This is a genomic window from Sporichthyaceae bacterium (assembly GCA_036493475.1).
In the GTDB taxonomy this organism is placed as follows: Bacteria; Actinomycetota; Actinomycetes; order Sporichthyales; family Sporichthyaceae; genus DASQPJ01.
The window spans coordinates 1-85,955 of sequence record DASXPS010000056.1; the positions used below are offsets into that span (position 1 = coordinate 1).

Consider the following 85,955-nt stretch of genomic DNA (forward strand, 5'->3'; position numbering starts at 1 on the left):
GTCGGACATTGGCGATGGGGGGCGCGTTCGCGATGGGGGTGCCTCAGCGGTTGCCGAACACGTCGCGGATCTTGGAGAACAGGCCGGGCTGACCGCTCTTCAGATTCCCGTCCGGCTCCTCCTCGCCGCGCAACTGGGCCAGCTGGAGCAGCAACGCCTCCTGGGCGTCGTCCAGCCGGGTCGGGGTCATCACCTCGATGTGCACGATGAGGTCACCACGCCCGGTCGCCCGCAGGTGCGGAATGCCCTTGGCGGTCAGTCGCTCCAACTTCCCGGACTGGGTGCCCGCACGAACCACCAGGTGGTGCGGGCCGTCCAGGGTCTCGATGTCCATCGCGGTGCCCAGGGCGGCCGCGGTCATCGGCAGCGACACCGTGCAGTGCAGGTCATCGCCCTGCCGGGTGAAGTACGGGTGCGGCGTCTCCAGGATCTCCACGTACAGGTCGCCGGGCGGGCCACCACCGGACCCGACCTCGCCCTCGCCGGCGAGCTGGATCCGGGTGCCCGTGTCCACACCGGCCGGGATCTTCACCTTCAGCGTGCGCCGGGCCCGCACGCGGCCCTCACCGTCACACTCGGTGCACGGGGAGGAGACGATCTCGCCGAACCCGCGGCACTGCGCGCACGGCCGGGAGGTCATCACCTGGCCGAGGAACGAGCGCTGCACCGAAGCGATCTCACCGCGTCCGTGGCACACGTCGCAGGTGACCGGATGCGTACCGGGCTCGGCGCCCTTGCCGCGGCAGCGTTCGCAGACCACCGCGGTGTCGATGTGGATCTCCCGGGTAGCGCCGAAAGCGGACTCGGCCAGCTCGATCTCCAGCCGGATCATCGCGTCGTTGCCGCGCTGCACCCGGCTGCGCGGGCCGCGCGCGCCGGACTGCCCGAAGAAGGCGTCCATGATGTCGCTGAACGCGCCGAACCCCGCCCCGCCGGTGCCGAACCCACCCGCGCCCGGGCCGCCCGCGGACAGCGGATCCCCGCCCAGGTCGTACATCTGACGCTTCTGTGGGTCGGAGAGCACCTCGTAGGCCGCGGTCACGTTCTTGAACTGCTCCTGCGCGGCCGGGTCCGGGTTGCGGTCCGGATGCAGTTGCATGGCCAACTTGCGATAGGCCCGCTTGATGGTCTCGGCGTCCGCGTTGCGGGGCACACCGAGAATCCCGTAGTAGTCAGGCACCCGGGTTGTCCCCCGAGATCATCTGTCCGACGTACCGAGCCACCGCACGCACCGCCCCCATCGTTCCCGGATAGTCCATCCGCGTCGGGCCGATTACCCCGAGCCGGGAGACCACCTCGCCCCGTCCGTACGCCGAGGCCACCACCGAGGTGCCGGCCAACCCGGCCAGTGCCGTCTCGTGCCCGATCCGCACGCTCAGGTCGGTGGTCGCCGCCTCGCCGAGCAACCGCATCAGCACGACCTGCTCCTCCAGCGCCTCGAGCACCACGTGCAGCGAGTCGGAGAAGTCGTGCCCGCTGCGGGTGAGGTTCGCCGCCCCGGCCATCACCACCCGCTGGTCGCGGGAGTGGTCAATCATCTCGCGCAGCGCCTCGACCACCCGCGCCACCACGGTGCCGTCGACCACCGGGTCGAGCACCCGGAACTGCGTAGCCAGCGCGGCCACCGCTTCGTCCGCGGCAGTCAGCCGCTTGCCGTCCATCACCGCGTTGAGCCGGGCCCGCAGGTCTGGCAACAGCTCTTCGGAGGTCACCACCGGGACCTCCACCACCCGCTGATCCACCCGACCGGTGTCGGTGATCAACACCATCATCACCCGGCCCGGCGCCATGTGCAGCAGCTCCAAATGACGCACCGTCGCCCCGGACAGCGACGGGTACTGCACCACCGCCACCTGGCGGGTGAGCTGCGACAACAACCGCACGGTGCGATCCACCACGTCATCGAGGTTGACCGCGCTGTCCAGGAAGTGCTGGATGGCGCGGCGTTCGGCCGGGGACAGCGCGCGCACCTCGGAGAGCCGGTCGACGAACAACCGGTAGCCCTTGTCGGTGGGGATACGCCCGGCGCTGGTGTGCGGCTGGGCGATGTACCCCTCTTCCTCCAGCACCGCCATGTCGTTGCGGATCGTGGCCGGGGACACCCCGAGGTTGTGCCGGTCGACCAGGGTCTTGGACCCGACGGGCTCCTCGGTGGCGACGTAGTCGCGCACGATCGCGCGCAGCACGGCCAGCTTGCGGTCATCGAGCACCGCGCACCTCCCGGCCCTGCGTCAACTGCCCGACAGTTAGCACTGTCGGGTGGCGAGTGCTTAGTCTACCGGCGATTGAGGCGAGCGGACCGCGAGCAGCGAGGAACGAGCGATCGCGAGTCCCGAGCCGATTGAAGCCGGTTGAGCGCAGCGAGCACCGGCCCGACGTGCCCGTTACGGTTTACGCGATGGACCGATATGCGGGCGATCCACTCGCCGGGAACTGGCGGCGGCCCACGGTGGTGCCCGAGGTGGCCGCCGATGTGGACCTGGTGATCGAGGTTTCCGAGAGCGGGTTCTGCGGGGCGGTGGTGGGCACCGAGAAGGGGCCCGGCGGACACCTGGTCACCCTGGAAGACCGGCTGGGGCGGCGCCGGGTGTTCCCGCTGGGCCCGGGGTTTCTGCTCGAGGGCAAGCCGGTGACGCTGATCGCCCCGGTGGTCGCCGCACCCAAGCCGTCGACGCGCACGGCGTCCGGCTCGGTCGGCGCCTCCGTCGGCACGCGCGCCCGGGTGGCCCGCGAGGGCCGCATCTACGTCGAGGGGCGGCACGACGCGGAGCTGGTGGAGAAGGTCTGGGGCGACGACCTGCGCGGCGAGGGGGTGGTCGTGGAGTACCTGGAGGGCGTCGACGACCTGCCGGCCATCGTCGCGGAGTTCCAGCCGGGGCCCGGCCGCAGGCTGGGCGTGCTCGTCGACCACTTCGTGCACGGGTCGAAGGAGTCCCGGTTGGCCCAGCAGGTGCGCTCGCCGCACGTGCTGGTCGTGGGGCATCCGTTCATCGACATCTGGGCAGCGGTCAAGCCGGACGCGGTGGGCATCGGTGCCTGGCCGACGATCCCGCCCGGTCGGCCGTGGAAGCACGGCGTGCTGGCGGAGTTGGGCTGGGACGTGGAACCGCACGTGGCCTGGCGGCGCATCCTCGGCGGGGTGCGCACCTGGAACGACCTGCAGACCCCGTTGCTCACCTGCATGGAACAACTGATCGACTTCGTCACCGACCCCAGCGACTGACCACCCGTCAGTCGGTCAGGTCGCGGATCACCGCATCGGCCAGCAACCGGCCGCGCAGGGTGAGCACCGCCCGGCCCGCCGCATGCGCGTCCGGTTTCAACAGGCCATCCGTGACGGCGCGGGCGGCGGCGGTGCGGCCGACGTCGGACAACTCGTCCAGACCGAGGCCGCCGCGCAGGCGCAGCTCGAGCATCACCCGCTCCAACTGCTGCTGAGCCGGCGTCAGCTCCTCGAAGTCCGCCGCCGGACTGCCCTGCGCCACCCGCTGCGCGTAGTCGCGCGGATGGCGCACGTTCCACCAGCGCTTCCCGGCCAGGTGCGAGTGTGCGCCGGGGCCGATCCCCCACCAGTCCCCGCCGGTCCAGTACAGCAGGTTGTGCCGGGCCCGCGCGGATTCCCCACGGGCCCAGTTCGAGACCTCGTACCAGTCGAATCCCGCGCCGGTAAGTACCGCGTCGGCCACCTCGTAGCGGTCGGCGAGGCCGTCCGGGTCCGGCGCGGGCAGTTCGCCGCGGCGCACCCGGGCGGCCAGTCGGGTGCCCTCCTCCAGGATCAGCGAGTACGCGCTGACGTGGTCCGGGCCGGCCTCGATCGCCGCGTGCAGGGAGTCCTGCCAGTCCGCATCGCTCTCGCCGGGCGTGCCGTAGATCAGGTCCAGGTTGACGTGCGCGAAGCCCGCCTGGCGGGCCCACTGCACGCACTGCAGGGCCCGGCCCGGCGTGTGCTGTCGGTCGAGTACCGCCAGCACATGGCTCGCCGCGCTCTGCATGCCGAACGAGATGCGGGTGAACCCGGCTTCCCGCAGCGCGGCCAATGACGCAGCGTCCACCGATTCCGGGTTGGCCTCGGTAGTCACTTCGGCGTCCACGGCCAGTCCGAACTCCTCGTCGATGACCGTCAACAGGCCGCCGAGTTCACTCGGGCTGAGCAGGGTGGGGGTGCCGCCGCCGACAAAAACGGTCTGCACCGAACGGCGGCCCATGGTGGCCGCCGCGTACCGGATTTCCGCGGCCGCCACCCTCGGATACTCCGCGCGACTACCGCCGCCGCCGAGGTCGGCCGCGGTGTAGGTGTTGAAGTCGCAGTAACCGCATCTGCTGGCGCAGAACGGCACGTGCACGTATATGCCGAACGGCACAGTGATGCCGAACGGTGCGCTCACACCGTCGATTGTGTCAGCGCGGAGAGGCGATCGAGTCCGTGTGCGAGAGGGTGACCTCGATCAGCACGTCGGCCGACTCTCTCACTGCGACCTCGGCCGTTGCGGGAGGGTAGCCCACCGCGTGCAGGGTGTAGCCACCCTCGGCGACATCGGCGAACTCATAACGCCCGGCGCTGTCCGTGCGGGTGTTCGCCACCACCGCGCCCGTCGGGTCCTCCAGCCACACCCGGGCGTCCGGGATGGGCAGGCCGGACGCGGTGCGGGCCACCCCGTTGACGGCCGCCCGACCGGGCACCGGCACGTCGTACACCGTGGTCCCGGATGACTCGATGAGCACGGCGGCCTGCACCGGTGTCGTGCCCTCGCGGTGCACCGACACGGTGCCCACCCCGGCCTGCAGGTCGGCGAATTGGTACCGGCCCGCGTCGTCGGTGCGGGTGGAGGCCAGCACCTGACCGGAGGCGTCGCTCCAGGTCACGGTCGCGTTTACCACCGAGCGCTGGGTGCCCAGCGTGTGCACGGTGCCCACCAGGCCGACGGCGCCGGACAGCCCGATCTCCACCTCGACGTCGGCGCTGGCCGCGGGCACGTGCAGCGTGCAGGCGTACGGCCGGTGCCGGGCGTGCCGGGCCACCAGCACGGCCTCGGTCGGCCCGGTGACCAGGAAGGAGAAGCGACCGTTGTCATCGGTCCAACCGCGGTCCAACTGGCGCCCGGCGTCGTCGAGCAGGGTGAGGGCCACCCGACCGATGGGGTGCCCGGCGTGGTCGCGCACCAGGCCACGCACATTGCCCCGGGTCGGCACCTGCTGGGGGTGGGATCCGTTGGCGGTCACCCCGATGATCGGGCGGGCGCCGGGCGCGCCGGACGCGGCCCAGGCGGGCGCGTCGTCGCGGGGTCGGCGGGGAATCGGTGGCACATCTTCCAGCGTGGCAGACCCGTCCGGCTGCAGGCCGGACGACACGGCGGCGCGCACCACCAGATCGGCGTGCATGGCACCGTCCAGGCGCCGCACGTTGACCAGCCAGATGATGATCGCGGCCGCGGCGAGCATGATCAGGGCCGACCACAACGCGGCCCGGACGTAGCCCTGGACCTGGGCGGCGATCAGCGTCTGCGGGTCGAAGGGCTTGCCCTTCATCCAGTTCAGGCTGCGGTGCGCGGCCACCGTGGACAGCAGCGCCAGACCCAACGAGGTACCGACCTGCTGGGCGGTGTTGATGGTGGCGCTGGCCACGCTGGCATCGCGCGGCTCCACCTCGATGGTGGCCCCGTTGAAGGCCGGGACGAACACCGCACCCATGGACACACCCAGCACGAGCATGGCGGGCAGCAGATCGTGGCTGAACGTGGACTGCGGGGTGAGCCGCAGCAGCAGGCCCATCCCGATCCCGGCACCGGTCAGGCCGAAGCCCATGATCCAACGCGGCGCGACCTTGGTGACCAGCGAGCTGACGATGCCGGAGGCCACGACGATGCCGATCGTCACCGACAGGAACGCGACGCCGGTGCGCAGCGGTGAATACCCGAGCACACCCTGCATGAAAAAGGTCAGGAAGAAGAACGCACCGAACAGGCCCAGCGCGGACAGCGCCACCGCGATGTTGGCGCCCGCCCGGGTGCGGTGCATCAGGATGCGCAGCGGCAGCACCGGGTTGGGCACCACGCGTTGGCTGACCACGAACAGGATCAACAAGGACAGGCCGAGGAACAACCAGAACAGCGTGGCGTTCTGCGTCCAGCCATGGCGCTCGGCCTCGGAGAAGCCATAGACCAGGCTGAGCACGCCGCCGGTGCCGAGCACGGTGCCCACCAGGTCCAACCGCCCCGGATGCTCCGGTCGGAACTCGTCGACGAAGGCATAGGCGCCGGCCACGGTGAGCACGGTGAGCGGGATGTTGATGAACATCGTCCAGCGCCAACTGGCGTACTCGGTGAGCACACCGCCGAGCACCAGGCCCAACGCGGAGCCGCCGCCGGCCACCACACCGAAGATGGCGAAGGCCCGGGCGCGTTCCTTGGCATTGGTGAACGTATTGGCCAACAGGGCCAGCGCGGCCGGCGCGAGCAGGGCGCCGAACACGCCCTGCAGGGCGCGTGCGGCCAACAACATGGCGAGGTTCTGCGCCGCCCCACCCAACGCGGAGGCCAGACCGAAGCCGAGCAGTCCGATGACCAGCGAGCGGCGCAGCCCCAGGTAGTCGGTCACCCGGCCGCCGAGCAGCAACAGGCCGCCGAAGGCCAGCGTGTAGACGGTGACCACCCACTGCCGGTCGGCCTCCGACACGTGCAGCCCCACGCTCATGCTGGGCAGCGCGACGTTGATGATCGTGGCGTCCACCACAATGACCAGCTGACCGAGGGTCAGCACCAGCAGGGCGAATGCCTTGCGGCGCGCGGCGTGATCTGGGTGTGGCGCCGCCGGTGCGGCGCCGGATCGAGCGACCTCGGACTCCACGGCCATCGCGGTCTCCTAGCGTTCGGCGGACGACAGCAGCGGCAGCAGGACGCGGTCGACGAGGCGGTGCAGCAAGGCGTCATCGACGGGTTCGCCGGTGATCAGGATGCGGGTCATCAACGTGGCCGGGGCGAGCTCGCGGACGAACTCCGGATCCGGGGCGGTGATCGCGCCCTCGGCGCAGTACCGGGCGAGTAGGTCATCGGTGGTCGCCCGGCAACGCGCGATGTCCGCGCGCAGCAGACCGGCCAACTCCGGGTCGCCCTGCATGGCGTGGACCATGCCCGCCAGCAGCGCGGCCTTGTCGGCGAAGCGGTCGCGCGCATTAGTGAGCAGGGTGAGCAGGTCGGCGCGCAGGTCGCCGGTGTACTCCGGGGCGATGTTGTCCGAGTCGGTGATGTAGCGCACCGCCGCACCGACCAACGCGGGCTTGCCCGGCCAGCGGCGGTAGATGGTCGCCTTGCTGGCCCGGGCGCGGGCGGCCACCGCATCGATGGTGAGCCGCTCGTACCCGATCTCGGTGAGCAGTTCGGCGCACACGCCGAGAATCTCCTGCTCGCGCGTGGTCAGCTCGGCCTCGTCCACCCGGTCCGACGTTGTCACCTCAGTCACGGCCCCCACCTTACGCGCGGAACAGTACGGTTCCGTACCGGTAAGCGCATGGACTGATCAACAAACCCCGGGCCCTCCTGACACGGCATCAGTAGTGACGGCGCGCCTCCGCCAGGTCACGCTGCGCGGTCGTCAAGATGAACTTGAGAGGCAGCCGGCCCGGGCTGCCCGGTACCCGGGGGGTAGCTGTGTTCGGACGGAAAACGGCGCTCGGGCTGTTGACCGGGGCGTTTGCGGCGACAGGGGTGGTCGGCGGGGGCGCAGCCGTGTGGGCGGCCAACGCCAAGACGACCCAGGCGGGCGACGTCATTCAGGCCTGTGCCGGCGATCACGGCGTATTGCGGCTGGCGGTCCCCGATTGCCGTGCCCACGAGTCCGTGATCAGTTGGAATGTGGAGGGTCAGCAGGGGCCGGTCGGTCCGCAGGGGCCGCAGGGGCCGCAAGGGCCCGCGGGTGTTGGCAGTGGACCGACATTCGATGTGCTGCCCTTCGTCGCGAACAACGTCGCGCACCGCACGGGGTACGTGCTCAGCACCCACCCCACGGCGATCCCCGACCTGCAGCTGGTCCTCCCCCGGCCCGGCACCTATCTGATCGCCGCCGATGTCCGCGGGGTGCTCGTGCAGAGCGCGGGGCACGACTGCTTCCTGATGGCCCAGTTCGTCCAGGGTTCGCCGGGCACCGCGGTGTCCGGCACCCAGCGCACAGTGGTGACCGACTTCACGACGCCCGGCACCGTCGTGGACGGCACCGCACCTATTCAGACCGTGCTGACCACCACGGTCGCGAACACGGTCGTCGAGGTCAGTGCGTTCGCGGTCAACTCGTTGGGCAACGCTTGCGCGGGCGTGGGCCGGATCATCTCCGATCGGCACGGAGCCAGCACGCTCAACGCGGTACGCATCCACTGATCGTCACACACGGGGCTTCGGGCGCCCGAACCCCCGACTTATTTGCTGCCCGCCCTCTTGGTGTCCGGTGACTCGTCGGTGGACAGCGCGGCGATGAAGGCCTCCTGGGGGACCTCGACGCGGCCCACCATCTTCATCCGCTTCTTGCCCTCTTTCTGCTTCTCCAGCAGCTTGCGCTTACGGGTGATGTCACCGCCGTAGCACTTGGCCAGGACGTCCTTGCGGATCGCGCTGATGTTCTCCCGGGCGATGACCCGGGTCCCGATCGAGGCCTGAATGGGCACCTCGAACTGCTGGCGCGGGATCAGCGTGCGCAGCTTCTTGGTCATCCGGACCGCGTACTCGTAGGCCTTGTCCTTGTGCACGATCGCGGAGAACGCATCGACCGGCTCGCCCTGCAGCAGGATGTCGACCTTGACCAGGTCGGCCATCTGCTCGCCCTTGACCTCGTAGTCCAGCGAGGCGTAGCCGCGGGTCTTGGACTTCAACGCATCGAAGAAGTCGAAGATGATCTCGGCCAACGGCAACGTGTAGCGCAGCTCCACGCGGTCGGCGGAGAGGTAGTCCATCCCGCCCAGCGTCCCGCGGCGTTGCTGGCAGAGTTCCATGATCGTGCCGACGAACTCGGACGGCGCGAGCACCGTCGCGCGCACCACCGGCTCGTAGATCTCCGCGATCTTGCCGTCCGGGAACTCACTCGGGTTGGTGACGATGTGGGTGCTCGCGTCCTCCTTGATCACCCGGTAGACGACGTTCGGCGCGGTGGAGATCAGGTCCAAACCGGCCTCGCGCTCGAGGCGCTCGCGCACGATCTCCAGGTGCAGCAGGCCGAGGAAGCCGACCCGGAAGCCGAAGCCGAGTGCGGCGGAGGACTCCGGTTCGTAGACCAGCGAGGCATCGTTGAGGCGCAGCTTGTCCAGGGCCTCGCGCAGCTCCGGGAAATCCGAGCCGTCGATCGGGTAGAGACCGGAGAACACCATCGGCTTGGGCTCGCGGTAACCACCCAGGGCCCCGGTGGCCGGGTTGATCGCATCGGTGATCGTGTCGCCGACCTTGGATTGGCGCACGTCCTTCACACCGGTGATCAGGTAACCGACCTCACCCACGCTGAGCCCCTCCGACGGACTCGGCTCCGGTGAGCTCACCCCGATCTCGAGGAGTTCGTGGGTCGCCCGGGTGGAGAGCATCAGGATTTTCTCACGGGGCGTCAGATGGCCGTCCACCACGCGAATGTAGGTGATCACTCCGCGGTAGCTGTCGTAGACCGAGTCGAAGATCATCGCCCTGGCCGGCGCGTCCGGGTCGCCGACCGGCGCCGGGATGTCCTCCACGATCTTGTTCAGTAGTTCGACCACGCCCTCGCCGGTCTTGGCGCTGACCTTGAGCACCTCGCTCGGCTCGCAACCGATGATGTGCGCAAGCTCAGCGGCGTACTTCTCCGGTTGGGCGGCGGGCAGGTCGATCTTGTTCAGCACCGGTATGACGGTGAGGTCGTTCTCCATCGCCAGGTAGAGGTTGGCCAGGGTCTGCGCCTCGATGCCCTGCGCGGCGTCGACCAGCAACACCGCACCCTCGCAGGCGGCCAGCGATCGGGACACCTCGTAGGTGAAGTCGACGTGGCCGGGGGTGTCGATCAGGTTCAACACGTGCATCCGGCCGTCCGGCGCGGTCCACGGCAGGCGCACCGCCTGGCTCTTGATGGTGATCCCGCGCTCGCGCTCGATGTCCATCCGGTCCAGGTACTGGGCGCGCATGTTGCGGGCGTCGACCACGCCGGTGAGCTGCAGCATCCGGTCGGCGAGGGTGGATTTGCCGTGGTCGATGTGGGCGATGATGCAGAAGTTGCGGATCAGCGCCGGGTCGGTCCGGTTCGGCTTCGGCGGAGTGGGCGGCACGCGAAAGATCCGTCTCGTGGCTGTCGGGAAGTGGTCGGCGGCGGCGCTGTGCGCCCGGCCCCATCCTCCCATGCCCTGGCGGGCCGCCCGGTGATCTCACTAGGGTCATCGGCCGTGACGGCGCCCACGCAACCCGCGGCCGGTCCTCGGCCACTGGCCGAGATCGTCGAGGCGGGGTGGGCGGGGGCGTTGGCGCCGGTGGCGCCGGTGATCGCGGCGATGGGTGAATTCCTGCGTGCGGAACTCGCCGCCGGGCGGTCCTATCTGCCCGCCGGGGCGAACGTGTTGCGTGCGTTCACCCGACCGTTCGACGCGGTGCGGGTGCTCATCGTCGGGCAGGACCCGTACCCGACGCCGGGGCACGCGGTGGGCCTGTCGTTCTCGGTGTCCGCGCAGACCCGGCCGCTGCCCCGGTCGCTGATGAACATCTTCCGGGAGTACGGCGCCGATCTCGGTCTGCCGCCGCCGACCAACGGAGACCTCAGCCCCTGGGCGGACCGCGGCGTGCTGATGCTCAACCGGGTGCTCACGGTGGCGCCGGGCAACCCGGGCTCGCACCGCGGCAAGGGGTGGGAGCAGGTCACCGAGCAGGCGATCCGGGCCCTGGTGGCCCGCGACGCGCCGCTGGTCGCGGTGCTGTGGGGCCGCGACGCGGCGACGCTGGTGCCCATGCTCGGTTCGACGCCGCAACTGCTCTCCGCACACCCGAGCCCGATGTCCGCGGACCGCGGCTTCTTCGGGTCGCGACCATTCAGCCGGGCGAACGAGTTGCTGTTCGGGATGGGTGCGGATCCGGTGGATTGGCGGTTGTCCTAGTCCGCGCCCTCCGCGGACAGCACCGGGCCTGTGCCGCGGATCGGCGCCACCGCGTCCACGCTGCTCAGACCCGCGAGCGCAAGCAGTTGATCGCGCGAGGCGAAAGAGATGTTGAAGTCCAGCGTGGACTGGCCGGCGTCGGGGTGGTTCATCTTCTGGTGCTTGTACTGCGCATAGGTGGCCGTGCTGGTGAACTGGCGGAAGGTGTAGGAACCCCAGGTGCCGACCGAGTTGCGCTGGTACGGGTCCTCCGCGGTGCCCGGCGCGGCGACGTTCCCGGCCAGGTGCTCGACAGGGGCGGTGCCGTCGAGGTAGCTGGCCCAGTTCAGCACGGTGCCCTCGGGCGCGGGCGGATTGCCCAGCGCGCCCGATTTACCGGCTTTCCCCCAGTACCGACTCAGCGTGTACACCACGATCTGACGGCCGGGCACCAACTCGCGCAGTCGCGCGCAGAAGTCGGTGATGTCGGCGTAGGACGGGCCGGAGGTCTCCGCCTCGTCCTTCCATTCCACGTCCACCATGAGCATGACGCCCGCCGCCCCGCCGGTCTCCTGCAGCCGCTGGAAGAAGGCGTCGGCCTGTGCCACGCCGTTGCCCTTCTCCAGGTAGTGGTAGGCACCGAACAACAACCCGGCCTGCTGGGCGCGCGCTCGGTTCACCGCGAAGTAGTCATCGGTGAACCAGGTGCCCTGGCTCGCCTTGGCGAACTCGAAGTCCATCCCGTCCGCGATCATCTTGGCCGGGTCGAGCAGCCCGGCGTTCATGTTCTCCTGCGCGCTGCGGCCCGGATTCGCGAAGTCCTGTTGCCGCTTGGCGACGTCCGGGCCGACGTACGGGCCGGACTCGGACAGCATCACCGGAGCCGGCAGCGCCACCGGGGCAACCGGTCCGAGCGGTGGCGGGGCGGTGGCGGCGTCGATGTGCAGGACGTCAGGCGCGGCCACCCGGGTCAGCACCACCAGGGCGAGTCCGGCAGCGACCAACGGACCGAGGGCGGTGAGCGATCGGGGTCGCGGCCGCGGCGCGCGCAGGGACACCGGAACAAGGGCGGCGACCACCTGCTCCTCGCCGTTCCACGCCAGGTCCGCCATGATCGGATCCGACGTCGGGATGGGGGCGGCGGTTCCGACAACGACCGGCCGGGTGAACTTCTAAGCCAATCCCCGGGCGGGCGGCTCAGGCCAGCCGGGTGACCTCGACCTGTACACCCAGCGCCGTGCCCGCCGGGCCGGAGTAAACACCCTTGTGCGGCAGCACATCCCAATAGTCGCGACCGCGGGCGACCACGACGTGTTCGGGGCCGACGGGTTTGCCGTTGGTCGGGTCGAAGGAGGTCCAGTCGCCGTCCCACCACTGCACCCAGGCGTGACTCTCCCCGACCACGGTGGCGCCGACCTCGGCCTCGGCGTCGGGGTGCAGGTAGCCGGAGATGTACCGAGCCGGGATGCCCAGGCCTCGCAGCGTGCCCACGGTGAGGTGCGCGAGGTCCTGGCAGACACCTTTGCGCTCCGCCCACGCCGCCATGGCGACGGTGTGCACGCCGGTGGACCCTGTTTCGTAGACGACCTGGTCGCGTAACCAGTCCGCCACCGCGCGGGCCGCTTCGGCCGGCGGTTGGCCGCCGGCCATCGCGCGGGCGGGCTCCAGCAGCGAATCCTCCACCGCGGTGTGCTCGGTCGGGGTGAGGAACTCCACGTGGCTGTCCCGCACCCGATCGTCGTGCAGTGCGTCCCACCCGACCTTCTCCAGGGTGCGCGCGCGGGAGTGCGTCTCGACCACCGACAGCGCGTCGAGCACCATCTCAGTGTGCGGGGTGTGCACATCGAAGGCGGTCACCTGGGAGCCCCAATAGTCGCGGTAGCGGGCTACCGCGACGTTCGGCGAGATGCTCACCCGAGTTTCCAGCGCGGTCTGCCCGGCGTCGGACAACGGGGTCATCCGCACCTCGTTGTACGAGGCCAGAACCGGCGATTCGTACCGTATGCCCGTACGGTGACGCACCCTCAGCCGCCAGGTGGTCATGCCGTCAGCTCCGCGGTCCAGGTCACCGGCGCGACGTGCGGGAAGTACCGTCGGGCCACCGCATCGGTGACCGCAGCGCAGGTCTCCTGCAAACTCTCCAGGTGCTCGGAGAAGTCCTCGAGCAGGCCCCCGCGGCTGCGGTACTCCAGGTCGGTACGGGCGCGGCCGAGCATCAGGCGGGCAACGTCGTCGAACCCGCTGCGGGCCGGCCGCGGGTCCAGGGTGGCCAGGCAGGTTTCGGCGGCGGACAGCGAGTAGAACACCGAGCGCGGGGACAAGCGGTCAACCATGAGGAACTCCGCGGCCAGGTAGTCCCGCACCGGACCGCGGTAGGTACGCAGATAGCTCTCGTAGGAGCCGCAGGAGCGCAGCAGCGTGCCCCAGGTCGGTGCCCGGCCGCCGGGCACGGTGCGCAACATGAGCAACCGCGCCGTCATGTCGGCGCGCTCCAGTGCGCGGCCCAGGGCGAGGAAGGTCCACCCCTCGTCCCGGCTCATGGTGGAGTCGACCAGACCGCCCAGCACCCCGGTGCGTTCGCGTACCCAGGAGAAGAAGCCGTGCGGGCCGAGGCGGTCGGCCACCCGACGCCGCTCCCCCAGCCCCATCCACGTCGCGTTGAGCGCCTCGAAGATCTCCGCGGAAATCGTCTCGCGTGTCCCGCGAGCGTTCTCCCGCGCGGCCGAGATCGAACCTGCGATTGCGCTGGGGTTGTCCAGGTCGTAGGCGAGCGCGGTCAGCACGTGGCCGGCGCTGGTCACCTCCTCCTCGTCTTCGGTGGTCACGCCCATGACTTCCATCAACGACGAGCACACGGTGCGCTCGTCCACCCACGGGTCCTCCACCAGCATCTGCATGTGCACGTCGAGGATGCGCGCGGTGCTGTCCGCCCGCTCCAGGTAACGGCCGATCCAGAACACGGACTCCGCGATACGGCTCAGCACGCGAACCCTCCCTGCTGCTGTTGCGCCATCTGCTGGCGCAGCAGCCCGAACGCGCCGGCCCGGCGCGGGCCGGGGTTGGAGGGCACACCGCGCGGTGAGTTCTGTGCCGCGTGCACCGGGTCGACCAGGACGTCGGAGCCGGCCAGCACCCAGGTGTCCTTGGAACCCCCGCCCTGACTGGAGTTCACCACCAACTGGCCCTCCGGCAACGCCACCCGGGTCAGGCCGCCGGGCAACACATAGACCTCCCTGCCGTCGTTGACCGCGAACGGACGCAGGTCGACGTGACGGGGTCTCAGGTTGTCGCCAACCAGGGTGGGCACGGTGGACAGGTGCACGACCTGCTGGGCGATCCAACCGCGCGGGTCGGCATTTACCTTGGCACGCAGCTGAGTCAGCGTGGTCGGGTCCGCGGCCGGCCCGATCACAATGCCCTTGCCGCCGGAGGCGTCCACCGGCTTGAGCACCAACTCATTCAGGTGCGCGAGCACCCAGGCCAGCGTGTCGGGGTCGTCCAGCCGGTAGGTGTCCACGTTGGCCAGCACCGGTTCCTCGGCCAGGTAGTAACGCACCAGGTCCGGCACATAGCTGTAGACGAGTTTGTCATCGGCGATGCCGTTGCCCACCGCATTGCAGATGGTCACCCCGCCGTCGCGGGCGGCGTTGAGCAGGCCGGGGCAGCCGATCGTGGAGTCGGCGCGGAAGTGCAGCGGGTCGAGGAAGTCGTCGTCGATACGCCGGTAGATGACGTCCACCCGGCGCTCGCCGGTGGTGGTGCGCATGTAGACGCGGTTGCGTCGGCACACCAGGTCGCGGCCCTCGACCAGTTCCACGCCCATCATCCGGGCCAGCAGCGCGTGCTCGAAGTACGCGGAGTTGTAGACGCCGGGGGTGAGCACCACGACCTCGGCATCCACCGCACCGTCCGGCGCCGCGGCGCGGGCCGCGGCGAGCAGCCGTTGCGGGTAGTCCGAGACCGGCATGACCCGGTGCGAGGTGAACGCCTCGGGCAGGCCGTGGGTCATCGCGCGGCGGTTCTCGATGACGTAGGAGACCCCGGACGGGGTGCGGATGTTGTCCTCCAACACCCGGAACTGCCCGGCCTCGTCGCGGATCACGTCGATGCCGGAGACCAGCACCCGCACACCGTTGGCCGGGACGACGTCCGCGGCGGCCCGGTGGAAGTGCGCGGAGGTGGCGATCAGCCGCTTGGGGATCACCCCGTCGGAGAAGCACTGACCGCGGTCGTACACGTCGGCCAGGAACGCCTCCAGCGCCCGCACCCGCTGCGCCACGCCGGTGGACAGCACCGCCCACTCATCGGCGGTGATCACCCGCGGCACGATGTCCAGCGGGAACGGCCGCTCCTCCCCGCCGAGGGCGAAGGTGACCCCACGGTCCAGGAAGGACAGCGCGAGCGCGTCGGCGCGGGCCTTGAGTTCGTCGGCCGCCATCGCCCGCACGGCATCGTGCACTGCGGCCATGGCGGCGCGCGGGGCGCCCTCGGGTGCGAACATCTCGTCCCAGGCCGCCCCGTGCGGGTAGTCCTGGAAGAGGTCAGCCACTCCCGCAGCGTATGGACGTAATGTTTCGGCCACTTTTCCCAGCGAAACGCCGGACATGAGCGCACTTCCTACCCGCTCCTGCCAGGTCGACACCCGCGGTTTGGCCGACGCCGGGGGACGCTGATAACCTCGGCGGTCGCGCACCGCTGCGGTGCGCTGTATCGGCGTGTCGGCGACCCAGAGGCGAGCTTCTTCGTGGCGAACATCAAGTCCCAGATCAAGCGGAACCGCACTAACGAGAAGGCGCGGCAGCGCAACAAGGCCGTGCGCTCCTCGCTGAAGACCTCGGTGCGCAAGTTCCGCGAGGCGGCCGCGGCCGGGGACACCGAGGGCGCGAATACCTTGATGCGTCAGGCCGCCAGGGCGCTGGACAAGGCCGCGAGCAAGGGCATGATCCACGCCAACGCCGCCGCCAACAAGAAGTCCGCGATGGCGCAGGCCCTGCACAAGCTGTAGTTCTCCGCCGGGTCAACTCTGCCGGCGCGCTTCGGCCACGCCGACCAGCGCCTTCTCCAGCGCGTACCCCGCCGACACGGCGCCGCCTTTGACGGCGGCGTCCGCAGCCGCGACCGCGTTGATCGCCCGCGCGATTCCTTCGGCGTCCCAGCCGCGTAGCTGCGCGCGCACCCGGTCGATCTTCCACGGCGGCATGCCCAGCTCGCGGGCCAGATCGGCGGGCTTGAGCCCCCGCGGTGCCCCGCCCAGCTTCGCGATGCTGCGCAGGCCCATGGCCAGCGCGGCGGTAATGAGCACCGGTTCCACCCCCGCGGACAGCGCCCAGCGCAGTTGCACCAGCGCGTCCGCGGTCTGCCCGTTCACCGCGAGGTCGGCGACCGCGAAGCTGGTCACGTCGGCGCGGCCCGCGTAGTAGCGGTGCACGGTGCCCGGGTCCACGGTGCCGGCGGTGTCCGCAATCAGCTGCGCGCAGGCGGCCGCGAGCTCGCGCAGGTCACCGCCCACCGCGTCGAGCAGCGCCTTGGCGCCGTCGGCGCTGACCCGCCGACCTGCGGTGCGGAACTCGGCGTTGATGAAGGCCAGTTTGTCGCCGGGCTTCTTGACCTCGGCGCAGTCCAGCACGACCGCCTTGGCCTTGCGCGCGGCCTCGAGCAGGCTTTTACCCTTGGCCCCGCCCGCGTGCATCAGCACGACCGAGACATCCTCCGGCGGGTCCCCGATCAACGCTTCGACCTCCGGCAGCACCGCGGCGGCCAGGTCGTGTGCGCTGCGCAGGATCACCAACCGGCGCGCCGCGAACAGCGACGGCGCACACAATTCGTCCAGGGAGCCCGGCGTGAGCACGGCGGGCAGCAGGTCGTGCACGTCGGCCTCGGCGTCCGCCGCCCGGATCATGCGCCGGGCGCCGGCCACGGCACGTTCGGCCAGAAGTTCCTCGGGGCCCAGCACGAGGGTGAGCCGGGGCAGCGACGCAGGGGTCTCGGACATCACGGCAAGCCTGCCATGCGCCGCCGACGAGCGTCGGTGGGCGGGGCCGCCATACCGGCCACGCCGGGCATCCGACCCGACCCACCGCCGGATCCGGACCGCGCGGCGGCGCGCAGCTGACCGTCCTGTACAGCGACCGCGAGGTCGCCGCCGGTGTCGGTGCGCAGGGTGCGGGCGCCGGTACCGCGCAGCATGGCGAGGGTGCGCTCGGCGGGGTGGCCGTAGTCGTTGTCCGCGCCCACCGAGACCAGCGCGACGCGCGCGTGCAGCGAGCGCAGAAACTCGTCGTCCTGGTAGCTGGACCCATGATGCGGAACCTTCAGCACGTCCACGCGCAGGTCGGGCTCCGCGCGGTGAATCACCGCCTGCGCGGGCGGCTCGACGTCGCCGGAGAGCAACACGCGCAGGCCCGCCGGGGTGACCGCGGACAACACCACCGAGGCGTTGTTCGGCGGTGAGTCCCCGGCCAACAGCACGGTCGGCCACAGCACGCGCAAACGCAGCCCGCCCAGTTGGCGCATCTCGCCGGGACGCGCGCGCCGCACCGGCACCCCGGCTGCCGCGGCCCAGTGGGCGACGCGCGCGGCCTCTTCCGGAGGGTCGTCCAACGGGCTCACCTCGATACACGTCACGCGTCGACCGCGCAGCACCCCCGGCAGGCCCTCGACGTGATCGGCATGGAAATGCGTGAGCACCAGCAACGGGATGGCTCGGACCCGCAGCCGACGCAGGCACCGGTCGACCGGGGCCGGGTCCGGCCCGGCGTCGATCACCACCGCAGCGCCGGATGTCACGGACAACACCAACGCGTCGCCCTGCCCGACGTCGCAGGCGACCAACTGCCATCCGGGTGGCGGCCAGAGCAGCGGGCGCAGCATCGGTGGCATGGGCAACGGTGGACGCACCAGCAACGCCCCGACCAGCACCGCCAGCACTGCGACCCACGCCGGCCGGGAGCGGAAGGAGCCCGGCCCACGCCGCGCGATGAGCAGCGCCAGGACGGTGAGCCCGGCGAGCAGGGCCGCACCGCGCGGACCATCGGGCCAGGGCAACGTGGCGCCGGGCAGCGCGGCGCAATGGTGGGCCACCGCGAGGATCCAGGCCGCACAGGCGCCGGCCGTTCGGGCCGGTAGCGCCGCCAGTGTGGGTGAGAACGGTTGGGCGGCGGCGGCGAGAAGGCCGCAAATCATGGCCGGGGCCACCACGGGTGCGACCAACAGGTTCGCCGGGATGGCGACCAGACTGATGTTCCCGGACAGCAGCACGATCAGCGGTGCGCAGGCGACCTGGGCGGCAGCGGGCACCGCGATCACCGTGGCCACCGGAGCCGGCAGGTGCCGGGACAGCGACGCGCGCCAGCGCGGTGCAAGGCCGAGCAGGGCGGCGGTGGCGGCCGTGGACAGCGCGAAACTGAAGCTGCGCGCGAGTGCCGGATCGGCGAGCACCAACAGCACCACCGCGGCGCACAGCGCGGACACCGCCCGGGCCGGTCGTCCGATGGCCAGGCCGATCAGGCCCACCGCGCCCATCACGGCGGCGCGCAGCAGGCTCGGCGCGGGGCCGACGACGAGCAGGAACCCGACAACCGCGACGCCGCCGAGCGTCGGGCGCACGCGCCGGGGCAGACCGAGGCGGCCGGCGAGGAGAAGCACGACCGCGAGCAGGATCGCCACGTTGGCCCCGGACACCGCCGTCAAGTGGGTCAATCCGGCGACCTTGAACTCCGCGGTGGCCGTGGGTTCGATCGCCGAGGTATCCCCCACCACCAGTCCCGGCACCAGCGCCCGTGGCCCGGCGGGCAGGTCGGCGACCGCGGCGCGCAGGTCGGCGCGGACCGCGGCGGCCCACCGGTGCGGCCGGGATGCACCAGTCAGCCGGGCGCCCGGTCGCGGCGTCCACAGCATGGCCGCCTGCCCGCTGTGCGGACGGGCCGGTGCCAGTCGGACCTCGGCGGCGTACCGCTCCCCCGGCAGCACACGTCGCCAGGCGAGGTTCGTGCTGTGTAACACCGCGGGACTGCGGATGCGACCCACCCGTCCGCGACCGACCACCCGCTCGACCCGTACCGCCACCGCGACCACGGGTCGCGCCGGGCCGTGTCGCGCGGGCGCGGTGAACACCTGTGGGTATTCGCCAATGCGAAGCTGCACGTCCACGATCGCGCGTTGTTCGGCCAGCCGCGGCAACGGCCCGGCTCGGCTCGCGTGCGCCCTGGTCCCGGCAGCGACCCCGGCGGCGCAGCCCGCCACCAGACAGGCGATCAGCACCCATGCCCCGGGGGTGCGACGTCCCCGGCGGAGCAACCAGCCCACCGCCGCCACCGCGAGCAGGCCGGCGGTGGCGAGCAGGGCGCCCGGCGTGATCGGCGTGAGCCAGGCAACCGCCCACACCGCAGCGGCTACCGGCACCAGGCGCAGGTCGTGCGGCGCCGGGGCGTCGGTGCGCACTACACGTGGACCAGCGTGCGCAGCACCGCGAAGCGCGCAGGCCCGATGCCGGAGACCTCTTGTAGCTCCTGGATCGTGGAGAACCGGCCGTGTGCGCCGCGCCAGGCCAGGATCCGGGAGGCGAGCACCGGGCCGACGCCGGGCAGCGTCTGCAGTTCGGCCGACGTCGCGGTGTTCAGGTTGATCGGAAAAGCCGCACTCGGGCGGACCGCGACCGGGCGCCGGGATATCCCTGCCTTGCCCACCGTGGATGTCGGGACGGGCGAGGGCGTCGGGTGATCGGGGTCGAGCACGATCTGCTCACCGTCGGCCAACGGACGCGCCAAGTTCAGCGACCGGGTGGACACCCCGGCGCGGGGCCCGCCGGCGGCGCGCAGCGCGTCCTGCACCCGGGCGCCGGCTGGGACGAGCACCACGCCCGGCCACCGCACCCGACCCTCCACGTCGACCACCAGTGGCGGCGCGCTGCCCGTGGCCGGTGTCGCGCCGGGGGCGGGCGTCGGCGTCGGGGTCGGCAACGGTGGCGGGCTGCCCTCGGCGAGCACGCTGCTGCCGACGTCGATCAGCTGCGGACGGGCCTGCCACCACACCCACCAACCCAGCGCGATGCCGACCGCCGCCACCGCGCACATCACCAGCGCGCTGTGCGCGTCCCAGCGCCGCCGCAGGCTGCTGTCGCCCTCGGCATCGGTGCTCGGCGAGTACCACCAGGCATACCACCGCCCGCGCAGGCGCGAACGGACGAGGCGCAGGCGAGAGAAGAGATCCGGCTTCACGGGCGGGACGTTAGGCGGCCGGGCATGATCGTCGTCGGGAGTTCAACCGCCTGTGGAAAACCGGCTCTGACGAGCGATCAGCGCCACCCCCCTCTTTTGCGCCGTACCCGCCGCCGTAGCGTTGCTCGCGGCGTGTCAGAGGCGACGCAGGGCCACCGCCAGCAGGCCGGGGCCGACGTGTGCGCCGACCGCCGCACCGATCTCCACCACGTCCACCCGACGGGCGCCGGGCACCTGCTTGGCCAGCCGGTCGGCCAGTTCCGCGGCGGCCTCGGCCGCGCCGAGGTGCTGCACGGCCAACTCGACCACGGCGTCACCGGAGCGCTGCACGCCGAGTTCCTCCAGCCGGGCCACCGCCCGGGCCCGGGTGCGCACCTTCTCCGCGGGCACGATCTGACCGTCGATCAGGCCCAGGATCGGTTTGATGGCCAACGCGGTGCCGAGCACGGCCGCCGCAGCACCGATCCGGCCACCGCGACGCAGGTGCTCCAGGGTGTCCACGTAGAACCACACGTCGGTTTGGGCGTTGCTCGCCCGGGCCGCCGCGGCCGGATCCTCGCCGCGGTCCCGCGCCGCCACCGCCGCGCGCACCGCGAAACCCAATCCGAAGCCGACCGAGGCGCTATCCACGACGTGCACCGGCAGCGTCGCGTCCGCAGCCGCCGCACACGCCGCCGTGTACGTCCCGGACAACGCAGCGGACATGTGCACCGACACGACTGCTGCTGCGCCGGCCGCGGCGGCCCGGGCATACACCATCGCGAAGGCCTCGACGCTGGGCTGTGCGGTGCTCACCGTCGAGCCGGTCTGCAACGCGCTCACGATCTGATGCGGCGTCAGATCGTCCTCGGAGAACTCCTTTCCGTCGATGGCCACCCGCAGCGGGACCACGACCACGCCGGCCGCGGCAGCCTCTCCCTCGGCCAAACTGACCGCGGAGTCGGTGACGATCTGTACCGGGCGCACCGGTGACTCAGGCCGGGACCACGTTGACCAGCTTCGGGGCGCGCACCACCACGGTGCGCACCTCGCGACCGGCCAGGGCGGCGACCACCTTCGGGGCGGCCAGGGCCAACTCTCGCAATGACTCCTCGCTGGTGTCCGCGGACACCTCGATGCGGTCGCGGACCTTGCCGCCCACCTGCAGCACGCAGATCACCGTTTGGGCCACCAGCAGCGCGGGATCGGCCTGCGGGAACGGCAGGTATGTCAGCGAGCCGGTGTGCCCGATGCGCGACCACAGTTCCTCGGCCACGTGTGGCGCCAACGGGGCCAGCATCAGCACCATGGCCTCGGCCGCCTCCCGCGGCAGCTCGGCGCCGTCGGCGAGCAGCCGCGACAGGTGGTTGTTGCACTCGATGAGCTTGGCGATCGCGGTGTTGAACCGCAGGTTCGCCATGTCGCGGCCCACGCCGTCGATCGTGCGGGCGATCACCGTGCGGGTCTCGGCATCGGCGGCCACATCGGCGACGCGGCACCTCCCGCTCTCCTCATCGATGACATTGCGCCAGAACCGTTGCAGGAAGCGAAAAGAACCGACCACCGCGCGGGTGTCCCAGGGCCGCGAGACGTCCAACGGACCCATCGACATCTCGTAGAGCCGCAGGGTGTCCGCGCCATACTCCTCGAACATCTGATCCGGCGTCACGGAATTCTTCAGGCCCTTGCCCATCTTGCCGAACTCGCGGTTGACCGGCTCACCCTGATAGGTGAAGACGCCGTCCTGTTCCACGACCTCCGCGGCCGGAACGTGGATCCCGCGCGAATCGGTGTAGGCGTAGGCCTGGATGTAGCCCTGGTTGAACAGTCGACGGAACGGCTCGGAGCTGGACACGTGGCCCAGGTCGAACAGCACCTTGTGCCAGAACCGGGCATAAAGCAGGTGCAGCACGGCATGTTCCACACCCCCGACGTACAGGTCGACGCCACCGCAGTCGCCGGGTGCCTGCGGGCCCATCCAGTACCGCTCGACGTCGGGGTCCACGAAGACAAGGTCATTGGTCGGGTCCAGGTAGCGCAGTTCGTACCAGCACGATCCCGCCCACTGCGGCATTGTGTTGGTCTCCCGGTGGTACTCGCGCGGGCCGTCCCCGAGATCGAGGGTGACCGTCGTCCACTCAACGGCTCGCGCCAACGGCGACTCGGGTTCGGATTCGGTGTCATCGAGTTCGAACGTGCGCGGCGAGTAGTCGTCGATCTCCGGCAGCTCGACCGGAAGCATGCTCTCCGGCAGTGCCCGCACCCCGTGCTCGTCGTAAACGATCGGGAAGGGCTCACCCCAGTAGCGCTGCCGGCTGAACAGCCAGTCGCGCAGCTTGTACTGCACGGTGGGCACGCCCAGGCCCTTGGCCGCCAGCCACTCGGTGATCGCGGCTTTGGCCGCGGTCATCTCCAGGCCGTTCAACGAGATTTCCGCGTTGGCCGAGTTGATGGACACCCCGTCCCCTGTCCACGCGCCATCGGCCCAGTCCGCGGGCGGCGCCACGGTGCGCACGTGCGGCAGCCCGAACGCGGCGGCGAATTCCCAGTCCCGTTCGTCCTCGGCGGGCACGGCCATGATCGCGCCGGTGCCGTAGCCCATCAGCACGTAGTCCGCGATGAACACCGGGATCAACGCGCCGTTCACCGGGTTGGTGGCGTAGGCGCCGGTGAACACCCCGGTCTTCACCCGGCCCTCGGCCTGCCGCTCCACCTCGCTCTTGGCGGCGGCCGCGGTGCGGTAGGCGGCCACTGCTGCGGCGGGCGTGTCTGCTCCACCTGTCCAGGACGCGGGCAGGTCCTCCGACCAGGCGCCGGGCAGCAGGTCGTCGACCATCGGGTGCTCGGGGGCCAGCACCATGTAGGTGGCACCGAACAGCGTGTCCGGGCGGGTGGTGAACACGGTGATCGCCGTCTGCTTGCCGCTGGCGGTACGCACCGCGAAGTCCACCCGGGCACCCACCGAGCGCCCGATCCAGTTGCGCTGCATCAGCTTGATCGGCTCGGGCCAGTCCAGCCCGTCCAGATCGGCGACCAACCGGTCGGCGTAAGCCGTGATGCGCATCATCCACTGGCGCAGGTTGCGTTTGAACACCGGGAAGTTGCCGCGTTCGCTGCGGCCATCCGCGGTGACCTCCTCGTTGGCCAGCACGGTGCCCAGGCCCGGGCACCAGTTGACCGGGGCATCGGACAGGTAGGCCAGCCGGTGGTCGTCGAGCAGTTCCCGTCGCTGAGGATCCGTCAGATCACTCCACGGCGTGCCGTCCGCTGTAGGCCGGGCGCCGGAGGCGTAGGCGGCCTCCAACTCGGCGATGGGCCGGGCGGCGTTCGCGTCCGCGTCGTACCAGGAGTTGAAGATCTGCAGGAAGATCCACTGCGTCCAGCGGTAGAACGCGGTGTCGGTGGTGGCCACGCTGCGCCGGTTGTCGTGTCCCAGGCCGAGCGCGCGCAACTGGCGGCGCATGGTGGCGATATTCGACTCGGTGGTGACCCGTGGGTGCTGCCCGGTCTGCACCGCGTACTGCTCGGCGGGCAGGCCGAAGGCGTCGTAGCCCAAGGGATGCAGCACGTTGTACCCGTTCATCCGCTGGTAGCGGGCGAACACATCGGTACCGATGTAACCCAGCGGGTGCCCGACGTGCAGACCCGCACCGGACGGGTACGGGAACATGTCCATCACGTACAGCTTCGGCCGCCCGGCCACCGCCGCGGCGTCGCCCAGTGGCCCGGATGGGTTCGGCGTGTGGAACGTGCCCTCGAGTTCCCAACGGTCCTGCCACGCCTTCTCGATCTCGCTGGCGAGGGCCGCCGTGTAGCGGTGCGGGGCCGCGTCAGCGCCGGCATTCGGGGTGCTCGTCTGGCTCATGGTCACCAGTCGAGGGTATCCGCGCGGACCGGCCCGCCCGGCCAACGCACCGCCGCACACCGGCTGCGCAAGTCCCCCGAGTGTGTAGTTGTGCAGCTTCTTTGGGCCAGTTGACCTGCGGTTCTCCACACTCGGGAGAGAACCGCAGGTGCCGGGCGCGGCGAGGCGTGCGAAGCGGCAAGACGTGCCGGACGGAGGATGCCGACGATCGCGGCGCCGGCGGTGACGACCGCAGGTCAGCTCAGGTGGCGGTCCAGGATGGCGGGGCCCGCGCCGCCGGCACGGAAGGTGACCTCGCGGATGCCCAGGGCGTCCTTGAGCTTGCCCGCAGGCAGCGTCTGCGGGGTGGGGGCGGGGCCGTCGCCGGGGCGCGGCAGCGGGTAGGCGGTGGTGGTCGCGCTGTGGAAGGTGATTTTCCCGTCGGTGTAGCTGAACAGTTGGTGCACGTGCCCGTTCAGGCAGGTCACCGAGGAGAACCGGCGCAGCATGTCGAGCACCTGCATTGCGTCATCGGTGCCCCAGCCCCAGTTCGGGTACATGGCGAACAGCGGGATGTGGCTGAACACCAGGATCGGAGTGTCCGCGGACAGCCCGGCCAGGTCCTGACGCACCCAGTCGATCTGGTCCTGCCCCAAATGCCCGAGCTTCTCCAGGATCAGCGAATTCACCAGGCCCAGCACGTGCACGCCCTTGACGTCGAGGGAGTACCAACCGTCCCCCTTGGTACCCGCACCGAACACCGCGCGGTACTTGTCCCCGTGATCGTCGACCGCGTCGTGCTCGCCGGGCACGGTGAACACGCCACCGGTCTTCATGCCCTTCATCATCTGGTGCACCTGATCGAATTGGGCCGGGGTGGCCAGGTGCGTCAGGTCCCCGGTGTGCATGACGAAGTCGGGCGTCAGCTTCAGCCCGTTCACGTCCGAAATGGCCCGCTGGAACGAGGCCGTGACGTCGGTGTTCGCCGGGCCGGTGAAGCCGATGTGCGAGTCCGAGACCTGCACGATGTGCAGGGCCGCGGGGTCGGCGGCCGCAGCCGGGCTGGAGCCGCCGAGCACGTGCGAGATCACCTCCCCACCGGTGACGGTCACGGCCACCGCGGCGCCGAACCAGCTCGCGTGCCGCAGCAGCTGACGCCGGGTCATGCCCTGGCCCGGCTCCGTGCTGGGCGCATTCGTTGACTCGCTGCGCTCGCTCAACCGGTCACCACCACGGTGGCGACCATGAACGGGTGGATCGAGCACAGGTAGTCGTAGCTGCCCGCCTTGGAGAAGGTGTACTGGAAGCTCTGCCCCTTGGCCAACGAACCGGAGCGGAAGGTCTCGTCCTTGGCCACCACGGTGTGCTCGTCGGCGTCGTTGTTGGTCCAGGTGACCGTGGTGCCGACCGGCACGGTGAGCTTGTCCGGGCCGAACTTGTAGCTGTCGATGAGCACCTTCGCGTCGGCCGCATTTGCCGCGGTCACGGAGGTCGGCGTCATCGCCATGCCGGGCATGGCGGCGGTCGCGGTGTCCGGCGCGGCGGGCGCGGGCGCGGCCTGTGCGGTGCTGCCGCAACCGGCCATCAGCAGACCGGCCAGCGACAGGCCGGTGGCCACCGAACCGATATGGGTCAACGTCGATCGCACTGTGGTATCCCCTCGTCAATGGTCCGTCAGTTCCGGACCCCACAAGGGATATGCGACCGGGTTACACCGGAACGTAGATGTCGATCCGTCCGTCCTGCTCGCGTACCTGCAGGTGCGGCAGCGGTGGCGGTGGGGTGTACAACTGGTGACGCACCAGGGTGCCGTCCACCGCGAACGAGGTGTTGTGGCAGGGGCAGTCCAGTTCGCGGTTGCCGGGGTCCAGGTTCAACCGGCAGCCCTGGTGCGTGCAGATCCCGGACACCGCGCGTAACCCGGCGGCATCGCGGGACACGAAACCGACCACCGAGCCCAGGTCGAACCGGCGCACCCCGCCGACGTCGAGGTCGCTGGTCTCGGCCACCGTTTGCCAGGTGCCCACGTTGGGTTCCAGCGTCGGCACTTGACCGGCCGCCTCGGTCTGCTCCTCGGGTTCGGCGTGGGAGCTGATCAGGTGGTCGGCGGTGGCACCGATCGCCGCCGCCCCGGCGGCCACGGAGCCCGCCCACAGCACCCGGCGCCGGGTGGGGCCGAGTCGGATCGGGACCGGCGCGCGCGCCGCCGACGGAGTGGGCGCGGACGCGGACGCGGACTGCTGGGCCTGCTCGGACAGCCGGCGGTGCAGGTCCTCGACGAACTCCGCACGGGGTTCCCCGGCCTCGGGTCGGGCCGCGGCCAGGGTGATCGCGGCACGCAACTCCGCGGCCTGCGCGGCATCGGCTCGGAACCGGCGCGGACGTCGTCCACCCAGCAGATCGCGCACGTATCGGCCGGTGCTCATGCTCCGGCCTCCCCGAGCGCCGCGGCCCGCTTCAGCGCGCGATGTTGCAACACCTTGGCGTAGCCGACGGTGATGCCCAGTGCGGCTGCGGCCTCGCGCAGCGAGCAGGCGTCCAGGAAGCGCAACTGAAGAATGCGCCGGTGCGGCTCGGGCAGCGCGGCCAGGATCGTCGCGGTCCGCTGCGGCGCAGTCGACGGCGGCGCCGGCTCCGGCCCGGCGTCCACCAGCCACCGCTCGTCGGCGCCGTCCAGCACGGTCACCTGCAGGCCCAACGTGCGCCGCCAGTGTCCGGCCAGCACCGTTCGGGCGGTGGTGAACAGGTACGCGCGCACCTCCGGCGCGCTGGCGTCCAGCCGAAGCGGCCCGAGCGCGGCCACGAACACCTCAGCGGTGAGGTCCTCGGCGTCGGCCCGGTTGCCGACCTTGCCGTAGAGCATGCGGTACACACGCGTGACGTTGTCCCGGTAGACCGACTCCCAGTCGGGATACCGCGGCTCCGCGCTGTGGTCACCGTTGCCGTCCACCAGGCGTAACGATGGCGCACCCGCGCCACCCGCCCGCGCGCGACCCGCGCAACCAGTTCCCACACCCTGAGATAGCGCGTGGGGTTACACCGTCCCGCGCCTCAGTCGTCGGACATGACGGGTTCGGGCAAAGTGCCGGCGTTGTGCTCGAGGATGGCCCACCGATCCGGGCGGTGCTTGAGCACCGTCCAGCAGCAGTTGGACAGCACGCCCAGCGCGCTCCAGTGCTGCGGGGGCAACCCGCACAGGCTGCCGATCAGCACCCGGCCGGATCCGCCGTGGGTGACCGCGACCAGGGTGTCGTCCGGGCCGAGCTTCTCCAGCGCGCTCCGCACCGCGGCTGCCGCGCGCTCAGCCACCTCGGGCATGCTCTCCCCGCCGCCGCGGCGCTCCAGTTCCCCACGCAGCCAGGCGGCCTCCTCGCCGGGGAAGCGGGCGTCCACCTCGGGCCGGGTCAGGCCCTGCCAGCTGCCCAGGTAGGTCTCCCGCAAGCCGGCGTCCAGCGCTACCTGAAGTCCCGTCACTTTGGCGAGTTCCGCGGCCGTGTCGGCCGCCCGGCACAGGTCCGAGGAGACGATCGCGGCGGGGCGCAGCGCGGCCAGGATTCGCGCCGAGGCGCGGGCCTGCGCGATCCCGACGGCGTCCAACGCCACATCACTCTGCCCCTGGAACCGGCCGGCCAGATTCCACTCGGTTCGACCGTGCCGCCAGACGACAACCTGCTGTCCCATGCGGTCAGCCGGTGGCCCGCGGACCGTCGCGGCCTATCCGCACCGACTCGGGCAACGGCACCACCGGGCAGTCCTTCCAGAGCCGCTCCAGCGCATAGAACAGGCGTTCCTCGCTGTGCTGCACGTGCACCACGATCTCGGCGTAGTCCAGGAGCACCCAACGCCCCTCGCGCTCGCCCTCACGGCGTACCGGCCGCTCGCCCAGCCCGCGCAGCCGCAGCTCCACTTCGTCGACGATCGACTTCACTTGGCGGTCGTTGGACGCCGAGCACAGCACGAAGATGTCGGTGATCGCCAACTGATCGCTGACGTCGAAGGCCAGGATGTCCTCGGCGAGTTTGTCCGAGGCTGCCTCGGCCGCGGCGACGGCGAGCTCGACGGCTCGGGCGGAGGCGGTCATATGGACCATCTTCCCATGACCGCGAGACCCGCCACGCCTCAGGACTTCCCGAGCACGACGACCACATCCGCGCCGAACGGGACGTCGTCACCGATCCGCACCACGCTGCCCGGCAGGTTCAGCAGCGAGGCCACATCCGCGCCCAACGCCTGCGCGTCGGCAGTGCCGGTGCGCACCACCACCGAACTCTTCGCGCCGGCCACCGCGGCGACCCCGGCGACGTACTCATAGCCCGCGTCCAGCACGTCCGCGCGGGCGTCCGACGCGCTCAACGAAGCCCCCGCCGCGATCGACACCAGGATCCGCGGCGTGGTGTCCGCCCGACCCGCGCCGGGCTGCCCACCCAACACGTCACGGACCACCGGCAGCGCCTTGGTCTGATCCAGGGTGTGCCCGGAGGCGTCCAGCGGCAGCGCGCCGATGTGCAGCCGGGACGGGTTCTCCCGGGCCAGGCCGGCGAGCACCGCGGCCAGCCTCGGCACCGGCAGTCCCGGCGCGGCCAGCACCCCGAGGTCGCCCAGCAGATCGTGGGCCGCGGTGTAGCGGCCGGGGAACGCGGTGACGAACCCGGTGAGCACCTGCTGGGCGCCCGCCGGGCCGCTCGCCGCCTGCGCCGCGGCGGTCTTGCCGTCCACCACACCGGAGGCCAGATGCAGCCCGCCGAGGCGATCCACCAGCCCCGAGAAGTCCCCGACGTCGACCACCCAGCTGCCCACCAGCGGTACCCCGAGCAGGGCGGCCAGACCCTCCCGGGACAGCACCGGCCCGGCCTGGGCCAACGCCGTACGCACGGTCAACCCGGAGGAACCCTCCACCGGCAACGCCAGGTCCCCCGGCACCACCACCAGCGCCCCGCTGCCCTTGCCCCGTCGATCCTGCAGCAGCACCGCGCTGGCCGCCGCACCGGCGGGATCCTGTACCTGCACCAGCAGCGCCACCCGGTCGGCGCCCAGCTCCTCGTTGCCGGTGTCGGTGACCCCCGAGTGGCCGGACCAGGGCCGCCACACCAGCAACGTGGCCACCAACGCCGCGATCACCAGCAGGACGGCCAGCACCAGCACCCGCTCCCGGGCCTGCTCGCGCCGATCGGCCCGTCGCCCGGCCCGGGAGTGCACGAAGGTCAACCAGCCCGACGTCTCCGGGGCGTCCTGCTCGTCGAGGAAGGTGAATTGTTCCGGCCGGTAGGGCGGCGGCGGCTCAGACATCCCGGTACAGCCCGCGTTTGGCGATGTACTGCACCACGCCGTCGGGAACCAGGTAGCGCACCGGTCGTCCCTTGGCGATCCGCTCCCGACAATCGGTGGAGGAGATGGCCAGCGCCGGGATCTCCACCAGGCTCACGCTGGCGCCGGGCAGGCCGGGGTCGGCCAACGGATGGCCCGGGCGCGTGCAGCCGACGAAGTGCGCCAGCGCGAACAGCTGCTCGGGGTCGCGCCAGCTCAGGATCGCGCCGAGGGCGTCGGCGCCGGTGATGAACCAGAACTGCGCGTCCGAGCCGTAGACGGTGTGCAGGTCGCGCAGCGTGTCGATGGTGTAGGTGGGCCCGCCGCGGTCGATGTCCACCCGACTGACCGAGAACCGCGGGTCGGCCGAGGTGGCGATCACCGTCATCAGGTAACGGTCCTCGGCCGGGGACACCGCGCGGTCGGTCTTCTGCCAGGGCGCGCCGGTCGGCACGAACACGACCTCGTCGAGGTGGAAACGGTCGGCTACCTCGCTGGCGGCGACCAAGTGCCCGTGGTGGATCGGGTCAAAGGTCCCACCCATGACGCCGACGCGCGTGGCCCCCATCGCTGGGTCGGGTCAGCGGTCGCGGTTGAACTGCATGGTGATCAACAACAGCGCGATGAACGCGCACATCACCAGGATGCCGACCAACGCCGGCTTGTTGTGGTGCAGGTGCGCTTCGTTCTCGGCAAGCACCTGGTCAAGGACGACGGCGGTGGACATCATGCGGCGTCAGGCTCCCGGGGTGGGCAGGGCGGACGAGCCCAGGATCTCACGTGCCCCGGACATGTCCGTCACCGGTGACCACGTACTTGGTGGAGGTCAGCTCCGGCAGGCCCATCGGGCCGCGGGCGTGCAGCTTCTGGGTGGAGATGCCGATCTCCGCACCGAACCCGAACTCCCCGCCATCGGTGAACCGGGTGGAAGCGTTGACGACCACCGCCGCGGCGTCCACCGCGGCGACGAAGCGCCGCGCGGCGGTCTGCGAGCCGGTGATGATGGCCTCGGTGTGCCCGGAGCCGTGCGCGCGGACGTGTGCGATGGCGTCCTCCAGCGAACCAACCACGGCGGCGGCAATGTCCAACGACAGGTACTCGGTGTCCCAGTCCTCGTCCACGGCAGCTACCACCGGCGGGCCGCCCAGCCGGGCCACCTCGGTGTCGCCGTGCACGGTCACGCCGACCGCGCCCAGCGCGGCGATTGCCCGCGGCACGAACGCCTCGGCGACATCGGCGTGCACCAGCAGCGTCTCCGCGGCGTTGCACACGCTTGGCCGCTGCGCCTTGGCGTTGACCAGGATCCGTTCGGCCATATCCAGATCGGCCGCGGCGTCCACGTAGACGTGGCAGTTGCCCACGCCGGTCTCGATCACCGGCACGGTGGATTCCTCAACCACCGAGCGGATCAGGCCCGCACCGCCCCGCGGGATCAGCACGTCGACCAGACCGCGGGCGCGCATCAGGTGTTTCACCGAGTCGTGGCTGTCGCCCGGCACCAACTGCACCGCATCCGCCGGCAGCCCGACCGAGGCAATGCCCGCCTGCAGCGCGGCGACGATCTCCACGTTGGAGGACTTCGCCGAGGACGACCCACGCAGCAGCGCGGCGTTGCCGGACTTCAGGCACAGCCCAGCGGCGTCCGCGGTGACGTTGGGTCGGGACTCGTAGATGATGCCGACCACGCCGAACGGCACCCGGACCTGACGCAACTCCAGGCCGTTGGGCAACGTGGACCCGCGCACCACCTCACCGACCGGGTCGGGCAGCCCCGCCACATCACGCAGCCCGTCGGCCATTCCGGCCACCCGCTTCTCGTCCAGCCGCAGCCGGTCGATCATCGCCTCGGACGTGCCGGCGTCGCGGGCCCGGGCCACGTCCGCGGCGTTGGCCTCGAGGATCTGCGGGCACGCGGCGATCAGCGCGTCGGCCATCGCCCGCAGCGCGGCATCCTTGTCGGCGCGCGAGGCCACGGCCAAATCAATGGCCGCGATCCGCGCGCGCCGCGCGGCGTCGTGCACAGCGCTCTGGTCGGTCATGCCCTCAGGGTAAACCGAGCAGGTCAGCCCTTGCGCTTGAGAATCTCTTCGGTGGCCTGCGGCAGCACCTTGTGCAGGTCGCCGACGACGCCGTAATCGGCCAGGTCGAAGATCGGGGCCTCCCGATCCTTGTTCACCGCGACGATGGTTTTCGAGGTCTGCATGCCGGCCCGGTGCTGAATCGCGCCGGAGATACCGCAGGCGATGTAGAGCTGCGGGGAGACGGTCTTGCCGGTCTGCCCGACCTGCGACTGGTGCGGGTACCAACCGGCGTCGACCACCGCGCGGGAGGCACCGACCGCGGCACCGAGGGAATCGGCGAGGCGTTCCACCACGCCCATGTTCTCCGCCGAGCCCACGCCGCGGCCACCGGAGACCACAATCGCGGCCTCGGTCAGCTCCGGGCGCTCGCCCTTCTCCTCCACCACCCGGTCGGTGATCTTCGCGGCCTTCGCGGCGGCGGACAGTTCCACCGACACCGCCACCCGGTTGCCCGCGGCGGCGGCGGCCACCGGCGGGGTGGCGTTCGGCAGCACCGCGATCAGTGGGGTGCCGGTGGTGACCTTGGAGTGCACGATCGTCGCGCCACCGAAGATGGACTGCTCGGCGACCACCGCCCCGCCGTCGCCGGACAGGCCGGTGGCGTCGGTGAGCACACCGGAGTTGGTCTTGATGGCCAACCGACCGAGGATCTCCTTGCCGTTCGCGGTCGCCGCGACCAGCACCGCGGCGGGAGACTGCTCGGCCACCAACTTGGCCAGCACCTCGGCCACCGGGGCCACCACGAAGTCGTTCAGCTCGGCGGCGTCGGCGACGTAAATGGTCTCCGCGCCGTACTCGGCCAACTTGTCCGCGGCCGCGTCCACGCCGGAGCCGACGAAGACCGCGGCGGGCTCCCCGACCGCCTTGGCCATCGTGAGCAGCTCGAGCGTGACCTTCTTGACCGCACCGTCAGTGTGCTCGACGAGCACCAATACCTGCGCCATGGAAAACGCTTCTCCCTCTTCGAGTGTGACGGTCAGTCAGACGAACTTGCCGGTGGCCAGGAAATCGACCAGGGCGATCCCGCCGTTGCCGTCGTCCTCGACGACGGTGCCCGCCGAACGCGGCGGACGGTTGGCCGCATCGGCCACCGCGGTCCACGCCCCCGCCGAACCGATCGAACCGGCGTCCAGGCCCAGGTCGGCCACGGAGAGCACGTCAACCGGCTTTTTCTTTGCGGCCATGATCCCCTTGAACGAGGGGTAGCGCGGCTCGTTCATCTTCTCCACCACGGACACCACCGCGGGCAGCGAGGCCGCCACGACCTGGTAGCCGTCGTCGGTCATCCGCCGCACCTGCAACGCGGAACCGTCCACGTCGATCTTGTTCACGAACGTCAGCTGCGGCAGCTCCAACCGCTCGGCGAGCATGGCCGGCACCACCGAGGTCCGCGAGTCCGAGGACTCGCACCCGGCGATCACCAGGTCGAAGCCTTCGATCCGCTGCACGGCCTTGGCCAGCGCCAACGAGGTGCCGGGCGCATCCGAGCCGGCCAACGCGTCGTCCTGCACGTGCACCGCGGAATCCGCGCCCATGGACAGTGCCTTGCGGATCGCATCCGTCGCACTCGCTGGACCCATCGACAACACGGTCACCGTGCCGCCGTGCGCCTCGGTCAGCTGCAACGCCGCCTCGATGGCGAACTCGTCCATCTCATTGAGGATGTTGTCCCCGGAGCGGTCCAGCGTTTGCGAGGCCGGGTCCAGCTTTTTCTCCGCCCAGGTGTCGGGCACCTGCTTCACACAGACGACGATGTTCATGGAACGGCTCAGTCCTCCCGACACCAGAAACCCACGGTTACCGCTGAGTAGCTTACTTTTGAGTAGCTAGCGTTGACAACAGCCTGGCCGCCGTGCTGGGCGTGACTCCCGCCACGCTGTCGGTCGACCGGCCGGACCAATTCTGCTGCCCGGTCGTGACCGGCCGACACGCGGGTTGCTCACCGCCCGACGAACTCGGCCTTCCCCGGACCGTTCTCCACGAACGAGCGCATGCCGATCTTCTGGTCCTCGGTGGCGAACAGCGCGGCGAAATTCAGCCGCTCCACCTCCAGCCCGGAGGCCAGATCGAGCTCCAGACCGTTGTCGATGGCGTTCTTGCAGGCGGCCAGCGCCTGCGCCGGACCGTTGACGAAGGTGCGCGCCCAGGCCATCGAGGCCTCGTACACCTCGGCGTCCGGCACCACCTTGTCCACCAGGCCGATGGCCAGCGCCTCGGCGGCGGCCACGAACCGGCCGGAGAAGCAGATCTCCTTGGCCTTGGCCGGGCCGACCAACCGCGGCAGCCGCTGCGTGCCGCCGGCGCCGGGGATGATGCCGAGCAGGATCTCCGGCTGGCCCCACTTGGTGGACTCGCCGCTGACCCGGAAGTCCGCGCACATGGCCAGCTCGCACCCGCCACCCAGGGCGTAGCCGGTGACCGCGGCGATGACCGGCTTGGGAATCTTGGACACCGCGGTGAAGCAGGCCTGCAGGTCCACCGAATGCGCGGCCATCTGCGCGTAGGTCATGTCCGCCATTTCCTTGACGTCCGCGCCCGCGGCGAACACCCGTTCGCCGCCGTAGACGACCACCGCGGCGATGGAGGAGTCGGCGGTGATCTCAATGGAGGCAGCCCGGATTTCCTCCTGCACCTGGCTGTTGAGCGCGTTCATCTTCGGCCGGTCCAGCCGGAGAGTGGCGACCCCGCCGTCCCGCTCGATCCGCACGAACTCGCCCATGACAACCCTTTCGCCGCACCGACACCCTGCCCGCCAACCTATCCCCGGCGGGTGACCCGCAATCATGGGACCGATGAGCGCCGACCGCCCGCCCCTGTGGCCCGGGGATTCTGTGCCGTTGGGCGCCACCCACGACTCGCTGCGCGGCGGGGTGAACTTCGCGTTGTCCTCCTCCGCCGGGGAATCGGTGACGGTGTGTCTGTTCGACGACGCCGGTGTCGAGCAGCAGCGGGTGCAGCTGACCGAGCGCACCGGTTCGGTGTGGCACGGCTTCGTGCCGGGGCCGGGACCGGGCACCCGCTACGGGTTCCGGGTGGCCGGGCCGTGGGAGCCGGCGCGCGGCGCGCGGTACAACGCGGCCAAGTTGTTGGTGGACCCCTACGCCCGGGCCATCACCGGTGATTGGACCGCGGATCCGGCCGGCTTCGGGCACCAGCACGACGGCGGTGACCTGACCCGGGACAGCCGGGATTCGGCGCCGTACGTGCCGCACGCCGTTGTGGTGAGCGCCGGCCCGGACGGCCGACTCGGCCCACCCGCGCCGGGTCGCACCTGGGCGGACACCGTGCTCTACGAACTGCACGTGCGCGGGTTCACCCAGCAGCACCCGGAGGTGCCGCCGGAGTTGCGCGGGACGTTCGCCGGGTTGGCGCACCCGGCGGTCACCTCGTATCTGACGGGATTGGGGGTCACCGCGGTCGAGTTGCTGCCGGTGCATCACTTCGTCTCCGAGGAGCGCCTGCTGCTGGGCGGGCGACGCAACTATTGGGGCTACAACACCCTGGGCTGGTTCGCCCCGCACGCCGGGTACTCCTCATCCGGATCGACCGGCGGGCAGGTCCGCGAGTTCCGCGCGATGGTGCACGCGCTGCACGCGGCCGGACTCGAGGTGATTCTGGACGTCGTCTACAACCACAGCGCCGAGGGCGACGAGACCGGCCCGACCCTCAACCTGCGCGGCATCGACAACGCGGCGTACTACCGGCTGCGCGACGGGCGGCGGTATATCGATGACACCGGCTGCGGGAACACCATCGATGCCCGCTCGCCCCGGGTGATCGGACTCATCGCGGATTCCCTGCGGTATTGGGTGTCCGAGATGGGGGTGGACGGCTTCCGCTTCGACCTGGCGCCGGCATTGCTGCGCGGGAATGTCGGGGTCGACGCGGCCGCGACCTTGTTGACGGTGATCGCACAGGACCCGGTGTTGAGCCGGGTGAAGTTGATCGCCGAGCCGTGGGATCTGGGCCCCGGCGGGTACATCACCGGCGGTTTCCCACCGCCCTGGGCGGAATGGAACGACAAGTTCCGCGGGGGCGTGCGGGACTTCTGGCGCCGCGCCGCGCACGGCGTCAACGACATGGCGTCGCGCCTGTCCGGGTCATCCGACGTGTTCGGTCAGCCTGGCCGAGGACCCGAGGCCTCGATCAACTTCATCACCGCGCACGACGGGTTCACGCTGCGCGACCTGGTGTCCTACGAGGCCAAGCACAACGAGGCCAATGGCGAGGACAACCGGGACGGCACCAACGACAACCGCTCCTGGAACTGCGGTGTGGAGGGCGACACCGACGCCGCCGCGGTACTCACCCTGAGGGCCCGTCAGGTGCGTAATTTTCTGCTCACGCTGGTGCTGTCCGCCGGGGTGCCGATGCTGGTGGCCGGGGACGAGCGCGGACGCACGCAACTCGGCAACAACAATGCCTACTGCCTCGATGACCCGACCACGTGGATGGACTGGTCGCCCAACCCGGTCGGTGAGCGGCTGACGGCCTTCGTCCGGAAGGTGCTGGCGTTGCGGGCCGCGCACCCGGTTTTCCGCTCCCGAGAGTTCTTCACCGGCGCACCGCGCAACGGATCCGGGCAGCCCGACGTGGCGTGGTTCCGCCCGGACGGCGAGCATCTGACGCAACGGGACTGGCTGGACGGCGGGCTACAGACCCTCGGCATGCAATTCAACGGCGCGGAGGTGACCCGCCGGGGGTCCCGCGGCGAGGCACTGCACGACGACAGCTTCCTGCTGTTGCTGCACGCCGGGGCGGCAGCGGTGGACTTCCGGTTGCCCGAACCCACCGCCGGCTGCCGTTACCGCACCGTGCTGGACTCCGGTGACGAGCGCGCTGCAGAACGCCCCGAGGCCGCGGCGGGCGAGGTGGTGCACCTGGTGGCGAACTCCGCGGTACTGCTCCAGGTCAGTGGCGGCGTCACGGCGCCGATCCGGTGAGGCGTTCGTCGGCGTTTTCCGGGAAGTGGCACGCGGCCGCGTGGCCCGCGGTATCCGCGGTGAGCACCGGCGGGGTCACCCGGCACACGTCGCGCACCTTCGGGCAGCGCGGGTGGAAAGGACAGCCGGGCGGCGGGCTCAGCGGCGAGGGCGGCTCGCCGGTCAACCGCACTCCCGGCCGGTGCAACCGCCGCGCCGGGTCCGGCAGCGGCGCCGCCGCCAGCAGCGCCACCGTGTACGGGTGCCGCGGTCGCGCGTACAACTCCGTGGCGGTGCCCACCTCCACCAATCGCCCCAGATACATCACGCCGATGCGGTCGCACAGGTGCCGCACCACGGCGAGATCGTGCGCGATCACCACGTAGGCCAGCCCCAACTCGGCCTGCAGGTCCTCCAGCAGGTTCAGTACCTGGGCCTGGATCGACACGTCCAGCGCGGACACCGGTTCGTCGGCCACCACCAGCCGCGGGCGCAGCGCCAACGCCCGGGCGATGCCGATGCGTTGGCGTTGACCGCCGGAGAACTCGTGCGGGTAGCGGTTGTAGTGCTCGGGGTTGAGTCCGACCAGTTCCAGCAATTGCTGCACCGCCGGCCGGGTGCCGTGCGGCGTCGCGATGCCCTGCAGTCGAAACGGTGCCCCCACGATGGTGCCCACCGTGTGCCGCGGGTTCAGCGAGGAGTACGGGTCCTGGAAGATCAATGCGATCTCCCGACGCACCGGGCGCAGCTTGCGGCCGCGCAGCGCGGTGATCTCCCGGCCGTCCAGCCACACCCGACCGGCGCTGGGCTCCAACAACCGGGTCACCAGCCGACCGGTGGTGGTCTTGCCGCAGCCGGATTCCCCGACCAGCCCGAAGGTCTCCCCCGGCGCCACGTCAAAGTCCAGACCGTCCACCGCGTGGACCAGGGCGGTTTGACGCCGCATCACCCCGGAGCGCACCGGGAAGTGCTTGGTCAGCCCACGCACCGCCAGCAGCGCGCTCATCGTTGCGCCCACAACTCGCGCCGCCGCGACGGCTCCAGGTGACACGCCACCGCGTGGTCGGGCCGGCTGGGCAGCAGCACCGGTACCTCGGTCGAGGATCGCCCACCGGTCTGCGCCGCGTACGGGCAGCGGGGGTGGAACGCGCAACCGGGCGGGGTGTTGATCAGGCTCGGCGGCGAGCCCGCGACCGGGGAGAGCCGGTCGTGCCGGACGCCGTCCAACCGCGGCACCGAACCCAGCAACCCCCACGTGTAGGGGTGTTCCGGGCTGTCGAACAGATCCTCTGCCCGCCCGTACTCCGCCGCCCGTCCCGCATACATGACCAGCACGTCGTGGGCCATCTCGGCGACCACCCCGAGGTCGTGGGTGACCAGGATCAACGCCGTGTCCCGTTCCGCCTGCAGACCCCGGATCAGGTCCAGGATCTGCGCCTGGACGGTGACGTCCAGCGCGGTGGTCGGCTCGTCGGCGATGAGCAGCGCCGGGTCGCAGGACAGCGCCATGGCGATCATCACCCGTTGCCGCATACCTCCGGAGAACTGGTGCGGATGGTCGTCCACCCGTTGCTGTGGCTGCGGGATGCCGACCCGGCCGAGCAGATCCACCGCCCGCCGCGTGGCCACCGGCCGGGACACGGGGTGGTGCACCCGGTAGGCCTCGACGATCTGGGCACCCACGGTGTGGAACGGGTTGAGTGAGGTCAGCGGATCCTGGAAGATCATCGCCGCGGTGGAGCCGCGCAACCGGCGCATCGCCTCCGGGCCGGCAGCGAGCAGATCGTGGGAGTCCAGGTGGATCTCCCCGGTGATCGTGGTGCCCGGCGAGCGCCGGTGCAGGCCCATGACGGCCAGCGCGGTCACCGTCTTGCCCGAGCCGGACTCCCCCACGATGCCCAGCGTCCGGCCGCGGTCCACGGCGAAGGACAGCCCGTCGACGGCGCGCACCACCCCGTCGTCGGTGGCGAAGCGCACCCGCAGGTCACGCACCGTCAGAAAGCTCACAACCGCACCCGCGGGTCCGCGACCGCGTAGAGCACGTCCACGATCAGGTTCGCCAGCACCACGAAGAACGCGCCGACCAGCGTGACGCCGAGAATCTCCGGCAGGTCCTTCGCGGACACCGCGTCCACTGCGAACTTGCCGATGCCGGGCAGCGAGAACGTGGACTCGGTGAGGAACGCACCGCCCAGCAGCAGGCCGAGATCCAAACCGAAAATGGTGAGGATCGGGGTCAGCGACGCGCGCAGCCCGTGCCGCAACACCACCTCACGCTCGCGCAGACCTTTCGCGCGCGCGGTACGGATGAAGTCCTCCTCCATCGCCTCCAACATCGACGCCCGGGTCAGCCGCGCGTACAGCGCGGCATAGAGGAACGCCAGGGTGATCCACGGCAGCGTCAGATTGCGTGCCCACAACAGCGGATCGTCGGTGAGCCCGACGTAGTGCACGTCCGGGAACCAACCGAGTTTGTAGCTGAACAGGGCCAGCGACAGCAGTCCGGTGAAGAAGATGGGTAGCGACACCCCGGCCAGTGCGGTGGCCATCGCCGCTCGGTCCAGCACACTGCCCCGGCGCAAGGCAGACAACACCCCGACTCCCACTCCCCCGATCAGCCAGAGGGCCGCGGCACCCACCGCCAGCGACGCGGTCACCGGCAACCGATCCTTGATCAGCGGCCAGACTGCCTGGTGATTCTTGAACGAGTAGCCGAAGCAGGGTGCCGGGCAGTGCTCGGACTCCGGCCCGAACTGATAGGTCTCGCCGACCACCAGGCCCTTGACGAACCGGCCGTACTGCTCGTAGATCGGCTCGTCCAGGTGCAGCTTCGCGGTCACCGCGGCCACCGCCTGCGGGCTGGGGTCACGACCCACGTAGCCGGTGGCCAATTCCGCCGTGGTCTGCCCGGCCAGCCGCGGCACCCCGAAGAAGATGCCGAAGGTGACCAGCGTGGTGATCGCCAATAGGGCGACCGACCACACCAGTCGGCGGAGCACGAAGCTCAGCATCGCCAATCCCTAAATGTGACTACCGGGTCAGCCCGAGCGAGGCGTAGTCGTACATGCCGTAAGCGCGGTGCACATAGACGTTGGTCAGGTTCGGGGCCCGGTAGAGCAGGGCCTTCTCATAGATCATCGGGAGAATCGCGGCGTCGGCCATGAACGCGGCGTCGATCTGCGCCCACAGCTTGGCCCGGGCCGCAGCGTCGGCCGCGGCGATGGACTGGGTGAACAGGTCGTTGATCGCGGGGTCGTCCAACTCGGACAGGTTGGAGTTACCCGAAGCCTTGATGGCCTTGCCGTCCGCGATCTGCTCCAGGAAACCGTAGCCGCTGGGCCAGTCCGCACCCCAGCCCATGAACATCAGACCGAGGTTGTGCGAGTGGGCGAAGTTCGTCGACCCGGCGTAGTTCGAGAAGTACTGCCCCGCCGGGTACTTCTCGATGGAGGCGTTGATGTTCACCTTCTTCAACGCCTGCTGTAGCGACAGCGCGCCCTGCACCTCTTTGGGCCGGTCGGCGCGCGCGGCGATCGTGGTGGCGAACCCGTCCGGCTTGCCGCACGCGGCCAGTTCGGACTTCGCGGCCTCCACGTCCCCGTTCGGGTGCGTCTTGATGTTGTAGACATCCGTGTCGACGTAGCCGTCCAAGGTGGGCGGCATCAGCGTGGTCGCGATGTCCCCGGAATGCGGACCGCCGTAGGCAGTCTGCAGCGACTGGTGGTCGGCGGCCAGGATCACCGCCTTGCGGCAGTGGATGTTATCGAACGGGGCCACCTTTGTGCTGATCGCGACGTAGCGGACGAACCCGGTCACCGGGTTGTCGGCGTTGTTGTACTTGTCGCTGCCCGGCCGCAGGATGTCCGCCTGCGCGGCGGTGCCGACCCCGACGCCGGTCACGTCATAGCCCGCGTCCCCGGCCAGCAGACGCTGGTCCAGATCCGAGGAGTTCACCTTGAGGGTGACCTCGATGCGGTCCACCAACTGCTTGCGGTTGGGGTCGGAACCCGCGTCCCAGTTGGGATTGCGGGACAGGATCAGCGACTTGCCGGGGTCATAGGAGTCCATCTTGTAGGGCCCGGTGGAGGCCACATGCCGGGCGTAGTTCGCCCCGTCGTCGCGTGCCTTGGGCACCGGCGCGGTCTGCGGCAACGTGGCCAGGTCGTCGAACTCCGGGAACGGCCGCTGCAGGTGAAACACGATCGTGGTGTCGTCCGGGGTGTCGATCGCCGACAGCCCGCCGTAGGCGTCCTTGTACGGCCCGGTGTAGTCGGTACCCAACAGGTCCTTGAAGTAGGTCGGCCCATTGGACAGCACATCGGGGGCGTAGTTGCTGCGCTCGATCGCGTACTTGATGTCCGCGGCCTTCACCACGGTGCCGTCGTCGTACTTGATCCCGGACTTCAGGTGGTAGGTGACGGTCTTGCCGTCATCGCTGACCTGGCCCAGCCCGGTGGCCAGGTCCGGCACCACCTGCAATCCGGCCTTGCCCGGTGCCTCGGCGAACGTGGTCAGCGTGCGGCTGTAGAGCCGGCCGAAGTCCCAGGAGTAGGCGTAATAGGTGTTGCCGGGATCCGGGGAATCCCAGTCGTCGGTGTTGAGCACCTTGAGCACGCCACCGCTCGCGGTGGACGGACGCACGATGCCGTTGGTGGCGGCGTCGAAGATGGCCTTGCCGCTGCTCGCCCCGGCCGAGGCGCTGGGGTTCGCGGACGGCCCGCCCTTGCCGCCGCAGGCGGCCAATGTCAACGCCAATGCGGCCAGCGCCGCGACGCGTACAGGTCTCACGGTCGTCCTCTCATCGCGATTTCGGATCCAGCGCGTCGCGCAGGCCGTCCCCGAAGAGATTGAAGGCCAGCACGGTGATGAAGATGGCAAGGCCGGGCACGATCACGAAACCCGGCGCGACGGTGTACAGCGGCACCGCACCGGTGAGCATCCCGCCCCACGACGCGGTGGGCTCGGCCACCCCGACGCCGAAGAACGACAGCGCGGCCTCGAACAGGATGTTGGTGGGGATGAGCAGCGTGCCGTACACCAGGATCGGCCCGGCCAGGTTGGGCAACAGCTCGCGGAACACGATGTGCCCGGTGCCCGCGCCCAGGCTGCGCGCGGCGTCGACGAATTCCCGTTCGCGCAGGGAGAGGGTCTGTCCGCGCACGATGCGCCCGATGTAGGGCCAGGAGAAGAATCCGATCACCACGATCAGCAGCACCACTCGCAAAGTGTTGCCGCTCAGGCCGAACGCCTCGCCCTGCACCGCCCCGCCCAGGGCGAGCGCGAACAGCAGCAGCGGGAAGGCCAGGAACACGTCCATGGTGCGCGCGATGACCGCATCCACCCAGCCGCCGCGGTAGCCGGCCAGCACACCGAGCACGGTGCCGAGGGTCACCGACAGCAGGGTGGCCCCGAATGCGACCAGCAAGGAGATGCGTGCGCCGTAGAGCGTGCGACTGAACAGGTCCCGGCCGTTGATGGGTTCCAGCCCGAACAGATGGTGCACGCTGATCCCGCCCCAGCGGCCCTTGGGCGCGCCGAAGGTGGGGTCGATGAGGTTCTGGTGGAACTCATCCGGCGGGTCGCCGAGCACCTTCACGATCAGCGGCGCGGCGATGGCGACGACCACCAGGGCGATGACCACGACGCCGCCGGTGATGGCCACCCGGTCGCGGCGCAGCCGCCGCCAGGCAATGGCGGCCGGCGACCGGCCGGCCACCCACGGCCCGACCGGAACCACCACGGTGAGATCGCCGTGTGGTTCCGGGGGCGGTGCGGTCATGGCCGATTATGTTCCGGCCCAGCCCCGCAATCGGGTAATGAACCGGCCGGAGATCAGCGCTGATATCAGCGCAGCACGTAGCTGTCCGGCGCCACGCTCGGCCCGGCCGGTGGTACCGCCACCAGCCCGAGTTCGGCCGGCCCGGCCAGCAGGCGGTGCGCGGGCAGCACCCGGACGGTGTAGCCGAACGGCCCGGAACGGTCCAACGCGACGCTGCCCTCGTACCGCATTCGGCCGCCCTCGTAGGCCTGGGCCACGGACAGCGTCATGGTGCTGGTGTTGGTCAGCTGGTCGGCCTCGTCCACCCGACCGTGCACCAACTGCACGTCGACGTCCGCCGGCTCGAGCTCACCGAGGGTGACGAAGGCCTGCACGGTCAACGCGTCACCGACTGACGCGCCGTCAGCCGCGCCGGTGGCCTCCACGTGCTCCACCCGCACCCCGGACCACCCCGCCCGCACCCGCGATTTCCAGATGGCCAGCTCGCGGGCCCCGGCCAGCTTGTCCTCGGCCAGTTCACGGGAGGACCGGGCGGCCGGTGCGTACAGCTCGTTGACGTAGTCCCCGACCATCCTGGTGGCCAGCACCTTCGGCCCCAACGATCCGATGGTGTGCCGCACCATCTCGATCCACCGGGCGGGCAGGCCCGTCGCGTCCCGCTCGTAGAACCGCGGCGCCACCGCGGTCTCGATGAGGTCGTAGAGGGCGTTGGACTCGAGTTCGTCGCGGTAGGCCGGGTCCTCGACGCCGGTGGCCGACGGGATCGCCCACCCGTTCTCCCCGTCGTACCACTCGTCCCACCAGCCGTCGAGCACGGACAGGTTCAGACAGCCGTTGAGCGCGGCCTTCATGCCGGACGTGCCACAGGCCTCCAGCGGCCGCAGCGGGTTGTTCAGCCACACGTCGCAGCCGGGGATCATCTCCGCGGCCAGTCCCATGTCGTAGTCGGACAGGAACACGATGCGGTTGCGCACCGCCACGTCGTCGGTGAACCGCACGAGTTCCTGGATCAGTCGCTTGCCGCCGTCATCGGCCGGGTGCGCCTTGCCCGCGATCACGATCTGCACCGGGTGGTCCGGGTGGGTGAGCAGCTTGGCCAGCCGCGCCGGGTTGTGCAGCATCAGCGTCAGGCGCTTGTAGGACGGCACCCGGCGCGCGAAGCCGATGGTGAGCACCTCCGGGTCCAGGGCGTTGGCGATCCAGCCCAGCTCGGCATCCGACGCACCGCGGGCCAGCCACTGCGCGCGCAGCCGCCGGCGGACCGCCTCCACGAGCCGGCCGCGCAGCGTGCGGCCGACGTCGAACAGCGCTCGGGCGGGCACCTCGTCGAGGCTGCCCCAGTCCTCCGCGGTGGCCACGAACGCCTTGCCCATGGTGCGCCGGGCCAACTCGAGGGTCTCCGGGGCGGTCCAGGTGGGGGCGTGCACGCCGTTGGTGATCGAGCTGATCGGCACCTCGTTGGCGTCGAAGCCCGGCCACAGCCCGCCGAACATGTGCCGGGAGACCTCCCCGTGCAACTTGGACACGCCGTTGGCGCGCTGGGCCAGCCGCAGGCCCATTACCGCCATGTTGAACACCGACGGGTCCCCGCCGGCGTAGGTCTCCGCACCCAGCGCGAGCACCCGCTCCACCGGGATGGCCGGGCTGGCGTTGTCGCCGCCGAAGTACTGCGCGATCAGGTCCCGCGGGAAACGGTCGATGCCGGCCGGCACCGGGGTGTGCGTGGTGAACACGGTGCCCGCCCGGGCGGCCTCCAGCGCCGCCTCGAACGGCAGGCCGTCCTCCTCCGCGTACTCCCGAATGCGCTCGACGCCGAGGAAGCCGGCGTGGCCCTCGTTGGTGTGGAACACCTCCGGCGCCGGGGTGGCGGTCAGCCGGCAGTAGACGCGCAACGCGCGCACGCCGCCGATGCCGAGCAGCAGTTCCTGGTGCAGCCGGTGCTCGGTGCCGCCGCCGTAGAGACGGTCGGTGACCTCGCGCTCGAACGGCCCGTTCTCCTCCACATCGGAGTCGAGCAGCAGCAGCGGCACCCGACCCACCGCGGCCAGCCACACCTTGGCCACCAGCACCCGCGCGCCGGGCAGCGAGATGCGCACCCGCACGTGGGACCCGTCGTTCTCGCGCAGCGCCTCGATCGGCAGCTCGTAGGGGTCGAGGACCGGGTAGCGCTCCTGTTGCCAGCCTTCCCTGGACAGTGACTGGATGAAGTAGCCGTGCCGGTAGAGCAGCCCGACGCCGATGATCGGCACGCCGAGGTCGCTGGCCGCCTTCAGGTGATCACCGGCCAGGATGCCCAGGCCGCCGGAGTACTGCGGCAGCACCGCGGTGATGCCGAATTCCGGGGAGAAGTAGGCGATCGCCCGGGGCAGGTCGCCGACCTCGGCGTCGGTGCGCTGGTACCAGCGGGGTTCGCTGCGGTAAGCGTCCAGGTCCCGTAGGGCCTCGGTCATCCGATCGAGGAACTCGTGATCCCGCGCCAGATCGACCAGGCGTTCCGCGGACACCGCGCCCAGCAGCTTGACGGGGTCGTGTCCGACCTCGTCCCACACCTGTGGATCCACTGCGGCAAACACCGCTCGGGTGTCCTCGTGCCAGGACCACCGCAGGTTGGTCGCCAACTCGCCCAACGGACGCAACGGCGCGGGCAACGCCGTACGGACGGTGAAGCGGCGAATGGCTCTCACAGCTCTCCCTCGTTCAGCCGACCCCTCCGTCGACCCTAATGGCCCGCTGGTTGACAACGGGACAGACGGGTACCTTCACAGCCGATGAACGGACGTATTCCCATCACCGATGTGCAGCCGCAGGTGGATTGCGCCACCCGGCCCGCGAAGGCTGTCGTCGACGAGGTCTTCGAGGTCCGCGCCACCGTCTTCCGGGAGGGCCACGACGCGGTCTCCGCCAACGTGGTGCTGCGCGATCCGCGCGGCAAACCGGGCCCGCTGATCCCGATGCGGTTGCTGGCGCCGGGCACCGACCGCTGGGGGGCGGACATCTCCGCCGCGCGGCAGGGACGCTGGACGTTCACGGTGGAGGCCTGGAGCGATCCGGTGGCCAGCTGGCAGCACGACGCGGGCATCAAGGTCAACAACGGCATGGACACCGAGCTGATGCTCGAGGAGGGCGCGCGGCTGTTCAGCCGCGCGGCGGAGGGGGTGCCCGCGGACGACGGGCGGGACGTGGTGCTGGACGCGGTGAGCGCGCTGCGCGACCGCAGCCGACCCGCCCTGGTGCGGTTGGCCGCGGGCATGTCCCCGGAGCTGGCCGCGGTGCTGTCCAGGTACCCGGTACGCGACATGTTGACCGCGTCCAAGCGCTATCCGCTGCAGGTGGAACGGCGTGCGGCGCTGTACTCCAGCTGGTATGAGTTCTTCCCGCGCAGTGAGGGCGCCACCCTGGACCCGCCGCGGTCCGGCACCTTCCGCACCGCCGCGGAACGTCTACCGGCGATCGCCGCCATGGGCTTCGACGTGGTGTACCTCCCGCCGATCCACCCAATCGGCCACGCCTATCGCAAGGGCGCGAACAACACCCTCACGCCGGGCCCGGACGACCCCGGGTCCCCGTGGGCGATCGGTTCGGAGGACGGCGGCCACGACGCGGTGCACCCCGACCTGGGCACCCTGGAGGACTTCGACGCCTTCGTCGGCCGGGTTCGCGAGCTGGGCATGGAGATCGCGCTCGACCTCGCGCTGCAGTGCTCCCCGGACCACCCGTGGGTCAAGGAGCACCCGGAGTGGTTCACCACCCGCGCCGACGGCACCATCGCCTACGCGGAAAACCCACCGAAGAAGTACCAGGACATCTACCCGGTCAACTTCGACAACGACCCGGAGGGCCTGTTCGTCGAGGTGCTGCGCGTGCTGCGGCACTGGATGGACCACGGGGTGCGCGTCTTCCGGGTGGACAACCCGCACACCAAGCCGGTGATGTTCTGGGAGGAACTGCTCGGCGAGATCCGCAAGACCGACCCGGATGTGGTGTTCCTGGCCGAGGCGTTCACCCGTCCGGCGATGATGCGCGAGCTGGCCAAGGTCGGCTTCCAGCAGTCCTACACGTACTTCACCTGGCGTACCGAGAAGGCGGAACTGCAGGCCTATGCCGAGGAGTTGGCCGAGGAGACCGGCCACTTCATGCGCCCGAACTTCTTCGTCAACACCCCGGACATCCTGCACGCGTTCCTGCAGTACGGCGGCCCGCCCGCGTTCCGCATTCGGGCCGTACTGGCGGCCACCCTGTCCCCCGCCTGGGGGGTCTACTCCGGCTACGAGTTGTTCGAGCACGTCGCGGTGCGACCGGGCAGCGAGGAATATCTGGACTCGGAGAAGTACCAGTACCGCCCGCGCGACTGGGCCGCGGCGGAGGCCGAGGGTCGCAGCCTGGCGCCGTACCTGACCCTGCTCAACCGGGTGCGTCGCGACCACCCGGCGCTGCAGCAACTGCGCGACATCACCTTCCACCCGGTCGACAACCCCGCGATGCTCGCGTACTCCAAGTCCGCACCCCTGCCCGGCAGCGGACGGGACACGGTGTTCGTGGTGATCAACCTGGACCCGCACGGGGCGCGGGAGGCCATCCTCACCGTGAACCTGGCCGCACTGGGCATGGCCGAGGGTGATCGGTTCGTGGTTTCGGACGTGTTCACCGGGGCCAGTTACACCTGGGGCGATGCGAACTACGTCCGGCTGGATCCGTTCGTCGAGCCCGCCCACTTGCTGACGGTCCATCCGATCGAGACGGGTTAGCCAGGTGACCGAGACCCCGCCGAGCGATGCCTACATCGATTCCTATCAGGACACGGCGGCGAGTCCGTCGGATCCCGACTGGTTCAAGCGGGCGGTCTTCTACGAGGTCCTGGTCCGCTCCTTCGATGACTCCAACGCGGACGGCATCGGTGACCTGCCGGGGTTGACCTCGCGGCTGGACTATCTGCAATGGCTCGGCGTGGATTGCCTGTGGCTGCCGCCGTTCTACGCCTCGCCGATGCGCGACGGCGGCTACGACATCAGCGACTACACCGCGGTACATCCCGACTTCGGCACCATCGGTGACTTCGTGGAATTCATCGACGCGGCACACGATCGCGGCATCCGGGTGATCGTCGACTTCGTCATGAACCACACCTCGGACGCCCATCCGTGGTTCCAGGCCTCGCGCACCGACCCGGCCGGCCCGTACGGCGATTTCTACGTGTGGGCCGACGACGACAAGGGCTACGGCGACACCCGGATCATCTTCGTCGACACCGAGACCTCCAACTGGACCTTCGACCCGGTGCGCAAGCAGTACTTCTGGCACCGCTTCTTCTCCCACCAGCCGGATCTGAACTTCGACAACCCGCGGGTGCAAGAGGCGATCATGGAGGCGCTGCGCTTCTGGTTGGACCTGGGCATCGACGGCTTCCGGCTGGACGCGGTGCCCTACCTGTACGAGCGGGAGGGCACCAACTGCGAGAACCTCGACGAGACGCACGACTTCCTCAAGATGGTCCGCGCCGATGTCGACCGGCTCTACCCGGACCGGGTGCTGCTGTGCGAGGCCAACCAGTGGCCGCAGGACGTGGTGGAGTACCTCGGCGACGGCGACGAGTGCCACATGGCCTTCCACTTCCCGGTCATGCCGCGGCTGTTCATGGGCGTGCGCCGGGAGTCGCGCTATCCGATCTCGGAAATCATGGCCGGCACGCCGAAGATCCCGGACAACTGCCAGTGGGCCATCTTCCTGCGCAACCACGACGAGTTGACGCTGGAGATGGTCACCGACGAAGAGCGCGACTACATGTACGCGGAGTACGCCAAGGACCCGCGGATGAAGGCCAACATCGGCATCCGTCGGCGGTTGGCCCCGCTGCTGGAGAACGACCGCAACCGCCTGGAACTGTTCACCGCCCTGGTGCTCTCGCTGCCCGGCTCGCCGGTGCTGTACTACGGCGACGAGATCGGCATGGGCGACAACATCTGGCTCGGTGACCGCGACGGGGTGCGCACCCCCATGCAATGGACGCCCGACCGCAACGCCGGCTTCTCCCGGGCGAATCCCGGCAAGCTGACCCTGCCGATCATCATGGACCCGATCTATGGCTATCAGGTGACCAACGTCGAGGCGCAGACCGCGTCGCCAACCTCGCTGCTGCACTGGACCCGCCGGATGATCGAGGTGCGCAAGGCCAACTACGCCTTCGGCCTGGGTGAGTTCATCGACCTGGGCGGGTCGAACCCGTCGGTGCTGTCGTTCCTGCGGGAGTACCACGGGACCGAGGGTTCCGACATCGTGCTGTGTGTGAACAACCTCTCCCGGTTCCCCCAGCCGGTGGAGCTGGACCTGCGTCGATTCGACGGCTACCGGCCGGTGGAACTGGTCGGTGGCGTGGAATTCCCGGCCATCGGCGAGCTCCCGTATCTGCTCACCGTGGCCGGACACGGCCACTTCTGGTTCCGCCTCGACCCCGCGCCGACCACGGCGGCCGGCCCGGTCGGTGGGTGATCCTCGCGATGCTGGTCAACCCGCTTCAATCGGCTCGGCAGCGAGAGTGAAAGCGTGCTCTCGCTGCGCTCGCCTCAATCGCGGGTAAGGGCTCCTCCGGGGGGTAAAAGCCGAAGCATGACCCCCGAAGTGATGATGCCCTGGCTGAGCGGACGGCGATGGTTCGCCGGCAAAGGACGGCAGGTCAGCGACGTGACCCTGGCCGCGTCCGGCTGGCTGCAGGACAATCCGCCCGTGCGCATCGAGTTCGTCACGGTGCGCTACGCCGACGCCGAGGGCGAGGAGGCCCCGCAGGACACCTACCAGGTTCCGGTGGTCTACCGCCGCGAGCCGCTGGAAAGCCTGGGCCATGCGCTGATCGGGCAGACCGAGCTGGCGGAGCACGGCGACGGGCCATGGTGGGTCTACGACGCGCTGTACGACAAGGAAGTCACCGGCCTGTGGCCGACGGGCATGCGCGAGGACCGCGACACCGAGGGCATGGCGTTCCGCCACGAACCCGCCAACGCAACCCCGGACACCCCGGCAGAGGCGAACGTGTTGTCCGGTGAGCAGTCCAACACCTCGCTGGTGTTCGGCGACGCGATGATCCTCAAGGTGTTCCGTCGGCTCGCCGACGGCCCGAACCCGGACGTGGAGTTGCACCACGCGCTCGCCGAGGCGGGCAACAGCCGGGTGGCCGCGCTGCTCGGCTGGGTGGAGGGCGAGTGGCCGAACGGGCAGCGCCCGCACCACGGCACGCTGGCCATCGCGAGTGAATTCCTGACCTCGGCCACGGCCGGCTGGGACGCCGCCCTGACCAGCGTGCGTGACCTGTACGCACAGCCGGACGGGGTGAGCGCGGACGATGCGGGCGGGGATTTCGCCGGGGAGTCCTGCCGACTGGGTGAGGCCACCGCGGAGGTGCACGCCGATCTGGCCCGCATGCTCGGTGACGCCGAATTGGACCAGCCCGCGCGCGCCGACCTGGCCGCGGAGATGTCCGCACGATTGGCCGCGGCGTGCGTGGTGGTGCCCGAACTGGATCCCTATCGCACGCACATGACCGCGGTGTACGCCCGACTCGCGAGCTTCACCGGTCCGCTGCGCAAGCAACGCGTGCACGGCGACCTGCATCTGGGTCAGGTAATGCGCAGCGCAACGGGTTGGCGGATCCTCGACTTCGAGGGTGAGCCGGCCCGGCCGATGGCGGCCCGACGGGGCATGGACTGTCCACTCAAGGACGTCGCGGGGATGATCCGTTCCTTCGACTATGCGGCCCGTCACCTGTTGCCCGGCGCCCCGAACACCGCGGCGTCCCGGGCCACCGAATGGGCCGAACGCAACCAACAGGCCTACCTGGAGGGCTACGCACGCACCATCGGCGCCGCCCCGGAAGCCGACCCGCTGCTCGCGTTTGTGCTGGACAAGGCCTGCTATGAGGTGTTGTACGAAGCACGCAACCGGCCCGACTGGCTGAACGTGCCGTTGTCCGCAATCGAGGGCTTGCTCGCCACCGCTTCTCCAGGCGCCCACCCGGGAGGATATTCCTCGTGACCACCACGCCCCATCTCGCGCGCACCGCTCCAGTGGGTGCCGACGAACTCGCGCGCCTGGTCGCCGGCGCGCACCACGACCCGCACTCGGTCCTCGGCGCGCATCCGCACGCCGGGGCGGTCACCATCCGGGCGCTGCGCCCATTCGCCCGAGAGATCAACGCGCTGGTCGGCAACGAGCGGTATCCCCTGGTACACGAGTACGAGGGCGTCTTCGTCGGGCTCGTCCCCGGCGAGACCGTGCCGGACTACCGCCTGGAGGTGATCTACGAGGGCGACACCTGGGTGGTCGACGACCCGTACCGGTTCCTGCCCACGCTGGGCGAAATCGACCGGCATCTGATCGCCGAGGGACGGCACGAGCAGCTGTGGGACGTGCTGGGCGCGCACGTCCGTCGGTATGACGCGCCGTCAGGACCCATCGTCGGCACGTCGTTCGCCGTCTGGGCGCCGAATGCCCGCGGGGTGCGGGTGGTCGGCGAACTCAACTATTGGGACGGTCGCGCGCACCCGATGCGCACGTTGGGCTCCACCGGGGTGTGGGAGCTGTTCGTGCCGGGCATCGGCAACGGCTCCTGCTACAAGTTCGAGATCCTCGGCCCGGACGGCCGGTGGCGGCAGAAGGCCGACCCGTTGGCCTTCGCCACCGAGGTGCCACCGAAGACCGCGTCGCGGGTGTATGAGTCGCGCTACGTGTGGAACGACGAGGAGTGGATGACCCGGCGTACGCAACACGCGCCCGAAACGGGCCCGATGAGCGTGTACGAGGTGCACCTGGGCTCCTGGCGGGCCGGGCTGTCCTATACCGACCTGGCCGACCAACTCGTCGCGCATGTGCGCGAGCTCGGCTTCACCCACGTGGAGTTCCTCCCGGTGGCCGAGCACCCCTTCGGCGGCTCGTGGGGATATCAGGTCTCCTCGTACTTCGCGCCCACCGCGCGTTTCGGCGACCCGGACGACTTCCGGCTGCTGGTGGACCGGCTGCATCAGGCCGGCGTCGGCGTCATCGTCGACTGGGTACCCGCGCACTTCCCCAAGGACGAGTGGGCGCTGGCCGACTTCGACGGCACCGATCTCTACGAGCACCCCGACCCCCGTCGCGGGGAGCAGCCCGACTGGGGCACGTTGGTGTTCAACTACGGGCGCACCGAGGTTCGCAACTTCCTGGTCGCCAACGCCTGCTACTGGCTCGAGGAGTTCCACATCGACGGGCTGCGGGTCGATGCCGTGGCCTCGATGCTCTACCTGGATTACTCCCGCGAGGAAGGTCAGTGGACGCCGAACAAGTACGGCGGCCGGGAGAACCTGGAGGCGGTCTCGTTCCTGCAGGAGATGAACGCGACGGTCTACAAGCGGGTGCCCGGCGCGTTCACCGTGGCCGAGGAATCCACCGCGTGGCCGGGCGTCACCCGGCCCACGCATCTGGGCGGGTTGGGCTTCGGCTTCAAGTGGAACATGGGCTGGATGCACGACTCGTTGGCCTACATCCGCCAGGACCCGGTGCACCGCAGCTACCACCACCACGAGATGACGTTCTCGATGATGTACGCGTGGTCGGAGAACTACGTGTTGCCGATCTCGCACGACGAGGTGGTGCACGGCAAGGGCTCGATGTTCGGCAAGATGCCCGGCGACCGCTGGCAGAAGCTGGCCAATCTGCGTGCCTACCTGGCCTTCATGTGGGCCCACCCCGGCAAGCAATTGGTGTTCATGGGTGCGGAGCTGGGCCAGGAATCGGAGTGGTCGGAATCCCGCTCGCTGGACTGGTGGTTGCTCGAGCATCCCGATCACGCCGGCGTGCAACAACTGGTCGGTGACCTGAACGCGGTCTACCGGGACACCCCGGCGATGTGGCAGTTGGACGTCTCGCCGGACGGCTTCGCCTGGATCGACGCGAACGACTCGAACAGCAATGTGTTCTCGTTCCTGCGCTACGGCGCGGACGGCTCGGTGCTGGCCAGCGTGTCGAACTTCGCCAACATGGTGCACTCCAACTACCGACTCGGCCTGCCCCAGCCGGGCCGCTGGGCCGAGGTGCTGAACACCGACGCCACCGGTTATGCCGGCAGCGGGGTGGGCAACCTCGGTGGGGTGGGCGCGGTTGCCGAGCCGTGGCATGGGCTGCCCACCTCGACCAGGCTCACCCTGCCGCCGCTGGGCACCATCTGGTTGCGGTACGTACCGGGCTGACGGCCCTTCCCCCGGACGGCGGAAGCACGTTTCGTCGCGACTGTCCGATTTGTACGGTCGGCAGGAGCGTCGGAATCAGGGGGGACGTCATGACCTCGGTCGGCCTGTGCATGATCGTCAAAAATGAGGCACACGTGATCGAGCGTTGCTTGGGCTCGGTGCGCACGTTCGTCGATCACTGGACCATCGTTGACACCGGCTCCACCGATGGCACGCAAGAGTTGATCCGCGCACTGCTCGGTGACACCCCGGGTCACCTGCACGAGCGCCCGTGGCGCGACTTCGGGCACAACCGGTCCGAGGCGTTGGCCCTGGCCCGGCCGCATGCCGACTACAGCTTCGTGATCGACGCCGACGAAGTGCTCGAGGCGCCCACCGGTTTTGGCTGGCCCGACCTCACCGCGGACGCGGTCCACCTCCAGCACCGCACCGGTGCGACGACCTACCGCCGGGCGAGCCTGGTGGCCAACCGCCTGGCATGGCTCTATCGCGGCGTGCTGCACGAGTACCTCGAAGTGCCCGGCGTGGCGACCGCCTCGACGTACCTGGACGGGCCGGTGGTCTCGGGGCTTTTCGACGGAGGCCGCAGTCAGGGCGTGAGCCCCGCCGAGAAGTACGCCCGCGACGCCCTGGTGCTCGAGGCGGCGCTGGCCGCCGAGCCCGACAACGCCCGCTACCAGTACTACCTGGCCCGCAGCTATCGGGACAGCGGGCAGCTCACCAAGGCCCTCGAGGCGTTTCGTCGGCGCGCGATCATGGGTGGCTTCGACGAGGAGGTGGCCGACTCGCTGTTCGAGGTGGCCCGTCACCTCGAAACCCTGCAGGCCGACCCCGACGAGATCGTGGTGGCCTACCTGAAGGCCTGGGAGCATCGTCCCAGCCGCGCGGAGGCGTTGACGGAGCTTGCCCGCCACGCCCGGGAGGCCAAGCGGTTCCCACTGGCTCGTCTCGTCGCGCAACAGGCGATGCGACTCCCGCGTCCGGCAGGCGACCTGCTCTGGGTGCAGGAGGACGTGTACTCCTGGCGCAGCGAGGACGAATTTGCGGTTGCGTCGTACTGGACGGGGCACTACGCGGAGTCGGCTGCGGCCTGCCGCCACCTGCTCGCCGGCGACCAGCTGCCCGCGGAGCAGCGGGCCCGAGTCGTCGCGAATCTCGATTTCGCGCAGAGTCGCTGCCCGGCGGAGCCCGGGCTGCTGCCGGCGCAACGCGCCTGATGCCACGTCCGCTCAGACGTCGAAGAAGAACAACTGCACGAGCCGGGACGCATCGGCAGGCTCCCGGAACCCCTCGTACGACGAGGCCGAATGGATCAGGCTGGCGTCCCAGACGACCAGCCGGTTGTAGACCGCGCCCACCGCCTCGACAAGTTCCCAGTTGTCCGGGTGCTCGAGGTTGTAGGCCTCGTAAACCGCAGCCTCGGCATCCGCGATCGCCTCGGTCGTGCCCAGCCGGCGCGTCTCGAGCGGATGGGTGGGACGACGCCGGCACCCGTGGGTGCGGTCGCGCCAAAAGCTGGTCCCGCTGCCCAGCGGTGCATCCGGCGTCAGATAAATCGCGGCCGCGTAGCTCTGGCTGTCGTGATGCCACACCAGCGGGTCGGCGTGGCCGGTCTGCTGAAAGCAGCCGTTGGCGTTGTGCCCGAGCCACTCGGTAACCGCGGTGCCGAGCAGCCGACCGAACTCTTCGCGCAGTCCTGGCCAGAGAAATCGTTGGTCCGATCGCAGGCCTTTGAAGTACGCCGGGTTGGACTGATAGCGCTGGGCCAGAGCCAACGCGCGGATTTCGTCGGGGTTCTGGAGAAAATCGTCCACCACCAGCAGGTGCGGCACCCGCCGGTGAAAGGGATCGGTGGCCCGGTCCGACTCCTGGTGGGCATCAAGGATCTGCCGGGGTATCCACATGGGCAGGCGCGCCTCACCGTTCTCGATCAGGTATCCGGGCCGACCGGCCCGCTCACCGACCTCCCGGACGACACTGCGCTGCCCGGCGAAGGTCACCGTCTGACCCAACGCGAACGCCCTGTCCGTCATCGTCGCCCCACCCGATCAACCCGCGCGATCCCGGACAAACGTTACGCGTTGGCCGGCACCGGCCGCGGCCATTGCTCCGTCCGGACGATGGCTGACGGTCCGTCAGTGAGTTACCGGCGCGGCCGTGTCGGCACACACAACGTAAGCGTGGGCGACGGAGGAGGAGTCGGTGCCACTCACCGTCCAACCATCGGGCGTCGGTTCCGACGATTGCACGGCAGAGGAGCCGAAAAGGCCACCCTGGACGTCGCCGCCGCCACCGAGTCGCGCATCTCCCGCGTCACACGAAGCCGTGGCGGTGCCGTGGGAGGTCGCCTGGTTGGTGTAGACGTGGGGGAAGCCCGGTCCCTGCGGACCCTGTGGACCCGTGAGGCCCTGTGCACCCGTGGCGCCCTGCGCGCCGGTGTGACCCTGAGAACCCTGTGCGCCGGTCAGCCCCTGCGCACCGGTCAGTCCCTGCGCACCCGTCGCCCCCTGCGCACCATTGTGACCCTGAAAGCCTTGCGCGCCGGTGTGACCCTGCGCACCGGTCAGGCCCTGGGCACCGGTCAGCCCCTGCGCACCCGTCGTGCCCTGCGCACCCGTCGTGCCCTGCGCACCATTGTGACCCTGAGAACCCTGCGCGCCGGTCGGCCCCTGGGCACCCGTATCCCCGGTCTCACCGCGGGGACCACGAAAGCCCTGCGAGCCCTGCGTACCCGCGGCGCCCTGCGCACCCGTCAGCCCCTGCGCACCCGTCGCACCGATCGCACCCTGCGCACCATTGTGACCCTGCGAGCCCTGTGCACCGGTCAGCCCCTGCGCACCCGTCAGCCCCTGCGCACCGCTCAGCCCCTGCGCACCGTTGTGACCCTGAGAACCCTGCGCGCCGGTGTGACCCTGCGCGCCGGTAAGGCCCTGCGCACCGGTATCCCCGGTCTCACCGCGCGGCCCGCGAAAGCCCTGCGAGCCCTGCGCTCCCGCGGCGCCCTGCGCACCGGTCAGCCCCTGCGCACCGGTCAGCCCCTGCGCCCCCGTGGAACCCTGCACGCCTGTCAAGCCCTGCGCACCCGTCAAGCCCTGCGCGCCCGTAAGGCCCTGCGCACCCGCAGCCGATCCCGCCGGCCCCTGGGGGCCGGTCGCGCCCCGCGGCCCTGCGGGCCCCTGCGGACCGGTCCGGCCGTGATGGTGATGGCAGTGGTCCGGCCAGTATGCGTAGCAGGAGTAGTAGTACGGATCGTCGTGCGGACCGATCCGGTCGGAATGAGCCGCCGGCACTGTTGCGGCGTAGGACGAGGCGCTGTTGCCCAGCGCGGCAGTCAACATCGCCGTGGGCGCAAGCAGCGCCAGCGCCATAAGCCGTTCCCGGTGGTTGATTCGCACGCCGACCTCGCCCCTGTTTAGTTTCCGACCAGGGGATAGTGGCGGTCGCGGGCCGTGGAGGGGAACAGCATCGGTGGGTGATCACTCGCCCGGCGGACTCGCATTGGCCCATCTGATACCGCGAGCGGCAGGTGGAGGATCCATGGGAGCCCGCGGATGGACGAGCTGACCGCGGGGTGCCTCGGTCAGTCGGCCGGCCAATCCGGATCTGATCGGTAGATGAAGCCGGTTCAAGGCGGGTACGGGGACCGCCGGCATCTCCGACCACAGGTTGCCGAACCCGGCTTCGCCGTCCCAGCAGAAGTCATCGGCACCCAGCTGCACCAGGCGAGCATGAATGGCGGCGTCGTAGTGGGTGGAAATGCAGCGCACCAGGCGCTGGATCTCCTGATTGCGCACCGACTGCGTGTTCGTGCCGCTGGTGTAGTACTGCAGGTAACCGACCTCGGGGATGCGCACCACGGGCGCGTTGAGGAAGGACCGGATACAGATCTCGTAGTCGTCGGCCACGTGCAGCTTGCGGTTGTGCCCGCCGATGTGGTGGTAGAAGTCCCGCCTCCAGGACCGGAAGTGATTCGGCGTGGAGACGATGTGCCGAATCGTCTTGGCGTTGATCGGCGGCGCCTCGATCACCACCAGGTCGCGCCAACCGTCCATGGTCCATACCCGGTCCGGTCGGCAGACGCCGAAACCCCAGGCCCAGCCGTTTTCGTAACTACGATCGCCACCGAGTTCGTAGACCTCGGCGCAATCGGAGTAGACGAAGCCCGCGTCGGGGTTGGCGCGGAATGCCTCGACCACCCACTCCAGCGCGTACGGCGTCAGTTCATCGTCGTGGTCGAGTTCGACCAGGTACGCGCCCTGGCACAGATGGCCGAGCTTGTTCTTGAGTTCGCCGATGTTTCCCGACCGGGAGCGCTGCCGATACAGCGACACCCGGTGGTCGCGCGCGGCCAACGATTCCAACAGCCGCCAGGTCTCACCATCGTCGTCGGAGTCGTCGACGATGACCCACTCCCACTCCGCGTGGCTCTGCTGTTGCAGCGAGCGCAGCGCCCGTTCTATCCGCTTCCCGGTCCGATAGGCGGGGGTGAACACCGATACCAGCGGTGGCGCGTCGGCGGGCTTGGGCACCAAGGCGTCGTGCAGGAAGCAGTGGAGCGCCCGCCCGCCGGCGTCCTCGGGATCCATACCGTCGGGCAGGTTGATCCATCGGCTGCGCAGCGTGTACGGCAGCCGATGCAGCCGCGGGTAGTTCTCGATCGGCCCGAAGGTCACGATTGCCTGTGGCTCGGTGACCGACAACGCGGCGAGCAACTCGTCCTCGCCACCGAACCGATGCACGTCCAGCTCCCGCGTCTCGAAGTCGGGCACCGCAGGTGTGTACAGCTCGCCGCTTCCGCCCAGCACGTACACCACCGGCAGACCGATGTTCATCGCTCCCCCGAGATATCGGCCGATCGAACAGCTCCAGCTAATCGGTCCCCTTTGTCCCGGGTCATGCGGATAAGCCCGATTGGGTGACGGCGAACTGACTGACCGTCCGTCCGGTCGGGAAAGGTGGCACGGCCCTTCAACCGGCGCATCCGTACTGACACGACTATCGCGAAGGCCCGAATAGGGCCACCATGTGCGCATGACGCGGCGCCGAAGCCGGTTCGGTCCCGCGGGCGCGATCGTCGCACTGTGCGTGGGCGTGCTGAGCGCATGCGGCGCACCGACGATCACCCCCGCCGGTCAGGTCGGCATGGAGATCCCCTACGTGGACCCGCTGGCGCCCGGCGCGTCGCCGGTCCTGGCTGTGGGCCCGGCCAAGGCCGTGACCACCGTGACGACTGGTCAGACGAAGCCGGCGCCTGCCAAAGCGGGCACGGCCAAGCAGTCCGCAACCGCGAGCGTGGCGCCCTCCACGCCGAAGAAGTCGGCAAAACCTGAGACCACCACCAGGCCCCCGCCAACGATCCAGGTCAAGAAGGGCCCGGCGAAGACCACGTCGCTGACCCTGCCCAAGCTCGGCGTGTACGGCTACTCGATGAGCGGCAACACCAGCCTCGGCCCGCCCCCGTCCACCATGCCGCTGACCGTGGCCGAGGGTTCCGGGGACGGCGCCCAGTTGTGGACGCTGGATGGCCGCCGAGCCGACGGCTCGGGGATCACCGAGGAACTCACCCTGGCCCGCGGCGCCGACGGCGTCTATTTGCACACCTACCGCCTGGATGCCTCCACCGGTCTGGCCGGACTCATCCTGGAGTTCAATCCCGCCCAACCGGTGTTGTTCGAGCCGGACAAGTTGGCCGCCGGCCAGACCTGGAAGTTCGACCTGACCTCCACCGACGGATGCGCCAGGGCGAGCACCACCCTGGAGGCGATTGAGGTCGGCGCCATCCGTCACATTCGGCTGGCCACGGCGTTGAGTACGGTCGGGCCGTCGTCCTGTACTGCGGTGACCGGCCAGCGGGTGCAGGATCTCGAGCACCCGGCCGCGCAGGTATTGCCCACCCGCATCTCCTCCGACCTGCACGGCACGATGGCCGGCATTCCGGTGAAGGCCACCACCACCGCCAGCAACCCGACCGGTCCCAAGCCGGCCACCGATGCAACGGAGGCTCGCGTGCCAACTGCGACGACGCAGGCCAGATGGCTGCCGATCCGGGACTGCCGCTCATGTGGCTGATCACGCTGCGCGACCTGCAATGGCGCCGTCGTCGATTCGGTTTCGGCGCGCTGGGCGCGGCCATGGTCTTCGCGGTCACCTTGCTGCTGTCCGGGCTGAGCGCGGGGCTGCACGGGGAGGCCAGCCGCAACATTCAGGCGGTCGGCGCCGACGCCTGGCTGGTACGCGCCGGGGTCAGCGGCCCGTTCAGCGCGCTGTCCGCGATGCCGGACACCGTGGTGGAACAGGTCGCGGCCGCCCCCGGCGTCCGCCGGGCCGACCCGTGGATCCTCGCCTTCGGCACCACCGATGGTGCCCGGCAAGTGGACGTCAACGTGGTCGGCTATCGCCCCGGCGGGCTCGGTCCGCCGGCGCCCTCGGCCGGGCGGCAGCCAACCCGTCCCGGTGAGGTGCTGGTGGACTCCGCCACTGGCTACAAGATCGGGGATCAGTTCACCATGAACGGGACCCCGCTGACCGTGGTCGGCAAGGTCAAGCACATGACCCTGCGCGGTGGGGTGGGCAATATCTACCTGAACCTGCGCGACGCCCAAGCGGTGTTGTTCAAGAGCAACCGCATCGTCACCGCGGTCATCACCCAGGGCGTGCCGAAAGACCCGGCGGCGCTCGGACTCGCCGCGCTCAGCCAGACCCAGGCGCGCGGGGACATCCTGCGGTTGTTCCAAAAGGCACTGCGCGGCATCGATCTGCTGCGCCTGATCCTGTGGGCGGTGGCGATCGCGGTGATCGGCACCGTGATCTACCTTTCGGTGCTGGAACGCATCCAGGACCTCGCGGTGCTCAAGGCCATCGGCATCGCCACGAACTCGTTGATGTTCAGTTTGGTGGTGCAGGCGGCGTTGATGTCGCTGCTGGCAGCCGGGGCCGCGATCGTGATGAGTTTCGCCGTCGCGCCGTCGTTCCCCATGCCGGTGTCGATGTCGGTGTCCTCGTGCGCCGCTTTGATCGGTTTCGCGTTCACCATCGGGTTGGTGTCCAGCATCGCCGGGTTACGCCGCGCCGTCGGCGTGGACCCGGCCACCGCGTTCGGGGGGGCGATCTGAGGTGGAAAAGCTCGAGATCCGCGACCTGGTCGTCGAGTTCTCCAGCGGGGACTACCTGGTTCGGCCGCTGGACAAGTTCAAGCTGGACGCCAAATCCGGCGAACTCGTGCTGCTGCTCGGGCCCAGCGGCTGCGGTAAGACCACGCTGCTGTCCTGCCTGGCGGGCATCCTCACCCCGACGTGGGGCAGCATCTCGTTGGACGGCAAGGACATCACCAAGCTCAACGCGGCGCAGCTCACCGACTACCGCCGGCACGGCGTGGGCCTGGTGTTCCAGGGGTTCAAACTGCTGCCCAGCCTGACGGCGCGGGAGAACGTCGAGGCGCCGCTGCGCCTGGCCGGGGTGAGTTCGGCCGCCTCGCGAGCCCGGGCGGAAGAGTTGCTCACCTCGTTCGATCTGGCCGAGCGCATGTCCAGCCGGCCCGGCAAGTTGTCCGGCGGACAGCAACAACGCGTGGCGATCGCCCGGGCGCTGGCCCACGACCCGCCGCTGCTGGTGGCCGATGAGCCGACCGCGGCCCTGGACTACATCCAGGTGGAGAACGTCGTGCGTACCCTGCGCGACCTGGCCAAGCCCGGCCGCATCGTGGTGGTCTCCACCCACGACCACCGGCTGGTGCCGCTGGCCGACAAGGTGATCAAGATGGGCACCGAGCCGGTGCTCGAGGGCGCGCAACCGGGGCCGGTGCGTCTGGCTGCGGGCGAGGAGCTGTTCGCCCAGGGCGATCGCGGCGAGTTGATCTACGTGGTCCAGCGCGGCGGTATCGACCTGTTCCGCCTCCTCGCCGAGGGCGGCGAGGAACTCATCCACACCAGCGGACCCGGCGAGTACTTCGGCGAACTCGCGCCGCTGTTCGGCTTCCCCCGGTCGGCCACCGCGCGCGCCGCCGGGAACACCGAGCTGATCGGCTACACGGCGCAACAGTTCCGCGAGATGGTCGGTCCCGAAGGCATCCGCAAGGCCATGGGCCGCGGCCGCGCCGAGCCCCAACCCGAGCCCGAGCACGAGCCGGCCGACGCCTGAGTCACTCCATCGGCCCTATCCCCTAGCGCCCGGCCGGCCCACGGTGAGGGTTAGCTCGACGCCGATCGGGCGGGGCCGATGGGACGGGACCGGATGTACACCAGCCGCAGCTTCGCCATGCACCGGTGGATCAACCGTGGGGCGCCGGTGCTCGGTGCGCTCGCGCTGGGCGCTCTGGTGGTCGGCGCCACCGCGACCGGTGCGCTGGGCTCCCATTCGGCAGACGCCGCAGCCAATGCCCCGGCCGCCCAGCAGCCCGCGGCGCAAGCACCGGCAGCGCAGCCCGCCGCGCAAGCACCCGTCGCGGCGCAGCCCGCCGCCGCAGCACCAGCGGTAGCACAGGCTGCCGCGCAGGCACCGGCGCTGATCCCGATCGCGCCCGCCCTGACCGTATCCGCTCCGAACGCCGCCACCGTCCCGGTCGTCCCCGTTGACCCAGCCGGGCAGCCCTGCGCCGTCACCCTGCCGCTGAGCCCCTGTGGGTTGCCCGACACGGCTGTGTCGAAGCAGGCCCCGCACGCCCACCACCACCGCCACGGTAAGTCCGGCCACCGAACCGCCGCGACCGTCGAGGGGCCCGCGGCTCGGCCCGCCGACCATTCCGCGGCGTCCCACTCCGCCCCGGCCGCGCCCACCCGACCCGAAGCGCCCGCGCACACCTCCGCACCGGTGGTGCGCCACGTCCCCGGATCCGTTCCCTCGGGGCATCCCACCGCGTCGACCCGCCCGGCCGCCTCGGCTCCCGCCACCTCGGCTCCCGCCACCTCGGCTCCGACCGCATCTGCCCCGGCCGCATCGGCGCAGCCGGCGGCGCCGATCTACCCCGCGGCCCCGGCCCACCCCACCGCCTCGGCTGCCCCGGCAACGCCGGCGGCCCCGGCCGGGCGGTCGGCCGGGCGGTCGGCCGGACCGAGCACCAAGGCCGGAGTCACGCACTCACCCAATGGGTCCACTCGCCCGGCCCGGGCGACGACCCCGCCGGCCACCGCCACCGGTAGCGGCTGCGGCGCCCTGGGTGATCAGTCCCGGTGCGGCGAGGGCAGCGCTCAGCCGGACGCGCCGCGACACTGACCCCGGCTCAGAACAGCGCGCCGGCCAACGCTCGGCGGGCCGTGGCGACCCGCGGGTCGTCGGAACCGGCCACCAGGAACAGGCTCAGCAGGTGCTCGCGGGCGACGTCCCGATCGGCGCCCGCGGTGATCCGCACGGTATCCACCAGTCGCTGGAACGCGTCCTCCACTACACCGTCGGCCGCGTCCAGGTCCGCGGCGAGACACTGCGCGGCCACGTCCAAAGGCCGATCGGCGGCGGCCTGACGTACCGTCACCGGATCGGCGGCGGACACCCGACGGAACAGCATCACCCGGGCCAGCCCCTGCTCGGCCTCGGGGTCCCCTGGCTGGCGCGCCAACGCCTCGGTGTAACCGAGCTCGGCGGCGTCCAGGTCCCCGCGCACCAACGCGTCGAACGCCTCCGGGTAGCGCAGCGATGGCTCCTCGCCGTCCTCGTCGTCCGCCGCGTCGGTGTCCCGCAGCGCCACTCGCCCGGAGATGCCGTTGGCGGTGGCCACCTTCAGCAGTTCTTCGATGACCTGACGCACCTGCGCCTCGGGCAGCGCGCCCTGGAACAACGGCATCGGGGACTGCCCCAGCACGGCCATCACGGTGGGCAGAGCCTGCACCTGGATCAGCTCGGCCAGCCGCTGGTTGGCCTCCACGTCCACCTTGGCCAGCACAAACCGGCCGCCGTACTCCAACGCCAACTTCTCCAGCACCGGGGAGAGTTGCTTGCACGGTTCGCACCAGTCGGCCCAGAAGTCCACCACCACCGGCACCTGCATCGAGGTGCCGATCACGAGGCTCTCGAAGGTGGCCTCGGTGACGTCGATGACGAACGGATTGGACCCGTCGGATTCGCCGCCGGCCGGGGCCGCGCCGCGGTGCTCAGCGTTCACGCCCAGCGCAGATCCCGTTGACCCGGCCGGAGACGTCGGGCCCGGACGCGTCGCCCGCGCCTTGAGCGCGGACAGGTCAACGGCACCGGCGGCGATGCGGGGAGTGGACGGCGGCTGCTGCGGCATGGACCCATCCTGCCTGGCCGGGCGGGCTCAGGAGTGGGCGGGCACCTGCTGCGTGCGCAACCAGCGCTCCACGAAGAACGGCGCGAACGGAATCACCGCGGCCACCAACACCTTCGCAATGACGTTATTCGGCCAGGACAGCGCCGTGCGCACCTGCCAGGCGGACAGCACGTAGAAGATGAAAAGCACGCCGTGGGTTGCCCCGGCAGGCGCGATCAACGAGTCGTTGCCCCCGATCTGCATGGGCACCGCGATACTGAGCAGCGCCAGATAGCTGATCGCCTCCAGCACCGAGAACACCCGCAACCGCCCGATCGGCGTCGACAGCACGGCAACCAATCCCTTCGCGAGCGGCGACCGTTGCCGCCGCTTCCATTCTCGCCGTCGGGGCGCAGGTCATTCCGCGGGGGGTGCGTTCCGTCCGCCGAATGCGTCGCCCAGACCCTCCAGGGCCTTGCCGAGTTCGCTGGGCACCACCCAGATCGTGTTGGCCTCCCCGCGCGCCAACTGCGGCAGGGTCTGCAGGTACTGGTAGCTCAACAGTTTCGGGTCCGCGTCGCCCTCGTGGATGGCGGCGAACACGATCTTGATGGCCTTGGCCTCGCCGTCGGCGCGCAGCACCGCGGCCTGTGCCTCACCCTCGGCGCGCAGGATCTGGGCCTGCCGCTCGCCCTCCGCGGTGAGGATCGCGGACTGCTTGAAGCCCTCGGCCTGCAGGATGGCGGCGCGCTTGTCCCGCTCGGCGCGCATCTGCTGCTCCATGGCGCCCTGGATCGTGGCCGGCGGGTCGATGGACTTGAGCTCGACCCGGTTCACCCGCAGTCCCCAACGCCCGGTGGCCTCGTCCAGCACAAGGCGCAGCGCGGCATTGATCCCGTCGCGGGAGGTGAGCGTCTGCTCCAGGGTCAAGCCACCGACCACGTTGCGCAGCGTGGTGACGGTCAGTTGCTCAACGCCCTGGATGAAGTCGGCGATCTCGTAGGTCGCCGCCTTGGCGTCGGTGACCTGGAAGTAGATGACGGTGTCGATGGACACCACCAGGTTGTCCTCGGTGATCACCGGCTGCGGGGGGAAGGAGACCACTTGCTCGCGTAGGTCGATCAGCGGCCGCAACCGGTCCACGAACGGGACCAGCAGCGTCAGGCCCGGATTCAGCGTGCGCGAATACCGGCCCAGCCGCTCCACGATCCCCGCCCTGGCCTGCGGCACGATGCGCACCGCCCGGTACAGCACCATGATCACGAACAGCACCACCACGCCGAGCGCGATCAACGCCGCCACCGTGTCCATGTCCGTGATGTCTCCTCTCCTGACGTGACGTCAGGTCAGCCGATGAGCGCGGTCGCGCCCTCGATCTCCAGCACCAGAACGTCGGCGCCGGACTCGAACACGCTGAAGCCGTCGTAGGCGCGCGCGGACCACACCTCACCGGCGAGCTTCACCTGTCCGCCGCGCCCGTCGACCCGGTCCAGCACCAACGCCTGCCGCCCCACCAGCGCGGCCGTGCCGGTGCGTGTTTGCGGCGTGCTCTGCAGGTGGCGCAGCGCCACCGGACGAACCACCAGGACGCCCGCCAACGCCACTACCAACGCAGCGCCGACCTGCACCCCGACGCCGGCTGCGGACACCACCGCGCCCGCCACCGCCCCGGCCGCGAGCATCGCGAAAATCAGGTCGACGGTGAGCATTTCGACGACGAGCAAGCCCGCCGTCGCGATCAGCCACCACACCCATGCGTGCACAACTACTCAGCTCACACCGTCGGCCCGCCGACGTCCAGTGCCGGCCAACAGCTGCTTTGCCGCGGATTCCGGGTCCAGCCTCCCATCGAGCACGGCGCCGGCCAGGTCGTCCAACGCCGCCTCACCGACCCGCTCGCGCAACGCGGCCAACGCGATCGCCTCGATCTCCACCGCGATGCGACGGCGCCGCCGGGCGGCCAACCCGCCGTGCTCGCGCAGCCAGGCGTGGTGGGCGTCCAACGCGTCGACCACCTCGGCCAGTCCCTCACCCCGCACCGCGCTGGCGGTGAGCACCGGCGGCTGCCAGCCGTCCGGCCGGCCCACCGAGGCCGCCAGCACGCCACGCAGTTCCGCGGCTGCGCGCGGCGCGCCGTCCTGGTCGGCCTTGTTCACCACGTACACATCGCCCACTTCGGCCAACCCCGCCTTGGCCGCCTGCACGGCGTCCCCGGCGCCGGGCGCGACCAGCACCACGGTGCTGTCCGCGAACCCGGTTACCTCGGTCTCCGATTGCCCGACGCCGACCGTCTCGATCAACACCACCGCGCAACTGGCCAGGTCCAGCACGCGCAGCGCGTGCGGCACCGAGCGCGCCAGTCCGCCCAGGTGCCCGCGTGCGGCCAACGACCGGATGAACACCTCCGGGTCGGTCTCGTGCTCGGTCATCCGCACCCGGTCACCGAGCAGTGCCCCGGAGGACAGCGGCGAGGACGGATCCACGGCGAGCACGCCCACCCGCACCCCGCGCCGGCGGTACTCCCCCACCAGCGCCGCGACGCTGGTGGATTTGCCGACGCCGGGCGGCCCGGTGAGGCCGACCACGTGCGCGGTGGGCGGGTGCGCGGCCAGGGCGGCGCGCACCTCGTGGGGCAACGCGCCGCCATCCTCGGCCAGGGAGATCGCCCGGGCCACCGCGCGCCGCTGCCCGGCGCGTACCCCGGCCAACAGCTCCGTTGCGTCCGCAGTGGCCGAACCCGCCGATTGGGTCAGGACCCGACCTTGAGGATCAGCGCGTCACCCTGACCGCCGCCGCCACACAGCGACGCGGCACCCACACCGCCACCCCGACGGCCCAGCTCCAGCGCCAGGTGCAGCACCAGGCGGGCGCCGGACATGCCGATCGGGTGCCCCAGGGCGATCGCACCGCCGTTGACGTTGACGATGTCGTCGCCCACGCCCAGCTCCCGCATCGACTGGATGCCGACCGCGGCGAACGCCTCGTTGATCTCGATCAGGTCCAGCTCGGAGACGGCCAGGCCCGCCTTGGCCACCGCGGCCTTGATGGCGTTGGCCGGCTGCGACTGCAGGGAGGAATCCGGGCCGGAGACCTGACCGTGCGCGCCGATCTCGGCGATCCAGGACAGCCCCAGGGACTGGGCCTTCTCCTTGCTCATCACCACCACCGCGGCGCCCCCGTCGGAGATCTGCGAGGCCGAACCGGCGGTGATCGTGCCGTTCTTGGCGAACGCGGCCGGCAGCTTGCCCAGCGACTCCGCGGTGGTGTCCCCGCGCACGCCCTCGTCCTCGGCGAACACGATCGCGTCACCTCGGCGCTGCGGGATCTCCATCGGGGCGATCTCCTGAGCCAGGATGCCGTTCTTCTGCGCGATCGCGGCCCGCTGGTGGGATTGCGCGGCGAAGGCGTCCTGCTCCTCGCGGGTCAGGCCCAGCGGGGTGTTGTGGTCCTCTGTCAGCCGACCCATCGCCACGTCGGTGAAGGCGTCCCACAGCCCGTCCCACTGCATCGCATCGACCAGCGTGGTGTCGCCGTACTTGAACCCCGAGCGCGACTTGGGCAGCAGGTGCGGGGCCTGGGTCATGGACTCCATGCCGCCGGCCACGATCGTGTCGAACTCACCGGCCCGGATCAGCTGGTCGGCCAACGCGATCGCGTTGAGCCCGGACAGGCAGACCTTGTTGATGGTCAGCGCGGGCACCGTCATCGGGATGCCGCCGGCCACCGCCGCCTGGCGGGCGGTGATCTGCCCGGCGCCGGCACCCAGCACCTGACCCATGATCACGTACTGCACGTCGCCGGGGGCGACGTTCGCGCGGGCCAGGGCGGCGCCGATGGCGTGCCCACCCAGTTGCGCGCCACTGAAGTCCTTGAGTGAGCCGAGCAACCGACCCATCGGGGTACGGGCTCCTGCCACGATCACTGAACCGGACATATGCGGCTCCTCCTACAGTCCCTCGCCGTGCGCTTCCCGCGCTTCTGTCACGATAGCCGGCGGGAGTCAGCACGTCGTTCCCGGCCGGGAGGAAGTAGATGATCAACCGCATCGACCACGTGGGATTCGCCGTGCGCGACCTGGACGCCGCGATCGCGTTCTACGAGCGGACCTTCGGGATGCACCTGGTGCACGAGGAGGTCAACGAGGAGCAGGGCGTGCGGGAGGCGATGCTCGCCGTGGGTGATTCCGGCTCGTGCATCCAGCTGCTCGCACCGCTGTCCGAGGACTCCACCATCGGTAAATTCCTGGCTCGCAACGGCGAGGGCATTCAGCAGGTGGCCTATGGCGTGGACGACATCGACGCGATCAGTACGCACCTGCGCGACGCGGGTGTGCGGCTGCTGTACGACGCCCCGAAGCGCGGTACCGCGAACTCGCGGATCAACTTCGTGCATCCCAAGGACGCGGGCGGGGTGCTGATCGAGCTGGTCGAGGCCGCGACCGACCCGACGCACTGACTCAGCTGCGCTCCCCGACCTGGGGGTCGACGTCGGCCGTCGGTGCCGGCTCCTTCTCCGCGCGGTGCGAGCGGATGCCGATCAGCACGACGGCCACCACGACCACGGCCACGACCAACCCGGCGCCCGCCTTTCCGGCGGTGTGCTCGACCCGCTGGTAGGAGTTGCCCGCCAGGTCGCCGACGGTCACGAAGGTGACCCCCCAGACCAGACCGCCCAGGGCGTTGAACGTCAAATACCTGCGGTAATCCATCCGCGACATGCCCGCCAGCGCCGGCATCACCGGCCGGAAGAACGCCACGAAGCGGCTCACGAAGACCGCGGTTCCGCCCCGTCGGGCCAGCAGCTCCATGGCCTTGGCGAGGTGGTGCTGATGTCTCCTCAGGAGCCGGACCTGCAACAGGCGCGGCCCGAACCGCCGACCCACCTCGAACCCCACACAGGCACCCAGGATGCCGGCGAGCACGACGATCCCCATCACGACCGACAGGTGGGCACCGCCGCGTGAGGCCTGCACTCCGCCCAGCACGGCTGCGGTCTCCCCCGGGACGAACCCGATGAACAGCGCGTACTCGGCGAACACCAGCAGGCCGACGATCAGGTACAACCAGCCCTGGTCGACGTTGAGGATGTGATCGACCGCGCCGCCCATGGCCCTCCGATTGTTGCGGCCGACAGCCCGTTACTGAGCGGTAGCGCGGCTGTTACGGTGTCGCCGTGCAGGAGATTCTCGACGCCATTCTGGCCGACGACGACGACGCGACGCGCGCGCTGGCCTCGGTGCCGGTGCCCGCCACCTACCGCGGTGTGACCGTGCACGCGGATGAGACCACCATGTTCGCCGGGCTGACCAGCCGGGATAAGGATCCGCGACGCAGTCTGCACCTGGAGGAGGTGCCCACCCCGGATCTGGGTCCGGGTGAGGCGTTGGTGGTGGTGATGGCATCGGCCATCAACTACAACAGCGTGTGGACCTCGATCTTCGAGCCGGTGCCCACCTTCGGGTTCCTGCAGCGCTACGGCCGCCTGTCCGAACTCACCAAGCGCCATGACCAGCCCTACCAGGTCATCGGCTCCGACCTGGCCGGTGTCGTGCTGCGCACCGGGCCCGGCGTGACCAAGTGGAAGACCGGGGACCGGGTGGTCGCGCATTGCCTGTCCGTGGAGCTGGAGGACGCGGCCGGCCACGACGACTCGATGATGGACCCGCAGCAACGCATCTGGGGCTTCGAGACCAACTTCGGCGGCCTGGCCGACGTCGCGTTGGTCAAGGCCAACCAGCTGATGCCCAAGCCCGAGCACCTCACCTGGGAAGAAGCCGCCTGCCCCGGCCTGGTCAACTCCACCGCCTACCGGCAGTTGGTCTCGCACAACGGCGCGAACATGAAGCAGGGCGACGTCGTGCTCATCTGGGGCGCCTCCGGCGGGCTGGGTTCCTACGCCACGCAGATGGCGCTGAATGGCGGCGCTATCCCCGTCTGCGTCGTGTCGTCGCCGGACAAGGCCGCCATCGTGCGCTCGATGGGCGCCGAGTTCGTCATCGACCGCGCCGCGGAGGGCTACAAGTTCTGGAAGGACGACCAGAACCAGGATGTGAAGGAGTGGCAGCGCCTCGGTGCGAAGATCCGCGACCTCACCGGCGGCGAGGACCCGGACATCGTCTACGAACACCCCGGCCGGGAGACCTTCGGCGCCAGCGTGTACGTCACCAAGCGCGGCGGCACGATCGTCACCTGTGCCTCCACTTCCGGCTTCATGCACCAATACGACAACCGCTACCTCTGGATGCATCTCAAGCGCATCGTCGGCTCGCACTTCGCCAACTACCGCGAGGCCTGGGAGGCCAACCGGCTGATCGACAAGGGCCTCATCCACCCCACCCTGTCCCGCGTCTACCCCCTGACGGAGACCGGACAGGCCACCCTCGACGTGCACCACAACCTGCACCAGGGCAAGGTCGGCGTGCTGTGCCTGGCCCCGAGCGAGGGTCTGGGCGTGCGCGACCACGAGAAGCGCGAGCAGCACATCACCGCGATCAACCGCTTCCGCAACGTCTGAACGGCCGAACTGACGACCGAGCAGCGTCAAATCGGGCACCGGACAGGTGGCTCCCGGGCATTGCCGGCCCAGTTGCCTGCGCACACGCAGATACCCCTGGCCAGGCTCGTTGCGCCGTTAGCGGAATGCCGTCGGTCGAAATGAACCCGACACGTAGACCTTGACCGCAAACGTACTTCGGCCGTAGGAAGCATTGCGGTCACGATCCGGGCGTCGCCCCCCGCCGACGGCGCCACGCCGGCTATGAAGTAAGCAGATAGGACGCGTGTTCGAGCACCGCTCTGCCACCATGGTGGTCTCGATCACTTAGACGGAACCACACCTGAACCGAGGACCAGTGTCGCGATGACGATGAACGAGACTCCCCCGGCATTCGACATCGTGCTGCGGGGCTACGAGCGCCGCCAGGTGGACGATCACCTGGCCACCCTCGTGAACGACCGCCTCGCCGCCGAACGTCGCGTGGCCGACCTGGAGCAGCAGTACAACCGCATGCGGCAGGAGTACGAGGCCGGGGCAGACGCCAACGAGCCCAGCTACTCCGCCCTCGGTGCACGGGTCGAGAAGATTCTGCGCCTGGCCGAGGAGGAGGCCCGCGACCTGCGCGCCGAGGCCGCCGCCGCCGGGGAGCAGACCCGTTCGCAGGCTTCCACCGACGTCGAGGCGATCCGGCGCAAGGGCGAGGAGGACGCCGCCGGCCGCAAGGCCTCGGCCGAGCACAACTGCAAGCAGATGCTCGAGCACGCGCACCACGAGAGCGAGCGCATCCGCGCCGAGGCCCAGGCGGAGGCCACCGCCAAGATGTCCGGTGCGGAGAAGGTGATCGAGGAGGCCCGCGCGAAGGCGGCCCAGATCGCCACCGAGGTCGAGTCGAAGCTGGCCAAGCGTCGGGAGCAGGCGGAGCGGGACATGTCGGGTCGTCAGGAGGTCGCGGAGAAGCGGCTGCTGGAGACCGGCGAGAAGGCCGACCAGATCCGCATGGAGGCGCAGAAGATGCGCGACGACGCGGAGGGCCGGGCCAAGCAGCTGCTCGAGGCCGCCCGTCGCGAGGCCGAGGACCTGGTCGCCGACGCGCGCGCCAAGGCCGAGCGGCAGCGCCTGGAGTCCGAGCGCGAGCTGGCCGCCCTGACGCACCGTCGGGACAGCATCAACGCCCAGCTGTCCAACGTCCGCGAGATGCTGGCCACCCTCACCGGTTCGGCCAGCGCCCTGGTCGAGGGCACCGCCCCGATGCCGGCGCAGTCCAGCCCGGCACCCACCATGCCGTCCCAGCCGCCCATGCAGAACGTGGACAACGGCACCTCCGGCCCGTAATCACCCGCACACCCTGCAGGGGCGACACCTCCACGGTGTCGCCCCTGTTGCGTTGCCGCCCCCAGCACGAGCCCGGCGCTGCCCGTCAGCGGCGGTTTCGCCCGCTTGGGGGGTGGCGGCGCAGGCGAGCGGCCCAGCAGGGGGTGTGCCAGTGGCGGCGGTCCTCGCCGTCGCTGTCCGCCCGCCAGGCCACCGTGTGCGGTGTGCCGACCGGGATCTCCTGCTCGCAGCCCGGACACCGGTAGGCCTTCACCACGGTGATGCCGGTCAGCCGGCGCACGTACCAGGACCCGTCCGGGTGCTCCTCGGGCACCGGGAGATCCGGCGCGGGCCCGGGGCGGGCGCCGGAGGTGCGGGGGTGGCGGCGCGGCATGCCTCGATTGTCACAGCCGGCGGTGTCATGGCCGGCCAGGAACTGCATTGGCCGGCGGTGTCATGGCCGGCCAGGAACTGCATTGGCCGGCGGTGTCATGGCCGGCCAGGAACTGCATTGGCCGGCACTGGTCACAGAACGATCACGCCGCGAACGTGGCGTGCCCCGCCACCGTCCTCGCATCAGCAAGCAAGCCACGCAAACCTGAGGAGTCCACATGAAGCGCAACGTCCGCCGGGTGCTGGTGCCCACCAGCGCGGCCGCCGTCGTCGGGGTGATCGTGACCACGCTGATCGTCGGCAACGGCTCGGGTCCGGTGCGCGCCGTCGACGGCGACGCGTCGGCCCCCAACACCGTCTCGGTCTCCGGCCTTGGTCGGGTCACCGGGACGCCGGACGTGCTGCGGCTGGCCATGGGCGTGCAGCGCACCGGTTCGGACGTGAACAACGCGCTGAACCTGGCCAACGGCGACATCAAGCGGATCACCGACGCGCTGCACAAGCACGGCGTGGCCGAGAAGGACATCCAGACCTCGGACCTGTCCATCAACCCGCACTGGGACAAGAACCGGATCAACGGCTACGACGTGGCCGAGTCGCTGACCGCGCAACTGCGCAAGCTCTCCGACGCGGGCGCGGCCATTTCCGACGCCGCGGCGGCCGGTGGCAATGCCACCCGCATCGACTCGGTGTCCTTCGACATCGAGGACAACCAGCAACTGGTCGACCAGGCCCGCACCGCGGCGTTCGCCGACGCGAAGGCCAAGGCCGAGCAGTACGCGAAGCTGGCCGGACGCAGCCTGGGCCGGGTCAGCCAGGTCAGCGAGAGCACCGACACCGAGCCGCGCCCGGTCCCCTACGCCGCGATGGACGCCGCCGGTGCGGCCGAAAAGTCCGCGGTGCCGATCAGCGCCGGCAGCCAGCAGGTGAGCGTGACCACCTCGGTGGTGTGGGAGCTGAACTAGGAATCCGCGCCGGCTATCGGGGTTGAGAGACGTGCCCTAACCGCAGCCACAGCCGCCGCCGCAGCACCCGCCGCCCGCCGGTGCTGCGACGGCGCGGGCCGGGGCTGACCCGGTGCGCGTCCCGGTCACCGAGACCGTGGACAACAGCTTGACGGTGTCCTCGTGCCCGTACGGGCAGGCCGCCGAGTCGGCCGAATTGGCCATCGGCCGGTTCACCTCGAAGGTGTGTTCGCACTCACGGCAGCGGTACTCATATCGGGGCACCCATCCAGCTTAGCCGGCGCGGGACAGTTCCGCCCCGATCGCGGCCACCCGCCAGATGCCGACAGCCATGCCCGCAGCGCCCAACAGCACCACGAACGCGCGCGGGCCGGCCAGGTCGAACCGCTCGCCGAGCACGGCCGCGCCGACGACCACCGCCACCACCGATTCGCTGAGCATGATCGCGGTCATCGGGGCGGCCAACGAACCACGCTGGAAGGCGCTCTGGTTGAGCACCATGGCCAGGATGCATACCGCCACGTACGCGTAGATCGGCCACTCGCCGAGCCGCTGCGCCACCCCACGACCGTTGCTCGCCGTGGTCACCTTGAGCAGCACCGCGGACAACCCGAACAACGTCCCCGTGGCCGTGCCCAGCAGGGCCGCGGCGACCGGGGAGGACAACCGCAGCTGCTCGGCCAGCAGGACGGCTCCGATGGAGGCCGCACCGATCGCGGCGAACACCGCAGGCCACGCCCAATCCGGGTGCCCAGCGCCGGTCTGTGTCGGGGTACCGGCCATCAGAAACGCGGCCAGCCCGACGGCGGCCAATAACACCGCGCGGACCTCGGCACCGATCGCCATTCGACCCGCCAACCGCGCTTCCATCGGCAGCGCCAGCACGGTGGCACTGACCACCAACGGCACCACGGTGGCCAGCGGCCCGTGCCGCAGGGCAACGGCCTGCAGCATCAATCCGACCACCGCTGCGCCCCGGCCCAACAGCCAGAGCGGACGACGCAGCAGACCCAACAGCAGCCGGGGATCACCGGCCACCCGGTGCCGCTCCCGCCCGGCGGCCTGGTGCTGCCACACCCAGCTGGCCGCAAAGCAGGCACCGGACGCCAACGCGAGGAATGCAGCGATCACGACGTTTTGCCGTCCGCTTGCGAAGCTCGGCGCGCCGTAGTGTTAAGGCGCTGTTCGTCCATCGCTACAGTCTGCCCCGCGAGGACTACCCATCTGCCGATTGGGGGGCGTGTTGGCGGGACCAGGAGCGCATTGTTTCGGGGACGAAGAGCGCAAAGAGGTCATGGAAGTCCTGGAGAGCGGACACCTCTCCCGGTACGGCTCTCTCGACGACCTGAGCTTCGGACACAAGGTCTACTCCCTGGAGCAAGAGTTCGCAGCGCTGTGCGGCTCCCGGCACGCGGTTGCCACAAGCTCGGGGACGGGGTCGATCCTGATCTCCCTGCTCGCTCTGGGTATCGGTCCCGGCGACGAGGTACTTGTGCCGGGCTTCACCTACGTCGCCTCCATCGGCGCGATCGTGCACGCCCGCGCCACGCCGGTGCTCGTCGAGGTCGATGAGTCGCTGACCATGGACCCGGCCGACGTCCGGGCGAAAATCACCGAGCGCACCAGAGCGATCATGCCGGTGCACATGCTCGGCAACCCCTGCGACATGACGGCACTGCGTCAGATTGCCGACCAGTACGGCCTTTCCCTCGTCGAGGACTGCGCCCAGGCCGGTGGCGCGACCTTCCGGGGCAAGCGGGTCGGCACGTTCGGTGAGTACGGCGCGTTCTCGCTGAACCGCTACAAGATGATGGCGGCCGGCGACGGCGGCATCATCGTCACCGACGACCAGGACCTCTACGAGCGGGCGTTCGCGCTGCACGATCAGGGGCACACCCCGTTGCGCGACGGCATGAAGGAGGCCGGGCCGCGCAGCCTGATCGGGCTCAACTTCAAGATGAACGAACTCACCGGCGCGGTGGCACTGGCGCAGACGCGCAAGCTGGACTGGATGCTGGAGACGCTGCGCGAGAAGAAGGCCCAGCTCAAGGCCCAGTTGCCGGTCGTGGACGGGATGCGCTTTCGCACCATCAACGACCTCGAGGGCGAGTGCGCCACGCTGCTCACGGTCCTGTTCGACACCCGCGAACAGGCCGAGCGGGTCGCCGGCAACATCGGCGGACGCACTGTGGGATCCTCGGGCTGGCACATCTACCACCGGATGGACCAGATCGTGGAACACAAGACGCCCGGCGCGGACTGGTCGCAGCCCGCGCGCCACCGCAATGCCGGTGACCTGCCGCGCACCGACGACATCCTGTCGCGCGCCGTGAATCTGTCCGTGGGCGTCGTGGACAGCGGCATCGGGGCCGGCTTCGGCATCAATTTCGGCTCCACCAGCGCCGAGATCGCCGAGGTGGCCGGGCGCTTCGCCGAGGCGGTCCGGACGGCATGAGTCCTCTCGGCGAACGGGTCCGACTCGGCGTCATCGGATTCGGCAAGCTCGGCTCGATCCACGCCGCCAACGTGGCCACCACGCGGGGCGCGGAACTGGTCGCGGTGTGCGATCCGAACCCGGTCGCGCTGGCCCGCGCGGTGGACCGGCACGGCGTGATCGCGGTCCCGGATCTGGACGATTTCCTGGCCCTGCCGCTGGACGGTGTGGTCATCGCCTCGAACACCCCGCTGCACGCCGAGCACATCCGCGCCGCGGCGCTGGCCGGTAAGGCGATCTTCAGCGAGAAGCCGGTGGGCCTGAGCCTGCCGGGCACCGACGATGTGCTGCAGCAGGTGGTCGATGCCGGCGTGCCGTTCCAGATCGGCTTCCAGCGTCGCTGGGACGAGCGCTACCAGCAGGCCAAGGCGGTCATCGACTCCGGGGAGATCGGCGACCCCGTGCTGTTCAAGTGCCACGGCCGCGACCCGGACGCCTCCGACCCCGCCAACTGGGGCCTGGACCGCAACGGCGGGCTGTTCCTGAACTGCGCCATCCACGACTACGACGCGGCACGCTTTCTGATGGGCCGTGAGGTCGAGCGGCTGTGCGCCACCGGCGCCGCGCTGGTGCACAAGGGTCTGGGCGACCTCGGCGACGCGGACACCTGCGCGACCTCGCTGTTCTTCGGCGGCGACGCCATGGCGTTGACCGAGTGGAGTCGCTACGCCTGCTACGGCTACGACATCGCGATGGAGGTGGTGGGTACCCGGGGCATCGTGCAGTTCGGCCAGCAACGCGACTGGATGGTTATCATCCGCCGCTCCGCCTCGGACGTGGGTTCGGTGTTCGACGTGTTCGGCGACGCCTACCGCCGTTCCATGGAGGGCTTCGTCGACGCCATCGTCACCGGTCTACCCACCCGGCCCGGCGTGCAGGACGCCCGCATCGCGCTGCATCTGGCGCTGACGGCGCGTCAGTCCTTCGAGCTGGGTGGGAATACCCTCGACGTCGCGGCGTTGGCCCCGCTGCAGGCGACGGCCGGCAGCGAGACCAACGCGAACCGCTGGACGCGTCAGCTCTTGGCGTAGTCGCGGAAGCCACGGCTGGTCTTGCGGCCGAGGTAGCCCGCGGTGACCAGGTGCTCGAGCAGCGGCGCCGGGGCATAGCCGGATTCCCGGAACTCCGTGTACAGGGTGCGCTCGATGGCCAGCGACACGTCCAGGCCCACCACGTCGAGCAATTCAAACGGGCCCATCGGCAGTCGGCAACCGGCCTTCATGGCCAGGTCGATGTCGTCCGCGGTGGCGTAGTGCGCCTCGAGCATCTTCACCGCGTCGTTGAGGTAGGGGAACAGCAGCGCGTTGACGATGAACCCGGCGCGGTCCCCGCAGGACACCGCAACCTTGCCCAGCGACTTGCACAACGCCCGGGTGGTCTCGACGACGTCCGGCGCGGTGGCGACCGTGTGCACCACCTCGACCAGCTTCATGACGGTGGCCGGGTTGAAGAAGTGCATGCCGATCACGTCCGCACCACGGTTGGTCACCGCGGCCAGTTCGATCACCGGCAGGCTGGAGGTAGTGGTGGCCAGGATCGCGCCCGGTCGACAGATCTCGTCGAGGTTGGCGAACAGTGCGGTCTTCACCGCGAGGTCCTCGACGACGGCCTCCACCACCAGGTCCACGCTCGCCAGGTCATCCAACGCGGTGGTGCCGCGCACCCGACCCAGGGCGGCGTCGCGGGCCTCCTCGGTCAGCCGACCGCGCTGCACGGACTTCTCCAGCGAACGGGACAGCGCGGAGTTCACCGAGGCGACCCGCTCGTCGCTGCGGGCCACGAACACCACGTCGTGGCCGGCCTTGGCGAACACCTCGATGATGCCGGTCGCCATGGTGCCGGTGCCGATCACACCGACCTGCTGCACGTCGCGGCGCAACTGGGCCTGCTCGGACTGATTCGGCGTCAGACCGTCGGCCACCACGGTGGAGGAGCCCGGTTCGGCGTAGGTGTAGAAGCCGCGGCCGGACTTGCGACCGAGCAACCCGGCGGTGACCATCTGCTTGAGCAGCGGTGCCGGCGCGTGCACCCGACGCCGCCCCTGGCGGTACATCGAGGACAGGATCTCGTAGGTGATGTCCAGGCCGATCAGGTCGATCAACGCGAGCGGGCCCTGCGGGTAGCCGCAGCCGTACTTCATCGCCGCGTCCAGGTCCTCCCGCGACGCGTAGTGCTCCTCGAACATGGTCACCGCGTGGTTCAGGTACCCGAGCAGCAGCGCGTTGGTGATGAACCCGCCCTGGTCCCCGCACACCACCGGGGTCAAACCGAGCTTCTCGACGAATGCCCGCACCGAATCGATCACGTCGGCATCGGTGACCAGCGTGCGCACCACCTCGACGAAACCGATGACCGGCGCCGGGATGAAGAAGTGCAGCCCCACCATGCGGCGCGGGTTGGCCGAGGCCACGGACAGCTCGGTGACCGACAGTGAAGAGGTGTTGGTGGCCAGGATCGCGTCCGGCCGCGCGATCTCGTCCAGCTTGGCGAACACCGCACGCTTGACGTCGGCGTCCTCGGTGACCGCCTCGACGATCAGGTCCAGGTCGGCCAGCGCGGCCGGGTCGTGGCCCAGGCTGATGCGATCCAGCAACGCGGTGCGGTCCTCCGCGGTGAGCTTGCCGCCCTCCACCGCGCGCGCGGTGGACGCCTCCAACAGCGCCCGGGCCCGGGCCACGCCGGCCTCGTCGATCTCGACGCCGATGACCGTCAGACCGTTGCGGGCGAACACCTCGGCGATGCCCGAGCCCATCACGCCGACCCCGATGACCCCGACCTGCTTGAACTCCATCGTTCTCCTGCCTCCAAGTCCCCATCGGACTGCCGAGGACCAACGTAGCCGCCTCGGTTGCCGCGGTCGCCGGTAGGTTTGTGCCGTGCGTGTGGTGATCGCCCGGTGCGAGGTGAACTACGTCGGGCGGCTCACCGCACATTTGCCGGAGGCCACCCGCTTGCTGCTGGTGAAGGCCGACGGCTCGGTGCTGGTGCACTCCGATGGCGGCTCCTACAAACCGCTGAACTGGATGTCCCCGCCGTGCTCACGCACCGAGACGGACACCGGTTGGTTGGTCACGAACAAGGCCGGTGAGCAGCTGCAGATCACCCTGTACGAGGTACTGCACGACTCCAGCCACGACCTGGGCATCGACCCCGGCCTGGTCAAGGACGGCGTCGAGGCGCACCTGCAGGTCCTGCTCGCCGAGCAGGCCGAGGTCCTCGGCCCGGGGTGGCGCTTGATCCGCCGGGAATACCCGACGTCCATCGGCCCGGTCGATCTGCTCTGCCGCGACGCCACCGGCGGCACAGTGGCCGTCGAGATCAAGCGGCGCGGCGAGATCGACGGCGTGGAGCAGCTGACCCGTTATCTGGACCTGCTCAACCGCGACCCCCTGTTGGCCCCGGTCAGCGGCGTGTTCGCCGCCCAGGAGATCAAGCCTCAGGCCCGTGTCCTGGCCACCGACCGCGGCATCCGCTGCATCACGCTGGATTACGATGCCCTGCGCGGCGTCGACAAACCCGAGGACCGCCTTTTCTGAGCCGTTCCTCCCACCGCTTGTCACCGCCCGCCATTAGCGTCTGAGGCATGTCCGTCGACCCCGGTTTCGCCTGCGACCGGGACAGCTTGCGCGCCGGGGTGGGCACCGCGACGTTCCTGCGCGGGGTGGCCTACGCGGACAACGGCGCCGTGCAGCACGTGGCCTGGCGAGAGGCCGTCCGGACGCTGGTCGGGTCGGTGATCGGCAGCCGGGGCGAGAAGTACCTGACCACCGTGCGCTTCGACGACTCCGCGCCGGCCCGGTTCCGCCGCGGGGAATGCACCTGCCCGATGCGCCACGACTGCAAGCACGCGGTTGCCCTGGCCCTGGTCGCCTCCCGGCAGGCGGCCGCGACCCCGCCGCCGGCGCCCACGCCGGCCACCTGGGAGACGCCCTGGGAGTCCCTGCTCGGCGCGACGCCGGGTGAGGCGACCCCGCCCGCCCGGCACACCCTGGCCATCGAGCTGGCCCTGACCCGGACACCGACCAACCGCTGGGACGGCACCCGGCTGGCCGGCAGCCTCGAGCTGTCCGCTCGCCTGGCGCGCAACGGCCGCAGGGGCTGGATCGCCGGCGGGTTGGCCTGGGGCAGGCTCTCCGGCCTGCAGTTCTCCGCCGACTACGACCCCGAGCAGGTCCGGGTGCTGGCCGACCTGCACGCCCTCTACCGGGCCCGCACGGGCAGCGGGTGGAACGGCTACGCCAACTACGGCGAGGACCGCACCATCGAGCTGTCCGCGATCACCTCCAACGCGCTGTTCCCGCTGCTGGCCGCCGGCCTCGCCGCCGGGATCCGCCTGGTGCACACCACGCCCGACCTGGGTGACCTGCCGCCGATCGTCGCCGCCGAACTGTGCCTGGACGTCACCGGTGCCGACGGCGCGGGCACAGATCTGCGCGCCGCTCCGGTGCTGCGGATCGACGGCAGCACCGCCGCGGTGGTGCCGGTCGCCTTCATCGGCAACGGGATCGGCGCGGTGGTCGTGCCCGCCGCCGAGCCGGACTTCACCGGCAACCCGGCAACCTGGCCGCTGCGGCTGGTCTCGCTGTCCGCCCCGACTCCGCCGACGATCCTGCGGATGGCGTTGGAGCAGCGCAGTCTGCCGGTACCCGAGCAGCACCACGACCGCTTCCGCGACGAGTACTACCCACGGCTGCGCCTGCTCGCCCCGGTGATCTCCAGCGACGGTTCGTTTCACCCCCCGCAGGTCTCCGCGCCCGTATTGGTGCTGCAGGCCACCTACGGCGATGAGCACGCGCTGGCGCTGCGCTGGGGGTGGGACTACAACGTCAGCGGCACCCAACGTCGGCTGCCGGTGGGCGGCGAGGAGGGCGCCGGGTACCGGGACCGCACAGCCGAGGCGGTGCTCCGCGAGAGTCTCGGGCGGGGGTTCACCGAGTTCGGGCTCAGCGACGCTGCGCAGGGCGTGGCGTCGTGCACCGGCCTGGACACCATGCGGTTCACCACCGAGTTCCTCCCGCTGCTGCGGGATCGCATGGACATCCGGCTGGAGATCCTCGGCACGCCTGCCGATTACCGCGAGGCCGACGACGCGGTGCGCATCGGCGTCTCCACCACGGCCGTGCGTGGCGACGGCGACTGGTTCGACCTCGGCATCTCGGTGACGGTCGACGGCGAGACCGTGCCGTTCCTCGACCTGTTCGTCGCGCTGGCCAAGGGCCGCTCGCAGCTGCTGTTGCCCGGCGGGGCGTACTTCTCATTGGACAAGCCGCAACTGCTCGCGCTGCGCCGGCTCATCGAGGAGGCCCGCGCCTTGAGCGACGCCCCGGAGGGGCCACTGCGAATCAGCAGGTACCAGACCTCGGTATGGGAGGAACTGGTCGGCCTGGGCGTGGTGGACCGACAGGCCGTCGCCTGGAAGTCCCACGTCGCGGCGCTGCGCCGGTTGGAGAAAGTCGGCGGGGCGCCGCTGCCGCCGGGCGTGCACGCCGAACTGAGGCCCTATCAGCTCGAGGGCTTCGAGTGGCTGGCGTTCCTGTGGGAACACCGCCTGGGCGGAATCCTGGCCGACGACATGGGGCTGGGCAAGACGCTGCAGTCCCTGGCCCTGATCGCGCACGCCCGCGACACGCAGCCGGACGCCCCGCCGTTCCTGATCGTCGCGCCGACCTCGGTGGTATCCAACTGGGCGACCGAGTCCGCCCGGTTCACCCCGGGCCTGCGGGTGCACACCGTGTCCGGGACCGCACGGCGCACCACGCGCGAGGGCGGCACCCACATCGCCGAACTCGCCGCCGGCGCGGACGCCGTGGTCACCTCCTACGCCCTGCTGCGCATCGATGCCGAGTCCTATCAGGCCCACGAGTGGGCGGGCCTGCTGCTGGACGAGGCGCAGTTCGTGAAGAACCGCAACGCCAAGGTGCACCGGGCGGCCCGGCAGCTCCGCGCGCCGTTCAAGCTCGCGATCACCGGCACCCCGCTGGAGAACTCGGTGCTGGAACTGTGGTCGCTGCTCTCGATCACCGCGCCGGGCCTGTTCCCCGACCCCGGCGCGTTCAAGGAGTTCTACGCCACCCCGATCGAACGCAACGGTGACACCGAACTCCTGGCCCAGTTGCGTCGCCGGATCCGCCCGTTGCTCAAGCGCCGGACCAAGGAGCAGGTCGCGCCGGAGCTACCGGCCAAGCAGGAACAACGGCTCGAGCTCGAACTCGATCCGCGCCATCGCAAGATCTACGACGTCGCGTTGGCCCGGGAGCGCCAGAAGGTGCTCAAGCTGCTCGACAACCTCGACGGCAACCGGTTCATGATCCTGCGCTCGATCACCCTGTTGCGCCAACTGAGCCTGCACCCGGGGCTGGCCTCCGACGAGCACCGCGACGTGCCCAACGTCAAGATCGACGAACTCCTCGCGCATCTCGACGCCGTCGCCGGGACCGGGCACCGCACGCTGGTGTTCAGCCAGTTCACCGGGCTGCTGGACCTGATCGAGGCGCGGCTGGCCGCGGCCGGCATCGAGCACTGCCGACTGGACGGCAGCACCACGCGCCGGGCGGAGGTAATCACCCGGTTCAAGGAGGGCACCGTCCCGGTGTTCCTGATCAGCCTCAAGGCCGGCGGGTTCGGGCTGAACCTCACCGAGGCCGACTACTGCTTCCTGATGGACCCCTGGTGGAACCCGGCCGCCGAGGCCCAGGCCGTCGACCGCACCCACCGCATCGGTCAGACCCGCACCGTGCACGTGTACCGGCTGATCGCGCACGACACCATTGAGGCGCGGGTCATGGCGCTGCAGGCCCGCAAGTCCGAGCTGTTCGCGAGCGTGCTGGACACCGGCGACGGCTTCGGCGGGCGGTTCGACGCCGAGGACATCCGCGGCCTGTTCGCCTGATGCCGCGGCGCCGATCGCCGCTGCGCTCATTCATGAGCGCAGCGAGTTCTCTCATACGCCAGTCGTCAGTTTGGGGCCGTTTTCGGGGCTCAGAATGACGCCTCGCGTATGACAGTGCTCGCTCAGATCATGAATGAGCGAGTGGCACCAATCCGTTTGCGGCGCGGATGACGTCCACGATGCGCACCATGATCTCGGTCAGCCCGTAGTCCTTCGGGGTGAACACCGCGGCCACGCCGGCCCGGGTCAGCGCCCGCGCGTCAGCGTCCGGAATGATCCCGCCGACGATCACCGGCAGGTCCCCGGCGCCGGCCTCGCGCAGGCCGGCGAGCACCGCCGGGATCAGCTCCATGTGCGATCCGGAAAGGATCGACAGGCCCACGCAGTGCACGTCCTCGGCGACCGCCGCGGCCACGATCTGCTCCGGGGTGAGCCGGATGCCCTGGTAGACGACCTCGAAGCCGACGTCGCGGGCGCGCACCGCCACCTGCTCGGCGCCGTTGGAGTGCCCGTCCAGGCCCGGCTTGCCGACCAGCAGGCGCAACCGACGGCCCAGTTCCTCACCGGTCCGCGCGACCGCGGCCCGGGCGGCGGCGATGCCCTCGCCGTCGGGGGCGCCGCTCACGCCCGACACCCCGGTCGGGGCGCGGTACTCGCCGAACACCTCGCGCAGCGCACCGGACCACTCCCCGGTCGTGACGCCGGCCCGTACGCAGGCCAGCGTGGCCACCATCAGGTTCTCCCCCGTCTTCGCGGCCGCGGCCAAGGCGTCCAGTGAGGCCACCACGGCGTCGTTGTCCCGCTCGGCCCGCCAGGCCTGCACGTTCGCGATCGCGGCGGCTTCCGCCTCGGGGTCGGCGGTCTGGATGGCCGCGTCCAGGTCGGCCAGCAGCGGGTTGGGCTCGGACTCGGTGAACGCGTTGACGCCCACCACCACGTCCTCACCGGACTCCAGCCGGGCGCGCCGAGCCGCGTGCGAGGCCACCAGGGCGGCCTTCATGTAGCCGGACTCCACCGCGGCCACCGCGCCGCCCAGTTCCGCGATGCGGTCCATCTCGGCCCGGGCGTCGGCCACCAACTGGGCGACCTTCGCCTCCACCACCACCGAGCCGGTGAACAGGTCGTCGTAGTCCAACAGGTCCGACTCGTGCACCAACACCTGCTGGATGCGCAGCGACCACTGCTGGTCCCAGGGCCGCGGCAGGCCCAACGCCTCGTTCCAGGTGGGCAGCTGGACGGCCCGCGCCCGGGCGTCCTTGGACAGCGTGACGCCGAGCATCTCCAGCACGATGCGCTGGATGTTGTTCTCCGGCTGCGCCTCGGTCAGGCCGAGCGAGTTCACCTGCACGCCGTAGCGGAACCGCCGCGCCTTGGCGTCGGTGACCCCGTAGCGGTTCAGGCACAGCTCGTCCCACAGCGCGACGAACGCGCGCATCTTGCACATCTCCTCGACGAAGCGCACGCCGGAGTTCACGAAGAACGAAATGCGGGCGACGACCTCGCCGAAATCTTCGACCGCCACCTGCCCGGAGTCGCGCACCGCGTCCAGCACCGCGACCGCGGTGGACATCGCGAAGGCCAACTCCTGCACGGGGGTGGCCCCCGCCTCCTGCAGGTGGTAGCTGCAGATGTTGATCGGGTTCCACTTCGGCACGTTGGCCACGGTGTAGGCGATGGTGTCCACGGTCAGCCGCATGGACGCGGCCGGCGGGAACACGTAGGTGCCGCGGGACAGATACTCCTTGAGAATGTCGTTCTGCGTGGTCCCGGCCAGCTGGCGCAACACCTCGACGCGGTCCTGGCCCGCCGCCTCGGCCTGCTCCTCGGCGACCACCTGATACATCGCCAGCAACCACATCGCGGTGGCGTTGATGGTCATCGAGGTGTTCATGGTGTCCAGCGGGATGCCGTCGAACAGTCGACGCATCTCCCCCAGGTGCGCCACCGGCACACCGACCTTGCCGACCTCGCCCCGGGCCAGCACGTGGTCCGGGTCATAGCCGGTCTGGGTGGGCAGGTCGAAGGCGACCGACAACCCGGTCTGACCCTTGGCCAGGTTGCGTCGGTACAGCGCGTTCGAACCACTGGCCGAGGAGTGACCGGCATAGGTACGGATCAACCAGGGTTTGTCGCGGTGCGGCATCGTCGACCTCCCACTCCATGGTACGCATGGGCGGTGGGGCACGACTCCGGCCACGTCTCCTGGGCGCCGTTTCTCGCATTTGCCGTGGTCGGGGTGCTGATCATGGTGCTGCGCTGGGCGTATTCAGCTCGACGGGACAGCCTGTTGTCCACCCCGGTGCACCGCGGCCGGGACAACGACTACGGACTGCTTGTCCCCGTCGCGGCGCCGCAGAGTGAACTGGGTGGCGTGCGGGCCCGGCAGCGCCTCGAGGCGGCCGGCATCAAGGCCACGCTGACCCGCACCGAATCCGGCCTTCGCCTGCTGGTGTTCCCCGACGACGCCGACGCCGCGCGCCGGATCCTCAACGAAGGAGCAAGCTGACGGGGTCTCAGCCCTCAAAGACATCGGGATCCGGTTCCCGGACCATCACCGCACCCAGTGCGCACATCTTCTCCACGAACCCGGCGTAGCCGCGGTCGATGTGGTGCACGTCGGTGATGATGGTCTCCCCGTCGGCAACCAGGCCGGCCAGCACCAGACCGGCGCCGGCCCGGATGTCGTGCGCCCGCACCGGGGCACCGGACAGCTGCTCCCGTCCGCGCACCACCGCGTGGTGCCCCTCGGTCTTGATCTCCGCGCCGAGCCGAACCATCTCGTCGATGAACATGAACCGCGCCTCGAACACGTTCTCGGTGACCATCGCGGCACCCGCCGCGATGGTGTTCAGCGCGATGTACGCGGGCTGCAGGTCGGTCGGGAAGCCCGGGTAGGGCAGCGTCATGATGTCGACGGCCTCCGGCCGCCGCTCCATGGACACCCGGAACCCGTCGGTCAGCAATTCCACGTCGGCCCCGGCGGTGACCAGCTTGTCCAGCGGCAGCTCGAGGTGGTGCGGGTTGGCGTTGCGGACAATCACGTCGCCCCGGGTCATCGCGGCGGCCACCGCCCAGGTGCCGGCCACGATCCGATCGGCCACCGTGCGGTGCTCGGTCGGGCTCAGCGAGCTGACCCCCTCCACCTCGATCGTGGAGGATCCCGCGCCGACCACCTTGGCGCCCATCGCGCACAACATGTCGGCGAGGTCGACGATCTCCGGTTCGCGCGCGGCGTTGTCGATCACCGTGGCGCCGTGCGCGAGCACCGCGGCCATCAGCACGTTCTCCGTCGCGCCGACGCTGGGGAAGTCCAGCCACACCGCCGCGCCGCGCAGCCCGTCCGGCGCGCCGGTGAGGATGTAGCCGTGCTCGAACTCGGTGGTCGCGCCGAGCTTGGCCAGCCCGGCAATGTGCATGTCCAGCGCCCGGGAGCCGATGTTGTCCCCGCCCGGCAGCGCCACCTTGGCCTGCCCGCAGCGGGCCACCAGGGGGCCCAGCACGCAGATCGAGGCCCGCAGCCGGCGCACCAACTCGTATGGCGCCTCGTGCTCCAACGTCTCGGGCACGTCGATCACCACCGTGCCCGCGCCCACCTCGACCTCGCACCCCAGACGACGCAGCACCGCGGCCATGTACTCGATGTCCAGGATGTCCGGCACCGCGGTCAGGGTGCTCCGACCTGGCGCCAACAGCGCCGCCGCCATCAGCTTGAGCACGCTGTTCTTGGCCCCGTCGACGGTCACCTCACCGCGAAGGCGCGTCCCGCCCTGTACCCGGAACCTGTCCACCGCCCGATGTTATTGCCCCCGGCAGGCCTCAGGTGGCGGGCCGCGCGTATACGCCGAACGGCTCGAAGTCGTAGACCGTCCTGTTGATCTGCAAGTCGTCGACCGCGCCGGCGAAGGCGTGGTCCCGGCCCTTGCCGACGCCGATCGTGTAGACGGTCCCGTTGAGGACTTTGCTCTTCGCGGTTTGGAACGTGCACGGTGTCGTTAGGTTGCACCCCGAGTCCGTACCGAACTGTTGGGTGAAGAACCACAAACCGTCCGTCGCGGTGAAGTGCGTGAACTTTCCGGCCTGGCTCGCAGCTCCGGTGGGCAGGAACCCCATTGTGGTGTACGTGTAGGTGGCGCTCGTCGGTCCGTCGGGATCGATCTCGATCTTGATCCCCGGAAGATTCCCTACCCCGCCGTTCGCGGGGGCCTGATTCTCACCGACTGTGTAGACGTCGAAGGCGAGTTGGGTCAGATCGGCGACCCGATCTCCCACGAAGTCGACCCCGTTGCCGAAGTCGACCTGGTCCGTGACGGACGAGGTCTGGATGTGCAGACTGCCGATGCCGGACGGCGGCGTCACGTGGCCGAGAGCGGACTCATAGGGTCCGGAGCGCAGCGCCGCGTACCCAGCCCCGATGACGTTGCGGTCGAGCAGGCCCCAGCGCGCGCCGACAAAGGTGGCATCGTGCCCCGGCGGGCCCGGCTGCCCGGGCGGGCCCGGCTGCCCCGGCGAGCCCTGGTGCCCGTGATCACCGCCGCCGCCCCCGCCGCCACCGCCGCCGTGCGAGCGCAGCCACCGCCGCGCGTCGAAGCTCAGGTCGCGCACGCCGATGCTGTGGTCGCGGATGTCCCGCCCGGTGATGGAACCGTCCTGGATGTCGTCACCGGTGATCAGCCCCTGTGCGAACGAGGTGCCACCCATACCCAGGGCCGCGACGGCAGCCCCAGAGACGGCGAATGCGGCCGCGACGGCGATCTGACGAGTCCTCATGGCAATCCCCTCCGCGAGGAGGGTAGAAACCAATCCGACCCGTACGTTGGCGTACGGG

74 protein-coding genes are annotated in these 85,955 nt (G+C 70.1%); 23 read left to right on the plus strand and 51 right to left on the minus strand.

The annotated features are described in order from the left end of the window. Positions 1 to 43 precede the first annotated feature (43 nt). Together dnaJ and hrcA are read right to left on the minus strand one after the other, a co-directional pair. Positions 44 to 1,180, minus strand: a complete 1,137-nt coding sequence (dnaJ, locus tag VGJ14_06135) for a molecular chaperone DnaJ (protein HEY2831984.1) — start codon at positions 1,178 to 1,180, stop codon at positions 44 to 46. After that, entirely contained in the window at positions 1,173 to 2,210 is a 1,038-nt protein-coding gene (gene hrcA, locus VGJ14_06140) for a heat-inducible transcriptional repressor HrcA (protein ID HEY2831985.1), read from the minus strand. The genes dnaJ and hrcA overlap by 8 nt, the downstream gene beginning before the upstream one ends. A 188-nt stretch (positions 2,211 to 2,398) precedes the next feature. On the opposite strand from hrcA, the gene VGJ14_06145 reads away from it, so the two are divergent. After that, a complete protein-coding gene (locus VGJ14_06145) occupies positions 2,399 to 3,223 on the plus strand; it encodes a DUF3097 domain-containing protein (GenBank protein HEY2831986.1) in 825 nt (274 codons plus the stop codon). 7 nt (positions 3,224 to 3,230) lie between these two features. Here VGJ14_06145 and hemW read toward each other — a convergent pair whose 3' ends face one another. Genes hemW through VGJ14_06160 form a run of 3 tightly spaced genes read right to left on the minus strand, consistent with a single transcriptional unit; the run spans position 3,231 to position 7,455 of the window. Then, positions 3,231 to 4,385: a radical SAM family heme chaperone HemW gene (hemW, locus tag VGJ14_06150; GenBank protein HEY2831987.1), complete on the minus strand. Its 1,155-nt coding sequence runs from the start codon at positions 4,383 to 4,385 to the stop codon at positions 3,231 to 3,233. A gap of 13 nt (positions 4,386 to 4,398) precedes the next feature. Next, on the minus strand, positions 4,399 to 6,849 hold the full coding sequence (locus VGJ14_06155) for an MFS transporter (GenBank protein HEY2831988.1): 2,451 nt from the start codon (positions 6,847 to 6,849) through the stop codon (positions 4,399 to 4,401). Positions 6,850 to 6,858: 9 nt separating this feature from the next. Further along, a complete protein-coding gene (locus VGJ14_06160; protein HEY2831989.1) occupies positions 6,859 to 7,455 on the minus strand; it encodes a TetR/AcrR family transcriptional regulator in 597 nt (198 codons plus the stop codon). A gap of 188 nt (positions 7,456 to 7,643) precedes the next feature. Here VGJ14_06160 and VGJ14_06165 point away from each other — a divergent pair, with 188 nt between their 5' ends. Next, positions 7,644 to 8,366, plus strand: a complete 723-nt coding sequence (locus VGJ14_06165; GenBank protein HEY2831990.1) for a hypothetical protein — start codon at positions 7,644 to 7,646, stop codon at positions 8,364 to 8,366. Between the two features lie 38 nt (positions 8,367 to 8,404). Here the strand turns inward: VGJ14_06165 and lepA are convergent, their stop codons facing one another. After that, positions 8,405 to 10,261, minus strand: coding sequence for a translation elongation factor 4 (gene lepA, locus VGJ14_06170; GenBank protein HEY2831991.1), 1,857 nt, complete (start codon positions 10,259 to 10,261; stop codon positions 8,405 to 8,407). A 114-nt stretch (positions 10,262 to 10,375) separates the two neighbouring features. Here lepA and VGJ14_06175 point away from each other — a divergent pair, with 114 nt between their 5' ends. After that, positions 10,376 to 11,077 carry a uracil-DNA glycosylase gene (locus tag VGJ14_06175; GenBank protein ID HEY2831992.1) on the plus strand — a complete coding sequence of 234 codons (702 nt, stop codon included), beginning with the start codon at positions 10,376 to 10,378 and terminating at the stop codon, positions 11,075 to 11,077. Here the strand turns inward: VGJ14_06175 and VGJ14_06180 are convergent. The 4 genes from VGJ14_06180 to VGJ14_06195 form a co-directional block, all read right to left on the minus strand. After that, positions 11,074 to 12,168 carry a GH25 family lysozyme gene (locus VGJ14_06180; GenBank protein HEY2831993.1) on the minus strand — a complete coding sequence of 365 codons (1,095 nt, stop codon included), beginning with the start codon at positions 12,166 to 12,168 and terminating at the stop codon, positions 11,074 to 11,076. The two genes, VGJ14_06175 and VGJ14_06180, sit on opposite strands and share 4 nt — an antisense overlap. Before the next feature lie 85 nt (positions 12,169 to 12,253). Further along, on the minus strand, positions 12,254 to 13,099 hold the full coding sequence (locus tag VGJ14_06185; GenBank protein ID HEY2831994.1) for a transglutaminase family protein: 846 nt from the start codon (positions 13,097 to 13,099) through the stop codon (positions 12,254 to 12,256). Next, entirely contained in the window at positions 13,096 to 14,040 is a 945-nt protein-coding gene (locus tag VGJ14_06190; GenBank protein HEY2831995.1) for an alpha-E domain-containing protein, read from the minus strand. The genes VGJ14_06185 and VGJ14_06190 overlap by 4 nt, the downstream gene beginning before the upstream one ends. Beyond that, on the minus strand, positions 14,034 to 15,605 hold the full coding sequence (locus tag VGJ14_06195; GenBank protein HEY2831996.1) for a circularly permuted type 2 ATP-grasp protein: 1,572 nt from the start codon (positions 15,603 to 15,605) through the stop codon (positions 14,034 to 14,036). The genes VGJ14_06190 and VGJ14_06195 overlap by 7 nt, the downstream gene beginning before the upstream one ends. A 195-nt stretch (positions 15,606 to 15,800) precedes the next feature. On the opposite strand from VGJ14_06195, the gene rpsT reads away from it, so the two are divergent. Next, a complete protein-coding gene (gene rpsT, locus VGJ14_06200; protein ID HEY2831997.1) occupies positions 15,801 to 16,061 on the plus strand; it encodes a 30S ribosomal protein S20 in 261 nt (86 codons plus the stop codon). 12 nt (positions 16,062 to 16,073) lie between these two features. On the opposite strand, the gene holA is transcribed toward rpsT, so the two are convergent. From holA to VGJ14_06290, 18 genes are all read right to left on the minus strand, one after another. Next, positions 16,074 to 17,048 carry a DNA polymerase III subunit delta gene (holA, locus tag VGJ14_06205; GenBank protein HEY2831998.1) on the minus strand — a complete coding sequence of 325 codons (975 nt, stop codon included), beginning with the start codon at positions 17,046 to 17,048 and terminating at the stop codon, positions 16,074 to 16,076. Next, positions 17,048 to 19,495: a ComEC/Rec2 family competence protein gene (locus tag VGJ14_06210; GenBank protein ID HEY2831999.1), complete on the minus strand. Its 2,448-nt coding sequence runs from the start codon at positions 19,493 to 19,495 to the stop codon at positions 17,048 to 17,050. The genes holA and VGJ14_06210 overlap by 1 nt, the downstream gene beginning before the upstream one ends. Then, positions 19,495 to 20,271: a ComEA family DNA-binding protein gene (locus VGJ14_06215; GenBank protein HEY2832000.1), complete on the minus strand. Its 777-nt coding sequence runs from the start codon at positions 20,269 to 20,271 to the stop codon at positions 19,495 to 19,497. Before VGJ14_06215 ends, VGJ14_06210 begins: the two co-directional genes overlap by 1 nt. A gap of 135 nt (positions 20,272 to 20,406) precedes the next feature. Beyond that, positions 20,407 to 21,237: a DegV family protein gene (locus tag VGJ14_06220; protein ID HEY2832001.1), complete on the minus strand. Its 831-nt coding sequence runs from the start codon at positions 21,235 to 21,237 to the stop codon at positions 20,407 to 20,409. 7 nt (positions 21,238 to 21,244) lie between these two features. Beyond that, positions 21,245 to 24,115, minus strand: coding sequence for a leucine--tRNA ligase (gene leuS / locus VGJ14_06225; GenBank protein HEY2832002.1), 2,871 nt, complete (start codon positions 24,113 to 24,115; stop codon positions 21,245 to 21,247). Positions 24,116 to 24,351: 236 nt separating this feature from the next. Beyond that, the gene (locus tag VGJ14_06230; protein HEY2832003.1) at positions 24,352 to 25,314 is read right to left on the minus strand and encodes a metallophosphoesterase; all 963 of its coding nucleotides are present in this window, start codon (positions 25,312 to 25,314) and stop codon (positions 24,352 to 24,354) included. Further along, the gene (locus VGJ14_06235; protein ID HEY2832004.1) at positions 25,311 to 25,742 is read right to left on the minus strand and encodes a cupredoxin family copper-binding protein; all 432 of its coding nucleotides are present in this window, start codon (positions 25,740 to 25,742) and stop codon (positions 25,311 to 25,313) included. Before VGJ14_06235 ends, VGJ14_06230 begins: the two co-directional genes overlap by 4 nt. Before the next feature lie 61 nt (positions 25,743 to 25,803). Further along, entirely contained in the window at positions 25,804 to 26,520 is a 717-nt protein-coding gene (locus tag VGJ14_06240; protein ID HEY2832005.1) for a Rieske (2Fe-2S) protein, read from the minus strand. Further along, positions 26,517 to 27,044 carry an RNA polymerase sigma factor gene (locus VGJ14_06245; protein HEY2832006.1) on the minus strand — a complete coding sequence of 176 codons (528 nt, stop codon included), beginning with the start codon at positions 27,042 to 27,044 and terminating at the stop codon, positions 26,517 to 26,519. The genes VGJ14_06240 and VGJ14_06245 overlap by 4 nt, the downstream gene beginning before the upstream one ends. 101 nt (positions 27,045 to 27,145) lie before the next feature. Continuing rightward, positions 27,146 to 27,775, minus strand: coding sequence for a histidine phosphatase family protein (locus tag VGJ14_06250; protein HEY2832007.1), 630 nt, complete (start codon positions 27,773 to 27,775; stop codon positions 27,146 to 27,148). A 4-nt stretch (positions 27,776 to 27,779) separates the two neighbouring features. Then, complete coding sequence (gene rsfS / locus VGJ14_06255; GenBank protein ID HEY2832008.1) at positions 27,780 to 28,175, minus strand: ribosome silencing factor; 396 nt, start codon at positions 28,173 to 28,175, stop codon at positions 27,780 to 27,782. A 38-nt stretch (positions 28,176 to 28,213) separates the two neighbouring features. Continuing rightward, the gene (locus tag VGJ14_06260; protein ID HEY2832009.1) at positions 28,214 to 29,380 is read right to left on the minus strand and encodes a hypothetical protein; all 1,167 of its coding nucleotides are present in this window, start codon (positions 29,378 to 29,380) and stop codon (positions 28,214 to 28,216) included. Next, positions 29,373 to 29,942 carry a nicotinate-nucleotide adenylyltransferase gene (nadD, locus tag VGJ14_06265; protein HEY2832010.1) on the minus strand — a complete coding sequence of 190 codons (570 nt, stop codon included), beginning with the start codon at positions 29,940 to 29,942 and terminating at the stop codon, positions 29,373 to 29,375. The genes VGJ14_06260 and nadD overlap by 8 nt, the downstream gene beginning before the upstream one ends. A gap of 36 nt (positions 29,943 to 29,978) precedes the next feature. Continuing rightward, a complete protein-coding gene (locus VGJ14_06270; GenBank protein HEY2832011.1) occupies positions 29,979 to 30,128 on the minus strand; it encodes a hypothetical protein in 150 nt (49 codons plus the stop codon). A gap of 46 nt (positions 30,129 to 30,174) precedes the next feature. Then, positions 30,175 to 31,437 (minus strand): glutamate-5-semialdehyde dehydrogenase, encoded by a 1,263-nt coding sequence (locus VGJ14_06275; protein ID HEY2832012.1) that lies wholly within the window; start codon positions 31,435 to 31,437, stop codon positions 30,175 to 30,177. Positions 31,438 to 31,460: 23 nt separating this feature from the next. Next, positions 31,461 to 32,423 carry an electron transfer flavoprotein subunit alpha/FixB family protein gene (locus tag VGJ14_06280; protein ID HEY2832013.1) on the minus strand — a complete coding sequence of 321 codons (963 nt, stop codon included), beginning with the start codon at positions 32,421 to 32,423 and terminating at the stop codon, positions 31,461 to 31,463. Positions 32,424 to 32,459: 36 nt separating this feature from the next. Next, complete coding sequence (locus VGJ14_06285; protein ID HEY2832014.1) at positions 32,460 to 33,239, minus strand: electron transfer flavoprotein subunit beta/FixA family protein; 780 nt, start codon at positions 33,237 to 33,239, stop codon at positions 32,460 to 32,462. Positions 33,240 to 33,418: 179 nt separating this feature from the next. After that, complete coding sequence (locus tag VGJ14_06290; protein HEY2832015.1) at positions 33,419 to 34,198, minus strand: enoyl-CoA hydratase-related protein; 780 nt, start codon at positions 34,196 to 34,198, stop codon at positions 33,419 to 33,421. 73 nt (positions 34,199 to 34,271) lie between these two features. Between VGJ14_06290 and glgX the strand changes: the two genes are divergently transcribed. Then, positions 34,272 to 36,422 carry a glycogen debranching protein GlgX gene (glgX, locus tag VGJ14_06295; protein HEY2832016.1) on the plus strand — a complete coding sequence of 717 codons (2,151 nt, stop codon included), beginning with the start codon at positions 34,272 to 34,274 and terminating at the stop codon, positions 36,420 to 36,422. On the opposite strand, the gene VGJ14_06300 is transcribed toward glgX, so the two are convergent. From VGJ14_06300 to glgP, 6 genes are all read right to left on the minus strand, one after another. After that, on the minus strand, positions 36,403 to 37,407 hold the full coding sequence (locus VGJ14_06300) for an ABC transporter ATP-binding protein (protein HEY2832017.1): 1,005 nt from the start codon (positions 37,405 to 37,407) through the stop codon (positions 36,403 to 36,405). The genes glgX and VGJ14_06300 overlap by 20 nt on opposite strands. Further along, positions 37,404 to 38,408: an ABC transporter ATP-binding protein gene (locus VGJ14_06305; protein ID HEY2832018.1), complete on the minus strand. Its 1,005-nt coding sequence runs from the start codon at positions 38,406 to 38,408 to the stop codon at positions 37,404 to 37,406. The genes VGJ14_06300 and VGJ14_06305 overlap by 4 nt, the downstream gene beginning before the upstream one ends. Continuing rightward, complete coding sequence (locus VGJ14_06310; GenBank protein ID HEY2832019.1) at positions 38,405 to 39,412, minus strand: ABC transporter permease; 1,008 nt, start codon at positions 39,410 to 39,412, stop codon at positions 38,405 to 38,407. Before VGJ14_06310 ends, VGJ14_06305 begins: the two co-directional genes overlap by 4 nt. A gap of 19 nt (positions 39,413 to 39,431) precedes the next feature. Beyond that, a complete protein-coding gene (locus tag VGJ14_06315; protein HEY2832020.1) occupies positions 39,432 to 41,189 on the minus strand; it encodes an ABC transporter substrate-binding protein in 1,758 nt (585 codons plus the stop codon). Between the two features lie 10 nt (positions 41,190 to 41,199). Next, positions 41,200 to 42,180 carry an ABC transporter permease gene (locus tag VGJ14_06320; protein ID HEY2832021.1) on the minus strand — a complete coding sequence of 327 codons (981 nt, stop codon included), beginning with the start codon at positions 42,178 to 42,180 and terminating at the stop codon, positions 41,200 to 41,202. 65 nt (positions 42,181 to 42,245) lie between these two features. Beyond that, entirely contained in the window at positions 42,246 to 44,864 is a 2,619-nt protein-coding gene (glgP, locus tag VGJ14_06325) for an alpha-glucan family phosphorylase (protein ID HEY2832022.1), read from the minus strand. 84 nt (positions 44,865 to 44,948) lie between these two features. Here glgP and VGJ14_06330 point away from each other — a divergent pair, with 84 nt between their 5' ends. The 5 genes from VGJ14_06330 (at position 44,949) to VGJ14_06350 (ending at position 53,605) form a co-directional block, all read left to right on the plus strand. Beyond that, positions 44,949 to 46,925, plus strand: a complete 1,977-nt coding sequence (locus VGJ14_06330; GenBank protein ID HEY2832023.1) for an alpha-1,4-glucan--maltose-1-phosphate maltosyltransferase — start codon at positions 44,949 to 44,951, stop codon at positions 46,923 to 46,925. A 4-nt stretch (positions 46,926 to 46,929) separates the two neighbouring features. After that, a complete protein-coding gene (treS, locus tag VGJ14_06335; GenBank protein ID HEY2832024.1) occupies positions 46,930 to 48,663 on the plus strand; it encodes a maltose alpha-D-glucosyltransferase in 1,734 nt (577 codons plus the stop codon). A 117-nt stretch (positions 48,664 to 48,780) separates the two neighbouring features. Continuing rightward, the gene (locus tag VGJ14_06340) at positions 48,781 to 50,199 is read left to right on the plus strand and encodes an aminoglycoside phosphotransferase (GenBank protein HEY2832025.1); all 1,419 of its coding nucleotides are present in this window, start codon (positions 48,781 to 48,783) and stop codon (positions 50,197 to 50,199) included. After that, the gene (gene glgB, locus VGJ14_06345) at positions 50,196 to 52,388 is read left to right on the plus strand and encodes a 1,4-alpha-glucan branching protein GlgB (protein ID HEY2832026.1); all 2,193 of its coding nucleotides are present in this window, start codon (positions 50,196 to 50,198) and stop codon (positions 52,386 to 52,388) included. Before VGJ14_06340 ends, glgB begins: the two co-directional genes overlap by 4 nt. Positions 52,389 to 52,477: 89 nt before the next feature. Then, positions 52,478 to 53,605, plus strand: a complete 1,128-nt coding sequence (locus VGJ14_06350; protein ID HEY2832027.1) for a glycosyltransferase family 2 protein — start codon at positions 52,478 to 52,480, stop codon at positions 53,603 to 53,605. A gap of 12 nt (positions 53,606 to 53,617) precedes the next feature. Here the strand turns inward: VGJ14_06350 and VGJ14_06355 are convergent, their stop codons facing one another. From VGJ14_06355 to VGJ14_06365, 3 genes are all read right to left on the minus strand, one after another. Then, complete coding sequence (locus VGJ14_06355; GenBank protein ID HEY2832028.1) at positions 53,618 to 54,421, minus strand: DUF6445 family protein; 804 nt, start codon at positions 54,419 to 54,421, stop codon at positions 53,618 to 53,620. Between the two features lie 102 nt (positions 54,422 to 54,523). After that, complete coding sequence (locus tag VGJ14_06360) at positions 54,524 to 55,783, minus strand: hypothetical protein (GenBank protein HEY2832029.1); 1,260 nt, start codon at positions 55,781 to 55,783, stop codon at positions 54,524 to 54,526. 81 nt (positions 55,784 to 55,864) lie between these two features. Beyond that, complete coding sequence (locus VGJ14_06365; GenBank protein HEY2832030.1) at positions 55,865 to 57,220, minus strand: glycosyltransferase; 1,356 nt, start codon at positions 57,218 to 57,220, stop codon at positions 55,865 to 55,867. Between the two features lie 199 nt (positions 57,221 to 57,419). On the opposite strand from VGJ14_06365, the gene VGJ14_06370 reads away from it, so the two are divergent. The 4 genes from VGJ14_06370 to VGJ14_06385 all read left to right on the plus strand — a co-directional run bounded on the left by VGJ14_06370 (position 57,420) and on the right by VGJ14_06385 (position 61,595). After that, complete coding sequence (locus VGJ14_06370; protein HEY2832031.1) at positions 57,420 to 58,457, plus strand: hypothetical protein; 1,038 nt, start codon at positions 57,420 to 57,422, stop codon at positions 58,455 to 58,457. Next, positions 58,421 to 59,500, plus strand: coding sequence for an ABC transporter permease (locus VGJ14_06375; GenBank protein ID HEY2832032.1), 1,080 nt, complete (start codon positions 58,421 to 58,423; stop codon positions 59,498 to 59,500). Before VGJ14_06370 ends, VGJ14_06375 begins: the two co-directional genes overlap by 37 nt. A 1-nt stretch (position 59,501) precedes the next feature. After that, a complete protein-coding gene (locus VGJ14_06380; GenBank protein HEY2832033.1) occupies positions 59,502 to 60,524 on the plus strand; it encodes an ATP-binding cassette domain-containing protein in 1,023 nt (340 codons plus the stop codon). A 93-nt stretch (positions 60,525 to 60,617) separates the two neighbouring features. Continuing rightward, entirely contained in the window at positions 60,618 to 61,595 is a 978-nt protein-coding gene (locus VGJ14_06385; GenBank protein HEY2832034.1) for a hypothetical protein, read from the plus strand. A gap of 7 nt (positions 61,596 to 61,602) precedes the next feature. Here VGJ14_06385 and VGJ14_06390 read toward each other — a convergent pair whose 3' ends face one another. The 6 genes from VGJ14_06390 to VGJ14_06415 all read right to left on the minus strand — a co-directional run bounded on the left by VGJ14_06390 (position 61,603) and on the right by VGJ14_06415 (position 66,517). Beyond that, positions 61,603 to 62,604, minus strand: a complete 1,002-nt coding sequence (locus VGJ14_06390) for a tetratricopeptide repeat protein (protein ID HEY2832035.1) — start codon at positions 62,602 to 62,604, stop codon at positions 61,603 to 61,605. Between the two features lie 27 nt (positions 62,605 to 62,631). Next, complete coding sequence (locus VGJ14_06395; GenBank protein HEY2832036.1) at positions 62,632 to 62,934, minus strand: DUF3817 domain-containing protein; 303 nt, start codon at positions 62,932 to 62,934, stop codon at positions 62,632 to 62,634. Between the two features lie 66 nt (positions 62,935 to 63,000). Then, the gene (locus VGJ14_06400) at positions 63,001 to 63,894 is read right to left on the minus strand and encodes an SPFH domain-containing protein (GenBank protein HEY2832037.1); all 894 of its coding nucleotides are present in this window, start codon (positions 63,892 to 63,894) and stop codon (positions 63,001 to 63,003) included. Positions 63,895 to 63,929: 35 nt separating this feature from the next. Further along, positions 63,930 to 64,346, minus strand: a complete 417-nt coding sequence (locus VGJ14_06405) for an NfeD family protein (GenBank protein ID HEY2832038.1) — start codon at positions 64,344 to 64,346, stop codon at positions 63,930 to 63,932. Positions 64,347 to 64,352: 6 nt separating this feature from the next. Then, positions 64,353 to 65,291: a methylmalonyl Co-A mutase-associated GTPase MeaB gene (gene meaB, locus VGJ14_06410; protein ID HEY2832039.1), complete on the minus strand. Its 939-nt coding sequence runs from the start codon at positions 65,289 to 65,291 to the stop codon at positions 64,353 to 64,355. Positions 65,292 to 65,332: 41 nt separating this feature from the next. Further along, entirely contained in the window at positions 65,333 to 66,517 is a 1,185-nt protein-coding gene (locus tag VGJ14_06415; protein HEY2832040.1) for an acetyl-CoA C-acetyltransferase, read from the minus strand. A 98-nt stretch (positions 66,518 to 66,615) separates the two neighbouring features. Between VGJ14_06415 and mce the strand changes: the two genes are divergently transcribed. Then, positions 66,616 to 67,038 carry a methylmalonyl-CoA epimerase gene (mce, locus tag VGJ14_06420; GenBank protein ID HEY2832041.1) on the plus strand — a complete coding sequence of 141 codons (423 nt, stop codon included), beginning with the start codon at positions 66,616 to 66,618 and terminating at the stop codon, positions 67,036 to 67,038. Position 67,039: 1 nt separating this feature from the next. Here mce and VGJ14_06425 read toward each other — a convergent pair whose 3' ends face one another. After that, positions 67,040 to 67,690 (minus strand): DedA family protein, encoded by a 651-nt coding sequence (locus VGJ14_06425; protein ID HEY2832042.1) that lies wholly within the window; start codon positions 67,688 to 67,690, stop codon positions 67,040 to 67,042. Between the two features lie 65 nt (positions 67,691 to 67,755). Here VGJ14_06425 and ccrA point away from each other — a divergent pair, with 65 nt between their 5' ends. Both ccrA and VGJ14_06435 read left to right on the plus strand, forming a co-directional pair. Next, positions 67,756 to 69,096 carry a crotonyl-CoA carboxylase/reductase gene (gene ccrA, locus VGJ14_06430; GenBank protein HEY2832043.1) on the plus strand — a complete coding sequence of 447 codons (1,341 nt, stop codon included), beginning with the start codon at positions 67,756 to 67,758 and terminating at the stop codon, positions 69,094 to 69,096. Positions 69,097 to 69,441: 345 nt separating this feature from the next. Then, entirely contained in the window at positions 69,442 to 70,410 is a 969-nt protein-coding gene (locus tag VGJ14_06435; GenBank protein ID HEY2832044.1) for a cellulose-binding protein, read from the plus strand. An 85-nt stretch (positions 70,411 to 70,495) separates the two neighbouring features. On the opposite strand, the gene VGJ14_06440 is transcribed toward VGJ14_06435, so the two are convergent. After that, positions 70,496 to 70,783 carry a hypothetical protein gene (locus VGJ14_06440; protein HEY2832045.1) on the minus strand — a complete coding sequence of 96 codons (288 nt, stop codon included), beginning with the start codon at positions 70,781 to 70,783 and terminating at the stop codon, positions 70,496 to 70,498. Positions 70,784 to 71,000: 217 nt separating this feature from the next. Between VGJ14_06440 and VGJ14_06445 the strand changes: the two genes are divergently transcribed. Next, positions 71,001 to 71,747 (plus strand): SIMPL domain-containing protein, encoded by a 747-nt coding sequence (locus VGJ14_06445; GenBank protein ID HEY2832046.1) that lies wholly within the window; start codon positions 71,001 to 71,003, stop codon positions 71,745 to 71,747. Between the two features lie 36 nt (positions 71,748 to 71,783). Here VGJ14_06445 and VGJ14_06450 read toward each other — a convergent pair whose 3' ends face one another. Both VGJ14_06450 and VGJ14_06455 read right to left on the minus strand, forming a co-directional pair. Then, on the minus strand, positions 71,784 to 72,011 hold the full coding sequence (locus VGJ14_06450; GenBank protein ID HEY2832047.1) for a zinc ribbon domain-containing protein: 228 nt from the start codon (positions 72,009 to 72,011) through the stop codon (positions 71,784 to 71,786). Between the two features lie 9 nt (positions 72,012 to 72,020). Further along, entirely contained in the window at positions 72,021 to 72,878 is an 858-nt protein-coding gene (locus VGJ14_06455) for a DMT family transporter (GenBank protein HEY2832048.1), read from the minus strand. A gap of 109 nt (positions 72,879 to 72,987) precedes the next feature. Between VGJ14_06455 and VGJ14_06460 the strand changes: the two genes are divergently transcribed. Then, entirely contained in the window at positions 72,988 to 74,202 is a 1,215-nt protein-coding gene (locus VGJ14_06460) for a DegT/DnrJ/EryC1/StrS family aminotransferase (protein ID HEY2832049.1), read from the plus strand. Continuing rightward, a complete protein-coding gene (locus VGJ14_06465) occupies positions 74,199 to 75,272 on the plus strand; it encodes a Gfo/Idh/MocA family oxidoreductase (protein HEY2832050.1) in 1,074 nt (357 codons plus the stop codon). The genes VGJ14_06460 and VGJ14_06465 overlap by 4 nt, the downstream gene beginning before the upstream one ends. Here VGJ14_06465 and VGJ14_06470 read toward each other — a convergent pair. Next, positions 75,257 to 77,032 (minus strand): 3-hydroxybutyryl-CoA dehydrogenase, encoded by a 1,776-nt coding sequence (locus tag VGJ14_06470; GenBank protein HEY2832051.1) that lies wholly within the window; start codon positions 77,030 to 77,032, stop codon positions 75,257 to 75,259. The genes VGJ14_06465 and VGJ14_06470 overlap by 16 nt on opposite strands. A gap of 85 nt (positions 77,033 to 77,117) precedes the next feature. Between VGJ14_06470 and nucS the strand changes: the two genes are divergently transcribed. Both nucS and VGJ14_06480 read left to right on the plus strand, forming a co-directional pair. Beyond that, positions 77,118 to 77,777: an endonuclease NucS gene (nucS, locus tag VGJ14_06475; GenBank protein ID HEY2832052.1), complete on the plus strand. Its 660-nt coding sequence runs from the start codon at positions 77,118 to 77,120 to the stop codon at positions 77,775 to 77,777. Positions 77,778 to 77,824: 47 nt separating this feature from the next. After that, a complete protein-coding gene (locus VGJ14_06480; protein ID HEY2832053.1) occupies positions 77,825 to 81,130 on the plus strand; it encodes a DEAD/DEAH box helicase in 3,306 nt (1,101 codons plus the stop codon). Positions 81,131 to 81,257: 127 nt separating this feature from the next. Here the strand turns inward: VGJ14_06480 and VGJ14_06485 are convergent, their stop codons facing one another. After that, the gene (locus VGJ14_06485; protein ID HEY2832054.1) at positions 81,258 to 83,273 is read right to left on the minus strand and encodes a protein meaA; all 2,016 of its coding nucleotides are present in this window, start codon (positions 83,271 to 83,273) and stop codon (positions 81,258 to 81,260) included. 33 nt (positions 83,274 to 83,306) lie between these two features. On the opposite strand from VGJ14_06485, the gene VGJ14_06490 reads away from it, so the two are divergent. Further along, on the plus strand, positions 83,307 to 83,636 hold the full coding sequence (locus VGJ14_06490; protein ID HEY2832055.1) for a hypothetical protein: 330 nt from the start codon (positions 83,307 to 83,309) through the stop codon (positions 83,634 to 83,636). A 7-nt stretch (positions 83,637 to 83,643) separates the two neighbouring features. Here the strand turns inward: VGJ14_06490 and murA are convergent, their stop codons facing one another. Together murA and VGJ14_06500 are read right to left on the minus strand one after the other, a co-directional pair. Continuing rightward, a complete protein-coding gene (murA, locus tag VGJ14_06495; GenBank protein HEY2832056.1) occupies positions 83,644 to 84,918 on the minus strand; it encodes a UDP-N-acetylglucosamine 1-carboxyvinyltransferase in 1,275 nt (424 codons plus the stop codon). A gap of 28 nt (positions 84,919 to 84,946) precedes the next feature. Continuing rightward, positions 84,947 to 85,897, minus strand: coding sequence for a hypothetical protein (locus VGJ14_06500; protein HEY2832057.1), 951 nt, complete (start codon positions 85,895 to 85,897; stop codon positions 84,947 to 84,949). Positions 85,898 to 85,955: the final 58 nt, after the last annotated feature.

Coding starts and splice junctions, on each gene's coding strand:
- VGJ14_06145 (HEY2831986.1), top strand. CDS start 2,399: ATGGACCGATATGCGGGCGATCCACTCGCCGGGAACTGGCGGCGGCCC.
- VGJ14_06155 (HEY2831988.1), bottom strand. CDS start 6,849: ATGGCCGTGGAGTCCGAGGTCGCTCGATCCGGCGCCGCACCGGCGGCG.
- VGJ14_06180 (HEY2831993.1), bottom strand. CDS start 12,168: ATGGCGGACCTGGCGTGGAACGGCGAGGAGCAGGTGGTCGCCGCCCTT.
- VGJ14_06185 (HEY2831994.1), bottom strand. CDS start 13,099: ATGACCACCTGGCGGCTGAGGGTGCGTCACCGTACGGGCATACGGTAC.
- holA (HEY2831998.1), bottom strand. CDS start 17,048: ATGTCCGAGACCCCTGCGTCGCTGCCCCGGCTCACCCTCGTGCTGGGC.
- leuS (HEY2832002.1), bottom strand. CDS start 24,115: ATGAGCCAGACGAGCACCCCGAATGCCGGCGCTGACGCGGCCCCGCAC.
- VGJ14_06240 (HEY2832005.1), bottom strand. CDS start 26,520: ATGAGCACCGGCCGATACGTGCGCGATCTGCTGGGTGGACGACGTCCG.
- VGJ14_06250 (HEY2832007.1), bottom strand. CDS start 27,775: ATGGGACAGCAGGTTGTCGTCTGGCGGCACGGTCGAACCGAGTGGAAT.
- rsfS (HEY2832008.1), bottom strand. CDS start 28,175: ATGACCGCCTCCGCCCGAGCCGTCGAGCTCGCCGTCGCCGCGGCCGAG.
- VGJ14_06260 (HEY2832009.1), bottom strand. CDS start 29,380: ATGTCTGAGCCGCCGCCGCCCTACCGGCCGGAACAATTCACCTTCCTC.
- nadD (HEY2832010.1), bottom strand. CDS start 29,942: ATGGGTGGGACCTTTGACCCGATCCACCACGGGCACTTGGTCGCCGCC.
- VGJ14_06270 (HEY2832011.1), bottom strand. CDS start 30,128: ATGATGTCCACCGCCGTCGTCCTTGACCAGGTGCTTGCCGAGAACGAA.
- VGJ14_06275 (HEY2832012.1), bottom strand. CDS start 31,437: ATGACCGACCAGAGCGCTGTGCACGACGCCGCGCGGCGCGCGCGGATC.
- VGJ14_06280 (HEY2832013.1), bottom strand. CDS start 32,423: ATGGCGCAGGTATTGGTGCTCGTCGAGCACACTGACGGTGCGGTCAAG.
- VGJ14_06285 (HEY2832014.1), bottom strand. CDS start 33,239: ATGAACATCGTCGTCTGTGTGAAGCAGGTGCCCGACACCTGGGCGGAG.
- VGJ14_06290 (HEY2832015.1), bottom strand. CDS start 34,198: ATGGGCGAGTTCGTGCGGATCGAGCGGGACGGCGGGGTCGCCACTCTC.
- glgX (HEY2832016.1), top strand. CDS start 34,272: ATGAGCGCCGACCGCCCGCCCCTGTGGCCCGGGGATTCTGTGCCGTTG.
- VGJ14_06300 (HEY2832017.1), bottom strand. CDS start 37,407: ATGAGCGCGCTGCTGGCGGTGCGTGGGCTGACCAAGCACTTCCCGGTG.
- VGJ14_06310 (HEY2832019.1), bottom strand. CDS start 39,412: ATGCTGAGCTTCGTGCTCCGCCGACTGGTGTGGTCGGTCGCCCTATTG.
- VGJ14_06320 (HEY2832021.1), bottom strand. CDS start 42,180: ATGACCGCACCGCCCCCGGAACCACACGGCGATCTCACCGTGGTGGTT.
- VGJ14_06330 (HEY2832023.1), top strand. CDS start 44,949: ATGAACGGACGTATTCCCATCACCGATGTGCAGCCGCAGGTGGATTGC.
- VGJ14_06340 (HEY2832025.1), top strand. CDS start 48,781: ATGACCCCCGAAGTGATGATGCCCTGGCTGAGCGGACGGCGATGGTTC.
- VGJ14_06350 (HEY2832027.1), top strand. CDS start 52,478: ATGACCTCGGTCGGCCTGTGCATGATCGTCAAAAATGAGGCACACGTG.
- VGJ14_06355 (HEY2832028.1), bottom strand. CDS start 54,421: ATGACGGACAGGGCGTTCGCGTTGGGTCAGACGGTGACCTTCGCCGGG.
- VGJ14_06365 (HEY2832030.1), bottom strand. CDS start 57,220: ATGAACATCGGTCTGCCGGTGGTGTACGTGCTGGGCGGAAGCGGCGAG.
- VGJ14_06370 (HEY2832031.1), top strand. CDS start 57,420: ATGACGCGGCGCCGAAGCCGGTTCGGTCCCGCGGGCGCGATCGTCGCA.
- VGJ14_06375 (HEY2832032.1), top strand. CDS start 58,421: ATGGCTGCCGATCCGGGACTGCCGCTCATGTGGCTGATCACGCTGCGC.
- VGJ14_06385 (HEY2832034.1), top strand. CDS start 60,618: ATGTACACCAGCCGCAGCTTCGCCATGCACCGGTGGATCAACCGTGGG.
- VGJ14_06390 (HEY2832035.1), bottom strand. CDS start 62,604: ATGCCGCAGCAGCCGCCGTCCACTCCCCGCATCGCCGCCGGTGCCGTT.
- VGJ14_06400 (HEY2832037.1), bottom strand. CDS start 63,894: ATGGACACGGTGGCGGCGTTGATCGCGCTCGGCGTGGTGGTGCTGTTC.
- VGJ14_06415 (HEY2832040.1), bottom strand. CDS start 66,517: ATGTCCGGTTCAGTGATCGTGGCAGGAGCCCGTACCCCGATGGGTCGG.
- mce (HEY2832041.1), top strand. CDS start 66,616: ATGATCAACCGCATCGACCACGTGGGATTCGCCGTGCGCGACCTGGAC.
- VGJ14_06425 (HEY2832042.1), bottom strand. CDS start 67,690: ATGGGCGGCGCGGTCGATCACATCCTCAACGTCGACCAGGGCTGGTTG.
- VGJ14_06435 (HEY2832044.1), top strand. CDS start 69,442: ATGACGATGAACGAGACTCCCCCGGCATTCGACATCGTGCTGCGGGGC.
- VGJ14_06440 (HEY2832045.1), bottom strand. CDS start 70,783: ATGCCGCGCCGCCACCCCCGCACCTCCGGCGCCCGCCCCGGGCCCGCG.
- VGJ14_06445 (HEY2832046.1), top strand. CDS start 71,001: ATGAAGCGCAACGTCCGCCGGGTGCTGGTGCCCACCAGCGCGGCCGCC.
- VGJ14_06465 (HEY2832050.1), top strand. CDS start 74,199: ATGAGTCCTCTCGGCGAACGGGTCCGACTCGGCGTCATCGGATTCGGC.
- VGJ14_06470 (HEY2832051.1), bottom strand. CDS start 77,032: ATGGAGTTCAAGCAGGTCGGGGTCATCGGGGTCGGCGTGATGGGCTCG.
- VGJ14_06480 (HEY2832053.1), top strand. CDS start 77,825: ATGTCCGTCGACCCCGGTTTCGCCTGCGACCGGGACAGCTTGCGCGCC.
- VGJ14_06485 (HEY2832054.1), bottom strand. CDS start 83,273: ATGCCGCACCGCGACAAACCCTGGTTGATCCGTACCTATGCCGGTCAC.
- VGJ14_06500 (HEY2832057.1), bottom strand. CDS start 85,897: ATGAGGACTCGTCAGATCGCCGTCGCGGCCGCATTCGCCGTCTCTGGG.